This window comes from Prosthecobacter sp., assembly GCF_044222565.1.
In the GTDB taxonomy this organism is placed as follows: Bacteria; Verrucomicrobiota; Verrucomicrobiia; order Verrucomicrobiales; family Verrucomicrobiaceae; genus Prosthecobacter.
On record NZ_JBGANA010000025.1, the window covers coordinates 1 to 115,343 of the forward strand.

Annotated in this window: 71 protein-coding genes and 1 pseudogene (1 of these 72 running past the window's edge); 19 read left to right on the forward strand and 53 right to left on the reverse strand. The window is 60.5% G+C overall.

Annotation, left to right across the window (positions count from 1 at the left end):
• The 19 genes from ACILSR_RS26845 to ACILSR_RS26935 all read right to left on the reverse strand — a co-directional run.
• A partial coding sequence (locus tag ACILSR_RS26845) for a serine/threonine-protein kinase (RefSeq protein ID WP_395752899.1) occupies positions 1 to 1,027 on the reverse strand: 1,027 nt, incomplete at its 3' end.
• Between the two features lie 177 nt (positions 1,028 to 1,204).
• The gene (locus tag ACILSR_RS26850; RefSeq protein ID WP_395752900.1) at positions 1,205 to 2,191 is read right to left on the reverse strand and encodes a serine/threonine protein kinase; all 987 of its coding nucleotides are present in this window, start codon (positions 2,189 to 2,191) and stop codon (positions 1,205 to 1,207) included.
• Between the two features lie 51 nt (positions 2,192 to 2,242).
• Positions 2,243 to 4,396: a protein phosphatase 2C domain-containing protein gene (locus ACILSR_RS26855; protein ID WP_395752901.1), complete on the reverse strand. Its 2,154-nt coding sequence runs from the start codon at positions 4,394 to 4,396 to the stop codon at positions 2,243 to 2,245.
• 10 nt (positions 4,397 to 4,406) lie between these two features.
• Positions 4,407 to 6,494 carry a serine/threonine-protein kinase gene (locus ACILSR_RS26860; RefSeq protein WP_395752902.1) on the reverse strand — a complete coding sequence of 696 codons (2,088 nt, stop codon included), beginning with the start codon at positions 6,492 to 6,494 and terminating at the stop codon, positions 4,407 to 4,409.
• Between the two features lie 15 nt (positions 6,495 to 6,509).
• Positions 6,510 to 7,727 (reverse strand): serine/threonine protein kinase, encoded by a 1,218-nt coding sequence (locus ACILSR_RS26865; RefSeq protein WP_395752903.1) that lies wholly within the window; start codon positions 7,725 to 7,727, stop codon positions 6,510 to 6,512.
• Between the two features lie 30 nt (positions 7,728 to 7,757).
• Positions 7,758 to 9,179, reverse strand: a complete 1,422-nt coding sequence (locus ACILSR_RS26870) for a trypsin-like peptidase domain-containing protein (protein WP_395752904.1) — start codon at positions 9,177 to 9,179, stop codon at positions 7,758 to 7,760.
• A 12-nt stretch (positions 9,180 to 9,191) separates the two neighbouring features.
• Positions 9,192 to 10,106 carry a hypothetical protein gene (locus ACILSR_RS26875; RefSeq protein WP_395752905.1) on the reverse strand — a complete coding sequence of 305 codons (915 nt, stop codon included), beginning with the start codon at positions 10,104 to 10,106 and terminating at the stop codon, positions 9,192 to 9,194.
• A gap of 32 nt (positions 10,107 to 10,138) precedes the next feature.
• On the reverse strand, positions 10,139 to 10,876 hold the full coding sequence (locus ACILSR_RS26880) for a PP2C family protein-serine/threonine phosphatase (protein ID WP_395752906.1): 738 nt from the start codon (positions 10,874 to 10,876) through the stop codon (positions 10,139 to 10,141).
• Entirely contained in the window at positions 10,873 to 11,496 is a 624-nt protein-coding gene (locus tag ACILSR_RS26885; protein ID WP_395752907.1) for an FHA domain-containing protein, read from the reverse strand. The genes ACILSR_RS26880 and ACILSR_RS26885 overlap by 4 nt, the downstream gene beginning before the upstream one ends.
• A gap of 55 nt (positions 11,497 to 11,551) precedes the next feature.
• Complete coding sequence (locus tag ACILSR_RS26890; protein ID WP_395752908.1) at positions 11,552 to 12,100, reverse strand: hypothetical protein; 549 nt, start codon at positions 12,098 to 12,100, stop codon at positions 11,552 to 11,554.
• Between the two features lie 23 nt (positions 12,101 to 12,123).
• A complete protein-coding gene (locus ACILSR_RS26895) occupies positions 12,124 to 12,900 on the reverse strand; it encodes a MotA/TolQ/ExbB proton channel family protein (protein WP_395752909.1) in 777 nt (258 codons plus the stop codon).
• A 45-nt stretch (positions 12,901 to 12,945) separates the two neighbouring features.
• Positions 12,946 to 13,317, reverse strand: a complete 372-nt coding sequence (locus ACILSR_RS26900) for an FHA domain-containing protein (protein ID WP_395752910.1) — start codon at positions 13,315 to 13,317, stop codon at positions 12,946 to 12,948.
• A 2-nt stretch (positions 13,318 to 13,319) separates the two neighbouring features.
• Complete coding sequence (locus tag ACILSR_RS26905) at positions 13,320 to 15,125, reverse strand: FHA domain-containing protein (RefSeq protein WP_395752911.1); 1,806 nt, start codon at positions 15,123 to 15,125, stop codon at positions 13,320 to 13,322.
• A gap of 166 nt (positions 15,126 to 15,291) precedes the next feature.
• On the reverse strand, positions 15,292 to 15,798 hold the full coding sequence (locus ACILSR_RS26910) for a hypothetical protein (protein ID WP_395752912.1): 507 nt from the start codon (positions 15,796 to 15,798) through the stop codon (positions 15,292 to 15,294).
• A 257-nt stretch (positions 15,799 to 16,055) separates the two neighbouring features.
• Complete coding sequence (locus ACILSR_RS26915; protein WP_395752913.1) at positions 16,056 to 16,493, reverse strand: hypothetical protein; 438 nt, start codon at positions 16,491 to 16,493, stop codon at positions 16,056 to 16,058.
• A 170-nt stretch (positions 16,494 to 16,663) separates the two neighbouring features.
• Positions 16,664 to 17,080, reverse strand: coding sequence for a hypothetical protein (locus tag ACILSR_RS26920; protein ID WP_395752914.1), 417 nt, complete (start codon positions 17,078 to 17,080; stop codon positions 16,664 to 16,666).
• A gap of 62 nt (positions 17,081 to 17,142) precedes the next feature.
• Entirely contained in the window at positions 17,143 to 17,565 is a 423-nt protein-coding gene (locus ACILSR_RS26925; RefSeq protein ID WP_395752915.1) for a hypothetical protein, read from the reverse strand.
• A gap of 43 nt (positions 17,566 to 17,608) precedes the next feature.
• The gene (locus tag ACILSR_RS26930) at positions 17,609 to 18,232 is read right to left on the reverse strand and encodes a hypothetical protein (RefSeq protein WP_395752916.1); all 624 of its coding nucleotides are present in this window, start codon (positions 18,230 to 18,232) and stop codon (positions 17,609 to 17,611) included.
• A gap of 22 nt (positions 18,233 to 18,254) precedes the next feature.
• The gene (locus ACILSR_RS26935) at positions 18,255 to 18,596 is read right to left on the reverse strand and encodes a hypothetical protein (RefSeq protein ID WP_395752917.1); all 342 of its coding nucleotides are present in this window, start codon (positions 18,594 to 18,596) and stop codon (positions 18,255 to 18,257) included.
• 267 nt (positions 18,597 to 18,863) lie between these two features.
• Here ACILSR_RS26935 and ACILSR_RS26940 point away from each other — a divergent pair, with 267 nt between their 5' ends.
• Positions 18,864 to 19,373, forward strand: a complete 510-nt coding sequence (locus ACILSR_RS26940; RefSeq protein WP_395752918.1) for a hypothetical protein — start codon at positions 18,864 to 18,866, stop codon at positions 19,371 to 19,373.
• Between the two features lie 6 nt (positions 19,374 to 19,379).
• On the opposite strand, the gene ACILSR_RS26945 is transcribed toward ACILSR_RS26940, so the two are convergent.
• From ACILSR_RS26945 to ACILSR_RS26970, 6 genes are read right to left on the reverse strand one after another with little or no spacing between them, the layout of a single operon-like run.
• Entirely contained in the window at positions 19,380 to 21,473 is a 2,094-nt protein-coding gene (locus ACILSR_RS26945; protein WP_395752919.1) for a UvrD-helicase domain-containing protein, read from the reverse strand.
• Between the two features lie 20 nt (positions 21,474 to 21,493).
• A complete protein-coding gene (locus ACILSR_RS26950) occupies positions 21,494 to 27,937 on the reverse strand; it encodes a DEAD/DEAH box helicase (RefSeq protein WP_395752920.1) in 6,444 nt (2,147 codons plus the stop codon).
• Between the two features lie 7 nt (positions 27,938 to 27,944).
• On the reverse strand, positions 27,945 to 28,595 hold the full coding sequence (locus ACILSR_RS26955) for a hypothetical protein (RefSeq protein WP_395752921.1): 651 nt from the start codon (positions 28,593 to 28,595) through the stop codon (positions 27,945 to 27,947).
• Between the two features lie 8 nt (positions 28,596 to 28,603).
• Positions 28,604 to 30,304: a DUF262 domain-containing protein gene (locus ACILSR_RS26960; protein WP_395752922.1), complete on the reverse strand. Its 1,701-nt coding sequence runs from the start codon at positions 30,302 to 30,304 to the stop codon at positions 28,604 to 28,606.
• A complete protein-coding gene (locus ACILSR_RS26965) occupies positions 30,301 to 35,571 on the reverse strand; it encodes a hypothetical protein (RefSeq protein ID WP_395752923.1) in 5,271 nt (1,756 codons plus the stop codon). Before ACILSR_RS26965 ends, ACILSR_RS26960 begins: the two co-directional genes overlap by 4 nt.
• Before the next feature lie 8 nt (positions 35,572 to 35,579).
• Positions 35,580 to 38,549: a DEAD/DEAH box helicase gene (locus ACILSR_RS26970; RefSeq protein ID WP_395752924.1), complete on the reverse strand. Its 2,970-nt coding sequence runs from the start codon at positions 38,547 to 38,549 to the stop codon at positions 35,580 to 35,582.
• Positions 38,550 to 39,490: 941 nt separating this feature from the next.
• Between ACILSR_RS26970 and ACILSR_RS26975 the strand changes: the two genes are divergently transcribed.
• The 5 genes from ACILSR_RS26975 (at position 39,491) to ACILSR_RS26995 (ending at position 49,121) form a co-directional block, all read left to right on the forward strand.
• Positions 39,491 to 42,811: a hypothetical protein gene (locus tag ACILSR_RS26975; protein WP_395752925.1), complete on the forward strand. Its 3,321-nt coding sequence runs from the start codon at positions 39,491 to 39,493 to the stop codon at positions 42,809 to 42,811.
• Positions 42,812 to 42,882: 71 nt separating this feature from the next.
• Positions 42,883 to 46,335 carry a hypothetical protein gene (locus ACILSR_RS26980; protein ID WP_395752926.1) on the forward strand — a complete coding sequence of 1,151 codons (3,453 nt, stop codon included), beginning with the start codon at positions 42,883 to 42,885 and terminating at the stop codon, positions 46,333 to 46,335.
• 93 nt (positions 46,336 to 46,428) lie between these two features.
• Positions 46,429 to 47,955, forward strand: coding sequence for a hypothetical protein (locus tag ACILSR_RS26985; protein ID WP_395752927.1), 1,527 nt, complete (start codon positions 46,429 to 46,431; stop codon positions 47,953 to 47,955).
• Positions 47,956 to 48,030: 75 nt separating this feature from the next.
• Entirely contained in the window at positions 48,031 to 48,204 is a 174-nt protein-coding gene (locus tag ACILSR_RS26990; protein WP_395752928.1) for a hypothetical protein, read from the forward strand.
• Positions 48,205 to 48,491: 287 nt separating this feature from the next.
• On the forward strand, positions 48,492 to 49,121 hold the full coding sequence (locus ACILSR_RS26995) for a hypothetical protein (protein ID WP_395752929.1): 630 nt from the start codon (positions 48,492 to 48,494) through the stop codon (positions 49,119 to 49,121).
• Positions 49,122 to 49,192: 71 nt separating this feature from the next.
• On the opposite strand, the gene ACILSR_RS27000 is transcribed toward ACILSR_RS26995, so the two are convergent.
• The gene (locus ACILSR_RS27000) at positions 49,193 to 49,435 is read right to left on the reverse strand and encodes a hypothetical protein (RefSeq protein WP_395752930.1); all 243 of its coding nucleotides are present in this window, start codon (positions 49,433 to 49,435) and stop codon (positions 49,193 to 49,195) included.
• Between the two features lie 220 nt (positions 49,436 to 49,655).
• Here ACILSR_RS27000 and ACILSR_RS27005 point away from each other — a divergent pair, with 220 nt between their 5' ends.
• The 4 genes from ACILSR_RS27005 (at position 49,656) to ACILSR_RS27020 (ending at position 54,415) form a co-directional block, all read left to right on the forward strand.
• Positions 49,656 to 52,481: a PSD1 and planctomycete cytochrome C domain-containing protein gene (locus ACILSR_RS27005; protein ID WP_395752931.1), complete on the forward strand. Its 2,826-nt coding sequence runs from the start codon at positions 49,656 to 49,658 to the stop codon at positions 52,479 to 52,481.
• Between the two features lie 4 nt (positions 52,482 to 52,485).
• Positions 52,486 to 53,889, forward strand: coding sequence for a DUF1501 domain-containing protein (locus ACILSR_RS27010; protein ID WP_395752932.1), 1,404 nt, complete (start codon positions 52,486 to 52,488; stop codon positions 53,887 to 53,889).
• Between the two features lie 157 nt (positions 53,890 to 54,046).
• On the forward strand, positions 54,047 to 54,220 hold the full coding sequence (locus ACILSR_RS27015; protein WP_395752933.1) for a hypothetical protein: 174 nt from the start codon (positions 54,047 to 54,049) through the stop codon (positions 54,218 to 54,220).
• Positions 54,221 to 54,277: 57 nt separating this feature from the next.
• Complete coding sequence (locus ACILSR_RS27020) at positions 54,278 to 54,415, forward strand: hypothetical protein (protein WP_395752934.1); 138 nt, start codon at positions 54,278 to 54,280, stop codon at positions 54,413 to 54,415.
• A 279-nt stretch (positions 54,416 to 54,694) separates the two neighbouring features.
• On the opposite strand, the gene ACILSR_RS27025 is transcribed toward ACILSR_RS27020, so the two are convergent.
• From ACILSR_RS27025 to ACILSR_RS27155, 27 genes and pseudogenes are all read right to left on the reverse strand, one after another.
• Positions 54,695 to 56,899, reverse strand: a complete 2,205-nt coding sequence (locus tag ACILSR_RS27025; RefSeq protein ID WP_395752935.1) for a CHAT domain-containing protein — start codon at positions 56,897 to 56,899, stop codon at positions 54,695 to 54,697.
• Between the two features lie 20 nt (positions 56,900 to 56,919).
• Positions 56,920 to 60,498 carry a CHAT domain-containing protein gene (locus tag ACILSR_RS27030; protein ID WP_395752970.1) on the reverse strand — a complete coding sequence of 1,193 codons (3,579 nt, stop codon included), beginning with the start codon at positions 60,496 to 60,498 and terminating at the stop codon, positions 56,920 to 56,922.
• A 150-nt stretch (positions 60,499 to 60,648) separates the two neighbouring features.
• A pseudogene (locus ACILSR_RS27035) lies at positions 60,649 to 60,828 on the reverse strand (CpXC domain-containing protein); the annotation flags it as partial.
• Positions 60,829 to 60,904: 76 nt separating this feature from the next.
• A complete protein-coding gene (locus tag ACILSR_RS27040; protein ID WP_395752936.1) occupies positions 60,905 to 63,787 on the reverse strand; it encodes a hypothetical protein in 2,883 nt (960 codons plus the stop codon).
• Positions 63,788 to 63,808: 21 nt separating this feature from the next.
• Positions 63,809 to 65,368 (reverse strand): CHAT domain-containing protein, encoded by a 1,560-nt coding sequence (locus ACILSR_RS27045; RefSeq protein ID WP_395752937.1) that lies wholly within the window; start codon positions 65,366 to 65,368, stop codon positions 63,809 to 63,811.
• 156 nt (positions 65,369 to 65,524) lie between these two features.
• On the reverse strand, positions 65,525 to 67,621 hold the full coding sequence (locus tag ACILSR_RS27050; RefSeq protein ID WP_395752938.1) for a CHAT domain-containing protein: 2,097 nt from the start codon (positions 67,619 to 67,621) through the stop codon (positions 65,525 to 65,527).
• A 36-nt stretch (positions 67,622 to 67,657) separates the two neighbouring features.
• Positions 67,658 to 72,355, reverse strand: a complete 4,698-nt coding sequence (locus tag ACILSR_RS27055) for a CHAT domain-containing protein (RefSeq protein ID WP_395752939.1) — start codon at positions 72,353 to 72,355, stop codon at positions 67,658 to 67,660.
• Positions 72,356 to 72,411: 56 nt separating this feature from the next.
• Entirely contained in the window at positions 72,412 to 74,577 is a 2,166-nt protein-coding gene (locus ACILSR_RS27060) for a S8 family peptidase (RefSeq protein WP_395752940.1), read from the reverse strand.
• A 60-nt stretch (positions 74,578 to 74,637) separates the two neighbouring features.
• Positions 74,638 to 75,531 (reverse strand): hypothetical protein, encoded by an 894-nt coding sequence (locus tag ACILSR_RS27065; RefSeq protein WP_395752941.1) that lies wholly within the window; start codon positions 75,529 to 75,531, stop codon positions 74,638 to 74,640.
• 383 nt (positions 75,532 to 75,914) lie between these two features.
• Positions 75,915 to 76,823: an HpcH/HpaI aldolase/citrate lyase family protein gene (locus ACILSR_RS27070; protein ID WP_395752942.1), complete on the reverse strand. Its 909-nt coding sequence runs from the start codon at positions 76,821 to 76,823 to the stop codon at positions 75,915 to 75,917.
• The gene (locus ACILSR_RS27075) at positions 76,820 to 78,037 is read right to left on the reverse strand and encodes a cysteine protease StiP domain-containing protein (protein WP_395752943.1); all 1,218 of its coding nucleotides are present in this window, start codon (positions 78,035 to 78,037) and stop codon (positions 76,820 to 76,822) included. The genes ACILSR_RS27070 and ACILSR_RS27075 overlap by 4 nt, the downstream gene beginning before the upstream one ends.
• The gene (locus tag ACILSR_RS27080; protein ID WP_395752944.1) at positions 77,938 to 78,711 is read right to left on the reverse strand and encodes a hypothetical protein; all 774 of its coding nucleotides are present in this window, start codon (positions 78,709 to 78,711) and stop codon (positions 77,938 to 77,940) included. The genes ACILSR_RS27075 and ACILSR_RS27080 overlap by 100 nt, the downstream gene beginning before the upstream one ends.
• Positions 78,708 to 80,945, reverse strand: a complete 2,238-nt coding sequence (locus ACILSR_RS27085) for a phosphoribosyltransferase domain-containing protein (RefSeq protein ID WP_395752945.1) — start codon at positions 80,943 to 80,945, stop codon at positions 78,708 to 78,710. The genes ACILSR_RS27080 and ACILSR_RS27085 overlap by 4 nt, the downstream gene beginning before the upstream one ends.
• Before the next feature lie 135 nt (positions 80,946 to 81,080).
• Positions 81,081 to 82,091 (reverse strand): TerY-C metal binding domain-containing protein, encoded by a 1,011-nt coding sequence (locus ACILSR_RS27090; RefSeq protein ID WP_395752946.1) that lies wholly within the window; start codon positions 82,089 to 82,091, stop codon positions 81,081 to 81,083.
• Positions 82,092 to 82,149: 58 nt separating this feature from the next.
• Positions 82,150 to 82,806 carry a TIGR00266 family protein gene (locus tag ACILSR_RS27095; protein WP_395752947.1) on the reverse strand — a complete coding sequence of 219 codons (657 nt, stop codon included), beginning with the start codon at positions 82,804 to 82,806 and terminating at the stop codon, positions 82,150 to 82,152.
• 13 nt (positions 82,807 to 82,819) lie between these two features.
• The gene (locus ACILSR_RS27100; protein ID WP_395752948.1) at positions 82,820 to 83,857 is read right to left on the reverse strand and encodes a VWA domain-containing protein; all 1,038 of its coding nucleotides are present in this window, start codon (positions 83,855 to 83,857) and stop codon (positions 82,820 to 82,822) included.
• Between the two features lie 7 nt (positions 83,858 to 83,864).
• The gene (locus ACILSR_RS27105; RefSeq protein ID WP_395752949.1) at positions 83,865 to 84,110 is read right to left on the reverse strand and encodes a hypothetical protein; all 246 of its coding nucleotides are present in this window, start codon (positions 84,108 to 84,110) and stop codon (positions 83,865 to 83,867) included.
• Positions 84,111 to 84,122: 12 nt separating this feature from the next.
• Positions 84,123 to 85,634 carry a helix-hairpin-helix domain-containing protein gene (locus tag ACILSR_RS27110; protein WP_395752950.1) on the reverse strand — a complete coding sequence of 504 codons (1,512 nt, stop codon included), beginning with the start codon at positions 85,632 to 85,634 and terminating at the stop codon, positions 84,123 to 84,125.
• 20 nt (positions 85,635 to 85,654) lie between these two features.
• Positions 85,655 to 87,232 carry a PP2C family serine/threonine-protein phosphatase gene (locus tag ACILSR_RS27115; protein WP_395752951.1) on the reverse strand — a complete coding sequence of 526 codons (1,578 nt, stop codon included), beginning with the start codon at positions 87,230 to 87,232 and terminating at the stop codon, positions 85,655 to 85,657.
• 167 nt (positions 87,233 to 87,399) lie between these two features.
• Entirely contained in the window at positions 87,400 to 88,041 is a 642-nt protein-coding gene (locus ACILSR_RS27120; protein WP_395752952.1) for a VWA domain-containing protein, read from the reverse strand.
• Positions 88,042 to 88,044: 3 nt separating this feature from the next.
• A complete protein-coding gene (locus ACILSR_RS27125) occupies positions 88,045 to 88,347 on the reverse strand; it encodes a hypothetical protein (RefSeq protein WP_395752953.1) in 303 nt (100 codons plus the stop codon).
• 24 nt (positions 88,348 to 88,371) lie between these two features.
• Complete coding sequence (locus ACILSR_RS27130; protein WP_395752954.1) at positions 88,372 to 89,010, reverse strand: VWA domain-containing protein; 639 nt, start codon at positions 89,008 to 89,010, stop codon at positions 88,372 to 88,374.
• A gap of 15 nt (positions 89,011 to 89,025) precedes the next feature.
• On the reverse strand, positions 89,026 to 89,664 hold the full coding sequence (locus ACILSR_RS27135; protein ID WP_395752955.1) for a TerD family protein: 639 nt from the start codon (positions 89,662 to 89,664) through the stop codon (positions 89,026 to 89,028).
• A gap of 201 nt (positions 89,665 to 89,865) precedes the next feature.
• Positions 89,866 to 90,435: a TerD family protein gene (locus tag ACILSR_RS27140; RefSeq protein ID WP_395752956.1), complete on the reverse strand. Its 570-nt coding sequence runs from the start codon at positions 90,433 to 90,435 to the stop codon at positions 89,866 to 89,868.
• A gap of 26 nt (positions 90,436 to 90,461) precedes the next feature.
• Positions 90,462 to 91,016 (reverse strand): TerD family protein, encoded by a 555-nt coding sequence (locus ACILSR_RS27145; RefSeq protein ID WP_395752957.1) that lies wholly within the window; start codon positions 91,014 to 91,016, stop codon positions 90,462 to 90,464.
• Between the two features lie 10 nt (positions 91,017 to 91,026).
• The gene (locus tag ACILSR_RS27150) at positions 91,027 to 91,692 is read right to left on the reverse strand and encodes a TerD family protein (protein WP_395752958.1); all 666 of its coding nucleotides are present in this window, start codon (positions 91,690 to 91,692) and stop codon (positions 91,027 to 91,029) included.
• A gap of 41 nt (positions 91,693 to 91,733) precedes the next feature.
• Positions 91,734 to 92,567 (reverse strand): TerC family protein, encoded by an 834-nt coding sequence (locus ACILSR_RS27155; RefSeq protein ID WP_395752959.1) that lies wholly within the window; start codon positions 92,565 to 92,567, stop codon positions 91,734 to 91,736.
• Positions 92,568 to 92,891: 324 nt separating this feature from the next.
• Here ACILSR_RS27155 and ACILSR_RS27160 point away from each other — a divergent pair, with 324 nt between their 5' ends.
• From ACILSR_RS27160 to ACILSR_RS27200, 9 genes are all read left to right on the forward strand, one after another.
• On the forward strand, positions 92,892 to 93,941 hold the full coding sequence (locus ACILSR_RS27160) for a PrsW family glutamic-type intramembrane protease (RefSeq protein WP_395752960.1): 1,050 nt from the start codon (positions 92,892 to 92,894) through the stop codon (positions 93,939 to 93,941).
• A 1,062-nt stretch (positions 93,942 to 95,003) separates the two neighbouring features.
• Positions 95,004 to 96,689 (forward strand): hypothetical protein, encoded by a 1,686-nt coding sequence (locus ACILSR_RS27165; RefSeq protein ID WP_395752961.1) that lies wholly within the window; start codon positions 95,004 to 95,006, stop codon positions 96,687 to 96,689.
• Positions 96,686 to 98,776, forward strand: coding sequence for a hypothetical protein (locus ACILSR_RS27170; RefSeq protein WP_395752962.1), 2,091 nt, complete (start codon positions 96,686 to 96,688; stop codon positions 98,774 to 98,776). Before ACILSR_RS27165 ends, ACILSR_RS27170 begins: the two co-directional genes overlap by 4 nt.
• A gap of 70 nt (positions 98,777 to 98,846) precedes the next feature.
• Positions 98,847 to 102,920 carry a hypothetical protein gene (locus ACILSR_RS27175; RefSeq protein ID WP_395752963.1) on the forward strand — a complete coding sequence of 1,358 codons (4,074 nt, stop codon included), beginning with the start codon at positions 98,847 to 98,849 and terminating at the stop codon, positions 102,918 to 102,920.
• Between the two features lie 21 nt (positions 102,921 to 102,941).
• Positions 102,942 to 107,399, forward strand: a complete 4,458-nt coding sequence (locus ACILSR_RS27180) for a hypothetical protein (protein ID WP_395752964.1) — start codon at positions 102,942 to 102,944, stop codon at positions 107,397 to 107,399.
• 35 nt (positions 107,400 to 107,434) lie between these two features.
• Positions 107,435 to 110,473 carry a hypothetical protein gene (locus tag ACILSR_RS27185; RefSeq protein WP_395752965.1) on the forward strand — a complete coding sequence of 1,013 codons (3,039 nt, stop codon included), beginning with the start codon at positions 107,435 to 107,437 and terminating at the stop codon, positions 110,471 to 110,473.
• A 53-nt stretch (positions 110,474 to 110,526) separates the two neighbouring features.
• Entirely contained in the window at positions 110,527 to 111,888 is a 1,362-nt protein-coding gene (locus ACILSR_RS27190; protein WP_395752966.1) for an AAA family ATPase, read from the forward strand.
• 6 nt (positions 111,889 to 111,894) lie between these two features.
• Entirely contained in the window at positions 111,895 to 112,992 is a 1,098-nt protein-coding gene (locus ACILSR_RS27195) for a hypothetical protein (RefSeq protein WP_395752967.1), read from the forward strand.
• Between the two features lie 24 nt (positions 112,993 to 113,016).
• A protein-coding gene (locus ACILSR_RS27200) for a hypothetical protein (protein WP_395752968.1) crosses the window boundary here: on the forward strand, positions 113,017 to 115,343 show its 5' portion. Its footprint extends 1,279 nt past the window's final position; 2,327 of the gene's 3,606 nt are visible here — the first part of the coding sequence; it begins with the start codon at positions 113,017 to 113,019; its stop codon lies beyond the right edge, outside the window.

Sequence of the window (115,343 nt, forward strand, 5' to 3'; positions counted from 1 at the left end):
GAATGATGCCGCCACCACCGCCGCTGCTTTTGCCATTGTCGCCATTCAAGTACACCGCTCCTCCGCCCGCAAGAGCAAGCAGAGCAACGAGGGTGGTGACGATGAGAAGAAGACGACGGCGGGGCGGCTCCGGTGGAACGGTGGTGGGATCGAGCTCGCGCAGCCATTCGGTGCAGGTCTGCCATCTTTCCTTGGCGCTCAGGCGGAGCGCCTTGTCGATCATGGCACGAAAGGCGGTGCTGTAGTGATTGAGTCCCTGCTCGCGGGCAAGCACCAGGATAGAGTCTTCGCCGTGGCGTTCGATGGCGTCTGGCGGGACTTTTCCTGTGGTGCCCTGGTAAAGCACCGCGCCCAGCGCATACAGGTCTGTCCACGCGCCCTGCCTGCCTGTCTTCTGATATTGTTCAAACGGCGCGAAGCCGTACGTCACAATCTGGCTGAGGTTTTCCGTCTTGAGCCCGGTGGACATGCGGGCATTGCCAAAGTCGATCAGAATCGGCACGGGTCCGCTGGCGTGCATCTGCATGCGGATGTTGCCGGGCTTGATGTCGCGGTGCAGGTAGCCCTGCTCATGAACAATGGAGAGCGCCTGCAGGATCTGGATCGTTAGCGCGCGCAGCGTTTTCTCGGAAGGGCGGGGAGTCTTGCGAAACCAGTCCTCAAGATCGTCGCCCTCGATAAACTCCATGACGAGGTAGGCGGTGGAGTTCGCTTCAAACTGCTCGATGACTTTGACGATGGAGGGATGGACGAGCTTGGCCAGGGTGCGCGCTTCCTTTAGGAAGCGGTCTTTGGCCCAGAGAAAAGCGCCCTCGTGGGAGGCGCTCTTGGCCACCACGGAAATCCTGTCGGGTCCACGTGCTGCAAAATCTTGGGGCAGCATTTCTTTGATCGCGACTTTGCGCTCCAGGCTGCGGTCCCAGGCCAGATAGGTGATGCCGAAGTTGCCGTACCCAATCTGGCGCTGGATCACATACTTATGGAGGCAGAAGCCTGCTGGCAAGGCATGGATGAGTTCGGAGGACATGTGTTTGTGGGCTTCCCGGAATCAGGCTGAAAACTAAACTGACGAGTGTGATCTCAGAGACTCACTGCGCGGCGGCGGCGCGTGCTGACAGTTGGATCAGAAAAAAAGTGAGGCGGCGAGTTTTCATGGCAGTGAAGCGGCGGAGATGAGGAGTGAATGGAATGGCGTGCGGAGTGGTCAGCGGCTGGAGGTGGCGGTGGCGTTGTTGGGTGAGCGTCCAAGGCCGAGCATGGCTGAGACTGCGCGCCGCAGACGCGAGGGCGTGGCTGCCAGGGTAGATGTGTGCCTATCGAGCGCACGCAGCCACTCGGCGGCGCTCTGCCAGCGGTCCTCGGCACGCGATTGCATCGCCTTTTCGATCATGGCGATGAAGGCCGGGCTGTAGCCTTTGTGGCTGGAGAGGACGGGCAGGGAAAGCGGGATATCTTCACAGGCTCTTTCGATGGCCGTGGTCGGATTCCTGCCGGTTACAGCTCGATAAAGCACACCTCCGAGGGCGTAGAGGTCCGACCACGGCCCTGGCATTTCAGAGTTCGAGCTTTGCTCGGAGGGATCATACGGCGTTGGATACCACTCGCTGTTAGGTGTGAGGAGAGTGATCTTATGTGGTCTGAAAATTGTCTTGTTGGCAAAGCCCGTCAAGACAGGCATCCCGGTGGGGTGCTCCATCAGAATGTTTTGAGGCGTGATGGCGTTGTGAAGGCTGCCTGATTGATGCCCATAGTGCAGTGCCGTGAGTAAGTTGTGCAGTATGATGCAAAGTTTCCCTTCTCCGGGGGCGCCATTTTTGCAGAGCCATTCTTCCAAGGTCGTCCCCTCGACAAACCGGCTGACCAAACAGGCCGTGCCGTTCTCTTCAACTACATCCCTGTATGACAGAATGGAGGAATGATGGAACCTGCAAAGCACACGCCCTGTTTCCAGAAATCGCTCCTTCATTCCGTCAAACCACTGTGCGTAGGCCGCTTCTTTGAGGACAATCGTTCTGCCATCTGCGGTCCGAGTGGTACACTCTAGCGGCGCCAGTTCCTTGATCGCTACCTCAAGCTTCAGCCGCGGATCGTAGGCGCGATAAGTCGTGAAAAAGTTCTGATGAGAGAGGACTCCCGTCAGCTCATACTTGCCGACGTGCCAGCCGATGGGGAGTGAGTAATTGGATTCCATGAAGTGAAGCAGGCTTCTCGGGAGTGAGCCATGCAGAGCCGAGGGAGCGGCTCAGTCAGTTATGTAGGGTTCGTCGGAGGCGCTGTTGGGGGTAGAGGGAGAGGGAGTTGGCTTGGGTGTGATTGTGTTGTCTTTAGACTCTGCCTTGGCCGCAGGCGCAGGGTTGGTTTTCGGCGCGGAAACATCTTTGGTTTCTGCACCTTTGGCATCTGCACCACCTTTGGCTTCTGCACCGCCTTTGGCTTCTGCGCCGCCTTTGGCTTCTGCGCCGCCTTTGGCTTCTGCGCCGCCTTTGGTTTCTGCACCGCCTTTGGTTTCTGCACCGCCTTTGGTTTCTGCACCGCCTTTGGTTTCTGCACCGCCTTTGGTTTCTGCACCGCCTTTGGTTTCTGCACCGCCTTTGGTTTCCTTAGGCGCACCAGGTTTGTCTGCCTCAACTGTTTTGGGCGGGCTGGCGGGAGCGTCAACGACCGCTTTATCGGGAACCGCTTCGTCCCGGGCGAGGACCAAGCGGAAGCCGATGTTGTCCATCTTCTCGGTGGCTCCCATCCTCCAAGAAATCCAGTTCTCGGAGGCTCCCTTTGCCATGATGCGGAGGTTGTGTCTTTGTTCGATGCGGTCTATCGACGACTTGTAGGAGGACCCAAAGAAAGCGAACTGATTGTCCTTGGAGGCTACCACGATCTCGGCGGCGTTTCCGACGATGTCTCTGAACGGCCAGTCTGCCACTTTGTCATTGTTGCCCGCAACAGGCTTGATCATGCCTTTGCCGTCCTCGTTCCAGTTGCCAAAACCTTCCGGCCTTTTGGGGTCTTTGCCCCAAGGGAAGTCGAAATCCTTGTTGGGACCGGAGGCGGTGGCGATCCATTCCTGGGCGGTCGGCAGTCGGAAGATCCAGGCTCCGTCACGGATTTTTTCCCGGGCGTTGAGCTTCTCGATCCATTGTGATGCATCATTGGGAGAGATGTTGCACTTGGGCAGACTGCCTGACTTGTCTCCCAAGGGAGGAGAGGCTTGCGGGTTTTCGACGGCATTCCACTGGGCTTGGGTGAGCTCAGTCTCGGCCATGTAAAAGACGCGGTCATCGAGGGAGACCGGAGAAAAGTGGATGCCTAGCCGTTTGAAAATGCCCTCGATTTCCTGTGTTTGCAACTGCGCGGGGGGGGGCTTGGCCGGAGGGTTCACTGAGAAGCTCTTGGCGAATTCTCCCACGCCAGGAGATGTCGCATTGCCGTTGGAGGCAACGCCTTCGACGCGCGAATCCTTAGTGGACTGAGGGTCCGGCGAAACTTTAGCGGGGCCGCGGGTGGTCATGTACATGACGCTGGCTGCGATGACAAGGCCAGTGGCGATGAGCGTCAGCGGCATCCAGCGCTGCATGGCCGGGGATGCGGCGGCGATGCCGGTGAGCGGGACTACGGCGGCGGCGGTCACGTTGTCTCCTTCGTGCCCATTGGCTGCGACGGCGTTTTTGATGGCTTTTGAAAGACGTGCCTCCAGGCCGCCGCTCTCGCCGCTGAGCAGGGCGGTCATGTCGCGCAGCGGAGTTCTTTCCCAGAAGCCGTCAGTGCAGAGGAGGAAGGCATCGGTGGGGCCGGTCTGTGCGGTGCCATAGGTGGGCTCGCGATAGTCTTTGGTGCCCAGGGACTGCAGCAGCCTGCCCTGGTCGGGGTGGTCTCCCATCTGAGATTCGCTGATCTCTCCCTGCTCCAGAAGAATCTGAACCACGGAGTGGTCACGCGTTCGGGAAACCAGCTCGCCATCGCGGAAGCGGTACAGGCGGGAGTCTCCTGAGTGCACCCAGTGGGCGGAGTCCGGGGTGAGATAGAGCACCACCAGGGTGGAGGCTGGGGCGCGTTTTTCGCCGGCGGAGGCGAGCTCGCAGATGCGCTCGTGGGCGGTGCGGCTCATGGCCAGGAGGTCGCGCTGCGGGTTTTGCAAAACGCCGCCGCGCTCTTTCCAGAGCTGATCCGCGGTCTTGATGACGAGGGAGGAGGCCTCCCCGCCGCTGCGGCTGCCGCCGACGCCATCGCAGACCACAAGGAGGAGGGTGCCTTTGGCGGCGTTGTGAAAGATGTGGCGGGCGTCCTGCTGCTCGCTCCGGCCGCCGATGTGGGAGGGGGGCGCGACGGCGCGCCAAGGAGGGGCGGCGGCTACCTGGGCGTCCTGGACGCGGCGAGGTCTGAAAGTTTCGGTCTTGGGCATAGAAGGTTGGCTAAGATTTGACGACGATGACGATGGCGGGTGCCGGCTCCGAGAGGTCTGGGAACACATCCACCACGGGGTTTGCTGAAATGATCTGCTGGGCGGCTTCTTCGCCGCCTGGAATGACGATGACCTGTGCGTCCGGCACGGTGGAAATTTTGGCGCGGCCGGCCGCGGTTTGGAAGAATGGGAAGCGCATGTCTTCGCCAGCATCCACATGGGCGCCGGTTTCCACATTTTCGCGGTCCTTCAGAAGGATGGCACGGATGAGGGCCGCGTTGCCGGCGGTTTTGGGTGTGCCTAGGGCCGGCCCGGGATGGTCGGCGGCGGAGAGGCGGCAGCGGTATCCTGAGGCTCTGGCAGTGACAATCCGCTGGGTAACACAGCGCTCGCGGGTGCTGGCTTTGGCGAGGACCATCTGGCGTACGACGAGCCCAAAAAACCGGCGCTGGGCATTGCCGCGGTCCGTGCGGTCGTAGCTGAAAATCTGACGCAGCACGGCAGTGTCCGTGTCCTTGTCGTAGCTGAGGCGCTTGGAACCCAGGTGGGTGAACTGACCGGGGCCGGGGGTGTACCTTGCTTCGTCTGCCTGATCTTCTTTGATGAAGTCATCGCGGGACATTTCCTTGCGGTCCCTTTCCAAGCCGCTGTCGTTGACCACGATGCTGCTGGCGTAATTCTCCGGCCGCATGGGCTGCTCGAGCTCGGCTTTGAGGAAGGCGTTCATTTCCTGGTCCAGATCCGGCGCTTCAGCGCTGGTGACGGCGGCGACGGCAGCGCGCGGCGGGGGGGCCGTGGAGGCGACGGCAGGCGGCTTGCCAGTGGACGGCTTTCCAGCGGCGGGCACGTTGTCCACGGAAGGCATCTTTCCAGGAGAAGACGCGTTTTCAACGGGAGGCGGCTGGGAGGAGGGGGGGGAGGAGTTCTTGGCGACGAGCGGTGGTGAGTGGGCAGGCACGGACTGCGACGACTGCGGCGGCGTGGCAGGGGCTGCGACCGGCGGGGACGCGGCGGGGGTATCCGGTGCGGAGGCGAAAAGGGGCCCGGCGTCCGGCGTGGTGGTGGCAGTCTTGCCACTACCGACCTCAACGGTCTGCGTGTTCTGGCTGCCCATGCGCACGGCGATCCAGGCGGCGGTGCTGGCGATGACGAGGCAGACGAAGAGCGCGAAGACGAGGGTGGCACGGGTAAGACTGCGCCGCGGCGGAGAAGGAGGGGGCTTTCCAAACAGAATGCTACGCCAATGCGCGATGCTCTGCGGGCGATGGGCGGCCTTGAGGGCCATGCCCATGTCGATGCCGCGCAGCAGCGAGCTGGAGTATTTGCGACGGTAGCGCAGGGACAAGGGGACGTAGGTTTCCTTGGAAATCCGGTCGGTGGCCTTGGGCGGATCCTGCCGGGTGATGGCCTGCACCAGAGTGGCGGCCACGGCGTAGATGTCCGAGGCTGGGGTGATGGGCTCGGTGGACGAGTACTGCTCCAGGGGGGAGTAGCCGTCGGTCCTGAAGTTGAAGGTGGACTTGCCCCGGGTTTTTCCCTCGGGACGGGCTGCGCCGAAGTCCAGCAGCACAATGGTGTTTTGACGGGTGAGATAGATATTCTGGGGCTTGATGTCCCGGTGCTGCATGCCGCGGGCGTGCACTTCTTCCAGGCCGTGGAGAATCTGGCCTAGCAGGGGCAGGAGCTCGGCCTGGGTGGGCCGGTGGCCCAGATCCCGAAAGTACTGACCGAGGGTGCGCCCTTCCACATACTGCATGACGATGTAGGCGGTGTTGTTGGTCTCAATGGTGGTGACCACGGAAACAATGTTGGGATGGCGGAAACGGGCCAGGTGGCGGGCTTCGCGGGTGAAGCTCTGCCGTAGGCATTTCCACTCCACGAGCAGGGACGCCTCGCTGGAAATGGGGTGGACCGCCACGCCCTGGCGAATGACATGCTCGTGGGGGAAGAGCTCTTTGACAGCGACGTTTCTTCCCAGCTCCGTGTCCCATGCCAGATAGGTGAAGGCGAATCCCCCTTTCCCTAGCAGCCTCTCAATACGGAAGTGCTGGATCATTGATCCAGGAGGCAAAGCGTAGTGATGGGTGGGCGGCGGCATGATCGCGGACGGAGGCTAGTGAGCCATAAAGCTCAGGATCAGGTAGAGGACGCCCCAGATGGCCAGGAGGCTGGAAACAGCGATGAAGACCAGCTTGGCGGTGGAGGCACGCGGGGTGCCGTCCCAGTTGGTGTTCAACGTGTGCTCGGGTGCTTCGATGGGGGACAGGGGTACGTGCTGAGTATTCTGCGGGTCTCCAAATGGAGAGGAGGGCATCATGCTCTGAGGCGGGGACGGCGGGGGCGGAGGCAATGGCGGCGGCACAGGCGGCGGCAGCGGCGGTGGCACGGAGGGACAACGCTTTTCGGTGCGCGGCCGGGAGCTGGGGGGCGCGGCGGGCAGGTGGGGACGCCAGGACTCGATGTTCTGGGGCCGCCGCCTAGCCATGGGTATGAGGGCAGTATCAATGGCCCGGCGCAGTTTTGCGGAGTAGGCGCCCAGCTCCTTTTTCCCTGCCAGCGGCTCGTACTTGTCCCCCCCATCTCCCAGGCGGTCGATGGCCTCCGGGGGCGGCGCGCCGACGATGGCGCGATGCAGCACGGCGCCGAGCGCATAGATGTCGGTGTAGGGGCCCTGGTTGTGGGTGTTGCTGTACTGCTCAAAAGGGGCGTAGCAGCGGGTGAGAATGGCGCTCATTGGGCGGCTGCGGCTGGCGATGAGCTGGCGCGCGGCGCCGAAGTCGATGAGCATGGGCTGCCCGGTCTCGGCCAGCATGATGATATTCTCCGGCTTGATGTCACGGTGCAGGTAGCCATGTTTGTGAACGGTGTCGAGGCCGTCGAGCAGAGGATAGAGCAGCTCCAGCAGCTGGCTTTCAGGCAGCAGCGAGCCGCCGCGCTGCACCAGAAAGTTTTCGAGAGTCATGCCACTGGCGTAGGGCATGACGTAGTAGCTGGTGTTGTTGGCATTGAAGAGGTCCAGGATCTCGACCACGTTGGGGTGTTTGACCTTGTGCAGGATGGTTGCCTCACGCAGGAAGTCCTTCTGGCAGTGCCTGAAACCCTCACGCAGACTGCTGGAGAGCGGCACGATCTCCTGAGTGGGGCTGGAGCGGGTGGCGAAATCTCCTGGCAGGAGCTCCTTGATGACGCATGGGAGGTTGTAGCGATGCGAGTGGGCCAGGTAGGTGACGCCAAAGTTCCCCACTCCCAGGGTACGTTTGATCTCATAATGCTCCAGCCTGGCACCGCAGGGCAGGGCCATCGGGAACTGGGAGTCATTTTCCAGGCTCATAACAGGTGGGTCAGGGGTGAAGATTGAGAGCTAGAAGCGCCGGCGGAGTGTGGCGGAGAGCTCGCCGAACTCGAGGCGGTCCCCTTCCCTGAGGACCTGATCTTTGAAGGGTGTGGCCAGGCGCACGCCGCCCACCTTGGTGCCGTTGGAGGAGTTGCGGTCCGCCACGGTGAGGGATCCGTTGCTGTGAGAGAAGTGCATCTGCTGCCGGGACACACTGTCATGCCGGAGAGGAAGGCCGCAGAAGTCGGCGTTGCGGCCCACGATGATGCGCCCGCGGCCTTTGATGAAGTCCGCTTCAGTGAGCGTGAGCTGCTGGCTGAACCCATTGGGCCCGGAGATGTCCAGCTCCCAAGACAGGCCGCTTGGGGGTTCCGGAGCAGGAGGGGCCATCTGCTGCTCTCTTTTTCCCATCCAGATGCCGATACGTTCTTCGAAAACCTTTGTGGGCATGCTCGTCACCGGGCGATTGCGTGAGCGGAGTGCAAAAAATATCAGCATACCGATGCCTACCAGCAGGGCTGCCGCCGCCAGTGCGACCATCGCCTTTTGGGGAGGCGTGAAAAAGGGCAGTTTGGAAACATCAAGCTCCACCTTTGCAAAAGGCACGCTGTGATCGGCGAGGAAAGCCGAAAGCTCCTTGGAGGAAATGGCGAACTGGATCTGATGAACATCATCGTGCCTTCCCTGGCCGACGACACCGACGACATAACCGGCCTTGTCGAGCAGCGGACCTCCGCTGTTGCCAGGAGCGATGTCCACATTGAACTCGACAGTTTCGACATTACGCCCCTGGAGTTGTGACTCCTGCCCGTTGTCATCCACCTGGAGGAGGGGCCTGCGCGCGATCCGGCGCACTCCGCCGGGGGGGGCGACTGAAGGAGCCGCGAACAGAGCCAAAGACGTATGGTCCTGCATGTCCTGGGTGATGTCCACCCCCTGGGACTTCAGCTCTGGCCGGCTGGCCTTGTTGAGCAGGATGTTGCCGAGCCCCTCGGAGCTGGTGTCTGCAATGGCGGGAAATCCCACAGAGGAGACGATTACATTGCCGCTGATGTCAGGATTTGGAAGCGCAAGATTCAGAGTGAGAGGCGTGCCTTTGATGCCTGAACTCAGCACGGCAAGGTCCGCCTCCGGCATCACTTTCAGAGGCGTGGCCACGTGCAGACGAGTGCGTTCTTTGATGCGATGAAAAACAAAAATGATTTCGGCGCCTGCAACCACGTGATTGTTGGTCACGAGGTCGCCGCGGTCATTCACGATGAAGCCAGAACCGACACGCACGAACTTGGGCTCGGCCTTGCGGATGCAGAGAAATCTCACGCAGGAGTCTTTGATCTGCGCTGTCTGGTCCACGCGATCCTCAAAGTTGCAGCTGCTGACCGGCAGCAGCAAGGCCAGAAGGCACCACTTGAAGGCGGAGATTCGGGATGGGATGTAGTTCTTGCTCATAGAAGAAGAGGTTTAGAGGTTGGGCATTCCGAGGAACTGGCCTTTGTTTTCGCGGGCGAGCTGCATGAGAAAGTTCACGCAGAACGGGGAGGCGTTGTAGTCGCCTACAGCAATGCAGTGGATCTCCTTGCCGCCACTGTTGCGGCGCTGGATGTCTGCGGCGATCTCGAGGCACACGGCCTCTCCCTGGCGAGTGCCGTCGCTGGGTGCTCCGTCCGTGACGAGGAAGACGGCTTCGGTGTCATAGGAGAGCGCCTTGCGCAGGGCGGGACCGGTGGGGGTGCCGCCTTCGACGGACTGCAGCATGGTCTGCACGTAGCGCTTGGCGGTGAGCTTGGAGGCATCGTTTAGGATGATGGGGCCGCCGGGCAGATCTGGCAGATCGATCCGGGTGCCATCGGGCGAGTGGAAGCCGATGATCTGCAGTCGCTGGCCGGGCTTCATGCCGTCAATGATCGTGTCGCAGACGTGCTGGACCACCGGGCGGTGGTCCTTGGCGTTGGTCACGTTCTTGTAGTTGTAGATGCTGCCTGAGAGATCGACGAGGAGGGTGAGGGACTTGGCGCGTGTGACGATGCCAAACAGGGCGAGCATGGAGTTTTTCTCCGCCTGATCCTGCACCTGGCCAATCTCTGTCTTGAGTTTCTCCGCCTGCTTGCGGGCTGCATCCGCCTGCTTGCGGGCTGCATCCGCCTGCTTGCGGGCTTCTTCAGCCTGCTTGCGGGCCTCCTCGGCCTTCTGGGTGGCCTCGGCGAGTTTTCGCTCCAGCGCACTTGTGTCCGGCGGCGGGGGGACGGGCTGAGCCTCCTTGCGCCCGAAGTAGGGTATGAGGATTATGGAGATGACCATGAAGGCGCCCATGGCCGAGCAGAAGAGGTCAATGGCGGCCAGGCTGAAGATGGTAAACTCGCGTTTGGGACGGCGCATGGGCGGTGGGACGGTGGTGTGTGTGAAGAGGTTCAGGACTCCACTGCTGGCGCGGGATGCTTGATGACAGTTATCGTCAAATTATCCTGGCTGGATTTTCGTTCGGCCTCGACGGCCTGGATCAACTTCTCCGCCAGCTCCCCTGCGGAGAGGTCCGCGTGGATCATGATTTTGTTCACAATCGAAGAGAGTGGGATGCTGTTGATGCCGTCGCTGGCGCAGACGACCACATCTCCCGGCACAAGCCGGAGCGTTTTTTCCGGGGCGTCTATCAAGGGGACCCTGCCACCGACGAGGGCGGAGGTCAGCGCGGCAGAGTCATCGGACCCGGTGCTCACAGGCTGGACGACGTGCTCTTCATTGAGCCGCTGGAGGACACCGCCGCGGCAGAGGAAGAGGGGCGAGTCTCCGACGCTGATCCAGTGCAGTTCCTCCCGGTGGAGGAGGACGCCAACGAAAGTGGTGCCCATCTCGGCGAAGGCGCCGCCACGGCGGGCGGTCTCCTGGCCGATCTCGGCATTGGCCTGCTGAAGCGCGTCCAGCATGCCGGAGCGGATGCCCGCGGGGCGCGGATCAAAACGGCGCAGGAAGATGTCCACGGCGAGGGCGCTGGCGACTTCACCGCGTTCGTGGCCGCCCATGCCGTCCGCGAGGGCTAGGAGGAGGGCGGCATTATTGCCGGAGCCGAGGAGGCAGAAACCGTAGCAGTCCTCCTGCTTTTCCCGCACCCCCTGGCTCTGCCGTCCGGCAAATGTGATTTCGGGGCTCATGCCTTCTTTTTCTCGCCGATAAGGGTGAGGGATTCCGCGGTCTCCCAGTCGAAGTCCTCTTCGCAGAAGGGGACGAAGCGCAGCAGGGTGGAGCCGATCTGGATGAGGTCACCCTTCTTCAGAACGACGGCACCGGCGTCGATCTCCTCGCCATTGACGGCGGTGGGATTGATGCCGTCCACGTGGGCGATGCGGAAGCTGCGCTTGGCCGCGCTGTAAGTGATCTGAGCGTGCTTGAGGCGGCTGACGCCTGGGTCATTGAAGTCGAGGATGATGCGGTTTTCAGTGCCGCTGCCGATCTGATTGACCCCATAGCCAATCTTGAGTGACATGCCTTTGCCGGGGCCGCGGACAACGACCAGCCAGCCGGCGACGGGGCTGTTCAGGGCATCGGTGGCCTCCTGGCTCATGGGGGTGGGGGCGGCGGAGATGCCGGTGTCAAGGCCGGGGATGCCGATGATGACGGTGCGCTTGGGTTTGTCCGGCGCGGGCACGGGAGGAGGGGCGGCGGCGGGTTCCGGGTTCACCATGCGGGTTTGGTCGTCGGGAGGAGGAGGGGTTCCCCAGGCGAATTCGCTGCGGTCAAGGACGACGGTTTTTTTGTAGTCTGTGTTGCTCATGTCTTTGTTGTGTTTTTGGTTTTGCTAAAAAAGTGGAGGAAAAAAGGGCGGCGCCTCAGCCCTGGCTGGCGCCGCATGCCGCAAGGTGCGACTGCAAGCCGCCGATGAGCTCGTGCTCAGCGCCTTTGCCACGGAGCCAGTTGAGGGCGATGGCGCGGTCCTTGATGCGTGTATGCAGGATCAGAGTGCGCTGGCGGTTGTAAGTCCGCAGGCTCAGGCCGGTGATCTGCGAATAAGGAAGCAGGAAAGGACGCTTCACGGGGAAGCCGGCGGGAAAGGTGATGGCGTCCTTCTGGAGGATGACATCCGGAATCCCATAGGCCAAGGCAGAGACCATGGTGAGCACCGCGATCACGACAAAGGCGCCCGAAGCCAGTGCAATCAGCCAGTAGAAATTCGTCGCGCCGGCGGGGCCGAGGTGAATGATGCCGTTGATGATCAGCCCGCGGGTGTTGTACATGGCCTCATGGCCCATGAAGGCCGCCCCGACGCCGAAGAGCAGCAGGGCAAGAATGAGGGCGATGTAAGGCGGGCGGCAGGGGAAGGCTTGCTGAGGCAGATCCCCCCATCGTATTTCATCTGATTTGGTGTAATTTTCTGGCATGACCGTTCAGGGTGTGGGGTGAATCAGGACTGGGACTGCTGGCCGGCGTGCAGGCGGTTGATGAGGTTGTCCACGCAGTACTGGCCGGACTTGTTGAGCGTCTCCTCCTCGCGTCCCTGAATGATGTGCATGGCAAGGAGAAGGACCGCAGCCATGATGAGGCCGAGAAGGGTGGTGTCGAATGCGACGGCTAGGGACTTCGTCACGGTGCTGAGCAGCTTCGGGTCCGTGGGCGCTGTGAGGCCGACCACATCAAGCGCGTCGCCGATGCCCTTGACGGTGCCGATGAAGCCGAGGCTGGGAATGAGCCACATGAGGTAACGGATCATGTTGTAGCCGATGTCCACCTCATGCATGAAGAGGTCGAGGCTTGTGTTGAGCAGGCTGTGCGCCTGATCAGTGGCCCTGGAGGACTGAAACATCAGCGTGATGCGCTGGATCAGGCGTGGCAGGAAGAAGCCCTGGCTGGCCGCGTGCGCGGTCTTTTGGTAAACCGTGCCGATGTTCCGGGGCGTGAGCATGGGGGCGTTCACATCTTCGGAGAGGTAACCCAGCCTGAGCTGCCGACCTTCGCGCACAGACACGAACAGGCGCAGGAGGATCTCCCCGAAGCCGAGGAAGAAGACAACCCACATGATGTTTTGCACCGTGAGAGGATAGGTGGTGGCGTTCCGATCCATCAGCATCCGGGCGTAGTAGCCCTGGGAATCAAGGCCGTAGTGCAGGAGGACCAGCAGGAGCATGGAGCAGATCACCATGCTGATGGCAATGACCAGGCGAAGGGTGGTGGCGGATTTCATTTGGGGAGTGTGCTGGAGTATTTTTGGGCGGGTAAGCGGCCGGTTTCAGCGGTATTCCACCTGGCCGTTCTCCGGATTGCGGTAGGGCTGCAGGCTGGTTTTGGCGGGCTGCGAGGGGGGCGGGCCTTTGATGACGGGCGGCTGGCGCCGGGGGAGCTTTCTGAGGAGGTCCTTCATCTGCACGGTGGTGGAGCCAAAGCGGACGGCGTCGTCGGAATTCACCACTTCCTGCTTGATGCGCTCCCAGCGGCCCTGGCGCTGGACGAAGGTGCCATTGGAGCTGCCGCAGTCCACGAGGTAGAAATTCCGGCCGTCCGCGCTGACGGTGAGTTCCGCGTGCAGCTTGCTGACACTCTGCTCCGCGTCATTGAAGATGAGGTCGGCGTTCGCCCGCCCGATTGTGAAGATTTCGATCATGTTCAGTCCTCCGTGGTTTTGCTGACGAGTTTCAGGCGCACTTTGCCCAGTTCGATTTTGTCTCCGTCTTTGAGCACGCTGTGCTCGACGGGCTTGCCATTGACGCGAGTCTGATTGGCGGAGCGCAGATCGGTGATCTCCAGGCTGCGGTCGCTGCGGCGGTGAATGTTGGCGTGGTTGACGGAGACACTGTCATCAAGAAAGCGCAGGCTGCTGTCTGAGCTGCGGCCGATGGTGAAGTTCCCGTGGGTGATTTCATGACGGGCCACCATCTGGTTGGACTGGTCGTACTCCTCCAGCCAGCCGATCACGAGGCGGGTCTCCGCGGGGAAGTCTGGGACGGTCGGAGGGATGGGGCCGCCAAAGTCATCGACGTTAACGCCGAGGGTGGGGCCGCCGTTGACACCCAGAGTGTCGAAGCCGCTGTTTATATCGATCTGTTTAGGACCTGCCGTGACGGCCTTGTAGCCCACGAAGATGAGCAGGCCGAGGAGGAGCACGCCGCCACCAATGATTACCGGGAGCTTCCAGGCCGGTTCTTCGGGCTTCTTTTCTTCTCCCTTGGGTCGGATCGAGTCCGAGGACGAGGCCCAGGCGCTGCCGGATTTGTCCTGCGCAAAGGTGCGGAAGAAATAGTCTTTGCCGGGCTGCAAGTTTGAAACAGTGGCGGTGTAGCTGCCGCCCTGTGCCACGAGTTCGACGTGGGATTCCCAGGCGGTGCTGCTGGTGCCGCCATCAACGGTGCCGTAGTAAGCGGTGACGGTCACGGGATTCGCGGAGGAGGAGACGTTCGCGCCCAGGGTGGCGCCGGTCGGGGTGACGTTGGCCGGGGGCTGGTTGGTGACTGAGAGAGAAGCGGGTGCGGGCGGTGGCGGTTCCTTGCCGAGCACGTCAATGTTCTGTTCGATCTTGAGCTTTTTGCCGTTATTCAGGTCCAGGTTGACCACGAGCGGCTGCTTGCCACGGGGGGCGTCTTTCAAGTCCAGCGTGACGTTGACCCACCCTTTCAAGCGGCCATAGAGATCCAGGTTGGCGCTATCCGCCTGCGCATTGACGGGGCCGATCACCGGGGTGAATCCACCGGCAGTATCCTTGGCGACGTTCCGCAGTTCCTGCCAGGCGGCGATGCCTTTGTCGTCTTTGCTGAAGCTGATCACATGAATGGAGATGGCCTCCTTGTTCGCGGCGGCGATGAGGGCGTTGGCGGTGTTGCGGGTTTTGTCCGTGTCTGTCGATATGCCGGAGGAGAGGATGTAGAGCACTTTTTTACCGGTGCCGGGCTGGGCCTTGAACTGCTCCAGAGCCTCGAGCGCGCAGCGGTAGATCTCGGAGGTTGCTTCGTTCTGTTTGCCGGCACTGTCCAGGATGAGGTCCCGGGCGCTCTGAGTGGGTAGGTCGAAGTCGAGGTTCTTGTAATTGCTGCCGATGGTGCCAACGCCGACCTGGAAGAGCGTCTGGGATTTGCCGTCTGCAAGGAGGCTGTTGGTGAGGCGTTTCACAGTAGTGCATGCCTCCGTGGCGAAGCCTCCGTTCTTCGGCCCGCTGACATCGATGAGGTAGTAGATGGAGGTTTTCCCTTCGGTAGCGGGTTTGATGGTGACGGGAGCCTCCTTGCCGCCGACAGTCGCCTGCGATTTGGTGATTTCGGCGATGTCGGTGAGGCGCAGGCCGAAGCGGGCTTCGGCGGGCGAGGCCGAGACTTCGATTTTGTCCCTGTCGATAATGTAGTCCGCGCCGGCGGAGTGGCTGGCCAGGAGCGCCGTGGCGAGGAGCGCCGTCAGTGATTGACTCAGGAATGAGTTTTTCATGGGAGGGGTGCGATGTTCGGTGTTGAGATGATGATTGAGTGAGTGATTCTTCTCTTTTCCTGCGCTGCGGGCTGGGCCGCTGACAGATGAGGCGCAATTTTTTTATTTTTCTGCGGGCGCGGGGTTCTGCCCTGCGGGCCGGTCATGAAATCCATAGGTGATCCTTCTATTTGAAGACCCATCGGCCCTTCTCTTTCCGCCCCTCGTAGATGTCGCCTCTGCCAAATGTGGGGCCGTAATGCTCGCCTACTTCCACGCTCACCTGGTTTCGGCCCTGCTTCCGGACCTTGTCGAAGCTGGCGCAGAAGTAGTAGCTGCCGCAGAGGGTCCGGAACTCATTATACCAGTCCTTGAACCGTTCACCTCCCAGCATGGAGCGGGGTCTCACAGCCAGAGCGGCGCGGGTGGGGCGGTGCAGGAAAGCGGCGGCCGGGTCCTGGCCTTCGCAGCTCAGAAAGCAGAAATGCTGCAGCCTGGAACCCCTGTGAGGATCGAGGGCATTCTGCCAGAAGAGCTGCGCAAACGGGGCTTCGGCAATTTCCTGATATGCCCGGGAACCGGGAGCGAGGCTGCGGCCCTTTGCATTGGGCAGGGGGAAGAAATGGCATAGAAGTGCATAGAACAGAAAAGAAGATCCACCTACGATGAGGCAGTTTTGCAGCCATGTGGGCATTAATGTGTACATTTCTTGACGTTTTGCAGGGAAAATCGCCGCGATCTTAGTGAGTCGTCAAGATTCGGCAATAGTGTTTTATTTATTGTGCAGGCGTAGTGCCAAGTTTAAAACATGCCCCCATGTACACAGTGAAGTACGCATTATTTCTTGGAGCTCTGTGGGGCTGCTGACAGCAAACTCCTAAGATATTGTCATTCGTGCCCCCCTTTGCGCTGAGAATGAAGCGCGGGTGTTTTTTGCGGCCCTTTCTCCCTTCAATCCCAGTCGATGTCCAGCGGCTCCGAGGTGTCCGGGCCGGACCAGTTTTTTGAATCTCCCATGCGTTCCATCAGGGCGATCATCCGGGGGCGTCCACCGCAGATGACGAAAAAGAGGCTCATGGCTGCGACGATGAAAACGGGGATGGTGGAAATGTGCATTCTGCCAGCGTTCCAGTCGTCCACCAAAAGACTGACCAACGGCCAAAGAAAAGCCAGTGCGCCGAGGCGTGCGATGAGTGAGAGCTTTGACGGCCGCAGGAGGGCGATGCCCATGCCGAGAAACGCCGCTCCCAGGCTAAGAGCCCCAAAATTCCAGTCGGCACCCTTCCAAAAGGTGTTCCGCTCGTGCCAAAAAATGACGAGTCCCAGCGCCATCAACATGATCTGGAATGGCGACCAGCGGAGTTTTTGAGTGTCGTTTTTCTTGTCCATGATGAGCCGTGGCAGTGGTTGAGAGGTTGGTTGAGTGAGAGGTGACGAAGTTGTTTTCATCAGGCATGGCATGGCATGGACTTCTTTGTGGCCGAGCCAGCCGCTGGGGCGGGCCCAGGCTTTTCTCTGCTGGCAGATGCCCTGTGTTTTTTGCGGCTTTTTTTCCTGCTTCAGTCCCAATCGTCGAAGTCACAGCTTTCTGAGTCCCCCATACTTTCCAGCAAGGCGATCATCTTTGGATGGCTGCCCCAGATGATGAAGATGAGGCTCACCCCTGTGAAGATGACAAACGGCACGCAGAAGAGGCGCTCCGTCCTGCCGAGCTGCCATTCCTCGTAGTTGAACCATAGCAGCGATGCGAGAAACCCCAGGGCTCCTAGGCGCGCAAAGAACGAGAGTTTTGCAGGCCGGAGCAGGGCGAGACCCACTCCGAGGGACCCAGAGCACATGCCGAGAATCATGAGATCGCAGCTTTCGTGGTTCCAGGCGGCGACGCCTTCCCACGCTAGACCCACGATCCCGAATAGGATCAATGCCATCTCTGAGATCGGCCAGCGGAGTTTTTGGGTGTCATTGTGCTTGTCCATGATGAGCTGTGGGTAAGAAGTTGGTTGAGTGGGAGGTGGCGGGGGTGGTGCCGAGGCGGCCTTCAGTCCCAGTCGTCGAAGTCCCAGGAGTCCCAGCTTTCTGCCCCACCCATGCCTTCCAGAAGGGCGATTATCTTGGGGTGTCCGCCCCAAATGATGAAGATGAGGCTCACCCCTCCGACGATGGAAAAGGGGATGTAGGGAATGTCTGTACTGCCGGTCTTCCAGCCCTCAATGCAGGACCAGACCAGGGTGGAAAAAAAGGCCAGCACGCCAAGGCGCCCGAGGAACAAGAGCTTGGATGGCCGGAGCAGGGTGAGACCCATGCTGAGAAACGCCGCGCCCGTGCCGAGAGCCAGAAGATTGCAGTGATCCTGCTTCCAAACGGCGCCTCCCTCCTTCCAAAGCATGATGCACCCGCTCACCGTGAAAAAGATCTGCATCGTTGACCAATGGAGTTTCTTGGAGTCATTCTGCTTTTTCATGAAGAGGCTGCGGGTGAGGGTGGAAGGAGGCAGGGCGGGAGGCTCAAGGAATCATGGAGCCAAGGCGGCCGAGGATGCGGCGCAGGTGGTTGGTGGGCGCCACGCCGAGCATGCGGTCGATCTCAAACTCCGCCGCGCTGAGACGGCGTGCTTCCTGGATGAGAGGGCGCATGATCTCGGCTGCGGCGGCCTCGCCGCTGCCACGTGAGTACATCTCGTTGCCGAGGCGGCCGATCAGCTCGCCGAGGGCGCCGCCGAAGGCCTGGGACAGACCGTCGTCTTGGGACATGCCCCGGCCTATCGTTTTGCCAGCCCAGCCGCTGGGACGGGCCCAAGCTTTACCCTGCTGGTAGGCTTCATCGTAGGCTGCACCGGCACGGATGCGGTAGGATGGATAGGAAGCCGTCCATTGCCTCACGGCGTTGATATGAGCCGCGATGCGGGCGTCCGCTCCGTAGGCCGGCAGGGCAGTGAGCTCTGCATTCAGATTTCTGACAACGGCGATGGAGTCACTGGTGCTGTAGGAGAAGGGGCTGGCATGGAGGTAGCGCCGCCAGGTTTGCTGATTGCCATCAGCAAAGGACGGGCCGACTCCCGTGCACTGGGTGAGCGAAAAGGCCAGAAGAACGGCGCAAAACATTTGATTGAATGTGTGAGTGAGATTCATGGCGCAAGGAATGAAAGTGCGGTTATCGACCTGAGCTGACCTGCCTCAGGCGATCATTTGCCACCTGACGCTCGTTCTGATCCGCCGAGCGTATCGTGCGTTCCTGAATCATCTGCCCCCCGATGGCCCCAACCCCTGCACCGATGATGGCGCCCTGAAGGCCATGCCCCCCCTTTTGATGGCCAAGAATTCCACCGCTGATTCCGCCCAGGACTGTGAGGCCAGTTTTCATCGTCCCATTGTGGGCGGCCTTGTTTCTGTCAAACTCGGTGCAGGAGGTGAGAATCAGAGCCGGCAGCAGAGCTGCCGAGAGCAGGACCGTGCCGATGTGTTTTTTTGGATGTTCGTGTGTGATGATTTTCATGAGTCTGTGTTGAGTGGCAACACAGACCCACTGCTTGCAATTCTGCGCTGCTGACAGCTGGCCCGCTTTTTTGTGAAAATTTTTAGCCTATTCGACCAGAGCTGCCGCGAACGATTTTGCCTGACATGTGCTGCCAATCTCAAACGAAGCTTGTTGCCGCAGGTCGAAGCCAACAGGCCAAGGTGGCCTTAAGTGCTAAGGCGCAAATCTGACCGGGGCTAGGAGGGGCTGGAACGTTGTGGACGTTGTGGGCCCATCTCGTTTGAAGTGCCCGAGCGCTTCTGGCATTGCCTGCACAGCACGCACGACCGCAGCGCCGGCGAGAGCGGGCTTTTCAGGCAGGGAAATGAGCACAAGTTCCGCGCCGAGTCCGGTCTGCAACAGCGCCTCGAAGACGAGGCGGAGCTGCTGGGCTTCACCGTCTCCGGCCATCCTCTGGACAGCTTTCCACAGATGGACTGGCGCACCTACCGCCCGATCTCGGAACTTCACCACTACCACAACCAGCGAGTGACCATCTGCGGCCTGATCATCATGAGCCGCTCCCACATTCAGCAGAACGGCCAGCCAATGAAGATCATTTTCATCTGCAACCGCACGGGCATCGTGGAATGTGAAATCTTCGCCGCAGCATACCGCGCCTATGGCCTCAACACCGTGCGGCATCCTGTGGTGCAGGTGACAGGCGATGTGAAGCCCTGCGACAACGGCCAAGGATTCACGCTGGGCGTGCGGCGGGTGGTGGAGCCGAGGATTTTTCCCGTAGGTAGAAAATGATATGGATCACGTTTGTGATAAAAGTGTCCCAGAACATATCAGCAGTCGCTCTCGTGCTCTCGTGGCAGCCACATATCGGAGACACTGATGGCGTTTTGCTTTGAGCTCATTTTCATCGCCCATGTAAACCTGGTCACCGGTCAGTCCGAGAGCAACAGCCTTGAACTCGAGGCCTTTGATCCGGTAGAGGCTTCCCATGCGCACCCCTGTTTCCGAACTCTCTGGATCGCCCGCATTAGGCTGAAGCTCAAAAGTTGCAATGCCGGCAGTGGCCAGGGCGGATCGCAAATGCGCCTTTACAGGAGCCAAGCAGATCTCGTGACTGGAATACCCTTCCTTCATGAGGCTCTGCACCCATTCAGTTACGAATTTTGCCTCTTCATCCGGCCCGCTGCAGCGCTGGATGATCGGCTTGGGTCCGCTGACCACGGATTGATCTCCCACGGTTGTCACCTGCTCTCCATCCAGATCGTCCACTTCCACGCCTTCGAGCATTCGTTGAGCACAGGTCCGAATCTGTTCAGTGGTCCGGTAGTTGATCTTCAATCGCCGGGATCTCCCGCGAACCTCAATGCCGGCCCTGCTGAGAGGAATCGTGCTCTTGTAGATTCGCTGGTGTCCGTCTCCAACAACCGTCAGTGGATTTCTTGTCCCTTCGTTGATCGGACTGAGCATGCGAATGAGCCGCAGGGCCTCCACTCCAAAATCCTGCACTTCATCCACAAGAACATGCGAATAAGCTGGAATCTGCCGTTTTTCCGCCGGCTTCTCCAAAGCGAGGCGTGCCTGGTGGATCAAGCCATCAAAAGTCAGCATGTTTCGCTTCTTCAGTTCCCGCTGAATGGATGAAAACTGGGGCCACAACTGCTTGCGCTGAGCACGAGACAGCCGTGGACGCCCCGTGCGCACGGCCGTGAGGTAGTCGTCTTCAGATGTGATCCCCATGGGATCGATAATCTCCTCGTACTCTTCGCGCACAAAGCCGGCGGTGAATTCAGTTTTCACAGCCAAGGCAGGCGTTTGCACCTCCTGCCAGATCTCATCCATCATGGCTCCGCTGGCCATCTTTCCACGCCACCCACCACGGGTGCAAATCGTTCTGGCCAGCGCGTGGAGATTGGTCACTTCGATTTTGCTGGCGGCCTGCGGACACTTTTGCTCTGCAAGACGATGAATCAGGCCCTTGATCGTCACGGAGAGGTTGGTGGTGAATGTGGTCACCAGTACACGTGCGTTGGGGTCTGTCAGCTGGCTCGCCAGATAAACGGCACGATGCATCAAGACGACCGTCTTGCCCGTTCCCGCGGCGCCGTTGATCTTCATCGGACCATCGACATCCCATTGCACGATTTTCCGCTGGTAGGGATGCAGGAAGATCCGCCACTCATCAAACGACGAGGCCATGATCTGCTTCAGCTCTTCCTGGCCATCCACGAAGACAAGATCGAGGTTGCAGGACTCCTCGATGTTGCGGAAGTCTCCCGGCCCGGCAGCCTTTTCTTTGCTGTCCGTCAAACCGAGCACCTCGCTGAGAGCCTGGTCAACCGACTGACCGCAACTGACAAAGAAAAGCACCTGGTAGGCGTCTTTGGGCAGGTAGTCTCTCAGCGCGGTCAAGGCATCGTCTGACTGGATCGCCTTTACCGCAGGGATCAGGGGCGTGGGCACACCTGCGTGGAAAAGCTCCTCCTCGGTGAGATTACGAAGAGGATAGCCCGTTTCGGATTCAAACTTTGGAGCGACCTCGTTGGCTGCGGCCGTGATCTCCTCGACATCGAAGACCTGGAGTGCGCCTGTGGCCTGATGCACCTCAAAGCGCTTGTTCTTGCACCAGCGGTAGGCGCTGTCGTGGTGGCCCACATGCATGAGCAGGTAGGTGTCCCCTTGTTTAGGGGCGATCACAATCGCACGATACGCCTGATCCACGCGCACGCTCCGCACCTTTTTGTCCACGGCTTCGTTGTAGGGCTCCAGATGGAGCGAAGGCGCTTTGCTGTCGCGATGGAATTTGTCCACCATTTCAGACACCTTTTTACGTGTCTGGGCAGGCAGGGAGCCAAGCTCTTGGAGGAGGTTTCGGTGAATCATCAGTCTGGCCATAATTGAATCTTGTTAAGGGGTTAGCTTCCGAGGAGCATTGCGAACCATTCAGTGCCTTTGGCCGCCAGATCATCGGACGTGACGACTTTCCATCCAAGGCCCTGCCACTGGCTGGCAAAAGAGGCCTGATCTCCCACCAGCACAGCGATCTTCTGCTCACTCCACGCCACTTCGGCGCAGGCATCATCGGCGAGTTCTTCGTGATAAAATTCCACCTCGGGCACGGGGCAGTCTCTCTCCGCCATCTTTCGGAGCTGGGCGATCAATGATCCCACCACAAGCTGCAGGATCTGCTCCCATTCCGCCGAGATCCCGGCAGTCCTCCCGGGCATGGACCAGGAGTCCTCTTCGGGGTGTTCCGTCGCGGCAAAAAAGTCAAACTGCCGCACAAACTGAAACAGGTTCATGGAGGCCAGGAAACGCCGCCACCGTTCCCGGTAATCCGTTCCAGATCTCTCCGCGGCACTGTCCCCCAGCCTGCCAAGCACGAGTACGGCCCCTGCCCTTTGCTCCATCAAGTCCGCCTGATGAAGAGCCAGGATGAAATCTGAGTTCTGTGAGAACTGATTGTTCACAGCCCAGCAGCCGTTGGCAGAAGCCTGAGGTGCAGCCCATCCGCCCGTTACCCCCCAGATGCGGACTGCGGCATCTTTGTCCTGGTCGGCCACAAAGCTGAGGCCATTGCCAAGGGCCACCATGAACAAAGCCCGCTCGACGAGGCTTTGCCAGCCATCCGCCAGAGGATGGCGGATGAATGCCTGCAACTGCACAAAGCCATTTCCGGTTGCGAGCCTAGCGTCTGGCAACAATCTAGCCTGGGCGCGTGATCTTGCCACATGGTCGGCCATCAGTTTCCTCACGGGCTCTTTGACGGTAAAGCTCGCGTCCTGATTCTCCATGAGGTCCTCCCAGGTGATGCTCCACACATGGAAATTACCACTCTTCAAAATGGCGCGGCGTTTTTGCAGGTCATCGGGCAGCCGGCTTTCTGGCTTGGTTGGGTGCACATGCGGATCAAAACCATCGGTAAACACAGCCAGGGGTTTGACTCCGTCGTCGTCGCAGGAGATCAGGAAATCGGGCTGGCACTGGATGGACACGCCCTCTCTCGGGCCCAGGTCTGGCTGCAGCTGCACGTCCCAGTAGCGCTCGTCATTTTTTCCCAGTCGGAAGCGGAAACCGCGGCTGCCGCGAATGATGGTTTCATCCCATTTGCCCCCATCCTCGGCCACCCACTGCCGCAGGCATTCCACGAATTTTTTCTCCAGCATGCTGCCAAACAAGGACTGCACGTTGATCTGATCCAAGGTCGTTTTGCTTTTGCGATGTTCTCCGGCTGCGATGAGCCGTTTCAGCAGATTGATGCCCTTGTCCCGGCTGATGTCCGCCGCCCGGCTCTGCTGCTGGTAGTTGCGGATGCAGCGGTAGCAGCCGTCTGTGTCGTTGCTGTCTCCCAGTCTGCGGCAGCGGCAGGTCTCCAGCGAGTTCAGTGCCAGACGGAGAATCTGGATCAAGCCCTCGCCAGGCAGGCCCTCGGCGTTGCGCTTTTGAAACAATGTTTTTAGAAAGCCCGTCCCGCCGGGAACGGCATCCATCAGCAGCAGGTAATCCTTGTTCACGCCGCGGGCCTGGTCTGGCATCGTCTCCGGCAGGACGAGAAGGTGAGCGGGATTTCCCTGAAACATGAGGCGCATGCCGAGATGAATGCAGGCTGAAAGGGTCGTGAGGTCGGCGGGTTCACAGGGTGGGAGCAGCAGTCTTACGGCCTCGGATTTCAGCTCCCGGTAGAGAAACACATGCTCCCAGCGATAGGCGGCGCCCTGGGTGCCCTGCTGCTGGCGCTTCTCGGTCTCGCGTCTGCCACGGCAACTGCGGCGGTGGCTCACATCGTCGGGATTTTCAAAAGGAGCTGAGACCACTCCGCAGTCCGCGCAGATCTTGAAGCCACCATTTGGCAGCTTTTTCTCAAAGCCAAAGGGCATGTCCGGGGCCTCCTCCCAAAAACCGCCGTTCACCTGGCGCATGACCAGGCTGGAGCGGTACTCCATGCCAAAGGGCTCTGTTTCATCGGCCACGGCCACCACATCGCTCGGAGTGGTGAGGTCAAAGCTGTTCACCAGCCGATAGATGCGGTTTTCCCTCTCCTCCGCCTTGTCTCCGGAGAGAGACTCATAGGCCTCCACATAGGACAGGGCCTGGCTGCGGGCAAAGTTCACAAATTTTTTCTGCTGGCCGATGTCCGTCTGTGCGCCCTCGCCTTCAGCGTGGGCGCACTGCGGGCAGGCGGAGTCGGCATCCGGTGTCAGCGTTTCCGTCCGGCGCATGTGCCCGCAGCTGCCGCAGACGGCCCATGGCTCGGTCAGGGGTTCAGAGGACGTACCCAGCTCGATCTGCTGAATTTCAAAGACACGGGAGTGGGTGTAGAAGTGGTTTTTCGGGGCCAGCTCCCGGATCGCCGTTCCGGCTCCGCGCACGATGTCATACTCGATGAGATGATCTTCCCCGTGGGCGGCCTGATGCTTGTTGTAAACGGCGCCGTAGAAGCTCACCCCGCGCTCAGGGAAAGCGTAGTTGGGAAGCAGGCCGTAGTCGGTAAGCAGCTCCAGGGAGGTCGTTCGATTGAGGCCATCCAGACGCCCCTTGAGGATCTTGATCTCACGGTCGATTTCACGAATGGCAGGGCGGTCGTCTTCGTTGTGCAGCAGATTGCGCTGTTCCTTGAGGCGGCGGCCGGCGTTGATCAGGTCCTTGCGCTTGGTTTCAAACTGACGCAGCGCGATCTCCGTCTGCTCGCGCAGTACTTCCACCTTGGAGTCTTCTAGAAAACGCTCGCGGGTGTCACTCTGCACATTGGTGTGAAAGCGCTGCATGAAGGCCGCCCGCAGGGAGGCCTCGTTGAGAGACATCCAGTCGAAAAACTTGGGAATCTGCCCTGTGGTGCTGAAGAGGTCATCGCCAAACTGGCGTGCGGTGCCAGGCAGATGCGCGAGCACGTGGGTTTTTACGGCGCAGTCAAAGCAGTAGGCAAAGTACTGCCGCGCCAGTACCGCCGCCGCGTCCAGCCAGCAGCCCGGGGGCTCGACTTCCCCCTTGAGCATCTGATCCGGCCTCGCAAAGAAGTACAGATCGTGAGGCCGCTGGTTGATGATTGAAACAATCAAGGCTGTGCCCGTGGACCGTCCGGCACGGCCGATGCGCTGCAGGTAGTTCGCGGTATTGGGCGGGATGGAACACAGCATCGTCGTGGAGAGATCGCCGATGTCGATGCCCATCTCCAGGGTGCTGGTGCAGGTGAGCACATTGGGATCGTCCGAGCTTTCCTTGCGGCCAAAGCGGCGCTCGATGTCCTGCCGTTCTGAGTTGGTCAGCAGGCCGGTGTGCTCGGTGGCATAGACGCGGCGGATGGCGCCTTTGCGGTAGCGCTGCTGGTAGTAGCGCTCGCGGTCATCAAACTCCGCGCGGGCATAGGTGCCGCCGTCGGCCTGGTAGGAAATGGTAGGCGCTCCGTGCCAGCAAGCGGCCTCTTCGGCGGGCCGTGTGAGGGTGTGGCCGGTTTCCGAGCAGACGAATTTCTCACCGCCGGCCACGATGGCGGCGCACTGGCTGTTGATGGCCACGAGGCGCTTGGTGCCATCGCGTTCCAGTTCCACCAGCAAACCGGCCTGGATGCCCGCCTCGATGAATGCGCGGGTGAGATCGAGCAGCGCCACATCGGAAGTGGCAGGCAGGTCAAAGACACGGCGGGACCAGCGGAGCTGCCAGGTCGCGCCGGGGGCGAGCACGTGGTCATGATTGCGGTCACTGTCTGTGACGAACAATCTCGGTCTGCGGCGGCCGGCATGCGGGTGCGTTTCGCGGGCGGGAGGGGCTTCACCTTTCCAGCCATATTTCCCCCAGAGCTTGGTTTTGGCGTAGAGGGCCACATACTCGTGGGAGAGGGCGCCGCGCTCGCGGTGGCGCTGGAGCATGCCGTAGATCCACAGGCGCAGTAAATCGCCGGTGAGTTTCATCAATGTCGGATCGACCTGCGGCAGGCGCGACTGCAGGAGGCGTACGGTTTCAGCGATTGCTTTGGGGTCCCACCTCAGGCAGCAGCTGCCGCTGCGCTCCAGGGTACGGCCGACCTGCACCTGCATCCCCAGTTCACGGGCAGCCTCCCATGACATGCGCTGGTGCACGGCCTCCAGAAAGGGGGTGGCGGGCCGGTCGATTTTCCGGCTGCGGACGAAGGCCTCGTATTCACGGTGCTCGCGGATGTCTGGCGGCACCAGGGTGGCCATGGCCTCCCGCAGAGAGCCGGGGCGGCCGGGTTGTGCCTCGGAGGCATATGCCATCAGCAGGCGGCCCACGTCCGGCAGGGGCAGGCCCTCAGGCCCTGCGCTGTCCACCAGGTGCTGGAGAGCCGTGCGGAAGGTGAAATGATAGGTGCGCGCGGTGAAGAAGCCCGCACGGTGGCTGGCGTCCTGCACACTGTCGGTGAAGGCCAGCATTTTGGGGTCGCTGTTAAGCAGGGAGCCAAAGATCTCGTCGATGGCCACGCTGGCGATGGTGGCGCCCTGGCTGCCGATGAAAAAGATTTGGTCTGCCGTCTGGCAGCAGGGGCACTTCTGATCGCCGATCACGGCATTGTCGCGTTCTCGGCGGAGGACGTGATCGCTGATCTGCACGGGGAAGGTTTCCGCGCCGGTGATGGGGCATGGGCCCTGGCCGCGGCGGACGGTCAGCACGCCGGGGCCGGTGCTGAGGTATTGCTGCTCGGTATCCAGAAGCTGCTGGCCGTCCGGGGAGGAAGCACTTCGTGAAGTCTGCGGTATGATGATGCGGATGCGCGCGTCCCGATTCCTGCCGGAGCCGCCAAACCACCCGGCGTAGATCGCCTTTGGCTCGGTGGCCAGGGCGTAGCCCGTGACGCCTTGTGCGCCGATCTGACTGTCCTTGTCACGATCATGCATGGCCACCCAGCCGGAGGCGCCACAGGCGGCACAGTGAAAGGCGGGGAGAACCACTTTGTCTGCCACGGCCTCGTCCAGCCAGGCAAAGGCAGGACTGGGGGAGACCACGCGGCCGAGGCGCCGCAGCTCGCGCACCCAGAGCTGCACCTGGGTGGGCAGCAGGGGGAAGTCCTTGCCGCTGCGCAGCTCCCGCGCATGGGCGATCATGCCGCAGAAGGAGGCCACGGCATGGTGCCTCTCCGCCAGGGTGAGATCGCCCAGCCGGAAGTCTTCCTTGCCGATCTTTTCCAGAAGCTCGCTCCACGTCACCAGCTGCGTGCTGGCCGTGTCCAACAGCCTGCGGAAAAGCGACTGCCGCTTGAGCCATTGGCCGAGATCCAGAGTCCATTGCAGGGCCGTGGTGGTGTCCGCATTCGCAGGCAGCACCGGGGCACGCCAGGCCGCAGCCTGGCGGATGGCGTAATCATCCGCCGTCTCACCGTCCAGTGGCACACACTCCGCCACAGGGGGCAGCGGGGTGTCTTCCGCAGTCTCGTAGGAGACGATCTCTTCCACGTTCAGTCGGTCCTCCCCGATCACGCATTCGGGTGGAAAATCCTCCTCAAACAAATCACCCGCAAAGATGCGCAGCCGGTCCAGGCCGTCTTCGCCGGCGATGGTGGCCGAGGTGCCCACGACGCAGAAGCCACCGCGGGGAATGTCCAGCCGTTCCTTCAGGCGGCGGATCAGGCAGGCCACGTCGGAGCCTTGCGCGCCGTCGTAGGTATGCAACTCGTCCAGCACCAGGTAGCGCAGTGCTCCGGGGCCGTTGTGCTGCCAGAGGTCCTGGTCGCTGGGACGCAGCAGCAGGTAGTCCAGCATCTTGTAGTTCGTCAGCAGGATGTCCGGCGGGTTCGCTTTTAGAGCTTCGTGATCGTCGATGGCATAGGCCTGCTTCTCACTGGCATCCACATAGCCCATGGTGGAGCGCTTGTTTTTGTCGGCACCGTTGTCGTCGTAGCCGGTGTACAATCCGACGCGGATGCCCGCCTCGCGGTAGGCCGGGGTTTGCAGCACCTGCCTGGCAAAGCGTCCCGCCTGGTCGTTGGCCAGTGCGTTCATCGGGTAGAGCACGATGGCCTTGATGCCTTTTTTCCCGGCCTTGCGGTCGCGCAGGCAGGCGTCGAGGATGGGGAAGAGGAAGCACTCGGTTTTGCCGGAGCCGGTGCCGGTGGTCACCAGGGTGGACTCCGGCGGGCGCTCACCGCCGGCAAACAACCGCCGCCAGGAGCGGGACTGGTGCTTGAAGGGGTGGAAGGGCGGCTGCACCACAAAGGGCACCTGCTCCCCTTCCCCGGCTGGGCGAAAGGGGCGGCGCAGTTGAAGCCACGGTCCTTTGAAAATGCCCTCCTCCGGGTCCTCGAGAAAGCGCAGCAGCGCCTGCTCCACCGCTTTCTCGCGGAAGTTAAACGTGGCCCCCAGGTAGTGGAGCACCTGGCGGCGGACATCGGGAGCGAGGGTGATGGGGAGCATGAGTCGTTCAGGCTTGGGCAGATTTGCGGGAGGCCTTGGGCGGAGAGGTTTCCGGGGTCAGCTTCAGGTGAATGTTCGCGGCATTGAAGAGCTGCAGAGTGCGGCTGAACTGGCTGGACTCCACTGTCGTGCCCAGCTTCTCGATGACTTCCTCAAGCATATCCCGCAAGGTCAGAAACTTGACCGGGTTGCCCTTCAAAGCCTGCTTGAACTGAGGGCTCTCCGTCCATTCCCTCTTGTTCTGCGGATCACGGGCGAAGGTGACGGCGGTCACATAGGTAAACTCGTCCCCGCAATGACTCACCACCTGGAGAGCCTGCCAAAAGGCCCTGGTCCAGCGTGGGTTCGCCAATTCACGGAAATGCTTCCAGTGCGCTTTTCCATTCAGCAGGGAGTCCGGCTTGTCTCTCAAAGCGCGCACTATCCTGGAGATGGGAAATCCGTCCTGCCAGCTCTTGCAGTTGACCACATACACCCGCTCCGGACCCGTTTTGCCCGGATGGATTCCGATGACGTCGATGTCGCTCGCCACGCTGTCGAGTTTGGAGTCATAGCCCTCGCTGCCATCGACGGGGCGAAACTTCAAATTTGCGCGCGTGAAGTAGCCTCGGGCCTGAAGCCAGTCTTCCACGAGTTGTTCCAGAATGTCTTCTTTCATGCTGGTTGTCAGTTGGCCTCCCATCGGTTCAGGGCGAACTCGATGATTTCCTTTTTACGCGCCGCGATCTTGTGGCCGCACCATGCTTGCTGGCAGCCTTCCTCCGTGCAAGCTGTGCGAATTCGTTCCGCCACGTCCCGATGGGACTTGTAGCTGACTTCGGCCAGGGCAGCCGCCTTTTCCTCCGGAGGCTTGTTGCCTTGAGAGGAGTTCAGTCCTCTTGGCATGAAGAGGAAGTTTCCAAGGTTGTTGAGATGCTTGATGGCAAACTCCTCCGTGTGGGGATCTCCCTGGGGATTCTGGGGCGCAATGTGCTCGATGGTGGACTCCATGTGTTTCCCTGCGATCTCACTCAGGTAGTCCTCGGGACTTATGCGGTCATCCTTGGGGTGACGGATGTCATTTTCATACTTCCACAGGATGTAGCGCATCACCTGATGGTAGTGGTAGTCGCTGTTGAGGTAGCCGACGAAAGGCTGGCTGAAGCCAGGCCCAGTTCGGAAGCCATTGCGGACCGTGCGCTTGAGCTCTCCAGAGAGCCACTCCACCGTGTGTCCTCCCTTCCCCAGCTTCTTCGCAATGCCGATCAGATCGTTGGCTGAACGGCCGTGCAAAAACTCAAACTTCAGCAGGGTGATCTCCGCGTTTTTCAGCACCTCTTTCAGGACGGGGTCGTGCAGCATCTGCGCGCCATGGGCTGCGTAGAGCTTGATCAGCAGAGGCCACGAGTCCGGGCCGCTCAGGATGACAAGGTCCGCCACGGTTTCATGATGGCTCAGCAGCTTTTCCAGTTCCTCCACGTGGGCAAAGGTGGCCGCCAGATCCTTGCAGTAGCTGGTGATATGGCTGACGATCTTTTCGGACTCATTCAGCGCACCCACCTCTTCTTTGAGATTCTCCATGGGACTTCCCCACTGCGGTGAATACGCGCGGTCGTGGTGGCGGAGCACCTGGTTTTCGTCGGAGTGGCGCAGGCGCTCCGTCGTGGTGTAGATTTTTTCAAACTGGCGCTCCACTGTGGCGATCGCGGCGTTCTCCGTTTGTTCGGGACTGTGCAGATAGACCTGGTACATCAGCCAGGCCTTCAGCTTCTCGAGTTCGGTCAGGTCCTTTCCACGGCTGTTTTGCAGGGTGAAAATTTGCGTGGCCTGCACTTTGCTCGCCACCACCATTCGCGTGATGTGGGCTCCGCCGAGCACGGCTACAAAGCCCAGAAGAACGGCGGTTTCGGTTTTCTGCAGGCGCTGATGCAGCATCTGGCAGGCTTCATGGATGCGCTTTTGAGAGCGGGATGCGGCCGGCACGCTGGAGTGTCCCCTCAGCATCAGATCCACAAAGATGTCGGTGTCATCACGCACGGTGACAAAGCGCACAGCGCCGCCGCGCTCCAGAAAGCGCTGATGGATCTCGCCGGCCTCGGCCACGGCACCACGTTCTTTGAGAATGCGGCAGATCACGCCCATCATCAGCACCACGGTGCTGAGCCGCTGCTGTCCGTCGATGACGAAGAGCTCGTGTTCGGATTTCCTCTCGAAAAGGAAATGTCCCAGGTAGTAGGGCTTGCCTGGAGGGTGCTCCTGCAGGTCAGCCAAAAACTGCTCCCGATGCTTTTCCTCCCACGAGTAGGCTCGCTGGTAGGGAGGGACGGAATAGGTTGTTTCAGCATCAAACAGCGTGCTGAGATGTTCTGTGGCTTGGGGGGTACTCATGATGAAGTGGGAATGGTTTTGGCAAACACCTCCCAGGCCTGGCGGTAGTCGCTTTCGCGGTCCACGCGGGTGAAGGGAGGATGGAAGGTTTTGGTGACTTGGGAGAGGCCGTTGTCGATCTCCCAGGTGGCGGAGAGGGGGGCGGTGGGCTGGCCGGTGTCGGAGTTGGTGGTTTCGCGGCGGCGGGTGCGCAGCTCGGTGGCGCCGGGGTCTTTGCGGGCGGTGTTGGGCAGGCGGCGGCCCTGGGCGTCGTATTCGTCCACCAGCTCGTAACCACGCATGACGGGGAACTGCACGCGGTAAATGGTGAGCAGCTCGTCCAGCGTCAGCCCCAGGGCCATGGCGACGAGGACATCGATCTCGAGGAGCGCCTGCCGCCGGGCGAAGTCGGTGCGCAGGGGGCAGTGCCAGAGCCAGCCGGTGGGAAGCCCGGGCCAGGGAAGCTCGGTGTCGTTGGTGAGGCGCGCGTCGTTGGTGGTCCAGCGCTGGACGTGGAGCAGGTCGCGATGCGCGGTGGCGTACTCGGACCAGAGATCGGCATAAGCGCGGGTGAGGCAGGAGAGGCGCAGCATGCGCGCGGCAGCGGCGTCCATGAAGGGGCCGGTGAGGAGAGGGAGCTGGCCGATGACATCGTGACGTGCGTCGCCTTTTCCTGTTGTTCGTATCAAAAAGTCGAAGGGAACAGAACTCGAACTGGCTGCAAAAGCCAGCACACGGTCGGAGGTGAGAAATGTCACACTGAACGTTGCGTCAATATGAGCCGGACCTGGCGGGATGATTGTAGCAACGAGAGTTCGTTCGTTAACTGGCTGACCTCGCCTTCTATTCGCGTAACGAGGTCGTGCGGTGATGGGCACGGGCAGATGTCCTGCTTGAACCCGAGCCTTCACCTCGCCCTCAGGTGTTTGGCCGAGCTTTACATCACGGAATTTTTCATGCAATGCTTCACCGGGATGCCGCTTGAGCCAAGCAATGGCTTCAGGAATATTACCTTTCGCTTTGTTAAAATGAGCGAAGCGGCGAGCACGGGAAGCCCCAGCTTTAGTTGTATCTGCTTGATAAAAGCGAAGGTTCTCACCATTCAGCAAGCTTTTCCACGCAGCCTCCTCGTCTTTGGATATGTTCCAGAAACCCGGGAGAGAGGGAGCGGGCCATTCGATGATGGAGTCATGATAAGCCGTCAACTTCCCATGAATGTCTCCGGCTCGGAAAACGGCGCGCGGCAAATAATCTTCAGTGATAGCTGTAAGATCGATTGAATCGTAGTGCCCATTCGCAGTGCAAATAGAACGTGCCGTTTTGTTTAGTGGAGTGCCATTGAAATAGTGGGGTCCGCTGAAAATCCACTCTTCCGCAGACGTTGGCTGAAAAGCAGGAGATTCTTGCCTGGTAATAACACCTGCACGCTGTGCATTCCCTTCGTCATACATCACAGTCGGGAAATATTCCTGTCTGATGCTAGCAAGGCGTTGTGGAGCATGTGTGAATCTCCGAAGCACTTCAAGAATCTGGCGGCTATGCACTTGTGGCAAACGCGACTCTAAAGGGTCCGCACCCAATTCTTCAAATAATGCCGAAAACACTGCAAGTTCGTCAATTGTGATTTGAATTAGCCGATGGCAATGGCCACGCAAATCCCATGAACTCTCTTCAGTCTTTATGCCCGGGATTGGATCGCTCTCGCGAGTATGCTGATTGCAGGCTTCAACAGTCTTTGGAGTATAAAGATTTGCTGCGGTGATGAAATTGGGAGCTCCAGTCTTCCCAGTGAATACATTGATTCCGAATCGTAGTTTTCCGTGGTCGTTTGTTCCCACAAAGAGCACTAGTTGATTCTCGAACTGATAATGCCCCCGCATCCGCTGGTAATATTCTTTCCGGAACGCACCTCCCTTCGGATCATCAAAGACGCCTTCGGGATGCAGCAGGCCACACATGCCTTCCTTCCCTAGCACCTGCCAGATGCGGGCGATGAAGTTTTTGTACAGGTTGGTTTGAATGCCGGCCAGCTCAGGGTACTGGCTGGGTGCACAGAGGAAGGTGGAGGCACCAACGCTGGTCTCGAGTTCCTGGCAGTAGCGCTGCTTTTCGGCGTCGCCGCGTTCAAGGATGCGGGGGCGTTCGCGGGTGAACTCGGCGCTCTTGGCTTCCTTGACGCCGAGTTTGGGTTCGAGTTCTTCCAGCACGAGGGCGTCGTTCCAGCCGACTTTGATCCACGGAGGATTTCCGGCGATGAAGTCGAAGCCGCGGGCGGTATTGGCGGAGCCGAGGATTTCGGGAAAGGTGAGCTCCCAGTGCATGAAGTTCTGCTTCTCCGCGACCTGGCGGGCGGTGCGCACCCAGGGGAGGACGGCGCTGACGTTTTCAATGTCCAGCTCGCGGCTGACGGAGGCGGCGAGGAGTTCGCTGACGTTCAGGCCGGAGCGCAGCTCCATGAAGGCGGCTTCTTCTTTGCCGAGGTTTTCGGCGTCGATCAAAATGCGCAGGGCGGCCAGCCAGGCATCGCGGTCTGGGAGGGCGGCGGCGTGCTCGAGGGGCCAGAACCAGAGGGCGCACCAGGCGTCCATGACGAGCCGGAGCCGCTGGAAGGCGCCGGAGGTGGACTCCAGCTCTGCCTTCACACGCTCGCGGTCGGTGAGCCGGGGCGCGCTGGAGGCGCCCATGCCGCGCAGCAGCGGGGCGTCATCGAGATCGAGCTGGCCGGTGGCAACGGCGAGGGGATTTCTGATTTCTGATTTCTGATTTTCGATTTGAGAGGGATCATTGGGCCAGACGGAGGCGGGGACGGCGGTGGCGGCCAGGGCGGCGGAGCGGCGGCGGGCGTAGGCCTCCCAGTGGTGGTCCATGCGCTCGCAGAGACGCACGGAGAGATCGAGCTGCTCCGGAGTCCAGCGGGCGGCGACGTGCTTCCGGTGCCACTCTTTGGCGAGATCGCACTCGGCGGGCCAGAAGCTCTTCATGAGCCGGTCTCCGGCGACGGGGACCATCTCGGCATCAAATACCAGGAAGTGGTAGATTTCCGAGGGCTTGCGCGGCTCCCCGGGCTTGAGCACACGGGGCGGCACGGCGTCTTTGCCGCGGTGCCTGCCATCCTCCAACTGGCGGCGGGTGTACACGGCGCGGCGCGCGCCGATGAGGGAGTTCCCTGCCCTGAGGCGCAGCCCAAACCACGGCACGGCGCTCTGCGTGCTGGTGGTGGGATCTCCATCGTGGTCCTGCCCCACGTCCGGCAGGCGGTGGATGGTGCCGAGCCAGAGGGAGAGGCTGCCCAGCTCCACGGCAGTGGCATTGAGGTCCACGCCGTAGATATTGCGCGTGGCGATGTAGTGCATGACGCGCCGCAGCTCCTCCTGATAGCGGATGGGATCGATGCTGAGGCCGGTCTGTTGCTTTTTCAGCTCCAGGTAGCGCTCCGCCATCTGCCGCGCGGTTTCCACCAGATAAGCGCCGGAACCCATGGCCATCTCGCAGATGCTGAGGGTGAGGATGCGGTCTGCGTCTGCCGGGGTGTAGTCCTTCAGCAGCTCGCGCAGGGCCTCGCGCACGAGGCACTGGGCCAACGGCTCGGGCGTGTAATGGGAGGCGGAGTTTTCACGGTCGATGCCATTGAGGTGCAGGATGAAGCTGCCCTGCGGCCAGATGCGCGGCTGGCTGGTGCCGGGCAGCGTGACGACCTCGCTGCGCTGAAACTCCTCCAGCCGTGAGCGCGGCACAAACCAGCTCGGGGTGGAGGGATCGGCGATGTCCTTGCCCGCAGGCTTGACCTGGATGACGCCTTCGCGGTCGGTCACGTACAGACCGGAGTAGGCCAGCAGGCCCTCATACACGGCCCCGAGCTGGTTGATGCCCAGCTCGGCGTAATTGACCCGGCCGACGGAGCGGCCATCGGGATTCTGCCCCAGCGAAAGACGGCGGATGACCTCCTGCAGGCATTTGTTGCGGAAGCTGACGCGGCGGAACAAGGGCGTGGTGTCCGGCGCAAAGAGCGTGGCCGTGAGCGGGCGGATGGTGAAGGCCCTGCTGATGGCGCTGGCGGCGCTGAAGTCCAGCGACACCTGCTCGTGCCCGGACGCGGTGGCGGCGGCAGATTCATCCACATTGAACCCCTCATGCACGAGGCGGAAGAGGCGGTGCAGATGCTGGTGGAAGTAGGTGCCGGTCTCGGTTGTGGGAGTGAGCTCGACCAGCTCCAGATCGCGCAGAGCCTCCAAGGAATAGCCGAGGCGGTAGTAGTCGTCCGTGACGGGGAGGATGCCCAGCTCCGAGCCGCGGGCCTCGGCGTAAAAGAGGAAGAGCAGGCGATAGACATACGTGAGCGCCTCGCGCCGCAGAGCATCGGCGGTAACCTCCATCGTCTGCCCGGTGGGAGACTCCTGCGGGCGCATAGCGGTGTAGGAGAGATTTCCCTCGCGACGCAGATGAATCCACTCATTGGCCAGCAGCTCGATGGCCTCGCGCACGGCGCCCTGGAGCTTTTCAGAAACGCCATGGGCGAGCTTGTGGCTCTTTTCTTCGAGGCGGTCATGCAGCACGGAGTCGCTCTCGCCATCCGGGCAGAGGGTGGCGGCGGAGAGAAACAGCGCGAGCGCCTCGAAGCTGGCGTTTTCCCGCCGGCCAAAGGCGTCGTCGAGATCAAAGCGCAGGTAGCGGCCCTGGGCAAAGGTCTGGCGGTCGATCAGGAGGATCTGGCTGCCGCCGAGCAGCATGACCCAGCGCGGGGCCTCCTCCTCCTGAAAGATGCGGGAGACGGCCTTTTCCCAGTTTCCAGCGCAGAGGCGCAGCGTGCCCGTGGTGTCGGGCTCGGGGAGGAGCTGCTTTTCCAAAGGAGAGAACTCCAGCGGCTCGTCTCCCGGTGTGCCGTCTGGCAGGGCGCTCTCTGGCAGGGCGAAGCAGGTCTCGCACACGACGAGCCAGGGCTTCTCATAGCGGTTCAGTTTGAGCAGGGCCGGGACACGGCTGTGCCCGCCCTCCACGGAAAAATTGAGCGGATCAACGCTGTAACCCAGGGCCTCCAAAATGCGGGCATGCAACGCGGCGAGATCTGGCGTGGCATGAAAGCGCTGCTGCGGCTGTTGCGTGTAGTCCAGTGCCTGGGCCTTGGCTTTGAAGTAAAGCTCCCCCACGGCCTGGAGGCGGCGTGAGGGGGCGCTGGAGCCGAGCTCCCGCCAGCCGGAGCGGATCTCGCGCACATCGGCGTCCATGCCGGTGTCCAGGTAATGGCTGGAGTAATATTCGCCGATGTTTTGAATGCAGGAGTCGAGAGGCATGCGGGAGTCTATTTCGTGCTTTCAATGACGAGGACGAGGCGAGTGACCGGATCTGAGGAGGGGATGTAGTGGGCGTCCCGCCAGTTGTGGTTGCGGTCGCGGATGTAGCGGTCCATTTCCTCAATCTCCCGCCGTGCCTTCTGCTCCTGAACAGAGCCGCCCGCCAGGCCGTGGAACAGCTCCAACTGCAGGGCTTTGCGTTTTTCATACCAGGAGCGCAGGCGCTGCTCCTCAGCCTCGAGCTGCGGGAGGATGTCCCGCTGCCGCTGGTCCCGCAGCATCTTCATGTGGGCGAGGCTGGACTCCACGGCAGCGGTGACGAAGCCGCGCATGGCATTGGCATTGAAGGTGGAGGCGCGGCCGGTGTTGGTGAGATTTAAAAAGCGCGCCTCCTCCAGCGCCTCCCGCAGGGGACGATGGCGATACTTGCCGCCGGGCAGGAAGGAGATGGCATGAGCATCCGCGATGAGCGGAATGCCCGCTCGTGAACTGACCTGGCCGATGAAGCAGAAGCATTTCTCCCCGGCGGCCAGATGCGGGGAGGAAATGATGGGCGCGCTGCCGCGCGGGATCTGCATGACCATGCGCTCCACCAGCCAGCGCATGACGGGATGATTCTCGCTGTGGAGCAGCTCGGCCGACCAAAAACCGGAGGTCTGAAAAGCCGCCTGAATGGCCTGCTGGACACGACCGGGCTTGTGCGTGAGGCGGAACTGCCCGTGCTCGGGCCAGGCCTCTTCGGGAATGGCATTGGCCCCGAGGATGACATCGCCCCGCGCATCCCGCGCGCCGAGGCGGCGGGCGAGATCCTGCGGGGCGGTGAGCACCACCTGCTCCGGCGTGACCTCCAGCGGCTGATAGCGAAGCTGCTGCCCCTGCGGCGTGGTGCGGAGGTAGTCGTAGCCTTTGGCGAGGAAATCACGGTCCGCATACAGGCGCAGACGGCTGGAGGAGGCGGCCGCCGGGGTGGCCGGAGGGGGAGCCGCGGCCAGCTCCGCCTGAAGTGCGTGCGCCATTTTTTGCGCCTCCAGCAGCAGCGCCTCCAGGCCTTGCGCTTCTTCATTCCACCGCGCAGCCTCCGTGCGCTGGAGCACCTCGGCATCGCCGGCGATCAGGCCCTTCCGTGCCAGGTATTCCTCCTCAGCCTCGGCGTCGTAGAGCCGCAGGATGCTCTCTCCGGTGCGGGTGGAGCGATTGATCTCCTCCACCTTTTTGATGAGGCGGTCAAAGAGCTCGGTGTCTCCCTGCAGCAGTCCGGCCTGCGTTTTTACCAGCAGGTAGCGGAGTTGAGGCTCGCGCCGCTGGCCGAAGCGGTCGATGCGCCCATTGCGCTGGATGAGCGTGATAATAGACCATGGCAGATCATAGTGAATGATGTGATGGCACTCGTGGTGAAGATTGACCCCTTCAGAGGCGACGTCCGTGGCCAGCAGCATGCGCATGCGGCTGGTGCCCGTGCCGAAGGACTCGATGGTGGCGGAGAGGGACACATCTGGGAAACCGCCGTGAATGGTGGCCAGCACCTGCTCCGCCTGCTCTTCAAACTTGCCGGAGTACTTCAGCTTAAAATCCCTGGCCAGCGCCTCGGCGAGGGCCTTCTGCGTGACGGTGCTCTCGGTGAAAAGCAGCAGCCGGGGACTCTGCGCGGAGCCGTCCCAGCCCAGCTCCTGAAGGTGGCGCTTCAACAGCTGGTAGCGGGAGGATTCTGCAATGCCGAGCTTTGCCGAGGAGGCGGCCAGATGGCCCAGCAGCGGCAGGAGGGGTGATGCGGCATCTTCTTCCGCCACGCGGTCACGCACCTTGGTAATCGTGGAGGTGAAGGCCTCCGGGCTGGAGAGGAAGCGTTTGTAGAGACCGTACTCGATGAGCCTGTCCTTGGTGCCGTGCTCCTGCACCAGGGCGCGAAGCTTTGCCAGATCCGCATACACGGACTCCTCCGCGGCGGTGGCGTCCGTGGTGGTGCTGGCCAGCGGGATGACCACACGCTCCGAGAAATTGTCTCCGGCCTCCTGCCGGACGTCCTCCTTGAACCGCATCATGAAAAACGGCGCGATGTCCCGCGCATCGTACTCGCGCAGCTTCGGATCGGGGATGGCCGAGGGATCGAGCAGGGAGATCAGGCGCGCGAAGGTCTCGCGATTGCCATTGTGCGGAGTGGCCGTGGCGAGCAGCATGCTGTCTGTGGAGCGGGACATGAGCTTGGCCAAGCGGTAGCTGAGGACACGCTCCGCAGAGGAAGCGCCGGCGACGTTGTGCGCTTCATCGATGATGACCATGTCCCAGCGCGTCTTTTCCAGAAAGGGCCGGTAGCGGCCGACATCCTTCAGGGTGTCGATGCTCATGATGACGCGCTGGAAAACTTCAAACGGGTTCTTCGAAGCCGGGATCTTCAGACGGAGTTTGGCAATGCCCGCGGAATCAAGACGAACCAGCGGAATGGCAAAGCGGTTCCACAACTCCGACTGGAACTGGCTGAGCATGGACTTCTTGGTCAGCACCAGGATGCGATTGCCGCGCCCACGCGCGATCAGCTCGGTGAGGATCATGCCGATCTCGATGGTCTTTCCCAGACCCACCGCATCGGCCAGGAGCAGGCGCGGGCGCATCTGGCGGAGTGCTTTTTCCACGGCCTCCACCTGGTAGCCCATGGGCTTGAAAGCCCCCATGCCCTCCAGGCTCGGAGTCATGTCTGTAAAGGGCATCTGGCGGAGCTGGGCCTCCAGGAAGAGCTTGGCCTTCTCAAATCCGGGGGACTGATCCGGCTCCAGCGCTGTTTCGCGGGGGTCCACAGGTACGATTTCGTCCAATTGCGTAAGAAATACCGCCTCATGACCTCGCACGAGGTCATCGGCCCCTGTGCAAGAGACCGCAAATTCAGCATTGTTCCCGTCCGCCGCCTTCACCTGTGTCACCATCCACTCGGCATCCCGGCACAGTACACGCATTCCAGGGGCGAAGGTTTTTTGAGGGGATGGCATGAAGGGAGATAGAGATTTGGCTGATGCGGACCATTCATTTCACGCGGCGGAGCCCCCCAAGTCAAGCTGACATGCCACCGGCAGGATCAATAATCCTGAGCCATGTGAAGCTGGAAGAATGGAGGCGGGCCTCATGAAGATAAAAACAAGTCCCGAATGCTCCGAGGATTTTGAATGGCAGGGTCGTCGCAAGGCTCCTCGAGCCTACCGGGCACCCCAAAAGATGGTTCGAGTGTGATTGGACCATGGACGGAACGTTCCGATGAAAAGTCGAAGCATCTGCCGGCGGCTCAAGGCCAGCATGATGCCCAACAACTTCGAAAGATAGCTGGGCGAGAAATGTTGCCTCAGCAAATTGAGGAGGCACAGAGGCTTTCCAGGGAGTTCAAACCCATCTCGGTAGATGCCTCGAATCTCCTGAAGATGAGCGAGCGGGCATCGAAATGATAGGGGGCACTGTCTGCTGCGCCTATCACTGTCTTTGCAGCGGCTGCAGCACGGACGGCTCTTCTCGGGCAGCCACATTTCCGCTCTCTTGCCTTTTCGTCCAGCCAGCTGACACGGGTCCGCTTCAGCTAAGCTGCAAGGGAGCCCGGTTTCACTGCCACGCCTCCCCTGCTGCCAGAAACTCTTACCATTCGCCAAGTGAATCGTGCAACCGCGTGTGGACCTCCTCCAATCCGATCCCGTCCGCTTCAGCCGCGACGAGATTCGGCTGTCGATTTGGGCTCCGATCTCCCGGCGGTCTCAGTTTTGCATCGATTATCTCACGCCTTTTTTGGGCACCCTGCTGCGCGGCATTTGGAACTTAAGCGACGCTTTTATTTTTGATAATCTTTAGTTTTGTAGATTAAGTGGTTATTTCGAATTTCTTAACCCCGAGGTTATGATTGTCTTCGTTTCAACAAAGTGCTTAAAGTAAAAGATATCCATTCGCGAGCATGAAAAGCAGAACTCTTTATCCCGTGGGCAGGTGGTGGTGGTTGATGATGTTGTTGATGGCCGGTCAGGCTCCGGGGGGGGAGCCGTTGTGGCGGGTGCCGCAGGCGAAGCCTTTCAACGAACGGACGACCAAGGTTGCGGTGGAGCAAGAGTTTGTTCCCACTCCCAAGCAGCAGAGCGACCGGCTCCTGTACTTCTCACGGCAGATCGACATCGTGAAGAAAGAGCTGGATGAATGGGGAACCATGGCCCTGGCCCCGTACCTGTTTGCGCCGGCAGAGGATGAAGCGTACACTCCGTTCAAGCTGGTGGGGGACGAAAAGATCAACTTCGGCACTCTCTACGGGGACTATGGCGAGGCCAACGGCAGCAGTCTCTTCATGCAGCAGACGGTTACGCGGGTGCAGGCCCAGGCCGCAGTGAATGCGGATGCCGTGGCTCAGGTGGTGGAGCAGGCCAAGACGGACATTTTCCGCGCCAACGCAGGACGGGCGGTCACGCAGAGCCAGGTGCTGCTGCAGCAGGCGCAAACCGCGGACACCCAGGCACGCGCGGACTATGACGCGGCCCGTGCGGCAGATGCGCTGGCGGCGCAGGCGGCCAGTGATGCGGTGGCGGAGCAGACGAAAGCGAAGGCGCAGGTGAAGGCGGCGTCAGACAAGGTGACCCTGCTGAGTCAAAACGGGGCGTCCTCACAGGCGGTGATGGATGCACAGCTGGAAAAACTCGACGCGGCGAAGGCGGCCGAGATCGCCACAGGGAATTTGGACAAGGCCAACACCAAAAAACAGGCGACTGCCCAGGCCGTGAGCGATGCGAAAAAGGTGGCGGACAGCGCAGCTGGAGAGCTGAACAAACAGGCCACGGCTCCGATTGACGTGCCGGGCAATGTGCCAGGCCCCGCAACGGCGGTCTCAGCGCCCGCCCTCAAGTCACCTACGGAGATGAGCGCGCAGGCCACGACGGGCCTCGGTACAATAGGTGCCAGCAGCGGGAGCATGCCGTCCACTCTGGCACCAACTGACAATGACAAGAAATCCGGCAGTTTTTCCCCCATGGCGCGGATCAATGCGGCGGCCTCGGCCTCGGCGGTGAAAAACATTCTCAGCTTTCTGGGCCACCCGGAGGCAGCGGCCGTTTTTGACGACCGCCGCATCCTGTTTGCGGTGAGCTCCATCAGCGTGGCACCGGGCTGGCGCACGAAGCAGGATTTCAAGGGGGTGATCAATGCGCAGGTCACGGCGAGCTACAAGCCGGCGGCAGCGGAGGCGGTGAGGGAGCTGCTGCGCAGCCCGGACCTGCCGATCGAACTGCGGGCGCGGCTGGCCAAGGACCACCGTGAGGTAATGACTGAGGCGCAGCGCCAGTTTTTCGACCAGTGGGAGGAGGACGGCGGCGAGCCCTATGAAGACGCGCAATGCAGTTCCTACCTCTCCAAGCCCGGTGCGAAAGCGGGGACGGTCTTTGTGCATGCGGTGTCCCCCATGGTGGACGCGCAGAACCTGGACCTGGCCTCCAGCATCGCCCGGCAGGATGAGGTGGCCTTGTTCCTGGCGGCCTCCCTGGCTCAGGCGGGCGTGGCTGGCGCGGGGAATTTCTTTTCCTCCTGGTCGCAGCAGAGGCGGAAGGATGTGGCCACACGCTCGACGCTGGCCACGGCCAACAGCTTCTCCACGGGCGACCACTTTGGCTTTGAGATCGGCACGCGGCTGCGCGGGCTGGATGATGACGATGCCAAGGGCAACAAGGCGGCGCAAACCCTGGACCGGCAAACCTTCCCGGTGCTGCTGATCCTGGGCATGAGCAAGGCGGATGCGAAACCCCACCTAGTGATGAAGCCGGACGATGACGGAAATCTCCGGCTGGATGTGGAGGAGCCGCAGGTGACCACCGCCTACTCCACCCACTGGTCCCGCACCCACCACGGCTGGTTTACCTTTATGCGCGCCCAGCGCCTGCCCACGGAGGCGTATGATGAGCAGCTGAAAAACGGGCGTGTGCGCGATGTGCTGATGCAGGAACTCGCGTGGATCCACGACCTGCGGCGGCGGGGGAAGCTGCCCTCGAAGAATGATTCTTTCCAGCAGTCGTACGATGAGACGCTGGAAGTCATGAAGCGGGAGGCCGACGGGCTGGTGAAGAGCCTGTATGGTTCGAATTTCGTGCTGCCCCTGCCTGCGCGGTGGCTTATGGGGTCTGGCGCTGGTCTGGACTCCGAGCTGTTTGACCCGAAAGCGCGCGTGGCCGGAGGTGAGGTGACCTTTGAGCCTGCCCTGCTGCGCTTTCCCGAGCTGGTGCCGGCCGCCAGCACCGTGACGCGCGTGCTGCTGCGCGGGCCCAACCTGCACCTGATCGATCCTGACAAGATCGAGGTCACCGGGAACTCCCACGTGAGCGTGAACACCAGCACCACGGACAAACTGTACCACGCCGCGCGTCTGCTGGGACGGGACGCCATCGCGGTGGACGTGCGGCTGGACAACACCACCGTGCATGGCGGGAAGATGCAGTTCCGGCTGCCTTACCGCGGGAAGGCGGCGACGGCGGCGAATGCGAGCACGGACCCGCTGGTGACGCCCGTGGTGGCGCAGACCAATTCGCTGGAGTTTGTGGTGGGTGCGGAGAAGCCTGCCGGAATTACGGCCTGGGCCACGCCAGAGGTGGTGCTCGGCGCCCCGGGCGCTGATGGCCAGGTGGAGCTGCGCGCGCTGATGACGGGAGACCACCTGGACAGGCTGGTGCCTGCCGGGAAGATCTACGGTCCCGGGCTGCAGGGGGAAATGGCGGACGTGGTGGTGCACCCGATCAACGAGACTTCCGCGTACATCTCCACGCGGCTGGCGCTGCAGCGGGGTGTCAGCGAGGGGAACCTGATCGTGCAGGGCACCTTCGGCGCCACTGGCCCCGCACTGCAGAAGGCGGTCTTCAGCCCGGCGCTGCATTTCAGCCTGCAGCGGCCGGCATTCCCCTCGGTGAAGGCGTGGCCAGAAGGACAGGAGACAGTGGTGGCTCTCGACAAGACCACGGGAGATGGCGTAAGCGGGAGCTTCCGCCTGGTGCTGCAGGGAGAGCGGCTGACTGGACTGGTCGCCACCGGAGTGGTGCATGGCGATGGCGAGCTGAAGGGGACGGCCAAACTGGAGCCGCGAGGTGATGATGCCGCCACGGTGATCGTGACCATCGAGAGCGGCAAGGCCGTCACGGGCTCAGCCTACCTGGAGTTATCCATCGCCGGCAATGGCTCTGATGCGGCAGCCTCCGCAGCCAAGCTGTACACGCCGCCCTTTGCCTTCCGCTTTGTGCAGCCGCCGCCGCAGTGAAGCCGCTCTCTTTTCCTTCGCCTCAGCTCGATCCTTCCGCGTCCGCCCACCTTTATCTCCGCCTCTTTTTTATGAATTACCGCTCTGCCATTGAAGGCCGCTGGTGCCAGAAGGCCTGCGTCATCCTGCTGCTGCCGGCGCTCACTCTCCACGCCGGCCCACCAGGGGCTGATGAGGCCTCCCAGCCCCCGCCGAAGCGGGGATTTCTAGAGAGGGTGCAGGCATGGTGGAGGGGCGGGAAGCCCGAGCCCCGCTCGGCAGGAGACGTCGTCCTGGACCAGGGGCGTGCGGCGGACGGCCTGAAGAAGGAGATGGACGAGTGGGGGACGATGGCCATAGCCCCCCTTCTCTATGCCCCCGGAGATCCCAGCTACTACAAGAAGGAAGGAGACGCGAATGACACGCGCCCGGCGCATCCCTTCCGGATGGAGGAGGGCACCGCACCGCAGGACGCGGCGGAGCAACTGACGCTCAACGGCCTGTACGGCGCGTACAATGTGGCCAACGGCCAGAGCCTCTTCGGACAGCGTACGCAGACGCGGGTGCTGGCGGAGGCGGGCGTGAAGGTGGACGCCGTGGCCCAGGCGGTGGAGACGGCGAAGATGGCCCTGTTTCAGGAAAACCTGTCCAAGGCCCGCCAGACCACCGTGAACAACCGTGCCGCCGCCGTGCAGAACACCCAGGAGCAGCAGGCGCGGATGGCCAAGGCGCAGGCCGCCGCAGACAAGGCGGACGCGGACCTGGAGGAGGCGCGCCGCGTGAAGACAGATGCCACCGTGGCGCGCATCCAGGCAGAAGGAGATGTGACGGTGGCCGGCCTCAAAAAGGACAATGCCGCCGCCGCCCTGAAGACCGCCACCGATGATCAGCAGGCCGCGGTGAAGAGGGAGGACGATGCCAAGGATGACCCTGCCAAACTGGCGCTCGCCACGGCAGACCGCATGAAGGCGGATGAAAACCTGGCCGCTGCCAAGGCGAACTATGATGCGGCCGTCGCGGATCAGCAGGCCAAGACCCTGCTGGTGCCTGGTGCGACGGCGCGGGAGACGAAGGCATCCGCTGATTTCACTGCCGTAGAAGAACGCCAGAAAGCGGCCAGCGCGGAGGCGGGCAGCGCACGCAGCGACCTGACCGCCGCCCGAAAGGCGGAACTGACCGCCGAGAATGCGCAAACGGATTTTCCCGACGCCAACCATGTGCCCAAGACCTCGGACATCAGCGATCCGCTGAATGCCGCCAAGCTTTCCGACATCAAAACCCTGATGGACAAGGTCAGTGACGTGGGGACGGTGGGGGGCAAGGACAAGCTCCTGCCGGCTGTGCCCACCGGCGCGGGCAGCTTCCCGCCCCTGGCCCGGATTAATGCGGCGGCGTCCGCGCTGACGGTGAAAAATATTCTGTCTTTCCTAGGCAATCCGGAGGCTGCCGCCGCCTTCGCGGACAAGCGCATCCTCTTTGGCGTGACGACGCTGAGCGTCAACCCTGGGTGGCGCACCAAGCAGGACTTCAAGGGCGTTATTGATGCGAAGCTGGTGGCGAAGCCGATCCGTGCGCGGGATGAGACGATCCGGGAAATGGTGAACTGCGCCGACTATCCCATCGGCTTGCGCGCCGCCATTGCTCACAGCTACCCGCGCGCGCTCACGGAGGAGCAGCGCCAGTTTTTCAAGCACAAAAAGGATTTCACCTTTAAGGAGTGCCAGGCTTATTCCCAGCCGCCGCGGCAGAACATGACGCTCATGGTGCATGCGGTGTCCCCCATGGTGGACGCGCAGAACCTGGACTTGGCCTCCAGCATCGCCCGGCAGGACGAAGTGGCGCTGTACCTCTCCGCCACCTTGGCCCAGGCGGGCGCGGCAGGTGCTGGGAATCTCTTCACCTCCTGGGCAAAGGAACGGCGGAAGGATGTGGCCACACGCTCGACGATGGCCACGGCCAACAGCTTCTCCATGGGCGACCACTTTGGCTTTGAGATCGGCACGCGGCTGCGCGGGCTGGATGATGACGATGCCAAGGGCAACAAGGCGGCGCAAACCCTGGACCGGCAGACCTTCCCGGTGCTGCTGATCCTGGGCATGAGCAAGGCGGACGCCATGCCGACGCTGGAGGTCGAACAGGTGAAGGGCGGCTTCAGGTTTAACATCTATGAACCCCACATCGTCCTCGACTACTCCGCACGCTGGTCGCGCACCCACCACTCCATGTGGACGGCCTGGTACAAGCCCAACCGCTCCCCTAGCGACGGCTATGCAGAGGTGCTGAAAAACGGACGAGTGTTTGAACGAGCGGAGACGGATTTCAAAACGGCTGTGTGGCCCGAAAAGGGCAGCCCGTACAGACGCGCCATCCATGACACGAAAGACAATGTCTCGCGCGAGCTCGATTCGCTGGAAAAGGGCCTGTACGGCGCAGGCTATGACCAGGGTCTGCCCGCCAAATGGATGCTGAACACCCCGTCCACGGTCACGCTTTTCGACCCCGACGCCAAGGTGAACCCGCACCGGCTGAGCATCACCCCGCCGAGACTGGAGTTTACCGGCATCGACGAGGCCGGGGAGCTGACGGTGATCCTGCGGGGCGAAAATCTCAATGCCGTGAATCCCGAAGGCATCGAGGTGGTGGGAGCCGGAGTCAGGGTGAAACCTGCCAGCCGGAAGGTGCGTTCCCAAGACTCGCTGAGCCTGACCCTGCAGGCCACAGGTACCGCAGCCACTGGCAAGGTGGCCTTCGTGCTGCCCTATGCTTCCAGCAAGGACTCGATGAAGCCCGACGAGATCGACTTTATCCGGGGCTCGGAGACGACCGACGAGATCGGCTTTGAACTGAAGGACCATGAGCTGCCGGTGATCGCGGAAGGGGCGGAGGCAGACCTGATCTTCACCGGGGGCTATAACGCGACCACGAAACACTGGAGCAAACAGGTCTCCCTGCTGCTGAAGGGCACCCGGCTGGACCGGCTGCCAAACAGTGGCACTCTGCGGGGCTCCGGACTGTTTGCTGGCACCCAGCCGGTGGAGGTGCAGGTGACCAAAAAGGGGCCGTATGCGGCGGAGATCAGTTTTCTGCTGGAGACAGACAAGGGGGTGGGGCAGATCTTCTTTGAGTTTCCCGCCGTTGCCGGCAGCCAGATCCACCGCGTGTACAGTTCGCCGGTGAACTTTTCCTTTGCGGATGCCAACCCGGACATCACGCCCTGGACGCCGGAGGAACTCGAGACGCGCCTGGTGCATGCCACGGGCAATGATAATGACGGCTACACCGCAAGCCTGGCCGTCATGGTCAAAGGCAGCGGCCTGAAGCAGGTGACCACCGCGACGCTGGGGGGGGACTTCACCGGCACAGCCGAGGTGGTTGCCAACCCGGAAGCGCTGGTGGTCACCATCAAGATCCGCGATGCCTTCCGCAAGCCCACGCCGGCAGGCAAGCCCGCGCCCAAAGAGGATGGCAAGCTCTACCTTGCCTTTCCCAAGCCGGGCGGTGGCACCCTGGCCACCGGGCCTCTGTCTCTCAAACTCGTGCCGTAAACCTCCTGTAAATCCGCAGCCCGTTTCACTGCCTGTGGCTCCGCCATCCACTCCACCCGCCCCGGCAGCCTCCACCCTCAGCCCTGACAGATTATGAGCAAAGACAAGAAGCGCCCCGCCCGCAAGAAGACTCCGAAAACCTCGGCCCCTCGCCCGGTGTCCCAGCGCGTGTGGACTCGTGGAATGGACGCCATTCTTGAAGAGGCGAATGCTGGCACTGAGGACGAGGGCGGCGGTGTCGTCGTGGATGAAAGGCCATCGGGAAATCCTGACGCTGTCCGCCCTCACACTGGGCGGAGCAGGCGCTCCTCCGCCCGCCGCCTGCTGGGAGCTGAAGAACCTGAAGATGATGAGGGAGATGACGGAGATGAAGGCGGGGTTGTCGTGGATGACCGGCCACCGGGGAATCCAGATGCCGTCCGCGGCCACACGGGGCGCGGGGCCAGGCACGCTGTCAGACCGCTTGTGCTTCATATCGGCGGAGTCGTGGCGGATAACAGGCCGGCGGGGAATCCCGACGCCGTCCGTAACCACACCGACACCTCGTCCTCAAAACACTTGGCTGCCGTGCCAGACGATCTTCTTGGCCTGGGATGCATGCGAGACCACGCGGACCACCGGGACTTTGCCATCGCCCACATGGTCACGCATTCCAAGCAAGGCTGCCAGCGACTGCGCGATTATCATGAGGCAGAAAGCCGGCGCGGACAGAAGGCTGTGCGGGGCGGAAGCAGCCGTGACTCGAATGCGCGAGAGACGACCCGGCAGCGACTGGGAGACCTGCTCACGTCGGAGGGGGGGCGGCAGGACCTGCGCTCCAAGCTGCCACCGGTAAGCCATCAAGGCGCGGTGCAGAACTGCACGGCGCACAGCGTGCTCGCCATGGCGGAATATCATCTTCTGTTCAACCAGGGAAAGAAAAATGAGCACCGCGGCGGAAGCCCTGCCCGCAAGCCAGACATGCCCTCAACCGATCCCTTCGCCCGTCTCTTTCTGTACAAGGTGGCGCGGGAAATCCTCGGCGTGAGCCAGGACGTCGGCTGCACACTGCGGGCATCCGTCAAAGCCATGCGCACCTTCGGCTGTCTGAGGGAGAGAAACTGGCCCACCTCTCTGAAAAATCTCAACCGTAACCCCACCATCGCCGAACTCGAAGTGGCGCGTCGTATCGAACCGCTCAGTTACTGCCGGCTCGACCACCCCGGCCATGATGGCCAGGCCACCTTGGAAAAGCTGCTCTTCTGCCTGGCAGACGGCTACCCGGTCGCCTTTGGCCTCTCCATCTATGACTCGATTGATGAGATGACCTCGAACCACATCATTCCTTTTCCAGGGAACGACTCCCGCGTCATCGGCGGCCATACCGTCCTCGCGGTGGGTTACCGCTTCAAGCCGGCGAAAAAGAAAAAAGGCGCCCGGAAGCGGGACGCGGAGCCGTCGCGGGACGCTGATGAAAACGATCCCCTCGATGGCGAAATCCTCATCCGCAATTCCTGGGGAGCCGACTGGGGAGACGGCGGCCATGCCTGGCTGCCCTTCCGCTACATCACCGACCACCTGTCCTTCGATTTTTGGGTCCAGTACACCGCCTCCTCATTGGCCCACAACGCTTCTGCCTAGTCCTCCCCGGACCACCGCCAGCCCGCCGCTGTGTAGGCGATCAGGCAGCATAGTCACCCATCTCATTTTCACCTTATGAAAGCCCTCATCTCGCTTGGTGTTTTGTTTTGCCTGCTGGGTTTCACACTCGCGCAAGCGCCAGCTCCAGCGCCAGCCGGCACTCCTCCCAAAAAGCCTGAGACGGAAGAAAAAAAGGTTCAGGAGTCATCCCCTCCCATTGAACTCTACGTTCCTGACGGCCAGCTGTGAAACCACCTCATCCGGGTTTACATCACAACCGTTATTCCATCAGCTGATGCAGTCTCCCTGACCTTGAAGCCTGTTGGCAGCAATTTTGTTAAATCTGAAAAGGACTGGCCCATCGGCCCCCCGGTGGCCATTGCTCAACATGTATGCTGGACCAGGCCGGCCACGGTTGAAGAAAAAAATCACAGCACCTGGAGTCGATTCAGCTGAGAGGCACGCTCCTTCTCTTTGACGTCAACGAGTCTATACCCGTTTTCTTATCACCGTGGAGGATTCGCACGAACGCCATCTTGCATTGGGTTCCCAAAGAATCAGAGACCCGCTGGCCTCAGGACGGATCCACCGCCGCGATAAGCACCCAGGAAATCGGGATAGCCAGCGGGCCGGTGTGCGCCTCCTGGGCATTGGCGCTGGTGATCATATGTATATGCAGCATTGCCGGCCTCACCCGAAAAACCACCGGATCTTTTTTGGGATTTTTAAAAGAACCGGATGATTACCCAAACGCCACCCCGGGAGGCACCCACTTTTCCTTGTGGAGTGTCCAGCTCATGCTCTGGACCATCGCCATCAGCGCGATGGTCCTCGCAGTTACCAACATGAAATCTGGAAATGTCGTCATCCCGGAGCAGCTGCTGGTTTTAATGGGCTTGTCCCTCACCACCAGCGGAATTGTTGTGGCGAGAAAAGATAAAGGCCCGACGTCTGCCGGATTTCTGGAAGTGTATGACGATGAAATCGGTCGCAAAACATTTTCGATCGCAAAAGCCCAGATGTTAGTCTGGACCCTGCTGACAATTTCGTTGTTTGTGATCAAAAGTTGGATGGATGGAGAGCTTTGGGAAATGCCATGGGTATTAGTTGGATTGATGGGTTTTAGCCAGGCTGGCTATGTAGCTCCTAAGGTTGCAGACAAATAAGGTCATCAAGGGCAAGGGATGTTGTCCGCACTGATTTGGGTACCGGTAATTGTCATTGGCGAGGGTAATACTCATCTCGATTGGCGACTATCACCCGTGCTGACACGCAGCCAGTCAGCAGAAATGGCAGCACAAGCCGCCGCCGCACGCCTTCCACACTCCATTTCGACCACCCGGCAGGCCTTTTTTAGGCTGGCAACTGCCCTTTCACGGCCCTTGGCGCTCAAGTCGTGGAAGCAGCGCTGCAAATCCCGCGTTCCCATGGGGTCATTGTCTTTCAATTTGGCCAGGATCACCTCTTCTAGTTCCGCCATGGGAGTTCGCCGACCCGCGGAAAGGCGAGGTGAGGCAAAGACGCCAAGCTGCTGATGGCATGTGTTTCGCCCACTCTTTGGTGTCAATAATTGGCTGTGGGTGACCGTAGTTCTTTGGCTGCTCTGACGCCATGATCCCCGCCCTTCCCCACACCCACCGCAGTTTCATTCAAACGGCCACCGCAGCCTCGACGGCAGCGGTGTCGGGTCTGACGAACATTTGCCATCCATCTGCTGCCGCCCGATCCTTAGCGACAACTGCTTTTACTGCCACGGACCGGATAAAAACCACCGCAAGGGCGATCTGCGGCTCGATGCACGTGAGGAGCTGATCAAGCTGGGTCCGCAGACGCTGATCGAACGCATCACCACCACCGATGCCGACGACCTCATGCCGCCGGCGGATTCGCACAAGAAGCTCTCGAGCAAGCAAAAGGACACTCTGAAGCAGTGGATCGCCGAAGGAGCAAAGTATGAACTGCATTGGGCTTTTGTGCCGCCGGTGAAGCCGAAGTCCGGCAACTCCATCGACGATTTCATCCGTGCGGAGTTGCGGAGGAAAGGACTGCAGCCTGCGCCGAGGGCACCCCTGGAGACGCTGATACGGAGGCTGTCATTGGACCTCACTGGACTGCCGCCCATGCAGGACAATCAGACAAGGAGAGAGGCAGACAAAGGGCAGGGCTCGTTGTCTTCCTACGAACAGCAGGTGGACGCTCTCCTCGCCTCCCAGCACTACGGCGAGCACATGGCGGTTGACTGGCTGGACGCGGCACGTTTTGCGGACACCAACGGCTATCAGGTGGATCGTGACCGCGAGTTGTGGCCATGGCGGGACTGGGTGATCAAGGCCTTCAATGCGAACATGCCGTTCGACCAGTTCACCATCGAGCAGATCGCGGGTGATTTGCTGCCAGATGCGACGCTGGACCAAAAGATCGCCACCGGCTTTCATCGCAATCACATGCTGAACGAGGAGGGAGGCATCATCGCGGAGGAGTTCCTCGCCGAATACACCGCCGACCGCGTGGAGACGACCGCTGCCGTCTGGCTGGGCCAGACCTTCAACTGCGCCCGCTGCCACGATCACAAGTTCGATCCCTTCACGCAGCGTGACTTCTACGCGATGAAGGCCTTCTTCCACAATGTGCCCGAGAAAGGCGTGGGCCTTTACAGCAATCCCATCCGCACGAACGCGCCGCCCTTCGTCAAACTGCCCGCACCGGAGTCGGAGGCTCAAATCACTGCGCTGAATGCGAAGCTCAAACCCGTCGAGGACAAGCTCAAAGGCCTCGCGGCGAGTGATCTCGAACCATGGGCAAAGAGACTCGCTGCCACGAAGATCGACTGGCAGCCACTTGATCCGCTGAAAGCCACCGGTGGGGACAATCCGCCACAAATCGCTGACAAGGCCGTGTTGGTCGGCCCGCAGGAAACCCGGGCCAACAACATCGTGATTAAAACGAAGCTGCCGGCGGGGAAAGTGACCGCCATGCGGCTGGAATGCTCCACCACAGCTCCCTCTGCCAGCTTTCAATGGAGCGGACTCAATATCGGCAAGAGCAAGCTCCACGCCATCGACGCCGCACACGCGAGCGTGCTCGACAACGACCGCAAAACCCGCTCCGTGCTCTCCGTGGCACCGAACAAGCCTGTGCAGGCGCTTTTCGAGCTGGCATCGCCTCTCGAAGGTTCCGAGGTGGTAATCACCATCGGTGTCGAGAATGCCGGCGGGCCTTCGCAGTGGCGGCTCTATGCCACCACGAGCGCTGCTGACCTCATCGCGCCTGCCAGCGTCGTCACCATCGCAGAAAAAGAGCCGGCCAGGCGAACAACAGCCGAGCGCAAGCAGCTCATGGATTTCCGGCTTGCGCAGATGCCTGAGCACCGTCGCCTGAGTGAAGAAGCGGCCGCTTTGAAGAAGCAGATCGCCGCCGCGGAAGCGGAGATTCCCACCACGCTGGTCATGGAGGAGCAGAAGGAGATGCGTCCCACGTTCATCTTGACGCGTGGTGCCTATGACAAGCCGGGTGAAAAGGTCACCGCCGCCACGCCAGCAGTTTTGCCCGCTCTCGCCGCCGATCTTCCGCGCAACCGCCTCGGCCTCGCCAGATGGCTCGTGAGCCGCGAGAACCCGCTCACGGCCCGCGTGATCGTGAACCGATTCTGGCAGCATTTTTTCGGCACCGGCCTCGTGCGCACCAGCGAGGATTTTGGCTCCCAGGGCGAACCGCCGAGCCATCCGGAGCTGCTCGACTGGCTCGCGGTGACGTTTCAAGAAAGCGGCTGGGATGTGAAGAAGCTGGTGAAGCTGATCGTGACGAGCGAGACCTACCAGCAGAGTTCTCAGTTTTCGGTTTCAAGTGCGGAGCTGGACCCGATGAACAGGCTGCTTTCCCGCGGCCCGCGTCATCGCCTGAGCGCGGAAGTGATTCGCGATCAAGCTTTGGCCGCCAGCGGGCTGCTCGTGGAGAAGATCGGCGGCCCGAGCGTGAAGCCGTACCACCCGCCTGGTCTTTACGAGCAGGTCGTCGCCCAGCGTGACAATCCCAAGGCAACCTACCAGCAAGGCAGCGGCGACGATCTGCACCGGCGCAGCCTGTACACCTACTGGAAGCGCAGCGTGCCGCACCCCGGCATGCTGCTCTTTGACGCGCCTTTCCGCGAGACCTGCGCCCTCCGCCGCTCGCGCTCGAACACGCCGCTGCAGGCGCTCAATTTGATGAACGACCCGACCTATGTCGAAGCCGCCCGCTTCCTTGCGCAGCGCATGATCAAGAACGGTGGGACCAGCATCGAGTCCCGGCTCACGCATGGCTTCGGGGTTCTCCTCGCCCGGAAGCCGCGCCCGCAGGAACTCCAGGTACTCACCGCCGCCGTTGAGCGATCCCTGAAAGACTTTGCGCAAGACCCGGAAGCCGCCAAACAGCTCCTGACCGTGGGTGAAGCCAAAACCGACGACAAACTGAACCCCGTGGAACTCGCCGCCTACACCACAGCCGCCAGCACGCTGATCAATCTCGACGAAACCATCACCAAGGAGTGACCTCATGAGCACCGAATCCTCCCTCGCCCCCTTTTCGCGTCGCAACTGGCTGAAGAGCCTCGCCATGGCGTCACTTGCGAATCCGAAACTCTTTGCCACGCCAGCGGCTCACTTTGCGCCGAAGGCGAAACGCATCATCTGGCTCACGCAGGCGGGTGCGCCTTCTCAGCTCGACCTGTTTGATTACAAACCGGGGCTCGCCTCGCAGTTCGACAAGGATATGCCCAACTCCGTGCGTGGCGAGCAGCGGCTCACGGGCATGACAGCGGGGCAGAAGCGCTTCCCCATCGCACCTTCGGTGTTCAAGTTTGCGCAGCACGGCCAGAGCGGCATGTGGCTGAGCGAGCTGCTGCCGCACACGTCTAAGTTTGCCGATGAGATCTGCCTCATCCGCTCGCTGCATACGGAGGCCATCAACCACGATCCAGCGATGACGCTGCTGCAAACGGGGCACCAAATCGGCGGGCGGCCGGCCTTCGGCGCCTGGGTGTCGTACGGCCTCGGCTCTGACAACGCGGATCTGCCCGCGTTTGTGGCGCTCATCTCGCGACCCAGCGGCCCCACGAACGCGCAACCCCTGCACGAACGCATGTGGGGCAGCGGTTTTCTGCCCTCGAAGTATCAGGGTGTGCGCATGAGCTCCGGCAAAGACCCCGTGCTTTTCCTTTCCAATCCGCCCGGCATCACCACGGAGCGCCGCCGTGCCATGCTCGACGATGTCTCCGCGCTGAACCGCCTCAAGTTTGCCGACTACCACGATCCCGAAACGCAGGCGCGCATTGACCAATACGAGATGGCCTTCCGCATGCAGTCTGCCGTGCCCGACCTCGCCGATCTCTCCAAAGAACGCGGCGACATCTACGAGCGCTATGGCCCTGAATCGAAGAAACCCGGCACCTACGCTGCGAACTGCATCCTCGCCCGCCGACTCGCCGAGCGCGGGGTGCGCTTCATCCAGCTCTACCATCGTGGCTGGGACCAGCACAACAACCTCCCCAGCGGCATCAAGAGCCAGTGCCACGACACCGACCAGCCCACCGCAGCGCTGCTGGCCGAGCTTAAGGAGCGTGGGATGCTGGACGACACGCTCGTCATCTGGGGCGGCGAGTTTGGACGCACGGTCTATTCGCAGGGCGTGCTCACCCAGGACAATCACGGCCGCGATCACCACCCGCGCTGCTACAGCGTCTGGATGGCCGGTGCCGGTGTGAAAGGCGGCCACGTCCACGGCGAGACGGACGACTTCAGCTACAACATCGTCAAGGATCCGGTGCACATCCACGACCTCAACGCCACCGCCCTGCACCTCCTCGGCCTTGACCACACCCGCCTTACCTACCGCTTCCAGGGCCGCGACTACCGCCTCACGGACATCCATGGCGAGGTCGTCAAAGATGTGCTGGCCTAGATTCACCCCCATGAAATGCACTTCTCCAGAGAGGGATGGAAGAACCTTGCCGGTCGGCCTGGCTCTGCGCCGCACCGCAAACCATGACCAGAATCGTATCCGTCCCTGGTTAAGCAAAGGAAACCCAAACATTCGCCAATCTGCGAACTAATGGAATGTGCCCGACGAATCACGAGTGAAGTTTGTGGAAGAACTTTGGCAGCACCTCATCAAAGATACCCGCGTGCTGGTCGAAACCCGGTTGCTCAGCCCCAAGAATGAAGTGCTGTCAGGCTGCCAAGATGCTCACCAGATTGATGGCGACATTCTCCTCATCTCAGCCGCGGAATAGCGCGGAATCCACCGTTGCAAGACCTGCCGCCAAACCATCAACAGGCAGCCACCTCTGATGAAGTGTCAGGCTCACAACTGCAAAGGTGAGGTGGAATGGGAGGACGAGCGCGAGGACATCTACGACCTTCAGGTCCTCGATGGAGACTTCCCCATGATGCGCCCGCGTGAGCGCTCTGCGCAGGCTGGCCCTTAGATGATGCCCTAGTCGTCTCCGAGGAGATGCTCGCTGACACTATCAATACCGCTGCCGCTGAACTCCAGGACATCATCAACCGAATCTGGACACGTCTAAAGTTAAAACCGTGAAATGGTGGTCGATCTTCCCCCCGCCGCTTCAGCCTCATCCACCAGAGGTGGGCATTTTTGGGTGGATAAATTCAACGCGAGTTGGTTGGTCTCATCGGTCAATGTCTGGAGGGTGACCATGCGCAGTGACAACACCAAAGCGTTGCCTCAGCATTGCAACAAGTCTTCACGACTCGGAATGAACAAAGTCCAGCAGTGTTTTGATGGCCTTGTACCGTGCTTTCCCCAGTTTTTGGGATTGCGATTTCGTCAGCTTGCCGGCCTGTTCCAGCGCTAATTTTCCGGCTCTGATCTGGGCCTGAATTACTCGATCGACAGCTGCAGTGATCCTGAGATGTCCGGTGATGTGAGCCAGACTGCGCTGATCATTGTAAAAGCCGGCGGTGTGGATGGGATGTGCGGGATCGTCGTCGTCCTCTCCTGCGGGGATGTCCGTGAGGACGTCCAGCAGCCCGAGCGCCAGATGGTTGGTCAGGGCGGCTTTGAACCGGTCCGCCTCCAGCGGAGGGGCGAACCCCCAGGTGGAAAAGAGCACCACCCGTTTATGGTTAAAGTAGTAGAGGGCGGTTTCCTTCCCATCCATCAGGGGGAGATCGGTAATGCAGAAAAGTACATCCGCATTAAAGGCTTCCCCCCTCATTTTCTCGAGCGGTTTCACAATGCCTTCGGCGCTCATGAAACCGCTTTTCCTGCTCACTTTCCACACGCTGGCGGGGATGCGGCGGCGCTTGAGGGTGAAGCCAAATTCTGGCTGGACATCATTGAGCATGACGAGTGTCTCCCCGAGCTTTTCGGCATGGGAGATGGCGGGGGAGGTGCACCATACGACCACTTTCATTTGCGCGGGATTGCGGGACATGCGGCGGATCAGCGTCTCGGGAGCCACGGGACTCACGGGCTTGAGCGGGCTGATCTTGTACGGGCGTCTGGCGCAGAGCGTGGCGTTCGGGTTGCGTGCAAACAGAACGGGCACCGCCCAGTCCATGGGTTCGGCCTCGTCCGAAATACTGACGGCGATGCGCGCCTCCCGCATTGCGTCCGCGATGTTCAGACCGTGGGCGAGGCATTCGTAAAAGCACAGGGAGAAAAGGGAGGCCAGCTTGTCCACAACGGAATACTGATTGGCCACCACAGCGGGGACGCCCTCCCTGGCAAGCTCGATGGCCACGCCGCGGTTGTAGTTGGCCCCGCGGCTCATGTTCTCCCCGTCGTTGCCGAAGCCGGTGCCGGTTTCACAGGCATTGAGGAACACGATGCGGATGCCGCGGAGGCGCAAAATGCTGACCAGCTCCCTGGCAGTGAGATGGCGGGCCGCTCCGTTCTCGTCTTCAAACTCCACGAGGCCTCCCTGTTTTTTATCGTAATAGCCGTGGCCGATGAAATGGAAGACGTCGTATTCGGCCAGGCCTTCGGTGGTGCGAAGGCAGGAGTGCAGCTCTTCGGGGGTGCAGCGTACGATGACATCGACCTTGACCAGTCCTTTATCAATCAGGTCCCGGAAGGAGTCTTTGATGCGCTGGATCTCCTGCTCGTCTGAAATGGCGGAGGCTCCCAACGCCTGGGCGGATGCCACGAGGATGCGCAGCACGGGGGGCTTTCGCAGAATGCGGTCTGCCGGCGTGGGCGTGAGCACATTGCGCAAAAAGCGAACGTTGGTCAGGGAGAGGAAGTTCTCAATGCCGGGATCATAGACCATCTCCCATGGCAGGTCGGAGAGCCAGGGCAGCATGGAGGTGAAGATGATGCTCACCCGTTTGCGCTCGTCGCGGTTTTGCACCGCATCGTAGAGCCGCCGCACTTCTCCGGTGAACAGCACCTCGAACAGCCACGTGCCGAGGACCTTCAGGAACTCCGAGTCAGGCGTGGCAAACTCACGAGTCTCATTGCCAACCTGCACAGACAATGGCGTCGGGTCGGCGCCATTGGTGTAGGCGACCATGAACTGCTGCATCCTGATGATCTCGAAGAAGCGTCTGCCGGCGTTTGTCTTGTCATTGTTACTCCAGATATCGGGGTGTGTCGCGGCGGTGGCCGCGGGCGCGGTGTTACGTGTGTAGAGAGGCTGTGCCACGCGTGCGCTGCCGCACTGGGCCAGCAGGAGCGTCGAGGGCATCTCAGCATCGAACTTATCAGGGCGCTCGGATGAGATCGCCGTCAGGTACAGTGTGTCCTGATCGTCCCATCCCGCCAGAGACAGCGCCAGCCCGGCGTCGTCGCCACTTCCCTCCAGAGTTGCAACGGCTTCAGTGATGGACGAGGTTTTTTTTGCCTCCGGTTTTTTCCTGCCCGAAGTCTTCCCGCCAGCGGCAGAATTCGCCCAAGCATCCTCACGGCGGGCTACCTTCTTATGTGGTCTTTTTTGTGCGGCCATAAGATGATGGGGATATTGGTTCAGCTGCCAGAATGGACAAAGCCAGCCCAGTAAAAAGGAGCGGCGAAAGGACACTGGTCCGGCGCCATGGATTCAAACTCATCGAGAAAAAAAGTGGGCTCCAGATCGATGTCATCGCCCACACCTGCAGCGGTTGCTGCCGATTCAAAAGCCCTGCTCAGGCTCTCCCAGCGTGGCATCTCGTTTGTAATCAATTCATGCACAGTCAGCTCGCGCAGCCAGCGGGCCGCGCCGTTGAGCGCTCTGGCAGATGCGGATGCCACCACGGGTGCCGGTTCGGAAAGAACTGCCGGGACCGAGTCCGATGCGGCGAACAGGATCTCATAGAACTTGTCCATGAACAGCGCCGTGGCCAGGTCCTCCACAGGCCAGAGTGTGCTAACGACGGCTGCGGCGCCTGCTTCAATGAAGGCGGCCGGGAAGCCCACGAGTTCATCGGGGAGCTTGCCGATGTCGATCATCCCAGTCTCGCAGGCTGAGAGAACCACCAGCTGCATCCTTTGAAAGTCGCACCGGGTGAAATCCTTCAGAAGCAGATCATGGCCGTCGGAGAGCTTGATGGTCGAATCCATGGGGCTTTCCAGCACAAACTCCCCGTGAGAAGCCACGTGCAGATGGGTGGCCTCACCCGTGCTCTGGCGGATTTCATCGAGTGTGTTCTTTATCAGGTAACGGCCGCCCCTGCCGGTACACCGTGCCGCAGCCATAAACAGTTCCGCAGCGGCAAAAGGAATGTCAGGTGAACCTTCCGCCCCCACCCCCAGAAGCACAGGGGCAGCCGTGGCATGCAATGGCCGTGAGCGCTGGCAGCAGGCCAGCAGCAGCCGGCAGGAGAGTCCGTATGAGACCGTCAGTTCAGCACACAGTGGCGTTACGCGCATGTCCTGGTCCGTTTTTTCTATTGTTTCATTCACCTCATCTTCTGCGTGCCCTCGATCCACAGCGGTATTCGCAGATGAATCCGCAGGCACCACATACGCGGCATGCAGCGGCAGAAGAGACAGACTTCCCATGGGAATGAGGTGCAGCGCCTTGGTGCCGAGCTGACGGAGCAGTGGCATGGCAGGATGCAAAAACGCCTGTCCGAGCTGTCTCTGAATGTCCTCCAGCAAATCATTCATCTCTTCCTGATTTTCGCTGCCGTACCGGGTGCCTTCGAGATACGACAGGCAGTTATCACCGCCATGGATCATCTGCTTCAGAGACGCTGAGGTGAAGCCGTCGTCGAAAAACGGAACCGCATGCACCCTGCCCCGGGCATCTGCGTGCAGGATGATGGTGGCGCTGCCCATGGAGGTGCTGAAGCAGTAGACGACAGGAGCACCGGCTGAAACAGCCGCTGTCTCGAGATCGATCCAGGACACTGCTTTGAAAAGCCTCGCGACTTCGGGAATTTGGCAGAGCTGCTGCATGGCCTGGTCCAAATTCTGCCTTACGTGGGCCAAATCCTGCTGCCGTATGGGCGGGGCCGCCAGAGAGGGATTCCAGGCACGGCCAAACTGATCCAGACACTGCAGGCTGGCGTGCGCCCTCTGAAACTCCTGCACTACAGCTGCGTGACGTGGATCTGCCGCCAGCCGCGCTATTTCATCTGCGCCGAGTTCAAAAGACAGCGCCCGTGCACGCCCTTGCTCCAGGCTCACCAGTGCATCCGCCGCGCGTCCCAGCCGGGCCTGCGCATAGGCTGCGTGGTAATAAAGTTCGCCGACAGAGAGCAGCGTGGCATCCCGCCCTTCCCCGAGAAGCTGCCGTTCGTAGAGACAGCCAGCTCTGCGTATTCCTTCCTCCAGTATCGCGGCAGCAGCAGGCCAGTCTTTCTCGGCGAGATAGAGACTCCCCAGATGAAGGCAGGCAATGACCGCAGGTAGGAAGCCACTGTCAACCGCCCGCGCGGCGAGCACCTCAAGCCCATGAGTGATGGCACTGGAACGATCCAGCGGATCTTTTGCATGGATGTACCGCTCATGGAAGGTGCCTGCCAGATTGGACTTGGTAGTGGCCCAAAGGTCGGAACCTGGTTCAGCGGCCTCCAGACCGTGAACCGCCAGACGGATGGCCACGTCCAAATCTTCGACATTGTGCCCACGGTGGTAGCGAGAGCTCAAAGGGCCTAAAAATCCTGCAAGGATGGTCGCCCATATTTCTGAATCTGGCGTGGCTGCATCCAGCGCATGCGTCAGATTCAAAATGGCCTGGTCAAGATCCCCCGGCGGACCATGATGCTGAAAGCGGGAAAAATAGCCGTTTCCCAGATTGTACAGCAGATTGCACCAAAGAAATTCATCGGGAACACCGGAGCTTTTGACCTGTTCGAGCGCTGCGATCCCCTCGTCTGCATCCCGCGGGTTTTGCAGAGCATTGAACCGCGACATCAAGACCAGGCCACGAATGCCGAGCACACCTGTATCCTCGGGAGAGGCCTCCAGGGCGACATCACACGCGTCCAGCGCCAGTTCAAGATCTGTGATGTCGCCCAGCGCTGCGTACCGGCGCTGCAGCAGCATCGCATGAGTGCCATTCATCGTGTGCCAGTCTCCAGTTCCAGGCGTGGTGATAGCCAGAGCCTTCTCAATCCAGACCATCGCCTCGGTGAGATCAACGAGGTCACCGGTCCTCCCGTGACGATCTCGCAGGGCCAGCGCCAAATTGGCAAAGTGGGATCCCGCACCTTCGAACACCTCTGGCAGAACTTCGAGAACACGCTTTAAGTCGGCGATGATTTCATCCAGCATGGGCTCATTACCCGGCTCGCCATAAAGTCCCATTCCCGCCAGAAACTTGATGTTGAGCAACCCCATTTCGAGCATGGGCGACTCCTTCAACTCAGGCATCTGGCCCACCTTCCGCGCGATCTCCCACTGGGCACGCGCTAGAACGCCGCTGGGATCATATGCGGTCAGGTTCATCAGCATCGTGATCTCGATCATCGGCTGCATCAATGCGGCCGGGATGGGATCTCCTGGGGAGGCTTCGGCGGACGTTAGGGCGCCTGCCGCCAGCGGATCGGTGTTACCTGTCTGCTCCGCCACACGGGTCGTGTTCTTCTCAGTATCCAACGAAGCCTCTCCCAGCGTGCCCAGCTTGACCCGCCCCTGCCGCAGCAGCCGGGAAATGAGCAGCCTGGCATCCTCAGGCACCCACTGAAAACGTTCGATGGATTCATGCACTCCCTCCTCCTGGGGCAGGCCCAGTTCCTTCTGGTTTTCTTTTTTGCTGCACTCGCGAATGATCTCTAGTTTGAAGCGGATCTGCGCGGCACGTTCATCGTCTCCCAGCATCTCGGCATGGGACAACCACTTCTCAGCCAGCTGCACACATTCGTCGGTGAGATAGTATGGAGAGGTGGCAAGCATCACAAAGGTTTCCCGATGCGACGGCGCACGGTCGATAAAATCCCTCAGCCATGACCGCAGGCTTGGCCAGCTGGGCAGTTCAACCTCATCTTCATCCGCGTCATCCGCGTCATCCTCATCGTCTTCTTCGGTCTCATCGGCATTGAAGTCATTGCTCGGATCTGAAGCTGCAGGATCGTTCAGCCTGCGTGCAAATTCCTGTCTGGAGGCCAGATCACACGGCATGCTTCCCCATGACAGAGGGAGGTGGCGCTGAAGGACAAAACTCAACTCCGCCAGCTGCCGGTTGATGGCCTCTGAACCTTGCAGGTGAAGATTCAAAGTGGGCAGAAAGGTCGGCGGTTTTTCAATGTCCTCTGGGAAAACAAGGACCGGATGATCAAGATAGATGCTCTTGCCGCATCCTGGGCAACTGGGCTGGCTGAATGTTCCGTTTGCCAGCGTGAGCCTGAGCTCGGGCTCCGTGCCGAGATTGACCAGCAGCCATTGGAAGGTTTTAAACTCCCTCCCGCATAAAGGACAGGTGACGTTTACTTGATGTCCGATTGATCTCATAAAAAGCAGCCGTTTGAGCCATTGGTATTGCAGTCTTCAACCTCCTTGTTGACACATCGGGAGGTGTCTTATTTGCTCAGAGCTTCTTGAACTTGATCCACACCGCATGGGGTTCCGTTATCATGTCATTGTCCCCCAGGACTTCGAGGATCTTGACGCGGTCGCCTTTGCGCAGAAGGTCGATGACCTTGCCCTGGGACCAGTGGTTGTTCTCGCCTTTTTTGACTTCATCACGCACGTTCATGATCGCTTCAGCCTCGGCCTCAAGACCCACCGTGGGAATGGCGCCGCGCACCCCGGGTTTGGGCGCGAAGGACTGCGCGCGCAGTTGGGGTTTCTCTCCCTTGGAGTTGAGATCCAGCCAGCCGTACAGACACCATCCGGTGGCCCCGGCTGTCTCTGGTGGCGGACCGTCATTGTCTTTCTGGAAGTCATAGAGAATGACGGTGCCGTCCTGGCTGCCGGTGGCGATCTGCGTGCCAGCGTCATTGAAGGTGACTGCGGTGAGGGGGGCGGTGTGGCCTGTCAGAGTGTGGCGCGCTTCCGTTTCGCCCTCAAACCAGACCTTCGCGGTTGAGTCGGCACTGCCGGTCAGCATGATTCTGCCACTCGGATGATAGGCGACCAGATAGACCGCATCCTGATGCCCCTTCAACTCGCGGAGCAGCTTGCCCGTGCGTGCGTCCCAGATTTTCGTGGTCTGACCGCCCGTGGCGCAAGCGACACGGCTGCCATCTGGGGAGAAGACGGCCTGAAACAAGGGGCCGGAAAGGCCGCCCGCCCAGATCAGCGGGGGATTGCCGCTGCTGCCGGGAGTTGGAGACCAGACAGCCACCGTTTTATCCAAGGAGCTGGTCAGAATCTGGTCTCCCCGTGGATTGAACCAGGCGCTTCTCACCGGCCCCTCGCGCGGCAGGCGCAGCGGATCAGCGTCGCTGCCGACCGTCCAGACCATCGCGGCATTGCCCTCCAGCGCGCCGACCACACGTGTGGCATCGCTGTTGAAGGCGGCACCGTTGATCAATGAACCCGCAGGTCTGAACTTCTGAATGGCCTCGCGGGTCAGCGGATTCCAAATTTGCACGGTCTTGTCGGCGCTGGAAGACAGCACCTTGGACCCATCGGCACTGAATGATATGCTGGTGACGGAGTCTCGGTGACCTTCATAGATCTCGGTTCTGCCTTGGCTGAGGTCTCGCAGTCGCACGGTCGATCCCCGGCTGCCAATCGCCAGCCAGCGCCCTTCCTTGTCAGGGCTGAAGGCCAGGCAATTGACCCCATCCTTGCTGCTGCCCGTGATGGGCTGGGTGAAGGGTTCCCCCTTCGGAGTCCAGACACGCACTTCCGTGTCTTCTCCCGCGGTGGCCAGCTTGCTGCCATCCCTGGCAAAGGTGAGTGCGGTGATGGGCAGGCGATGGCCTTCCAGCACCTTGACCAGACTGGGCTGCGGGTCCTTCGCCTCCTTCTGAGCTTCCTGTGTGGCACTGCCGGTGGCTTCATCCAGCTTGGCTGTGGTGGCCGCGCTGTTTTTTGCCAGGTCCAGGCTCTCCTTCAAGTTCTTCTTCAATTTGCTGGCCGTCTTGTCGAATAGCTTCAGGCCCTCATCGTTCAGGCTGCTGGCCAGCGCTGCCCTCAGAGCCACGAATTCTTCAGCGGCCTTGCTGAAATTTTCAACGATGGCCCGCATTTCTGCCGCAGCCTGATTGGTGGCATCCAGTTGCGCACGCAGGAGCAGCTCCCGCTCCCGGGCTTCCTTTGCAGCGTCCGCCCTAGCCTTCTCTGCATCCGTCCTCGCCGCTACCGCTAGTTTCTGAGCCTGGATTGCGAGCTCCTTTTGTTGCTTCTCCGCATCCAACGCTTTCGTGGCCAAATCCGTTTGTCGCTTCGCCTCCGTCTCCGCTGCTGACGCCGCCTGAGCCTTCTCTGTCGCAACATCGGCCGATTTAATGGCTCGATCCTCAGCCTCCCTGGCATCTCTCTCGGCCACCCTAGCGTACTCCATTTGCACTATGAGGGCTGCCACCAGTCCTATCAAAATCACCACCAGCACCGTCAGCACGGTGATGGCCTGCCACATGCGCTTGGATTTTTGCTGGATTTTGAGCAGCGAGGCGTCCTGGCTCTGGCGGAGGAAGTCCTTCTCTGCGTCGGTGAGGTCGGCGTAGTCCGCCGCCAGGTCCAGCATGGCCCCTTTGTCCAGCAAAGCCTCCGCCGGTCTGCCGGACCGATCCCATCCGGCGACCATCTCTCGCAGAGACCGGCGTTCAGTCACCACCTGGGCCAGCGTTTTCCAATGCTGCAGCAGGTTCTCATCGGCCAGGATGTACGCAGTATCCGGCCCGGCGGTGGACGCCTCGGTCTTCAGCAGGCCGCGCTCCCTCAGTTTGTCCACCAGCCCGGTCAGGGCCGGTTCACCGAGCATTTTGTCTGACTTTTGCAACTGGGCCCGCCGGGGTTCATGCCTGACCTCTCCCAAAGTGAAAAGCCGCAGCAGGAGAAGGCGCAGCCATGGCTGGTCCGCACTGGACAGCGCCTTTTCAAACGCGAACACCTCGGCCTTGAGGCGAGTCTGCGCGCGCGCGCGGTTTTCTACCTCGCTATCTGTCGGAGGACTCGACTTCGATGTTTGAAACCCCTCCAGACTGAGGCCGTCGTCCAGATTGTCGTCCAGATTCAGACTTCCAAGGTCGTTCGCGGCCGCGCGGTCGGCCATCACCAAGATGCCATACCAATAGTCAATCATGCCCTGGAGGGCGTCGCGTGCGTCAGCCGCAGCCACGTGTCTGCCGGTCGCCCGTGCCAGGAAAATGAACTGCCTGATCTCGGCGCTTTGCGGACGTCCGTTGGCAGTGTCCGAGCGCTGGCGGCGAAGCAGATCCGTATGGGCACGACGCGCCGCCGAAAGCGAGGCGAAGCCCTCGATGGAGCCTGTGACAGGTGCAGAAGAGTCAGCTGGCATGATGAATGGTGGGGCTGGAGATTAGGCTGGAGACGATGGCAAAAAGGGATCGAGGGGCCGGCCCAGTTCGGAAATCTGGTCAGCGCGGGTCAGGAGATCGTTGTCCACTTCAAAAAACTGCTTGCGGATGTCGCGGCAAAGGCGCTCGTATTTGGAGGAGACCTTGGACCATAGACCGCCGTCAACAGCGTCCGCAGTCTCCTTCAACTGGGCGGACAACCGGGTGGCCCAGTCAATGCCTCCGGCGAGGTTGGCCAGTCTCTGCACCTCCTGTTTGATCTGCAGCCATTGTTCCAGGAAAAGTTCCCTCCCCCCCTCATCCGCTGCCACAAGAAGGGCGCTCTCCGCATCCCAAAGACTCCTGTCAATGGCCTGCCATTCACCATGCAGCTGGGTATGCTCATTGAGCGCCCTGCCGACAGACTCACAGGCCGCCTGCCCGGCCAGCAGGCCTTTCTGGGTGGCCTGGGGCAGTTCTGGAATGGTGCTGATGGCCTGAAACAACGTTCCCAACCGGCTCAGGTCCATGGCCTCTGCATTTTGCGTGAGCAGCGAGTTGATGCGTGGCAGATGCCGGCGCAACTGCGCGCCGATTTCTCCGCAGGCATCCCTGGCCCGTTTGGAGTCCTGTTCCGCCGCTTTTGCCGCCGCCACATGACCGCCAAGCCCCTTCAGCATTTTTAATTCACGCAGGCGCAGCGTCGAGGCTGCCGGCAGAGCTTCGATGGCGGCCTGAGCCTCCAGTAAAATATCTTCCATGAGGCGAACCGCCGGATCATAGAGGTTGAAGACGTCGTCATCAGACAAGTCGGCGCGCGCCGCTTTGGCAGCCGTGGGGTACTGGAGCTGGACCTTGTGAAGGTGATCGTGCAGCTGCTTGCAAATCTTGAACTCATCCAGTAGCGCATGCAGCATCTGCAGTTCCTGCCGGCTGTCCTCGATCTGTTTTTTTACCGCTTTGTTTTGCCCCATCAACTTTTCCAAATTGCCCAGCCAGTCCTTGATCTTGGAGATCTCACTTGGAAAAAAAGCCGGAGTGTCCGGCTCTGGAACCCCCGCCGCCGTCATGATCGCGATCGAGGCCTGCAGGGCGCCACGCGGCGAGTTGCCAAGAAACAGTCCGCGGTAGAAGGCCTTGGCAAACTTCCCCGCCACCTCATCCAGCACATCCCACTGCATGGCGATGGTGTCCGGACCTTTTTTAGCGATCACCTCGGCCTGTGCCACGGTCGAGCATGCGTTCAACACCATGAGCCGCACGGGCGCCATCAGTTCTTCGGCGGCCAGCAGCGCATCCAGGGCCTGGCGGGTGAACAACGCCGTCGCGCCGTTTTCGGTCTCAAACACCAGGCCGGATTTGCCGGTGCCATGGCCGCTGAAATGAACGATGGTGGGCCGCTCGGCCTGGATGGCGCGCACCAGTTCCTCCGGCTGGGCCGCCAGCCGGGCCACCACGGTGGCCTTGTCCAGGACAGCCTCGACGATGGCGCCATGCTCCACTAAAGATCCGATCGCGTCCTGGTCGGTCGGCGCGGCTGTGATGAACAAAATTTTGGATCCGGGAGCAAGCCATTCACTCATAAAACAAGCGGGATGATATAGGAATGCATGAGCGAGTGAAGAATAAAATGCCTAAAGATGGACTTTATGGAAGCAGTCGGCTCCGAAGAGACGCGCAAAGATTTGCCCGTTCCTGACGGATCATCGATTGCGCGGACGATTTGTTCAAATCTTCCCTCAGCGGCGGCCACTGGCAGGCTTGGACTCGGCGACAGCGACTGGCGGCAGTTTTAGCACAAAGGAGGGATCGCCGTAGAAGCAGTAAGCGGCATAGCTGTCTTTGCCCTCGCTTGCACCTTTGTCATAGGTGCGGGCGCGCAGATTCTGTAAGATCTCAGCCACGGGACGTGGCCTGCCGCCGCTTTTGGCATCGTCCTTCACGGCCTGGTAAATGACGGTCGCCACATCGTGCGCGCATTCGTCTTCCACGCTCCACAGCGGTGCGATCACAGCGCTGGCTCCGATTGCGACAAAGGTGCGCGGAAACCCGCCGGAGCCGACAAGGGCGGGTAGAGAGCGCCCCACTTCGCAGGCATTGAAGAACACCAGAGGCCGCGTCTTGCGGAAGCCCTCTCGAAAGCCGTCGAGACCTACAACTTCGGTGGTGCTGAGCGTCTCGTCGCCCTCCAGATAGATCGTTTCGTCATCCGCTTCTGCGGTGACAGCGCCGTGGCCGACGAAATGGAAAAGGGATGTTAATTCCGCACCAATGCGGCTGCTCAGCGCGTCGAAAGTCGCGGGCTTAAATGCCGTGCCGCCAAACTGCCTGCGCACAAAAGCCGCTTCGGTTTTGGCACTGGCCAGAACCGCCTGGCTGGTACCCGCATAATCCGGCGCCAGGACAAAGGCACCGCTTAATGTCACCGATCCTGGCGGTGAGGCATGTCCTTCATGCACCCAACGGCCCATGGCATACTCGACGCCCAGCGGCCTCCATTTGCGACCATCATCATCAGCGCCGCGCGGATTCGGCACCATCAATTCCCATGGGATGTGCGGCTCTTCGGACATGATGTAGATGCTGCGGAGCGGCGCTTTCTTGCGCAGCAGCTCCCAAAATGCTTCGCGAAAATGCTCAGGGGCTGCATCGAAAAGATTTCTGCCCGCACCCACCAGATTGGCGAGCCGCTTTTGACTGCTCTGGCCATCTTTGACAAAGTTTGCCAGCATGCTGCGCACCAGGGCACCGGCCGCCTCACGCAGCTTCCATGGTTTGGCGACTCCGCCCTTGAACGCATCCAGCAGCGGCGAGGCAACCTTCACCACATAACGATCCGCCTCGCCATCCGGACAGGTGACGACAATCGTCAGGTCTGGGGGCGGTGGTGGTTCGCTCTCGATGCTCACGCGCCCATTGAAATCACGCTTTCGGCTGTTCTCCGCATCGGTCAACTTGGTACCAGCCGCGCCGACCAGAATAGTGCGTGTCACCCTACCGCACGGCCTGCCTTGGTAGGAAAAGGACGCTGTCAGTGCGGCCAGTCTGCCAGCCTGGGCATCGTCCGCTACTCGGACGCGAAACCTCGCACTGGAAGATCTGGGCTCAGCGCGCTTGATCACCATGAGCCGCAGGCATTCTCCGACCAAGGTGAACTCCGCAGAAGGTGCCAGCCAGACCGTGAGCGTGTATTCTTTTTCGGTGCCCGGCAAAGTGATGCCTTCTGTCTCCTCGCCCTCGGCAGGTGCTTGGTCATCAGCAAAGACCTCCACGTCAAACTCTGTCATGGGCGCAAACGGAGGTTTGGCAGAGAGTTCCATGTGCGGCGTCCGATGCAGTGGGCCAGGCGTGGCGTCCTGAGCGCTGGCGGTTGCCGCTTCCGCCTTGGGACGGCCACGTCGGACGGAATCGAAAGATGTGCGGGTCCCCCGGACTGATCCTCCAAGCACCGGCGGTTTGGCAGACCTGCGCGCAGATGCAGCTACCATCCACACACCATCGAAATGGCTGTCAGCAGTCAGCACCACCGAAGGCTGGGCCGGTTGCGTGTCGCGGTCCGCTTTCGGCAGAGCCCGGTATTCATGGATGTCAAAGATGTCCTGGAAGGCTGCCTGCGTTTGCTGCGCGGCTGCAAGCTCATGGAATTCACGCGCCCGCTCCCTAAGAGTACGCGGCTCGAAAACATACCAGCCGCCGGTGAACAGCGCATGCAAGGCGATCACATCCAAGTCCCCGCGATCCCACTCTTCTGACTGGATGAAGGCGAGGAGCTGCGGGAAATCGCCGGATAAGGACAGGGAGCGCTCAGGTGGGATGAAGGTGAGTTCATTGCTCATGGGAATGGTGGGTTGCTAGAAGAGTGAGATAGGAGATCAGTTGCCTGCTTTGGTTTCTGCGGCTGTCTTTCGGGCATTACGAACGCGTGTGACCTTAGCCTCGTCTTCGAAGGTCAGCAGGGAGGCTTCATCGAACTGGCCAGCGGATAGGAAGGCCTCAAAAAGGTCCGACACCGTCTGCGTGGCGCCAGGAAAGACCGGACGTGTGGCGCGGTCTTCGAGGAACCAGCGGCAGAAGGCCAGTTCATCCGCATCGCCGGTGGCCGCGGCATAGGATTCGCGAAGCTTTTTCAGCAAGTAACCCCGCGGCTCCTCCGGCTCTGGAAGGGAGATGAGATTGCCATTGGCATCCGCATCCATGCCCGTGATCAAAGTCACCAGCTCCGTCAATCTCGTGAGATCCTTCGGCACGCCACGAGGAAAACCAACACAATACGTGACACGTTTTTGCTTCTGGTGGTGATCCATGACAAAGGTGACTTTGCCGTCCTGCCATTGGAGATCGGAAATGGTTAGTCCATCCGAAAATGAGGTGGCAAATCCGACGCACCCAAGCACGTCGGACATGGGCAGGCGGCGGCGCCAGTCCCAGAGAAGGAGGTGTCCCTTGCGGTCAACCAGACACACGATCGACTCGTCCGCCCCAAAGCAAATGGCCGCCGCCTCCTCGAACCCGCCCAGCCTGCCGTACATCGAGTCCGCGCCCAGGGCATCGCCCTTCACCAGGAGTTTGTAATCGCTGAGGTCCATCACATAGAGAGCCGCATCATTGGAGACGGCTCTGACCACCATCGCGAGAAACTTGCCATTGGGGGAGATTTTGGCAGATACGCAGTTTTCATCGAAAGCGAATCCAAAGTCAGCCACCATGGGGACTGGATTTTCTCCATCCTTCTGCAATTGCACACCGACGCGAAAAAAACCGTCCTTGGTTGCGTTGAAATGCGCCATGACATCCAGCCTGGGGGAGTCACGCCGGGCAACAAGTTTCGAGGTGACGTTTGGCTGCTCGGGTCGGTCTGGGCCTCTTGTGCCTAGCGTTTTAATCTCCGGCATGGCGGTGCCTTGGCGGGCATCGAAAATGGAGTAGTCGTCGAAAACGGCTTCGCTTAATTGATCCAGCGGCATCGGGTGCCGTTTGCGCCCGAGAAGCAACTGGTTCAGGCCAATGCCAAAGCCTTCCATGCGGGGCGTGATGGCGGCAGGGATCAAGGCATTCGGTGTCGAGACCAGAGTATCCATGCGAGCTAGAGCGATCCGGTCCGGTCCAAAAAGCACATGCAGATTCGTACCCGGCCAGCAGTAGGCCCGCCCGTCACTCACCCATTCAGATCCGGCTGGCTGTGCCCACATCTGCGACAGTTCCCAGTCACCTGTCTGGCTTATCTCGAGGGGGCGCAGATAACTGCCCCCTACTTCATCCCCCTTCGGGAAGACCATGACGGAGGTATCGTGGGTAAAAGCTGGTATAGCCAGAGCGTCCACTGTGACTGGCCGAAGCCCGCTGATGGCACGGAGGCTTAACGTTTGGAGATTCAGATCAAAGACCCGCAATTGAGTCTGCCGATCATACGGTCCCTTTCCAGTGACGACGTTGGTCGTCACCGCCACGCGTTTCCCATCCGGGTACGGATAGATGGCGAGCAGAGATTCCGGCAACGCGGCGCCCCCAAGGTTCGGAGTGCTTTCGACAAATTCCGTGCCGGCAAACCGCCAAACCAGAAGGTTGGTCATGTCCGGCGGCGGGTCAGGCCTGTCATCGTCCTCATCCCCTTTTTCCTCAGCCTTTTTTTCCTTTTCCTTTTCATCTGGAGGAGGAGTGGCCGGGATGATCACTGGAGGGACAGGGGCATTGAGCGCCATCAGCAGACCTTCAGAGGGGATGAACGCCAGTTCGCCGACAGTTCCCGGCACTTCCCTCTGAAACATCTTGCCCGTGTCCAGGTCCACCACCTGCAGCGTACTCTTCTGATAGTCGTTTTTACAGTCGGCGAGCCATCTGCCGTCCGCCGTCAGTTTCGCCCTGCTACTGGGACGAAAATCCGCAAGGCCTTTCGCCGCGAGAAAGGCATTCAGTTCATGGGTCATCTTGCCGTCTTCACGCAGTTCGCGAAACTCCGCCAAATTCCCATCCGCCAGCAAGCGGGCCGTACCCGTCTTCGAGACTCCGAGTTGAAATCCAGTCCCGGAGGAAATCGTATCAAGACCCTTCACCGGTCCAAAGAGTGGCAGGGCAAAGTTGCGCTGCGTCATCAGCCCATAGAGACGATCGGCAGCCAGCCGGTTTTGCGGCCATATCCGCAAGGAGTGCAGCAGATACGCTGACGCTTCCCGTTCCTTGTTGTTCACCATCGAGCGCAGCGCTGTCCCATAACTCTCCAGCGAGCGCTGCTGTAAATTTTCCAAAGCTCTCGCCTTTTCCCGGCTCAAGGCGAGCAGGGTCAGACTAACAATAAGGATGAGCGCGGCTATCCCGCCGATTATCGCCATTTTGACAACCCGCTGCTGACGCCTCTCAGCCTCGTTACGGGCACTATCCGCCTCTTTACGAGCCCGATCAGCGGCCTCGCTCACCTCCAAGACCGCCGCCTCCGCTGCACCGCCCTGGCGCATGCCCTGCCGGCCGCCGCGCACCGTCGCGTAGTCCAGCTTCTCCAGAGCGGCCGCATCGCGGTTCTTGGTGATCCATGCCGCAAGTTGTTCATCCGCGACCTTGGCATCCGCGTTGTCTGGCAGATCCGCCTGCGCGGCGGCGTCCCGCACCCGCGTTTCCAGAATGCGCCGTGCTCTCTGGCCCGGCAGTTCCGACTTGTCAAAAGCCTCCCTGACCAAGGGCGCAAGGGAATCATGCGAGAGCCTGGTTACCCGTTGGACCGTATCGGTCGCACCCGCCGGCTGCACGAGAAGGCTCAAGGCGTCGAGGCCATTGAGCAGTGCTTCGAGAACAGCGCCCTCCACATGCTGATATGCCGCAGCCAGTTCTTTCCGGTTACGGCGTTCAGCCGTTCCCAAGGGCGTCGTGTGAAAGGCCAGAACATCAAGCGCCAGTCCGGTGCCGCACGCGCTTTTACCCATGTCCGCGCTCATGCCTGCACCCAGCTGCTCAAGCTGGCGGTACAAGAAGCTGCGCAGGCTCGTGCCACGCCGCTGCAGCGGCTCGTACAGGGCGAGGGTAAATCGTCGTTCGACATTCCCGGTCTGGGCTGCCTCCGCACCTGCCGCCTTCCAGAGGTCAAACAACAGCACCTCCAGCATGGGCGCGATGGCCGAGTCACGGTCCTTGAGCAAGTCATCCGCGATCCGTGCGGCCAGGCCAGCCTCAATGCGGTGCTGGTAATGGGCCTGCAGGCTTGCGTCATTCGCCGCACCTTCCACCGCCTCCACGATCCCGTCACGGTCCAGCGGAGCAAGAAACTGCGCACCGAAAGAGTTTGTCAGACTGCGCAGCCGTTTTTCGATCTCCGGATACCATTCCTTGCGGAAGCTCAGGATCAGTTTGCCGAGCGGCAATTGCACCGACTCGCCGAACAGAGGCACCAGGGCATTCAGAAAGTCCCGCCACTCCTGTTCAGGATCTTCGCGCGGCCGGGTAAAGGTTTCTTCTGCCTGATCGAGAATGACCAGCAGTGGCGCGCCACCTTCTTCGCAGGCACGCCAAAGCGTGGAGACATCCCCCTCACGCCCGGCTAGTTTTTGCAGCGCAGCCTGCAGGTCACCCGCCAGCCCCGCCCCCTTGCTGCGCCGAAGACAGATCACCTGATGACTGCCGCCTTTCGTTCGCTGTCGCACTCGAGGCAGCAGACCTGCTTCCAATAGCGAAGACTTGCCGGAGCCGCTGGGGCCGTGCAGCAGGACGATGCCGCGATGCGGATCTTCGATGGCCTGCCATAGCTCGCGAATGGCGCGCCCGCGGCCAAAGAAAATTTTCGCATCCGCCGCCTGAAACCAGGCAAGCACCCGAAACGGTGAGAGATCACGCGGCGGTGGTGCAAGGCCGGGTGGCAGAGGCGGCACGCCTAGCAGCGGATCATGAAGAGCCAGGCTCCACTGCCCTGCGCGTTCACCTTCAGGCCCTTCGGCTTTCAGCAGGCGCCAGGGCCACTCATGATTCTCCTCCAGGATCCGAATCTCTGTTTCACAGCCACGGAAGCGGTGGCCCTGGTCGTCCTTTTTACGGTAGGCTTCCTCCTTGGTGGCACTGTAGCGGGTGCGCATCTCACTGGCTGCGGCGTTGAATGATTCTGTGACAGTGCAGCCTGCAGCGAGACCGTTGTAAAACCTCGCTGCAAACAGGCTGGCCACCTCATCATTGATCGCGCGGGATGTGGCGATCACCGCCGGCACGCCCTTTTTTATGAGGGCGTCAGCGATCGGGCGCGTCGCACAGGCATTCAGAAACACCACTTGAAGCCCCTGCTGTGCGCCGAGGAACTCTGCAAGACCTTCACTGTCCGCCGGTGCAATCTGGCGTCCTGCTTGTTCAAGAATCAAGTCCTGCCCATCAGCATGGCCGGCAAAGTGCAACAGTGCGATTCTGCCTCTAACTTCTATCTTTTGAAATGCATCAAAGACTTCAGCCACTGTCGCACCGGGACAGTACCGCACGCTGCACGCCGGAAATTCCGGCGGCAGCACAGCTTCTATCGCTTTCTGTTCTTCCGTTAAATTGCGTAGAAATGAATCCTCGTCGGTGCGGTCGTTGGCAAAGGCGAAAAATAAGAAAGGCCTGCTCATAAAAAGACGCAATTACCCCACAATACCGCCGCGGCGGCCAACGAGATTCACTTTGATCAGGCGCGGTCCAGCAGATCTGCGAGCTGGGAGGAGACGGCGGAACGCAGCATGGCCGTGGCATCTTCCAGCTCCTGCGAAACTGCGGCTTTGGGTGCAGGCGCTGCCATGGCAGCGGCGCGGGCACTACGACGGCGGCTAGGGCGCGGTGCGTCAGCCAGGGGCGCAACTGCGGTGGATGGGGGCGGCTCCGCAGTTACCTGGCCCAGCATTTCGATCAGCGCCGGACGGTCAAAAAGATGGTAGGCCAGCTCACCGTCAAAGCGCTGCGCCTCGGCGGCTGGTGCAGATGCAGCAGCAGGGGCCGCCGCGCGTGCTCCGCGCCGGGCACCCGCACGTGCCACCGCAGCACGCCGCGGAGCAGGCGCGCGGGAGCCAAAGATCTTTAAAATGCCGCCGACGATGTTGCCAAACACCGCGTGATCTTTGCGTGGCCAGCCGGTGAGTGCGGCCTTTGACGGCAGAGGCGCAGCCAGCAGGGCCTCCGCATCCAGAATCCCCGGTCCCATCAGCGTGGTGTCCCAATTGGCCGGGCGGCGAAACGCCGTGGTGCGCAGGAGCTGCGCAAAGGCCATCGGGACATAGCGAGGGTGGCCATAATGCTCCGCCATGGCTTTGCGTCCGCCATGATGTGCCAGCCAGCAGGCGGCCGTACCTGCCACCGTCGGCGTGGCAAAGGAGGTGCCATTGCCGCGCCCCACCGTCGTGCCTTCGACGCCACCGGCAGACAGTGCGCCCTTGGTCGCCTCCGCCCGCCACACGTCCTGCGCCGCCGCAGCAATGTTGACCTCCGGCCCGCGGGAGGAACCTGTCCAGGTGACTTCTCTGCAGTTGCACCCCGCGACAGCGGTCACACGGTCAAGCGCTGCCGGCCAGACAACCAAATACGCCCAGTCATTGGAGCCGATGTAATTGCCGGCCGCAGTGCAGATGATGACGCCATCTTCCGATGCGCGCTCAACGATCTGATCTAAAAAATGGGTCCGCGATGGCGGCCCTCCCATGCTCATGGTGATCACATCACAACCGTCCGCATGCGCCTGCCTGATCCCCTCCGCGATGCGAACCGCATCAAAATGAACGACGGTTGGAGAGATACGATATGGGATGACCTTCGCCTTCGTGGCGCTGCCTGTCAGGCTTTTGCGGCCCACCAGGATGCTCATCGTACCCGTGCCATGGCCCGGATTGTTGCCAAAGCCGTCAATCATGGGATCCAGAGGCTTGGCACCCACCTGCGGATGATCGGGGTCATAAAGATTGCGACCTTTGCTGACTAGAATGCGCGGCTCATCAAGCGGCACTTCCACATGATGGGTGATGCCCGTGTCCAAGTGGCCGATCAAGACCCCTTCCCCCTTCTCCGCACGCTTATTTTTTTTGCTCAAATCCCAGGCTGCAGGCGCATTAATTAGGTCTAAATGCCAGGTCTCTCCTTTGGAGCAATCCAGGTGCGTCTCGCCGCCGGCGGAACGCCGAGCGATGCTGACCACGTCCGGCGGCGTGCCTCCGATCGTGGCAGGGGGGGGAGCCCACTCGATCTCCGGCTCCGCCCGCGCGATCGCCTTGTGCTCTTCCAATTGATGACTCCGTGTCCACGCCTCCGGCACGGAGAAGATCGCATCGGCATGGGTGGCACGGTAAGTATTCAGGTCAGGATCCAGTCGTGCCACCTTCCAGTCAGCTCCCAGGATCGCTTTGACCGCCTTGCGCAATTCCGCGTCACTGGCGGTCTCCGCATCCATGAGAAAACCGCGAACGCTGTTGCCGGGAGCACTGGCCTCCAGCATGGCCACCTCACGCTCACTGAGCTTCAGGTCCTTCATGCTCACGGTTGACGTTGCAGCGGCCGCGGCAACCAGACCATGCTGGGCGGCACGCGAGGCTGCTGCTGCACCTCGACCGCGTCTTTTATTGGTTGCGGCCGCACCCGCCTTCCCCAAGATCGCGTTCAGCACCGCCTCGATCAAACGCTGGCGCAGCGAGGAAGGCAGAACGCGTGCGGCGGGGTACTCGGTCAGCAGCGTCGTGTTAATGACTTCGACCAAATCCGTCCGCGCTTCAGAATCATTTGCCAGACGTTCGGCAAAGTCGGGCAGCAGCCGTTTGATGATGGATTGCAGTGGAGAGACAATGCGAGAAATGAGTTTGGGTTGTGTGCGCATCGGAGCTGGGAACTGATATTATTTTTTTTGGGTAAACCTATGGTTTGAAACGGACGACTTTTAGACCGCGCTCCTCCGGCGCGACGAAGCTGGCGCAGGCGGAGCCGACGGCACCTTTTTTGCAGGCACCGCAGTTCTTCTGACGCCGGCCTTCTTCACCGTCTTTTTGGCAGCAGTTTTCTTCGCTGGCACAGGAGGATACATTTCACCGATCATCTGCTTGTCCAACTTCGAAAGCACGATGTTTTCGTTGGTGCCTGACCCGCTGTTGAACAGAGCCTCGTCAAACTGATACAGCATGATGGACTTGGGATCGAAGATGGTGTTTGACATGCCCTTGGCCGTGTATTTTTGGAGAATATTACTGTCAATTTCTGCTTTGCTCCAATTATTGGGTGGACCGGAAAAAGCCTCATAAACAGCATCCACATTCCAGTCCAACTTCATGCTCGGGCTCTGGTGTTCATGCACGCATCCAATCGCGTGGCCGAATTCATGTAAGACGACGCTCTGGTAGGTCTCATCGTCCGAGTCATCCTCTAACCAGCCGTAGTTCATGGTCGGACTCTTCGCGGGAAAGTATGTTGCGTCCAGCGCATCCCTGCCCACCGCCGACCATGACCCCTCGCCCCACTTAAAGGCGATACGTACCTGCGCCTCGCCCGCATCCACAAACTTGAGTTTGATGTTCGCGTACTGCATCCACTTCTCCGCATGCTTGATCACTCCCGCTTTCTGCTTTTTTGATCCATCTAAAAAACGACAGCGAAGCTCAAACCCCGGCTCCCACCTACGGCTGTTGATTAACGCCATTCGGCGTGGGCTGATTACTACATCGCTGGCATCCGGATCAATTTCCGGCAAAGCCGATCGCCGGACCTTGGGCACCGACATGTCGCGTGGAAGAATGCGGTCAAAACAGATCCGCAAAGGCTTGAGAGATTTAGTTTTCATGAGTTTCGCTGGATGAGCTGGATAACAGACGCCGCATGGAATGAACAGGCCAAAGCTCCCGGCGTCTGCGCCTGTCGGGAGATTGCCTCGGAAGTTAAAATGAGTCACATCCAAGAAATCAGCGCAGCTCATTTAGTAAACTGAAATTAATCCTAAAATATTTTCAGAAACAATAACCCCCAAAAACAATCCTCTCCTCAGGCCTTCACCTTAAGTCTGACCATTCTCAGGGAATGACATTTTGAGTCGGCGATCGCAGCAAACCAGAGGCAAGGCGGGAGCCCTCACTGTCGTGTTTTGATGAAGCATAAGAGAAGAAAAAGCAGATCAATCCTCTTCTCATAAGCATCCAAGATTTGCATCCTCTTGCACTGCCAAGGCGATCAACGGGACACCCCTTGATGCATAACACTGGCTGCACGATAAAGAGATTCACGGATGACCAGCCGAGAGGCCCATGCACGATGGCAGGCTCGCTCCAACATGCCTCCATTCAATCCGAGAACCGCAGGGGCTTCCGGGTCGAGGATGCGGCGAGCTTCCTCCAATTCTCGCGTATCAGGGCGATAACCATCCCAAATCACCTGGGCCTGCCGAGGTGTAACAGCAGTTTTGGCTTGAAGTCCTCGTTCCATGTCTTCGCGAACCTCACGTGTGAGTGTATCAAGATCGTGAATTCGATCAAACACTGGGCCGCATAGACGAATTGGATGTGCACTGAACGCCTCCAGCAATTCGTCAATGACGCGACCGACGGGTGTTTCGTAAATGGTGCGTCCAGGAGGCCGGCGCAAGCCACCTAACAAGGAGAACAAGTCATTCGCCCCGATCCTTGCCCCACGAATTAGCGACGGATGCGCTGCGCAGGCCTGGGCAAGTTCACGCCTGCCTATAGGATCCAGTGCTTCCCGGCTTTCCAAAATGGGCAGAAGAGGGTGAAGACCGGCGGAGCGCTCCACCCAGAGGTGTATCTTTGCCACCGTGGCTTTTGGTAAGATGAAGCCACTAATGTGTTCAGGAGGAAGATGCTCGATCAGCCACTCCAGGGTGTCTATATCGGCGGGCCTGATGAAAATGGAGCGTGGCACGAATTTAAGAGCCTCTAAAATGCGACAAAGCTCGATAGCGGCGGCTTTTCGATTTTCTGGCAGCAAGGCGTCCTCAAGACAGACGGCCAGACTGCACACGCCCAAATCGCGCTGCCCTCCAAGCAGAACTGCGAGGTCCGGGCGGTCGGCTGGCACATAGAGCATGGGGGCCAGCATGGGGAGATCAGATAAATCGCGATTCATTCGAGTAAGAGAGGTTTTTTTCCAGCCGAGGCGATTACCGCCAGAGCGTCAAAAGCGAGTCCGTGCACGAACTCCACAGGCACATCACGCAGCGAGGCCAGCCGACGGATCATCTGTGAGTCTGCCGCAGGACTATCCTCCCTCAGGCAGACAACCTGAGGCAGACGGCGCAGCAGTACGCGTACGGTTTCACCGATTCCGAGCTTCACTCGGTTCGCGTCTGCAATGCCATATCTGGTCATGGTCTCGGCAAGGCAATGCATGGCTTGGGCATGCCGATCAGGGCCTCCACTGACATTGGGCGGCGGCGAGATTCCCAACGGCAGGCAATCCATCTCAAAGACCAGTTTTTGGATGAACCAGCGGCTCAGGTCATGCCGCCGCAGATGATGCAGCAACACGCAACCGTGCAGCCTGTCCTCTTCTCCACGCGGCAGCACGCTGCGTGAAATGAGGCCTGAGATCGTGCCACCCAGCAGCGTCGATGGAATCAAATAATCCTGGCTGCTGGCTGCAAAGGATGCGACTCCGCATACATCCAGAGGCACCCACAGTCCTGGATCTAAACCCTCTGGAACGTCCTTCCACGCGGAGAGAGAGCGTCTGAGTTCACCCGCGATGGTGCCCTTTCCGGTCCAGCCATCGATAAAACGCAGACTGGCAGGCGAATGTCGTTCCATGATCCAGCGCAGGGCCGTCAAGTCAGCTCCGCGATCCCGAATCACGGAGATCGAGTAATGCGACACGGAGAGATGAGGTGCCTTCCGCCTTAAACGATGCAGCAGCAAAACTCCCACCGGAGTCCCCGCCCGGGCGATGGAGACCAGAGTGAGTTCCCCTCCTGTGGCAGATGCGATCATTGCATCTGCCAGTGTGGCAATGTCAGTGGCCATGCGCCTGCCATTGATTCCAAGGCACTCGCGAAACAATCGCAGCCGCTCACGTGAGGGGGCATCCTCAGGGCCGATCATCTCGCTGTAATGCTGGCGACCGCATTGGATCCTTTGTTCCCGTTGTTCCAATGAAGTTGTTTCCAACTGCAGGCAGCGCAGCAGAAAAGTTACCTCGGCCGGCGCATAGCTTCCGGAGAATGAAGTTATGTCAGCAGTGCCGCTCATGATTCCCAAAAAGTTGCCAAAACCGAACCCGAGGGCGTGGCGATCAGCCGTCCCAGATTCATGAATTCCAGATCCAGCTTTTGATCGCCCAGACATATCAGCGGGGCTTGACCGTCAAAATAGTACTGCTGGACAAACTGCGCCGCCGCCGCCTTGCCCAATCCAGGAGGCAGGATTTGGAGCTCATTTCCCAGCACGGCCACCCGGCATTCCGCTGTCACTTCTTCTGCTAGTTCTCTCAGTAAAGCCGCTCCTTCAGCGCCAGCCCACCATCCTTCCGGGGCCTTGGCCACGAGATAGGCGGACAAGCCGGACAACCCTGCCACCAGACGGGGGCGCGCCATGTGGCCGCTCCGCTGAATAAACATCTGGCAGAGTTGATCCAGATGCTTTTGCCACGGTCCCAATATTTGCGCCACGTGAGTCAACCAGTGCTCATCAGGCGCTCCATCCGGGTCCAGTATGATGGCACCGTTCGCCAGGATGGCGGGGCCTGAGAGGCGTAGTCCCGGCACATCTACTCGCGAAAATGATTCCCGATCCCGCGCAGTCACCGGCACGAGGGTGGCGGCATTTGTCAAAGCCAACAGAAGGCGATGCGTTTCCGGCCGCACCCAGCTTGAAGGCTCACGGTCACCATCGGTTCCGACAGCTGATTCCCGCCAGGTGCCTGGGACAGCTCCTTCCCCAGCCCAATGACGCGAGAAAAGCGTGCCATCCAAATCCGTGGCCACCCAGTCCTGAGTTTTTGAGGAGCGCTCAGTCTTCATGCCAGCACCTCCAATTTAGGCACGCGCCGGATAGGATGATCCAATGCTGGCGGCATGTCTTCCATGCACAGCAGCACGCGATCATAGCCATGATCATCCGGGACATTGTAAAGATATTCATCGTGTCCTTCTCCTGACAATGCCGGGAAGCAGCGGCTGTGCTGGATGGCTCCGCCAAGCATGATCGGAGAGCGAGTGCTTGCCTGCACATAGGCGGATGCGCCTTGCTCCTCCAGCTTTTCCGCCAGCCTCAACGGCTGAAAACCAAACTCTCCCTGGCCCAGGACCAGCACACGCTCTCCTTTTCGAGCGGATGCTTTCCAATGTGAAGGCAGTTTTGCAGGGGAGGTGGTGCCATGCCTCACTTCTCGCCGGGCGCTTACCTGCGTGTCCAGCGTGGTTTGAGCCGCAGGGGCTGGAGCAAAATCGGCGATGGCTTGAAACTCAAAAGATCCCTCCGCCAAGCTTTCCAATCCTTCAAGTTCATGAGGAAATGGGATTCCTTCGTGCTGCCAGGAAAGCAGTGCGGCCAATGTTACAGACAGAGGAGCTGCAGGACCACGCCACCCGCGGAACTGCTCTGCCAGTGCCGCCGCCGTGCGTCCAGTCGTGACTTCATCATCAACGATCACTGCCTGCGTAGCAGTGTGAAACCAACCGTGCGGATCTTCCTGTGGACCCGGAAGATGCACCGCATGAGCAGTCGCGTGCGAATGTGTCTCAGCAAATTCAAAAGCGAGCGGCCCACCTGTGCGCCTGCGCGTGCTCTCGATGTAGAGTCCTTCGCGGCCCAGGGCCAGCCACTCCCGAAACACAGCCTGTCCCAAAGTCGTGGCCGTTTCTGCCATGCCGATGAAAACCACCGGCCCCGCAGCAAGCCTGCGGGCAAGCTTTTCCGCCAGCAACCGGGCAACATCACGAAGCGCAGCCGGACGCACCGGCCAGTGACGGCCCAGCACCTTGCTCACAAAAAGAAAACGTCTCCGCTCATTGTGCCGCAGTGCCACCTCACACAGCTCCCGCAATGGCACATCCTGTCGTTTCATCGAAAAACGAAAAATCCCACCAGGGAGGTGCGCTTCAATAGGCCCGCCTGAGAACGTTCGCCAGTCGGTGGTCGGGGGAGTGTCAAACGCAGGCATGACAAACACCTCCGGGCGCTCCTGCACCCTCAGAGGTAGCCTGGGAGCTGGTATCTCCGGCCAGGGGGCGTCTTTTCCGCGTAAAGCTGCTTTCACCGCCATCAGGGGTAAATTTAGGCCTGACAGCGCCACATAAGGCAATCCGCCTGACATACGCCCGTTGATTTCCAGCAAACAAGGTATTTCAGGCCGCTCAGCACGGGAGCGGAACTGCACGTTCAAGAGCCCGCCAAGTTGAAAGCGGGCGACCAGCACCCGGACCATCTCCTCCACCTCCGGCTGCTGCAGCATGACTTGTGACCGTCCTTCGGAAACGATCTCCGTGTGTGAAGTACCGCTTATGCGGATTCTGCCATTCAGCGGCTTGCGGCGACAGACCATCGCTTTGACGTCTCCAGCTTCGGCCAGCACATCCACGCTGAATTCTGCACCATCCAGATACTCCATGACCAACAACTCTGGAAAAGTCTCCGTTGCTTGTAGTACGCCACGTAATTCAGCTTTGGAGATGCGATGCCCCTCGCTGCGGAGCAGCCGTCTCAACGGAGACATGCGTTCATCCAAAACATAAAATCCAAGGCCGAAGATTCCGGAGGCGGGCTTGAAACATACAGGCAGACCGTCCTGTTCCAAAGCGGTACAGGCGGCTTCAAAATCTCCCCAGCTGCGCACACGGTAAAACCGATGCGTCCGCACTGAGGATGGGACCAACTCCAAAAACCGCCCCTTGTCCTCCAGTAGACGCATGGTAGCCCCGCTGCCTGCAACGATCAATCGCGTGCCCTGGGCTTCAAAAGCAGCGCGAGCGTCGGCGATCTCCTCTTTCATTCGTCCGGGAATCAGCACCTGCACCTGCCGGCGGCGGCAAAAATCCAAGCACCAATTCACATAAGCTTCTGATGAAAGTCCTTCCGGTTCCTGCTCCACGATGCTGCATTCCGACAATGAACCAATGTCCATTCGTGTGTGGCTGCCGATGAGCACTAATCCTTCCCCCCAGTCTCTACGCAGCTGCCTTAGCACGCCATGAATGCTGGACGAGCTTTTGTTAAACCAAAGCCGGGCGGCAGATTTTTTGTCAAACACTGTCATCACAGATCAAAGTATGCTGCCGGGCACATGCCGGCTGAGATTCATAAGAAATGGCGGAAGGATTACTGGGAAATAAAAAGGTCACTGGAAAGGCAGCCTGCCAACAAACGCAAGGGCGCCCCAGGCAGAGCGGGTCTATCCCAAGCCTCGTCCAACACTAAAATCGGCAACTCCATACTGGTCCGTGGTTTTGCACCACGGGCAGGTGAGAGTGGCGCCTTTGGAGCAATCAGGGGCGCAGTGGATGCGACCACAGCCGCACATGGCCCAGCGATCATTTGTGCAATAGGCGCATGGAGGCGGGCTGAAAAGTCGCTCGCTGGGAACCTTGAGCCCTTCAGGCAGGCCTGTTCCAAAATCAAAATCTGCCACTGCGTGAGAAGAAAGGCCAACGTACGGGGCCTTTTTCCCTTCACCATCCCGCCGGTACTTCATGATGTAGAAGAGACCTTTTTTGATGCACTTGGAGTGCAGGAATATGGACTTGTCGGGTTCGGCGGAACGGGAAAAGTCTTCTTCACCCGCCTCCGTCAGCTTTTCATTTTTTTCTAAATGGATGCGATCAGGAGATTCAATGCTCTGGCTAGCCGAAGCTATGGAGGCGCTCACCCAATTAAAAACGCTCTTTAAAGTGCCTTCGTCGAGGTTTCTGGCGAGAACCACCTGGTTGGTAATTTGCCGCATTTTTCCAGGGCTGGCGTCCTCGCCGCAGATGACCGCTACCACGGTGGCTCGCTTGGCATCAAACTCGCGTTTGAAGCGGGATGCAGCAGCCTCCCATTTGTCGGTGGGATCACCGTCCGTTAAGAAAAAGATAATGGGTTTGTAATCACCTCGGCGGGCATGGGTTGTTAGAACGACTTCACTGGAGACGCGCTGCTCGAGCAGGACAAGAGCGGCGCTCAGCGCAGTGCCGGAGCCCAGTGTGAGCACGGGCATTTGGAAGTTGTACAACTCCGTCAATGGCAGAAGCACTTTGGCCCCATCACTGAAGGTGATGACACTGATCCATGCGGTCTCCAGAGCCTGGGGGTCAGTGCGAAGCTGTCTGATCATGGCCTGCATTCCCGCCTCAACGGCCTGAAGGGGTTCGCCGACCATGGATTCAGAGCAGTCGAGAACTAGATAAACAGGCAGCCTTCGCATTTAATGAATGAGTAAAGTTTCAGTCCAGCGGCACCAGGAACAGTTGATGTGTGCTCAATTATATTATTTTTGCACCCAAAGATGACAAAACCAGCCGCCCCCGGCCGCTAAAGTGACTAAGCACACCTTCGCCAGAAAATTGGCTGCCGATCAATCTGCCAGGCAGAGAGCTTTGATGGCGAGACCCGAGCCTAAATTGCTGCTTCAATCCGAGTTCCCAGGCAACAAGATGCTTTTCATCCACCAACATGTCACTTCCAGGCTTGACCTCGACCTCGAATATTCCACCACGTGCGTTCACGGCCAGCTCTCCTGAGCCACTCGTTTCCAAGACAAAAAAACCACCGCCGCCAAAAATGCCCTTCGCCAAGTTCCGGCGGCGGGCTGTCAGTGAAAGCGTGCTCTCGGCCGCGAGGAACACGCCATCATTCAGGCCATACTGCCGTGCGCCGACATCGAGAACTTTGATGTCTCCGGCACACGAAGGTGCTAGCAACAGATCACCCCGGCCTCTCACAGCAACGAACTGCTGGCGGAAAAAAGTGTCGCCAGTGGACCACATGCGAAGGAAGCTCTGAAACAGGCCGCCATTGACAGCGGCAGTCATGTCCACGGAATCATTCATGGCGATCAAGGCTCCACGCCGCGCCTGAACAGACTGCCCCTGAGCAAGGGCCACCTGGAGAAAGTTCCTTTGTACGGTGAAGGATGCCATGGAAGAATTCTGTTCAGCCGCCGCTCTGCCTGACGTTGAAGCCCTCACCTGAATCCGCACGATGGTTACGTTTGAGCATGTTGCCGCAGCCGGGGCATTTCGTTTCGGCAGTCATAGCATAGGGGCTGGAGCAAAAGATCGTGCCACAATTGCCGCAAGATCCAGCACCAGGATTCTCACACCATGGACAGGCAGGAGCACCATTGAGAAGCTGGCTGGGTATGTCCGGCAGATGCCCCTTGCTGGCTGCCTGGGCGTCTTCTTCGCTGAGACGATGGGCCTTTACTGGCTGATAGCAGCCGACCATTGTATCAAAACGATAGCGCATCAGATAGGGGAAACGTTTGGTGGCACATCTGGCACGTAAGAAGGCCTGGCGGGGTGGGCCGTCCTCGAGGGGTGCCGCCTTGCCAGTGACGGCTTCAACATTGTCAGGCAGCTTTTCGAGTTTGATCTTCCCATCGTTAGTTTCACCTACACCCTGGCTGGCGCTGGACACGGATGCAGTGAGCCATATGAACAGTTTGCCAAAAGACTCCGGGCCCATATCCTCCATGCGCAGCACGACATCGGTGATGCTCTGGAGCACAGAGTAATCCACATCCGTCCCACAACCGATGGAATAGATATTGGCAGGTCGTGGGCGCACCTGTGCCCCAATGCGGGACAAAGGGGCGCGCCAGTCGTCACCGGGCTGACCATCGGTAAGCAGCAGTACGAGCGGGCGGTAATCTCCCTTGGTGTCCTGAGAGGTCTTGCGCACTTCGGTTTGGATGCGGTTCGCGAGCAGAGTCAAAGCAGCGCCAAGTGCTGTGCCAGGCCTGATGGACAGATGAGGTTCCTGAAAATCAAGCAGCGGCGTCATGGGCACGGCGACACGCGCTTCAGCATCAAAGGTGATGACACTAAGGTGGACAGTATCGAGCGCATGAGGATCCACTCGCAGCTTGGAAAGCATGGCGGAGATCCCCGCGCGCACGGCCTCAATGCCCCCCCCAATCATGGATTCTGAGCAGTCGATGAGAAGATAAACGGGCAGTCGTCGGTTCATGGTGGTGTCAGGTCATGGAGGTTGAGCACAAGAAAAGAATGCAGAGCGAGCTCCCGCAGATTCCCAGCAGGAGGACGAGGCAGCCGCGTGCGGTACGGTTGTAAACTCGATTGTAGAGAGCCCGCTTGGGATTGGTAAGCCACCCCCTTCCACGCGGCGCTTTCAGGCCCAGGGAATGACGAACCAAACGCCTTACCGAAGTGCGGGCAGCTATGCGTTTCTTGAGCGAGGGGATGCGCAGGCCGAATTTCATGCGGGGAAAGCGTTATGCTCCTTTGACCATCTGCACCTGCACCAGGCGGCAGTTGTCCTCGGGGCTAAGAAGGAGTTGGAGACCATCCGTAAGCTCGACTTTGGAGCCGGGTGGAACATCACGCTTGTTGGTAATGTCCTTCATGGCGGTGAGCGTCTGATTGATGAACCACCAGGTGCCTTGGTGCTGGACGAAATAGCCGACGGCTTTCTTTTGTTCTGGCGTGAGCCTTTCATTGGGCGTGATAAGACGGTTCACGTGCCAAGGATAAAGATACTGGTCGGTGTAAACCATGAGGCGATGGTTGTCCGGCTTGAAAGGATCAGCCACACGTCGCCTGGAGTAGAGATTCAGCACTGGCAAAAGGCCGGTATAAACGGTGCCGCAAAAGGGGCAGGCTGGTTTGGTGCTGTTGTCGAAGACATACCACTTTTGCGCACACTTGGGATTCGCGCAGGGCTGGATGAGGTCCACGGTTTTAACTAAAGCCGTTTCCCAATCGTTGGCACTGGGACGCAGATGGGGCTGATGCAGGCCGTCAATGAAGGCTTTTTGGAAAAGGTCATGCAAATACGGTCCGGTGATATTCGCAGGAATCTTGGTCACATCACCAAACGGCAGGTCGGTGGTGCGCAGGCCGTTAAGATTTGGTCGGTTTGATTTGTCGGCAGGATGCTCGATGAACAGCGCTCTTTCACCCATGTGAAGCTCTTCGTCACGGCTTGGATCGGGATCATGAATCTTTCCCCCAATAAGCGGATGGCGGTAAAGGAGATACATGTAGATTAGCACTGCGAGCGCGTGACGGTCGGTTTCGATGCAAGGGAGAGATCTGGCCTTATCCGTAATCGGCAGGTTGAGTGTTCGGAGCACCTCAGGTGCAATAAAGCCGGGCGTGCCGATGACATCGGGTGGGTACTTTTGAGGTACGACGAGGCCATCAATATCTATGACAGACGCGCCGCCTGAGAGCGGGTCAATTAAAACATTGCGATAGGACAAGTCTGAATGAGCCAACCCCGCGGCATGCATCCGTTTGACTGCGCGTGCAATTTTGATGCAAAGGCCCAGATAGTTACGCCAATCGCCACGTTCACGCGCGTCTAAAAAACGTTGTTGATGGTGAGCGCTTGCAAACCATTTGCCTTCTTTATCTCGGCCCTTGATGCCGAGCATGTCGTTGTTTGCGGAACCGAACTGAAAGAAGAATTCCTTCCGATACACGGGTGCAATCAAGGCGACTTGACCAGTGCTAGGCACGGTCACGATGTCAGTTGGCCAGCAATAAACCGTCTCCCAATACTCGCCACCAGGTTGATTGAAAATATTGTCACGAAACTTGCCGACGATGTTTTTCAGGCGCTCCATCGAGTTGGCGTCCTGCTTCTCTTTGAAAATCTGCACCACATAGCTGCGATCGGGTGCGAAATAGACCTCTTTCATCGCGCCGCTGCCAGCGTGCTTGTCCCGGTCATATTGATACTCTTTGCCAGTGGTGAGCGATTTGACTTTGATAATGCTCATGTCGTTGCGGAGGCGGCGGTTTAAGCAGGCATGACAGCAACGAGTGTGCGGTCGTCATGGTTGCCGGGGGAGAAGAAGTTCATCCATTCGAGCAATGCCGGTGAACTTGTCAGCGCAGGCTGCAATTCGCTCCAAAAAGCCGCCCACTGGGCGGGATCTGCAAATGCACTGTCGCTGGGAAACTTCGGATCAGTTATGCCATCTGTCATGACGAGCGCGGCACAGAACTCGGAAGTGATGGTGAGTTGAAAGCGATGATCCAGGCTGGCCTCGTCATTCCTGAGTGTCTCAGGCATGGTCAGGAAATAAGTCTGACCCGCATAGTCGCCGCCTTCCGGCTTGGTGATGGGGAAGCCTTCACCTGCATAGGGCAGCAGTCCTGCGCCACCATCGCCAATGGCAAAAGTTGCAGCGACGCAGCCCTCTCCGGTCTTTTTGAGAACCAACATGATAAGCGTGGTGTCGTAGTTCCGCAGAACGGGCAGTGCAGGTAATCCCAGCTCTTCAGATGGTCTGGCGACTTCAGCTCGCAGTTTATGGTGCGCATCCAAGGCGGCTTCATAAAGTGTCTGGCGCAGAGCCTTGCTGACCTCCGGGTGCTGCCAGTCACGATGTAAAGAGTACAATGCTTCCGCCTGATTATGCCTGGCGCTGTTGAGCGTGCCCGTAAGCCGGTCTTTCGCGACTGCACAGGCGATTTCCGAGCCGCGGCGGGAGTAGAGTGCCGAGCCTGCCCCATCAGCTACTACAATGACGAGCCATCCCGTATCGGCAGCGTAGCCGATGGCAAAATCATCGTCTCGAAACTCGCCCTTGTTGGCATGGGAACGTCCGCGTCTGCTTGCGGCAACAACCCGAAAGGGGCCGTGCCGTTCTTCGCGGTCATCAACCAGCTTTTTTTGATACGGGGCATCTGCAGGAGGTTGCAGATCTTTCCAGAGTGAGGCGGGGTCTGGATTGATGAGGAAGGAGACTTTGAAAGGAATGCTGCACCCGCTGCGCGATGGCACATAATCGAGGCTTAGCGCACCCTCAGAGGCGCGTGTTGGTGTCCCGGTGACAGCCCCAGTCGCTTCGTCAAAAACCAGTCCGCAATCATCTGGCAGTTGAAGGTGGGAGATACGCGCCAGTTCAGGATTGTCTCCGCGCTGTCTCGCGATGGCAGCTGCAATGGCACCCGGCTCCACCTGATATGGCTTGCCAACAGTCGCGTTGCGCAGGGCGACGTTGATGACCGGCACAGAAGGCTGCACTGCGGGCCTCGTCGGTGGCGGATTTCCAACCGATGGACTGGCGTGTTTGGGTTCGTCCGCAGGCTGGACCGTATCGGCATTCGAACGGAGTGCCTGGCTCAACTGACTGATGGAAACAGGCGTTCCTGCAGGCTGGCTTCTCACGGCTTCAAGGAGCTTTAAAAAAACAAGCGGCCACTCGCGCCCCTTGTACAATTCCACATTGAACGGTGCATCGGGCGCTGCCGCAACACCAGCTATGATGTGAATGCAATAAGCTACAAAGGCATGAACGTCTGCGTGCAGTGCATCAGGGGAGGAAGTCTCCACAGCCCTGGCTTGCTTTTTGAAACGCTCTGCATGCAAGGCGGTGCCAGAGTCATCGAGCCAGGCACTGAGGGCTCCGGGGACGATGGCTCCATGCGCCTGCTGCTCGGCATGCATCTGCTCCAATGCGACCACCATGGCACGGAGAAAGGCGGGAACATCCTGAATGTTTGGTCGTTGATGCGTGATTTCCATGAAGCAAAGTGTTAGACGACGATTTGAATTTCCGCCGGAGGAGGTGGCAGCGTAATGCTGCTGGTGGCGCCCATGCTGCGATTGCCAGATGATACCGTGGAGGACACCCATTGAAACAGCCCGGCAAAGGAATGCCCATCCATTGTCTCCAGATTGAAAACATGAGGTGTGAGCCTCTGCAGCGGCTCAAGTTTGGCACTAGCCCCGGCAGCGCAGGCGATGACAGAAGCGAACGGGCGCTTTTTCACCTCGGCAATCATCTGCCCATACAAAGCTGTGTCGCTAGGACCACCATCGGTCATCAGAAAGGCAATCGGCCGCCAGTCGCCCTTCTGATCTTCAGTCGTGCGCTGGATCTCCTTATCCACACATTGGCAAAGCAGTTCAAGGGCTGCGCCAGTCATTGTGGGGCTGGATTGTGGGCAGTCGATAAGCGGCATCTGGAAATCTTCGAGGCTTTGAAGCGGGCTGATCACTTGTGCTTTGGCGTCGTAGGTTATGATGCATACATGAACTGACTCCAGCGCATGCGGATCCTGACGCAGCGTCGAGATCAAAGACTGCACTCCTACTTTGAGCGCCTGGATCGGCTCTCCGCGCATGGAGCCAGAAGTATCGAGCAGCAGATAGACGGGAAGACGGCGAGTGGACATGATTTAGGTGAAAGCGTGCTCCATGGCGGAGCCAATATTGAATATCAGAGCAGCCTCACCCATGCAGGTGAACGCAAGCACGAAGATGCCGAGGTGGACAAACGCAATCTCGGTGCGCCCGCGCATGGCCTGCCCAAGTCCCGGCACCGCCAGGCTGCTGAGAACATGAAGAAGCATGCGCAGGCTGCGCACAATGTGAAATTGCCGGCCGCGTGCGTTGGTGCGAAATCCCATCACTTTAACGCGCAGCAGCACCAGTGCAGAAAAGGCCAGGGCGGCAGGTAGAATCGATGGGATGTCCTCCATGAAACGGATGGGTAAGAATCCAGTTTATACAACCACCTGGATCTCCGGCGGTGGTGGAGGAAGCTGGTTCAATCCTTCGACCTCCTTGCCGGTCGTCTGGACGCTTTTGCTGGAGGTGCTGATAGAAGCGGTGACCCACTTGAAGAATGCGGAGAGTGCAGCGCTGTCTGAGGTGTCGAGCTTTACGACGGCTTCACCAGCGAACTGCTGAAGAAGATTCACATCGGCATTGTTTACCGCGCATGCGATTACCGCGCCCCATTTTTCCTGTTTGAATCGAGTCAGTCCTTTTTGAAAATCATCAGTGGGCGTGCCATCTGTCATGAGAAACACCATCGGCCGCCAATCCGCTTTCTGAGTTGCCGTGGCCTTTTTGACATCCCGTCTGGCACAATCAGCCACGAGAGAGAGCGCCTCTCCCATTGCCGTAACACCAGTCGCGTCGATGTTGGGAGCTTGGAAGGATGGAAGATCCGTCAGAGGCACGGCTTCCTTGGCGGAGGAGTCGAAAGTGATGACACTCAAAAACGCCGTCTCCAATGCCTGCGGATCCTGCCGAAGGGCGGAAACAAGCATCTGGACCCCATTTTTGACCTGCTGGATGGGTTCACCGGACATGGAGCCGGAGGTGTCGAGGACGAGATAAACAGGGAGGCGGCGCATGATGTTGTAGTGGGGTTAGTTGGGTAGATGCTCTTTGAGCAGATGAACAAAGCTGTCGTAAGGATGGGCATCGCCAATGGCGCGGAACTTCCAGCCGTCGTTCCGCCGATAGACTTCACCGAAGACCATGGTGCATTTGCCATCGTAAGCCGCTTCAGAGCTGAGAGAGAACCGGGCCATTTCCTTGCCCTTGCCATCTACAGCACGAATGTAAGCAGACTCCACCTGGCCAAAATGCTGCCCCAGCTTGATACCCTGGTAAATGCACACAAGAAACAGGATGCGTTTATATTGCGCGGGTATTGAATTGAGCCGAACCACGATTTGCTCGTCGTCATTCGCACCCGTTCCACCTATGCGGTTGTCACCACTATGGATGACAGTTCCTGTGGGGTGTCGGCGACTGTTGAAAAATACCACATCCCCTCCCACCAGCTTGCTGTCTCCACGATTTATCACCTGGTTATTGTCATTCATCAGGAACGCAATGGCGTCGAGATCAAACTCGACCTCGTCCTTCTTTCCAAAAAGGCCCGCGAAAAGTCCCTGCTTCTTCTCCCGCACCTTCCAGCCGAGCCCTATGGTGATCTGTTCGAGATCGTTTGCGTCTTTGCGCAGGTCAATCGTCTGTCCTTTGGTGAGATTGATGGCCATGAGAGCGACGCTTATGCACTGGTCATTTATTTGCCTCGAATGCGCTCCCAGCGTGCCTGAACGGCTGATGCGTTTTCACGATTGATGTTCCAAATAATCGTTTCACGTCCGCACTGTGTGCATTTCGATCCTTTACGCGGCTCCTGCTGCCGCTTGCAATGGCCGCAGAAGAAAACTTCGTCTTTTGAGTAGCTGCTCATTTTATGAGAAGGCAGTCGCAAACTTTTTGACCATACTTTCCAGCCCCCCGGTGGTGGCGGTTCCCAACGCCTCAAACTTCCAGGCATCACCGCGCTTGTATAGGCGGCCAAACTCGATGGCCGTTTCGATCGAGAAGTCTTCCGCGAGCTCGTATTTGCAAAGCTCCTCGTTTGTAAGCGCGTTATAGATGCGGATAAACGAGTTGCGCACTTGACCGAAGTTCTGCTTCCGTTGCGCAGCTTCATAGATGGTGACAGTGAAAATGATTTGATCTATTCGTGGATCAAGCCTTCCAAGATCCACTTCAAGTGTTTCGTCGTCACCATCGGAATTGCCTCCCGTGCGATCATCCCCCGAAGATTTCACTCCACCGTCTGGCGATTCCTGATTGCCGTAAAAAACGAAAAATCCCTCATTAGGAACCTGACCGTTCGCCCCCAGCATAAAAGCCGAGGCATCGAGATCGTAGTCATGACTCGAGGCGTTGGGATTAGGATCCCAACCGAGACCAACTCCCAGTTTTTGAAGTCCGATGTCAACACGTTGTCCTTTGACGAGATTGATGGCCATGGTTTGTATTCAGCAAGTTTAATGAGTTAAGAATATTGGTTGAGCAGACCTTCCAATCCGCCGTTGTGGCCGCGTCCGATGGCCTCAAATTTCCAAGCACCGCCTCTGCGATAGAGCCGTCCAAATTCGACCGCAGACTCAGTCGAGAAGTCTTCATCCAGCTCGTATTTGCAAATTTCCTGTCCAGTCACCTGATCGTAGATGCGGATGAATGCATTACGCACCTGACCAAAGTTTTGCCGCCTCGTCTCGGCGTCATGAATCGTCACCACAACAATGATCTCCGACACACGCGAGTCAACGAGGCTCAGATTGGCTGTTAGCGTCTCGTCATCCCCCTCCCCTTCGCCATCCGTGTTGTCCCCGCTGCTGCGCACTGCTCCATCAGGGGATGCAGGCTGATTGTAGAATACAAAGAAGTCACTGGATACGAGCTTGCCGTTTTCACCCAGCAAAAAGGCGCTGGCGTCAAGATCGTATGGTTGTGAAGAGGACTGAGTGTTGGGATTCCAGCCCAGACCGATTCCCGCCTGCTGAAGTCCGACATCGATCCGTTGTCCTTTGGTAAGATTGATGGCCATGTTTTTGATGTTACATATTGCTGTATTCTTGAGCGATGCGGGCAACAGTCTGGCCAACGAAAACGTCTTCAGTAGCGTCGCCGATGGCTGCAAACTTCCATTCTGTTCCCTTGCGATAAAGCCTGCCCATAATGAGCGCTCTGCGGTTCTTGTACTGTGCTTCCGCCGCAACATTGTAGGAGGCGAAAACATCCTTCACCCTGGTCGGCGTGCCCTCAAACATGCGGATCTTCGCATAGGGGATCTGGGAGAAGTCCTCCTGGCCGCAATTGTTCAAGAAAAAGAAAATCTGCCCTACATTTTGCGGAACACCTGCCAAGTTTACGGTGATAATTTCATTGTCCAAACCGTCATCTCCACCCGAGTCTCCTGCACGGTCATCCCCCGTATGTTTCAGTGCGCCGCCGGCGGCCATCAGTTTGCCGGCGGGCAGGCCAAATTTGGCCAGCAGTTCAGGCTTATAGAGTGGCGAATAAATGTGATCGCAGAGCTTTCCTTGGGAATCGAGCAGAACTGCACTGAGATCGAGATCAACTTCAGCGACTTTCTTTGTCAGTCCGAGAAAACCTCGCGATTCGATTCCACCCCAGTTCACACCGACGCAAAAATCAGTGAGTGTAGCACCGGTCGATTTCTTCAGATCAATACGTTGTCCTTTGGTGAGGTTGATGGCCATGACATTAAAAGGTGAGTTGTTGCTGTCGGGTAAGAAGTCATTCAGTTGTTTTCCGTGCTTGCTGAGGGAACGGGCTTGTTTGTGAAGAGCCCGATGATACCGCGAACAGGAAGGAAGATCAGACCGAGAAGAAATCCTGTGATCGCCGAATAGATCTTCATCGGCCAGCGGACGAGCCAGAACAGGGGGGCGCACAGCTTTTGGACGATCGCAGCTTCCCCATAGATAATGGAGAGGGCAAGGATGATACAAATGCCAATGAATTTGCCCATGGCACCGATTTCGACGTGCCATTTTAGCTCGGCAATCAGGATAAAACCAACGTAACCAATCAGGAGGAAAGCGGTGTTTTCCAGTATGGGAAACTTCTCAATCAACTTGATGCAAATTCCAGCCAAGAAACGCAGGGCAAGAATGCCGATAAAAACACCGGTGCAGACGACCCAGAGCTTTGGACTGATAGCGACGGCGGCGACCACATTGTCGACGCTCAAGCTCAGATCCATGAACTCAATGGCTAAAACGGTCATCCAGAACCCACGTTGTTTGCCTCCACCATCGGCGTCGTCATCGCCGTCTTCGTTTTCCTGGCCGCTGAAATGAGCGGCCATCAGATGGATCAGATACGCGGCCCCAATGATTTTGAGCCAGGGATTTGCGATGATCCAAGCAGCTCCCCACATGCACAAGCCGCGAAAGAGGTAGGCACCGATAATGCCATATTTGAGAGCGAGATACTTTTGTTTGCCCGGCAAATGCTTTGCCATCGCTGCAATGGCGAGAGCATTGTCCACACTGAGCAAGCCCTCGATAATGATCAGTGAGATAATAACAGGAACAGCTTCAATTAACTCAGGAGTGGTCGGGAAAGTCATAATTAAGAAAAGAGCTTAAGTAACCAGTGCTTTTGAACAGCTCAGCTTTTACATACTGAACCCGCTAACGAGCAACAATTTTTTTTCGTACTATAAAAAATAATTACTTCAGTTCTGCAATCGCATCTCCATCGAACTTTTTTATACACGTAGTTCATTAACCGGAAACCATTATAAACACTTGGATGTCAGATGATTGGGCATAGGAGCCATTCGTTTTCAGTAAATTACTTTTGAAGGATCTGGACCTATTCCTTGGAACAGCTAATAAAAATTGCTCGTTTGGGTTTGCCATCGCGTGCAGTCGAAAGCAGATCAGCTTGAATGAACATCATCGTCCAGCGCGCGAATCAGGACTTTGGTCCGTACCCCATTTCATTGATCGAGCAGTACATTGCGCAGGGGAGCCTGCTGCCCCACGATCTCGCCCGCAAAGAGGGCGAGCCTGTATCCAGCAGTTTGCCGCTTGGGAAGCTCCTGGCGCAGTGTGGTGGAATGAATCCACTCGCTGGAAATCCCTTTCAGGCGGCAATTCAGAATATGAAATCGTTTGATATCCGCCTGCTTTTCCCGTGGGGAACGATTCGCTCGTTGTCGTGGTTTAACGATCGCCGCCTCATTTATCTCGCCACCGTGGGGCTCGCACCTGCATTTGCACTGATGCTCGCACCAGGGATATGGGCGGGGTATTGGGCAATTGCGCTGTACTTTTCTGCACTTTGGGCTCTGTTTTTTTTCTACCTCTTTCGCACCCCGCAGGTGCAACTGCGGATTTGTTTTCTGTGCTTTGGCTTCACTGCGATCATTTCGATCTCACTGCTTCTGATGTTGCATCACATCTGGCCTTGGAATGCCTTGATAGCGATGGCCGCTTCTGAGAGCTTTCTGCCGCGTTTGTTCGGCATGTTTTTCGGGGTGGGTGTGAATGAGGAGCTGTGCAAGGCGGCTATTTTATTTTGGCTGGTGAAACGTCCGGGAGTACAATTTGTCCCCCAAACAGCTGTCTTTTACGGAATGATTTCGGGCCTGGGCTTCGGCATCTACGAGGGCGTTCACTATCAGATGAACATCAACCGCGAGGCTGGCGTAGACGGTGCGTATTTGCTGAACATCGCACGACTGACATCTCTTCCATTTTTGCATGCGGTTTGGACCGGAATTGCCGCTTATTTTATTGGGTTTGCAGCATTGCATCCGCGAAAGCGGTACGGGCTCTGGGTGATTTCCATCGCGGTGCCAGCTTTGTTTCACGCGGTTTACAATACTTTTGGGTGGGGTTTCATCGGTCTTGGAAGCGCGCTGCTGAGCGTGGTTTTGCTCAACACCTATCTTGCAAACGTGCAACAGATGCAGCGCCAGCTTGCCGCACCGTGAAACACCAAAGTTTTCTCTGGGAGTCAAAGGGAGGGTTCTCTGGAAGCGACCGGATGCTGCCTCGTAAAGTGACGCCGACCAAAGGCGTCGGGAAACAACTCCGAGAGTGTGTGCCGCTTTGCTGATCTTCCTCCTGCATCTCATCTTATAGATGTGCCGGCCAAGGATATCGGCGGCCGATACGGTTTCGTTTTCAATGGCTCACCGCTATTTGCCGGAGGCGGGGAAGAGGTAAAAGTAAAATCCGCCGCTATGTGCTGGAAAGCGACCTCGTCTAGGCCATCATCGGCCGGGCAACCGACTTGTTTTAAAACACCGGCTTCAGCACCTACGTTTGGTTCGTCAGCAACCAAAAGCAAAAGGTGCCCAAGGTCAGGATGCAGCTTATTGCAGCCTCCTGCTTCTGGCAGAAATGCGCAAGAGACTCGGCAGCAGCACAAGGAACTCGGCCCCGCGCACGATCAGACTGCCTGTCTCTTGCTGCTTGAGGCGCACCACATTGATCAATTAATCGACCGGATTGAACTCCGGGACAGGGTCTGGCAGCATCTTCACAGCAATACCTCCGTCTGTTGAGGCAATGAACTCACGGGTGTCTGGCCGTGTGGAGCCCGGGTGCGCACCTGACGCACGGGCGTGCTCAGGCCCAGGGGGCACTGGCAGCCAAACCGCTGCGCACGCAGCGGCTGGCTGACATGGGCCGGGGCTCAAACGGCGCCGCTGATCACAAGCGTGTTCGCTTCGTTCCCAAGATTCGGTGAAACAATCATGCGGAAAACAGGTAACCGGAAATCCAGCCCGCAATCATCAGCCAACCCCTCACCGTCACTCCTTTCTCATGGGTTTCCAACATCGACCAACTGCACGCTTGCAGCACCGCCTTGGTCCGGTGCCGGCCCACTCCATGGATGAACGAAAAAAACTCTCCCATGACTGAAAGCGGTGCGTCTGCGGCGGCCCAATAGAGAGCGGCTACCAGGGGCTTTACTTTCGCGCCTCGGGTCATGCACGCAGTTTTCCTTGTGATCCCTACGCTATCTAATCATAATCAAAGTTTTATTGATGTCGTTACTCCCGCCTCCATCCTCCGACATTGAACTGCGGCAGCAGGCCCTGGTTTTTTTGCACGCGGCCTGGTGTTCTCGGGAGCTGGGCTGGAAATCGCCCCCGGACGAGGCTGCGCTGAGCGGCTGGGTCAGCGAGCTGGTGCAGGCGGCGCTGGCGGCGCAGGCCACGACGGCGCGGGAGCTGAGCAAGGTTTTTTACCATCAGCTTCAGCTCATGGAGCTGATCCGCTGCGGCCGGTCGGCGGGGCTGGCTTTGACGCAGGAGCAGGCTGTCCAGTTTACGCAGGATCTCCTGGCAGACAGGCTGCTGCGCGTGACGGGAAACAACCTGGGGCTCAGTCCGGAGGAGTTCGCGCCGTGGTCGCGGGATCGCCGTCACTACGTGGTGAAGTGCGCGCTGGACAGCGCAGACCTGCCGGAGCGCCTGCGGCGGTGGCTCACGCCTGGGAATGTTTTTCCTGAGCCGCTGCCGGGCTACCTGGACCAGGCCTACCTGCGCACGTGCACAGCCGAGATGCTGGCGGAGGCTGCGCGCCTGGTGCAGGAGGAGGGAGACTTGTGCGATGCCTTGCGCGGTGACGGAGATTCAGAACTGGCGGCCGGCTTTCAGCAGCAGGTGCTGAAGGATGTGCGCCTGCACCGCTATGCAGCGCAGCGCGCGTCCCACTGCGAGGACGTGGCGGCCACGGCTTTGCTGCGCCTGAGGCAAAGGCTGCCCATGCATCGTTTTGACCGCTCCCTGCGCAAGTTTGCCTCGGCGGAAATCAATGAGCAGTGGAAGCTCGTGGTGGAGGAGGAGGCACGCCATGCCGTGCCGAGAAGCGATGAAGACGATCCGGTGCAGAGACTGGAGGAAACCCTGGTGGATCCCGCGCTGCCGCTGCCAGAGCTGGCCGTGCGCGCGGAACTCTTCCAGACTCTGCGCGAGGCGGCGGAGGCTGCCACCCTGCTCTGCCGGGACGAGGCCGGGGCCGTGCGCATGCGGCTGGTGTTTCAGCATCTGCAAAACGAACTGCCCAAAAACGATCTGCTCGTAGCCGCGGAGGCAGATGCGGAGCTGGCGCGCTGCGGCATTTCCGCCGCGCCCACCACTGCCAATCAGATCGCCATGCAGCGGCGCTCCTTGAATCAGCGCCTGCGCAGCGCCGCACTCATCCTGGCCGGCGGCGCGGGCCAGGGGGAGTGGACGGATCAGCGCATCCTCAATCATCTGGTGTCCACCAAGTGCATGAGCGACACCGAGCTGGAGGATAAAGGCGGCACCGTGCGCAAGCTCACCGCACTGGCACGCAGCGCACGCGTGCTGGAGGAGGGCTGCATGCTCGTGCCCGTGGCCCTGCTGGCGGAGGGGCGGCAGTCGCATGCGCTGGAGCCGCTGATGGAGCAGCGGCGCACGCTGCTCGCGGGCCTGAGCGACCTCACGCGGCAGCGGGTGCAAACCGTACGCACGGGAGGCGTGCAGCTCCCCAAGGTGGCCAAAAGCGCGGCGACGCATGAGCTCACCGTCGCCGGCCGGCCGGTGCAGTTCACCCTCAGCTGCGCCACCCATGCGCTCTGGTACCTGCGTCGTCTGGGACGCAAGCACGAAGCCGACGCCGCTCAGGTTTTGCAGCCCGGTTCCCTTGCAGAGCGCCAGCAGCTCACCACCCTGGCCGCACAGGTCACACCGCTCCCGCTATGAGTGCCCCGCCTGATCCCAACGATGAGCAAAGCAGGCAGGATGCCCGGCTCTGGCGCGTGCTCACTGGCCAGACGGCGGGTGCTGACCTCTGCGCTGAGTTCGCCGAGCTGCTGCCCCTCTACGCAGCCAAAGGAACCCGCGCCATGGAGATGCTGCCACGCGTACATGCGCATGTGAGTGAATGCGATGCCTGCCTGGCCGAGGTGACCAGCCTGCGTGCCACCGCACACACTCCGGCCAGCCCCCTCGTGCTGCCAAACGCGCCGCCACAGTCACGGCAGCAGCCATCATCCTCATTCTCGCAGCAGACAAATGCTGGCTCCCTGGCCGCTGCAAGCGCCGCACCCGTGTCTGCATCCCTGGCGCCCGCCAACGGCACTCCACCACGGCGGCCGGCACCGTCGCGTTCGCTCTCCCTGCTGCATTATGTCGCGGCCGGTTCCATGCTGCTGCTGGCCGTGTCCGTCTCCGTGCATCTCTTGCGGGACCAGCACCCGCAGCAGTACGTTTACCGGGTTGCACAGCTGCCGGATGCCGACGCACGTGCGCGCCTGCCACAGGTGGGTCAGGCGGGCTGGCGGCGTGCGGGACTGTTCGCCGGAGTGGACTCTTATGCCGCCTTCAACCGTGCTGACATCGAGAATCTGCATCAGGCCGAGCGTGACGTGGATGAGGCGCAGCGTGTATTCATCGCCCAGGGCGGCGCGGCGCGCGCCAGCACTCTCCATCTCACCGGTGCGCTGGCCACCGAGTCCGGCCTGCGCTCCTCGGTGAACTGGCTGGCCGCCACGATGAACCAGCCTGGCGATCTGGTCCTGCTGCACCTCGCCTGCCATGCCTGGCGTGGTGGCCAGGGCGAGCCCAGGGTGCTGTGTGCGGACTCACGCGACAGCTCAGGCACACCGACGGGTCTGCCTGTGAGCGAAGTGCTGCGACCGCTGCGCGATTCACGCGCCACCACCGTGCTGGTGCTGGACACCTGCTTCTCCGGTTCGGTGACCCCGGCCATGCTCGGCCCCCGGCAATGGGTGGTGGCCTCGTCCAGTGCCGCGCAGCTCGCGCGAGACGGTGCTTTTGCCAAACATTGGCTGCAGGCGTTTTCCTTTCAATCCGCAGCCGCTGGCAAAGACGGCGTGCTTACCCTGCGCGAGGCCTTTGACGCCGTGGCGCACGCGCTCAAGGAAGAGCGCAGTTCGCAGGAGCCGCTGTTGATCGGCCCGCCCGGAGCAGATGCAGCGCAGGTCGTCCTCGCCCTTGCCGAAGAGGTGCGCCATCAGCTGCCCCCGCCCGGCATCGCCCCCCCTGCCCCGGCCCAGGTAAGGCTGGAGCTGCCCGCGGGCCAGTGGATCTCCCTGAGCACACGTCCCTTCGCCGGAGGCGAAACACAGCCGCTGGGTGTTCTGGCAGGAGATACCACCCTGTTTCTGCCAGGACAAAAACAGCGCTTCACCTTCAAGCGCATGACCCTCGGCGGTGCAGGAGAAAGCTGGACGCAGGACACCGGCGCTCTCAACGCGGACACCTTGAGCAGCCTGATCGTCAGCCTGCCCGCCGCCGCGCTTCATCAGCGGCCACAGTCCCTGCCGCTGATCGGCCCGCCCGGTTCGGTGGCCTTGTTCCCGCTGCTGCAAAGTTCCAATGCCGTCGCGGAATTGTCCTGGCAGTGGCATGGCGGCGTGCTGCGCATCCATGCCAAGCCGGGCACTCCGGCGGGCACGCGTTTCATGGCGCTGGCCGCCAGTGCGACCAATGGCGTGGACATCGCCCAGGAGCTCGGCCTGGCCTCGGGGGCGATGGTGAGCTTCAGCGTGGACATCTGTCTGGCCAATGATCCCGGAGAAGAAACGCTGCCCGTCGTGGTCTCCGTGGGCGGTCGTCCCGGCGAGTCATTGGAGCCGCGAGTGGAACAGGCGCTCACGCTGCGTGCCGGCTGGCAGGTCGCCATCATCGAAGTCCCCGCCAACAAGCTCACCCGCCTGCTCAGCGGCCTGACCCTGGAGCTGAGACCCGCCTCGACACGCCTGCCCAACGCCGTGTTCATCGAGCTGCGCAGCCCGACCGTGAGGGCGGCCCCAATGAAGCCCTGAAAAAAATACACCACGACTGAAAGCCCGCCCCAATCAGCGCCCCAGAGACCGTGACAGCATTCATTAACTTATGAACACACGCATCCCCACTCCACCCGCCGATAACCTCCGGCACAGCCCGCAGCCGTCTCTTGGTGAGAAGCTCTTCTCACTGCCCCACCTGCTCCTGACGCTGCTGCTGGCACTCCTCGCGCTGCCATCTCTGGCACAAGAACCAGCCGCCGCACCCGCCGCCGCACCTGCAGCAGCACCCGCCGCAACAGATGCCCCACCGGGTGCCGGTGCCCGGGCTGCCATGATGAACTCCATCAAGGAAATACATCCGACCTTTCCTGACTCGGAGGCACGCGGCTTTCTCGGCCTTGCGGGCGAAGACCTCACCGCCTGCTTTGGGGATGAAATGCCATCTGCTGCCTTGCACGATGAATGGACCAACGACACTCCGGCCGGCGACCTGCCGATCATCTGGAACTTCAAGTCCGGGGACAACAACAGAGGCTACAATGCCAGCGAGCTCGCATGGGCAAAGTCCTCCCCTGCGGTGAAGCGCTGGACATGGACCTACCTCCGCGTGCTCAGCACCCTGAAGCCGGACTTGCGCAACAGCTACTCCACCATTGCCGTAGGCACTGCAGCGCTGATCGCAGCCGAGCAGGCAGCCGCGGAGAACCTGGCGTGGACGCCCACCGATGTGCTCGAACCCATGCTGATTGTCGCCGCTTTGGAAACGCAGAGCAAGGGCATTACCCAGCGTCTGCGCACGGCCAGTTCCGCCGAGGCCATCACCCTCGTGCGCAATGCCTTTGACAGCTGGGGAGCGCTGAAGACTGGCGTCGCCAAGACCACGGACGACAGTCTCGAATCCCTCGTTACGAAGCCTTGGGATGCGGCCTGGGAAAATCAAGCTTTCACCCTGCGCCAGCTCGTTCCCACCCACCCGGCTGCCATTGACCGCCTGGAACGTGCCGTGGATGCCACCCCCAAGGGGGCGGTTCATTGGATGGTCCAAGTCGTCGCCCTCTCTGCCAAGCTCGAAACCCTGACTTCGGAAGATTCCGCGAAGGCCTGGACCGAGGTGCAGGCAAAGCAGACCAGCGAGATCAAAGACTGGCTGAAGCGCCGCTCCATGAACACCCTGCTGCCCGAGTTCAAGCTCGGCGCCACGCTGGATGAAACTGAGCCCACGCTGCTGCGCGCCGATCCCGTAGTCATTCGCGCAGTGGCCGTGGCCGCCACCAGCTCCTCCTTTCAACCCCTGATGACGGCGTGGCGTGAGAAGGGCAAGGGCGAAGCCGAGAAGGTGCTGCGCGACAGCCAAGGCTACAAAGACCTCATCGCACTTGCAGGCCGGGAGCCCAAGCTCACCCTACCCGAACGCCCCACCTATTCCAAAGGCCAGCAGGCCATCGTCATGGCCAGCGTCCGCTGGGAAAACATGGGCCGCGTGCATCCAGCCGAGGGCGCGACTCCTTTGTACGAGAGCGTCGAGATCCCCTTGTATTCCATCAACCCTGTGGGTGATGGCAAACCGATCACCGGCTTCCAGGCCAATGCGCTGGTGATCGTGGAACAGAATGGCAAACGCGTGCAGGTGCCTGCATCCGAGGTCATCCCCGGCAGCCGCGTGCTTGGTCATCTGCGTCTTGGTCATCCGCATGAAGGCACTTCTGTGAAACTGGACGGCTCACAAACCGAGGAGTTTTTCACCGTCACCGAGGTCGAAATGCACCGGCAGGTGAAACGCAGCGCCAGGCTCGCCTTCGAAGGGCAGCGTGGTGCGGATGCCAAGGAAAACGTGCTGCCGCCCACCGCCGGGGGCACGCTTTTGCTCGCACTGCCGATGGAGATTTTCATCGACACGTCCACCACCGGCATCTGGACCGCCACCGAGTCTCTGGCCAATGGCTGCGGTGCCTGGGCCCTGGGGCAGCGTCAGGGTAATCTGACCAGCATCGACAACCACGAGCAGCCAGTGGACCTCATCGAGTTCTCGCTCACACATGAAGACGATGCCAAGGCCATGCACGCGAACAACGTCGTCGTCTTCCTCGGCCCGCAGGCCAATGCCACCGCCGTCATCGTCGAATGCCGCAATGCGGACGTGGCCATGCTTGCTGAAACCGAATCTGTGATGCAGGCAAACGGCAAGCCCATCCAGGTGGGAATGCTGGTGCCGAATCTGCAATGCGATCCAAGCACCGCCAATGCCACCGTGCTGAAGGCCTACCATGAACGCCCTGAAGGGAATGGCTGGCAGTATCCCACCTGGCGGCCGTTCCCCACCTGGATTCTGAAGACTCAGATGTGCACCCTGCGCGAGGCCGTGCGCCTGACCATCACTGCTCCATCCGGCGGCGTGGTCCCGCTGTTCTGTTCCGGGGGAACCCCCTTGCTGGCCTGGGATGAAGCCACCCACAAAACGCGCCCACGCCGGGCTGCCACCGTGAAAAAGGGCGAGAAAGTCGTCGCTGAATGGCAGCCCGACGGCGAGACCCCCATCCTTGCCACCATTGACGGCGTTGAAATCGTGTCCGCCCCGGCCGAACGATTTGTGAGCATCGAAAACGTCAACCTCCCGGTGGTTCAGAGCACGGTGCTCGTGCGCTGCGACGCCCGTGCACGCCACCAGTACAATGTTGGCATCGGCTCGCTCGCAGCCGCCTCCATGCTCAGCAAGGCGAAGCTGCCTTCCCCCCCCAAGAAGCCTGAGCCGGAACAGCCTTCAGCCATCGCCGCAGTGGCGAAAAGTGGTGATGAATTCGCGGTCGGTTCCGGCCTGCCCGTCGTCAAGGCCGTGGGCAGCGTCGTCGCCTCCTACGATGTGTTTCAAAAAATGATCACCCCGACGGAGCTGCGCGGAGTGGGCGAAGGCGTGATCACGCAGATGCTGCACATCCATTCAAACAAGGCCTCCATCGTCGTCGCTCCCAGCCAGGCCCTTCCCGTGCAGGGGGATGATGGCCGCCTGCACACCAGCTACGCCTACCAGCTCGTGCCAGGAGACGAACTCTTCGTCGGCAAGGCGGGTGCGAAATCAGCCGAGACGGTGAAGATCGAAGGCATCGAGCCGCTGTTCTTTGCCGGTGCGGGCGTGCTGGAGCTTGTCGGCGGCCCAGGCACCGGCTTTCACCAAAACCTCAAGGCGCGTTCCGATCTGGCGCTGATCAATGATGTGGTCATTTTCATGAAATCCGGCGGCGTGGCGACGACGAAGAAGCCAAAGAATCTGACGCCTTACGAAGATGCTCCCGGTATTGGCGGCGGTCCCTACCGTGGTGACAACAATGGCGACTCGCCACGCACCTCCGCCGTCATCGGCGGCATGATCGCGCGGCCCACAGCACCACCGAATGATGCCATGAACATGCCCGCCGGGATGGATGCCGCCCTGCGCGATCGCGCACGCCGCATTCGCAATCATTTTGAAAATGAGTCTGACAAGCTCACCCGCGTCTCCGCGGACGACGCGCTGCTCAACCGCCTCAAGCAAGAGCTGGGTGCGGACAACTGGCCGCTGGGCAAGGACGATGACGCCGCGACCGTGGCACGCACGCTGCGCTCCTGGGTGCAGCGCTGCCTGGAGAACCGCGAGCTCTTTCTGCAAAAGCCACGGCGCAGCCAGCTCCCCGAGCTTGCCGTGGAGGAGCTGGCCATTGCCGCGCTGGCCTTGCGTGCCGGCGCCACAAACACCGCCAAGGAATTCACCGACGATCTCGTGGACCTGGGCGTCTGCGGTGCCATCGACTCCACCTCCGGTTCTGGAGACAAATCACCGTCCGCCACCCGCGCACGCGGCAGCTTCCTCTACGGTTCCGCAGCGCGCATGCTGGACCCGAAACGTGACATCACCCAGTGGTCCGTGCCGCTGCCCCTCACCAACGGTGTCATTTCCTGGAGCAAAGGGCTGGAGGCCGTCATTGGTGCCACCACGATCAAGCTGGCCCCGCCGGTGCCGAAGAATGGCGTCCTGAATCTCGATGAGCTGCAGCTTGCCCTCGCCGTCGTCACCAATGACCCGCAGCCCACGGTGCCGACACTGGACAAGGCAGATCCGCTGAATGAGGAGTTCAGCCAGTGGCTCAAGAGCGCAGTGCCGCCACCGGCCCAGTCTGAACCCAAGGTCAAGGCAGCGAACAAAAAGTAATTCGTTTTCCTCCCTCTGGTCATGCACTCCCGGCTTCACCAACTCCTGTTCATCCTGCTGACGGGACAGGCTCTCGCACAAGCGCCCGCCCCGCCTCCACCGGCGGCGGGCGCCGCGGGGACGAACCCCAACGGCTACCTGCTCCTGCGCCTTAAGTTCGCCCTGCAGCTCAACCGTGAAAACATGCTGCAGGCCGCGGAACCGCTGACCCGCAGCTCCGACGCGCCGCTTGCCGCCACTATGGTGCGTGAGGCTTTCGTACAGCGCTTCATCACCGGCACCGGCGGCGTGCTGCCGTTCTTCAGGACCGCCGAATCCATGTTTCATCCCTTTGGCAGTGATCGTGCGCAGCTGTCGGCGCTCATCGTCAACGGCGGCACCCTCCCGGCCTCGCATGAAGACGCCGCCTTCCGAACGCAAGTGAAGCAGTGGCTGCCCGCGCAGGCCGTGCAGGCCACGCTGCTTCCGGGCCTGGAGCCGAAATCCACCGGCACAGGCGTGGCGGCGCGCTATGAGTTCCTCCGCGCCCTCAGCTCGGGCGCCGATGCGCAGCTGGTCGAGACAAACTATACCACAAGATACTGGAACACCGCATCCGCAGGAGATGCCAGAACCTACCACAAGGAACTGGGCGCGTCGCTGGCAGCGGCGCGCAGGCTCATCAGCACGCGCCTCTTCAGCCTCGGCGTGTCCGAATGGCAGGATGCCGGCGATGCGCTGGTGCCCCTCGCCGAGATCGGCGCCGGCAATGCGGCCTTCTTTACCAAGGCTGCCAGGGAGACCCGTGAGCATGCGGACCAGCGCAACAGCCGAAGCGCCTGGGCCTTGGAGACGCTCGGCGAGCATCTCTCCATCTCCGCCGTGAAGGACGGACTGCAGCCCGCGCAGGAGGTGCCATGGTTCGTCTGGCTGCACGGCAACGTGCCCGCGCTGCGCCAGCGCTGGCTCAAGGAATCAGGGATCGCACGGGACATGTTTGACACGCTGGAGCGCTTCTCCGCCGACCACTTCGGGCAGATGTACACCCTCGCGAAAACGCACTACTACCCCTTGAAGCCATTGGAGGAGACTGTCTTTACCCGACTGCTCCAGCCCGCAGCCGCCCTGCGTGACTCCCTCAAGGCCCGCGCGGTGCTGGACGACACCACGAGCGGCACCTGGATTCCCGCCCACCGTGAAACCATCGCGCTGAACAACCTCGCGGCAGGCACGGGCCATCAGCCAGCCTATGAGTCAGCCTCCTTGCAACGCCTCGACTTTGCCGACGCCGTTTACCGCAATCTCATCTCACCGCGCAGCGCCAAGATCAGCGAGATCAACACGCACATCGGCTCTTCTCTGCTGGATCGTCTGCTGCGCGAGCATCTGCGGCTCTACCGTGAAGTCGAGGCCAATGAAGACGCCGTGGAGAAATCCCTGCAACGCATGGATCCCCTCATCCAGCACCTGCGCGCCTGTGCGCGGCCCAATGTGGACATGCGCAACTGCGCGCCTCTGCGGTCCCTGCTAGAGGATCTGCAGCAGGGCGTGAATGAGGTGATGGACCAGCTCACGCCGGGTGCGACGCCAGGCACGGAGCGCAAGGCCTTGGTGAACAAGTTCACCCTGCGCTTCAAACGCGCCATCCGCCTGCAGGGGGCGCTGTCCTCTCTGGTGCCCGAGCCCAAGGCATGGGTGCTGGGAGTCTGCCGCCAGATGCGCATCCGCCTCTTTGAACTCGCGGAAGAACACGATGCCGCCTGGGCCACCACACCAGGCGGAGGAATTCTGCGCTGGCCCGCCGAGCAGGTGCAGAGCAAGGCCGGACTCGCCAAAGAACTGCTCACCGACCGCGATTTCCTCGACCTCGCGGAGCACACTCAGGAGATCGGCAGCATGATCTTCAATGAGCTGCTTCTGCCGTTTGTCCGCGTACATGGCTTGTTTGCCACACTCTATGCCCAGGATGCCGACAGCGAAGTTTATCCGAAGTGGCTCGGTAAAAACCGCGAACGCTACACCCAGGTGTTTAAAGCGCTGAACACGCAGGAGTCGCTGGATGCAAAGCAGGCCGTGTTTCATCTCTCAAGTCGTCATCTGCGCATGGTCGGAATTGACAATCCCTGGCTGGGCCGTGCCGAGCATTTTTTTGCCGGTCAGTGGTCGGTGAATGCGGATCTTGCTCTGTTCAAACGCCTGCTGCATGAGAGCGCCGCGCCAGAGCCCGGCACCTTGGAAGAGGGCCTGGCACCCGCCGGGCATGTGCCGGATTTGCAGGCGCTCGCCATGCTGGCTCTGGAGCATGTGCCCGACACCGACCTGTGGCCGGAGCTGCCCTGGATCGATCACCTCGTCAACGCAGCAGACAGGCAGCGCGGTCCGTTCCGCACCAGCACGGCAGCGAAAGGCAACGCGCTGCCATGGAAGGCTCTCATCGGTTCCAAGCCGCAGGCGCTGCCGTTCAAGTTTGAAACTCCCGAACCCTCCACCGCGCCGGTGCGCCGCTCGGTGGCCCTGCCCCGTCTCACGCTGCTGGAAAAGCTGGTCAAAGCCTCGCCCAATCTGGAGCAGTGGCTCTTCATCTCGCGCTCCGCTTTGTTCCTGCCCAACGACGCCAAGCTCAACAACGCCAGCACGAATCCCGGCGATACGATCACGCGCGCGGATCGGTTGAAATGCAGCCTCGGTCCGCAGTTGATCGCCGCGCTGGATTCATCGGGTCTCAGCGATGACCTCCATGTGCGGATCCTGCGTGCGCTGGCTCGGCTGGATGTGTCCTTCGGCACCCTGCCGCCACCGCCGGCGCTCAAGGATGCCACGACGGGAGACGACACCCACTGGCTGCCCGCGATGGCACGCATCGATGACAGCCGCGCACGCAAACCCGATCTGCTGCCAGCGCTCAATGAGATCGTCGAAGAACGCCGCCGCATGGAGGCCGAGCGCCTCCGCACGGAGCCCCTGAGCGAAATGGAGCAGGCGCGTGAGGACATCGACTCCATGCTCGGCCGCCCGGCTTCCGCCGAGGACCCCGGCGCGCGCGGCACGCTGCTGCCCGTGGTCAATTTTTCCAGCATCGACCGCCCCACCATCGCGCGGCAGTTTGGCCGCCGGCTCGAAAGCTTGAATGACCAGACCATCCGCCCGTACCTGCGCCTGCGGCGTGCGTTTGAAAAGCTGCTCTCCAAAACAGAGCCCTCCAAGCCCGGAGACGAAGAGCGGCTTCATCGATTCTTTGCACTGCTGGACTACCAGCTTTTCTTCAGCCGTTACGATTTCACCAAGGGCAACGGCTGGCTGCCTCTGGAGCGCGAGGGCGACGATGTGAAGACGGGCAAAAAGGTCAAATGGTGGCCCGCGCTGACCCTCATGTCGATCATCACCCCCGGCTTCCTCGAACGCTGCGACCACTTCACCGAGTCCGTCGCCAAAGCCGGCGGCAAAGTGCACGACATGAGGCTGGAGCTCATGCGCCTCGGCGAGGCGGAGTGCGGTCTGCTCAAGGCGATCTGTGCCGAGCCGGTGGAGCGCGCGGACCAGATGCTCGATTTCCATGTGAGAATTGAAGACGAGGTCATTGATCTGCGCCGCCTCTGCGAGTCGAAGCACGAGGATCAGGCGAATGCGGAAGGACTCGCCAGCGCGGCCTTTGCCGGCGCGGTGCAGGCGATGAAGCAGGCGCCGTTGTTGCAGTCCGGCCCCAACGACATCGCGGTGCGTGATCGGTGGTTCACGCGCTTTGACGCCGGTTTGTCAGCGCAGGACAATCGCGACCGCCCCGTGGCCTGCCTCGCCGATGCGCTCTCCCTCGCGGCGCGTTGTGCGGATGGTGATAAAACACTGCCTGCAAAGCTGCGGGATGCGAGCGCCCTGCCTCATGCGCAATTGCTCGCGGCCGCACCAGCGCTTGGCTGCCGCGGGCTGCTCGGTGGCGGCGCCACGCCCAAGGTCATCGCGGCGCTGCTGTTTGAACTCGTGGAGCACGGCGCCAAGGAGCGCCCGGAGTGGCGTCACTTTGTGGATGCCGCCCTCACCTCGGAGGACTCCCACTTTGCCGGCGACATGCTGCCTGTGCTTTCGGACCTGTTCTTCCGGCCAGAGGACGATCCGCCGCGCGTCGTCGGCGAACCACCGGTCACCAACATCAAGCGCCAGCGCGAAGGTGTGCAGCAGATCATTGGCGGCTGGCGTTCGCTGCTGCTTCAGCCGGTGGCCAAAGAGTCGGACAGCCGTCTGGCGCGCGCCTGCCGCAGCCAGACGGCAGACCTGCTGCGCCCGCTGATGGAAGGCAAGGTTCCCGAGCGCAAGGAGTGCGCCTACCTGCTGGCTCCGCTGGATGAATTTGAAAAGCGCGGCAAACAGGAGCTCGCCGAGCCACCCATGCCGTTTTTGCAGCTCGTCTCCTGGATCGAGTCACTCGGCCAGCCGAATGATCCGCAGCCCATCAGACGCTTCCTCGGCACCGATGAACCCGAAGCCAAAGGAGGAGCCAAGCCATGAAAACTTGCTTGTGGCTCTCTTTTCTCCTGATCTCAATGCCTCTGCTCCAGGGCGCTGAGTCCGCACCTCCCGGCCTGCTGCATCGTGCACGCGCGGCATGGGACAAGGCGGGCAGCACCGAGGTGGAGCGACTGATCGCCGAACTCAAGCAGATCAATGCCACCCTGCTCAAGCAACTGGACAAGGGCGATGCCGCGCCCGCTGTCCGTCAGGCGTGGTCCCAACGCGAGCATCTGCGCGAAGTCTGGACCAAGGCCGAGCATGTGCCCCAGCGCTTCAATCAAATGGCGGCGCAGGCGGACGAAAGCGGTCATGCTCTGGACGCCCTCTTCATGCCGGACATCCCCTCCGTTCTCGATGACAAGCTGGAGGCGTTGCGGCCGCTGCTCGCCCCTCTGATCGGAGATCTCGCCCTCATGCCCGAGGACAAGGCCATGCAGCAGAAGATGCAGAGCCCGCGCATTGTGCAGCGCCTGCAGCGCGCCCGTGATGGCGGGCTGGCACAAAACCGCTTCGGCTGGGACAGCAGCACGGAGTGGCTGGGAAATCCCCTGCATGCCACCTACGACTTCGTTCTGCTGCAGCGCTGGCTGGCCGAGCCCGCCGCGCTCGGCAGTCTCACGGCCGGGCAGCAAAGCTGGCTTCGCCTCGAAGCCGGCAAAGACGAGATCGCCGCCTGGGAAAAGGAGGCGGATCTGCCCGAGCCCCTCAGCGCCGCACATGGCGACTACCGCTTTGCTTTGCGTCCGGCATTCCGCGCGGAGAAACCTTCGCGCGTGCATGCAGCGCTGGCCCTGCTCTGTCCGCCCGAGGCAGCACCTAAAAAGCTGGAGACCGTGAAGCAGAAGGATGCCTTGCTGGCCCTGCTCATCAGCGAAGTGCTGGCTCCTTCCCAAGGCAAGGCCACGGAGACTTTGCGCTGGTTGAAACAAGCCGGACGCGTCATGCCCGTGTGGTGCCGCTTTGCCCCGGAGGAGCGCGATGGCACGCTGCGCGCCTGGGCGGAACGTGCGGATCTGGAAACTGCCCTGGCCGCACTGCCGGCCGGGGTGGCCGCACAGCTGCACGAATGCATGTTCCAGCATCCGGTCGAAAACTTCATGGATGCCCGTGGCAAGCTGCTGCCCCAGGCGCAGGGCTGGACTGGATGGACTCCCCTGCCCCAGGCTCAGGTCACCGCGCCGTCTGCCGCCAAACCTGCAGCCAAGAAGGATGAGCATCCTCCCACGCAATGGACGCTATTGGGGAACTGGCTGCGGCAGCAGACCAAGGGCCGCCGCGTCACCTGGCTGCCCACGCAGCTGCCTGCGGAGGCATGGGTCGCGTTTCCAGACTCCATCGTGCTGCCCAAAACCGAAGGCAGCGGACCGGAGAGCCAGGGGCAACTGCGCGTCCAGCGTTCAGCCACCGAACCGCAGCATCTGCGGGTGGAGCTCTGGCTGGATGGCCGTGCCATTGAAGCCGGCCCCTATGATTTGAACATGAAAGCCCAGTGGGGGCCGTGGTTCTGGATGCCCAAGCCCGGCCTCATCTTTTTCGTCTGCCTTGGCACCGTGCTGCTGCTGCTGCTTTTCCTTCTGCTGCGCGCACTTAAAGGAGCCAGGCTGCAAGGCATCAAGGCTCTGCACCATCGCGGAGTCACCGCACTCCTGGCCAGTCTCGCGGGAGTGCTGCTGGTGCTCGGCATGGCGACCGCCGGCCCGAGCCTGACCTACAGCAGTCTGGCCACCGACCGGATCATTGTGGGACCTGACCACCGTGCCACGCCGCCCGGTCTGCGTCTCCTGTTTGAAGAGGTCGTCGTGCACTGCCTGCCTCATGCCAATGGCGCGGTCCTCGCGGAGGCTGCGGACAGCGGCTGGTTTGGCCGCCTGTGGCGTGCGCTGCGGGCCACGTGGTCCGGCAGCGGCATGTCCACCGGGCCGCAGGCGGGCGGGCAGGCCATGCTGCGCGTTTACCCCGCCGGCGAAGGCGGAGGCACCGATCCGCTGGTTTCCTGTGCTCTCACGGCGGACAACGCGGCGGATGTCCGCCAGCAGCTCCGCCGGCATTGGAAATGGGATTTGCCCGGTCCTGGCCTGCCCCCCATCACACGCGAACCCGCGCAGGCGGAGGTCAAACGTCTGCTCTTCTCCGATGGCGACGCGGGCGGGCTGCTCGCTGGCAGCAGCGCCGACCAGATCAGCTCCGGCTGGCTGGTGCTCTTCACTCCCACTCCCAGCCGCGATGCGCGTGCCGCCGTGGCAGATCTGCCGGAGCAGCGTCTCGCACGCCTTTCCGTTGATGGCCGCAATGGCGTCTTCAGCACTGCGCGCGGCTTCCCCGGCACCACCGCATTGGACGATGCGGCAGGCAGCTTCACCCTGGCCGATGCCGCCCCCGGTGACCGGCCACGCGACCTCGCCGAGCTGCGCAAGAGCTGGTATCAATCCCTCGAACAGGATGCTGAAAAGCGTGCGCGTCTGGCGGAAAGCATCGCCGAAAAACTTTCCGCTGAAGGCGAGTCGCAGGAGATGACCGCGCTGCTCAGCATGCCACTGCCCGTGGCGGCGCGCTGGAGTGTTCTGGCACTGCTGGCGCTGCCTGCCTGGCTCATCGCCCGCATCGCCTCCCTGCGTGTGCGCAACTGGCTCTGCTCCTACATCTCCGCTCCGCAATGGTGGCATGTGCTGCTTCTGGTGCTGGCCGGCCTGCTGGTGGCCATGTTCCTCGCCGCATGCCTTTCAGTGCTGCTGGCGCAGACCTGGGCCTTCGGCGGAGATGTCCGGCTGCTCGGGCGCTTCACGGTCATCCTGTTTGCCCTCGTCGCCATTCTCTGCCTGTTCACGCTGCGCAGCCTTTCACGCCAGCCGCGTCAGGTTCGCGGTTTGATCGAGCGTCCACGTCTGGAAACGGCCATGGCTTTGCTGGGCACTGTGCTCGCGGGCATTGCCGCTGGCTGGCTGCTGCTGCTGCCGGTGCGCCGCTACGCCGAAGCATGGCTGCCCTCTGACTGGGCGGGTTCACTGAGCATCGGGCTGGTCCTCTGGCTGCTTGCCGCAGGCCTGTGGCACCGCTCCACCACCGTCCGCTAAACATTTTTTCACAGCACTGAAATCCCGCTCTCAACTCCTCCCCATCATTATCCATGAACCTACCCGCAGCCTACGCCTCATATAAGGAATTGTACAACAAAGCCACCGCACCCGGAGGCATCGTCGGCATGGAGGAAGTCGTGGACTTCCTCTTCCTCTCGCTCATCGCCGGCGGCCACTGTCTGCTCACCGGCAATCCCGGCCTGGGAAAAACCTTTGCCTGCAACCTCGTCGCGCGCCTGTGGAATCTGGATTTCAAACGCGTGCAGTTTGTGCCGGACATCATGCCCTCGGACATTTTGATCTCGCAGATCTTCGATGAAAATCCCGCCACGCATGAGCCGATGATCAAGCAGATCCCCGGTCCGATTTTCACCAACCTGCTCCTCGCGGATGAAATCAACCGCGCTCCCGCCAAGGTGCAAAGCGCGCTGCTGGAAGCGATGCAGGAAGGCCAGGTCAGCACGCCCTCCCGCGCCACCCGCATCATCCGCACCGAAGCCGAGGCGGAGGCTTTGGAGACCTATGCCAAAGCGGTGGAGGCAGGTGCCATCGCCCCGTTCTTCGAACACGCAAAGGAATGGCTGGTGCAGGACGACGAAGGCGTGCGCCGCTGGCCGCAGAGCCTTTCCGTGCTGGCCACGCGCAACCCGTGGGAAATGGAGGGCACCTATCAGCTGGGTGAGGCCAGCCTGGACCGTTTCCTCGCGGAGCTCTTCGTTTCCTACCCCACCGAAAAGCAGATGAAGGAGATCCAGACCGAGCAGGCAGGTGTGCGTGCACCACGACCGCCAACGAGACTGCAGCTCGGTGCGGAAGACATGCTCAACGCCACCGTCCTCGGCCTTCAAGACGAAAAGAAACGCAAGGTGTACCTCCAGCTCAAAGCGGTGGTCTTCATGGCGACCCTCAGGATGGAACTGCTCGGCCCAAAAGCGATGAACCAGTTTTCCGGCACAGCGCTGGCCACCACCATTCGCGACATCGTGGCCTTCACCCATCTGCGCTCCGCCAGTGCGGACGATGGCGGAGCGGACTGGTCCGCCGAAGCGGGAGACAGCAAGGCCGCCGATGAATCCCGCGCCGCACAGACGAAGCTGCGCGCATGGGCCTGGTCCCAGGACGCGGAGAAAAAACGCATCGCTGAAACATTGCTGCGCGTCACCTCCAGCGAGCGCTACCCCTCGGTGCTCAGCGGCGCGGGGCCGCGCGCGGTGATCATGCTCACGCGTGCCGTGCTGGTGCGCGCGTTCATGGAGGGTCGCGCGGGCTATCCTGACGTGGCGGATTTGATTTATGTGCTCAAGCCGGTGCTGCGCCACCGCATCCGCCTCACGCCCTCGGCGCAGGCCGCCAATCGCACGACCGACCAGGTCGTCGAAGAGCTCATCTCCGCCTTCTTCCCCACCCGGTAATCCGTCATGGCCCAGGCCCCGATCATCCATCTTTCCGACGCACAGTGGCGCGAAAGACTCATCAACTGGAAAGCCAGCGTGCGCGGGCTCTGCCGCCGCGTGCGCGCCTCGCTGGGCCTGACGCTGGACTCGCTGAGTCCGGGAGACCTCAACAGCAAGCGCATCGAACCCATCGGCCCCAATCCGCTCACGCCGGTGGTGTTCACGCTCAATGACAGTCCCTCCCACCTTGACCGCCGCTCCGCGCTTTCGCTCTCCTGCAAGCCGATCATGCAGGCCTTGATGGATCAGGATCTGCGCCGCGTGCCGTCGGAACTGGAAATCGAAAGCGAATGCGTGACCATCGTGGACCTCAGCCGCAGCCTGCTCACCGGCAGCCTCGGCCACATGCTCGAAGACTCGCCGCGGAGCTGGACTTTGGAGTCTCCGGCTGACACGAAGGTGGCTGCGCTGGTGGCTCTCACCGGTGGCATCCAGGCGCTGGCGGAAGGGCTCGGCCTCGGCCTGCGCGTGATCTTTATACGCGCCGGCGGCAGGCATGTGGAGGTGCTGAAGGAGCGCCGCCCGCGTGCCTTTGCCAACCGCGTTTTGGACCGGCTGGAAGCCCACCTGGTGGAGATGATGGCGGAGCTGCCGCAGGCCTGGCAGATCCATGAACCCCAGCAAACGCTCGCCACCGGCCTGCAGAGCGTGCTGCGCGACGTACGTGGTCGCGGCGCCGTGGCGATGATCAGCGATTTTCTCGAACCCGCGGGCTCCTTTGCGCCTTCATTGCTCGATGTGATGAACCGCCATCGTGTCACCCTCTGCGACATCGCGGCGCGCGACAGCGATGTCGCGGTCAACAAACGCGAGCACGGCCTGCAGGATGCCAACAACCCGGTCTTCGAAGCCGTCCGCCACCTGGAACTGCCGCTGCAGGCTCTGGTCAACACGCCGCTCGTCTGCGCCGAGTGGGACAAGGAAGTCACTGACAACCGCCGCCGCATCCACTCGCTGCTGCGTGGCCGCGCCGCCATGGAAAGTTACATGCTCCAGCCCGCCAGCTTCCGAGTGCTCTGGCGTCGCCTGCAAAAGCAGGTGCGTCTGCTGTGCCGCAAATAATTCTCCCCGCTCCATGCCTCTGCCATGAACTACTCGATCCAAGCTCTCGACCTCGGTGCGCATCTGCCGTCCTCCCAATGGCCCCTGCGGCTGAAGGATCTGCCGGATGACATCATGGCCTTGTTCATCATCGACGCCCTGCGTGCGCAGACGGCGGTGAAGGCTGCCAGAACCTCCGGCGCGAAAGATCCGGATGTCGCGCTGCTGTCCTATCTGCGGCCCGCCGCGCGCCACAGCCTGGCGGAACGAGCGGAGAGCAGCGATGCCTGGCTGCCATGGATCCATGAGGCCGTCGATGCAGACCTGGATCTGCTGGCCAGGGTGCAGCATCTCCGCGGCGAAGCCAAGGCGCAGGCCCTGCTCAGCCACCTGCGTGCGAGAGAAGGCGCGTATGTCTCAACGCTGGAGCTGGACTTCGACGTCTGGCGTCAGCGCCGCAACACCCCCGCACCCGTGGCGCCCAAGAAGAGCAAAGGCTGGTTTGGCGGAACTCCCTCCACACCATCGACAGGGCTGGGTTACGCCGCGTTTCAATACCAGACGGAAGGGAACACGCGCATGCTCTTCGCGCTGCCTGCGCCGAAGGATGGCGCCGCACCTCTCTGGAAGCCTGGGAGTGCAGAACTCAAGACCCTGCATGACGAAATCAAAAGCAGCCGCGCCACACCCGATGCTGAGCAGAAATACCTCTCCGCGCTGTTTGAAGAAATCATGCGCCAGTGCAACGCCGCCGGTGATGGCGATGTGCCCGCGCCGCTGCTTTCCCTGCTTGCAGCCCCCTTCCGCGCCAGGCTCCTCACCCTGGCAGGCGGCTGGCGGCAGACATTGCGCGAGGCGCTGGCATTGGACGAGCAAACCATTCTGAACTGGGTGAGGCTCGAGGATTTTTTCCCACCCAACACAGACAAAGAAAAGCCCGTGTGGCAGGTGCCGCTGGATTCGCTGCGCTTTCCGCCACGCCAGGTCTTGAGCGCTGAGGGCCGCGCACGCGGCGTGCCGGTGGACGAGGAGAATGCTTTCCGTGCCACCGTCCACCTCATGCTGCACGCCCAGTTGCGCCGCTGCATGGACACGCCACTGACCTCCCTCAGCGTCGAAGCGCTGCCGCAGCAATCCTTCAGCAACCCTGCGGGCTTCATGGCCATGGGGATCACCAGCAGCCGGGATGGCAGTGCCTGGCTCTGGCTGCGGCTGGAGCACGACGGGCCCAGCGCTCTGCGCGTGCAGGCCTTTTGGAGAACCACCCAGGCCATCGCCAAGGCACGCATCCAGTCGCTCAAGCCACCGGCAAAGGGTGCTGCGGACGCCCCTGCGGAGCCCTGGCTCCTGCAAGCCGCGGCACTGGTGCGTGCCATCGCCGCGCGGTCCAAACCCGTGACCTGGGAAAGCCTGCAGGCCAGCCTGCGCAGCGCTCCTGCTCAGGTCAAACTGAAAAGCTTCATGCCCTTCTTCCCCGATCTGCGGGAGGCCCTGCTCCATGGCCGGCTGGACCTGGCCAGTCATGTGCTGCCAGCCATGCAGGCCGCACCCACCAGCCTGCGGCTGCCCTTTGCCAGCTCGCTGCTGCCTCCCGTGCTCGGCACGCAGGGACTCACCGCCCCGGTCTATGCCAGAGTGGTGACTCTGTCCAAAGACGATGGCACCATGGACATCTGCCGCAGCCTGCTGGATTTCCGTACCGCCATGGCGCTGGACGGCACCCGAGTGCACCAGCTTGTCAGGACTGTGCATGGCATGGCCGCACGCCACGCTCCAGCCACTCTGCCAAGCCTGCTGGTGGAAATGCTGGCCGGTGAACTGCCCGGACAGCAACTGCCCAACATCGGCCGCTGGCTGGGCCATCTTCATCCACTGCTCGCCGAAATGATTCATGCCGTATGCCAGCAGCGCGGTGTCGCCTTTGCGCTCGCATGGGAAAAGCAGCTGCGTGATTCGATGGCCCCACTGAATGTGCAGCAGGATTCCCTGCTGCACGGCATCACCCGTCACCTGGCCACCACGCTGCCCGACTTCTCTGGCACGCACTGGTGTGAGGTAGACAAAGGCGGCGCACTGGCGCTGTGGTTTGCCGATCTCCATCTCCTGGTGGACGAGCTGCATGAACACCCGGTGCCGGCGCTGGAGGTCAGCAAGCTCGACGCCCTGCTCTACCCGCTGGTCCCGCAACCCGGTCTGGTGCCCGGCACTTTGCACGCGCTGCTGCTGGAGTGGCTGCTGGCCGATCCAGATCATCTTTGCGATCACGTGCCGTTTGTGAAAGACATCGTGTGGGCCGCGCTCAAGCACTGGATTTCTCCCGGCAATGCTGAGCCCGCGCCGCCGCCCTTGAGTGATCTCGTGGACGACTGGCT

What these genes read in the sequence shown, in the direction of transcription:
- ACILSR_RS26850 (WP_395752900.1), bottom strand. Translation starts at nt 2,191, where the DNA reads ATGGAATCCAATTACTCACTCCCCATCGGCTGGCACGTCGGCAAGTAT.
- ACILSR_RS26855 (WP_395752901.1), bottom strand. Translation starts at nt 4,396, where the DNA reads ATGCCCAAGACCGAAACTTTCAGACCTCGCCGCGTCCAGGACGCCCAG.
- ACILSR_RS26860 (WP_395752902.1), bottom strand. Translation starts at nt 6,494, where the DNA reads ATGCCGCCGCCCACCCATCACTACGCTTTGCCTCCTGGATCAATGATC.
- ACILSR_RS26865 (WP_395752903.1), bottom strand. Translation starts at nt 7,727, where the DNA reads ATGAGCCTGGAAAATGACTCCCAGTTCCCGATGGCCCTGCCCTGCGGT.
- ACILSR_RS26870 (WP_395752904.1), bottom strand. Translation starts at nt 9,179, where the DNA reads ATGAGCAAGAACTACATCCCATCCCGAATCTCCGCCTTCAAGTGGTGC.
- ACILSR_RS26875 (WP_395752905.1), bottom strand. Translation starts at nt 10,106, where the DNA reads ATGCGCCGTCCCAAACGCGAGTTTACCATCTTCAGCCTGGCCGCCATT.
- ACILSR_RS26880 (WP_395752906.1), bottom strand. Translation starts at nt 10,876, where the DNA reads ATGAGCCCCGAAATCACATTTGCCGGACGGCAGAGCCAGGGGGTGCGG.
- ACILSR_RS26885 (WP_395752907.1), bottom strand. Translation starts at nt 11,496, where the DNA reads ATGAGCAACACAGACTACAAAAAAACCGTCGTCCTTGACCGCAGCGAA.
- ACILSR_RS26890 (WP_395752908.1), bottom strand. Translation starts at nt 12,100, where the DNA reads ATGCCAGAAAATTACACCAAATCAGATGAAATACGATGGGGGGATCTG.
- ACILSR_RS26895 (WP_395752909.1), bottom strand. Translation starts at nt 12,900, where the DNA reads ATGAAATCCGCCACCACCCTTCGCCTGGTCATTGCCATCAGCATGGTG.
- ACILSR_RS26900 (WP_395752910.1), bottom strand. Translation starts at nt 13,317, where the DNA reads ATGATCGAAATCTTCACAATCGGGCGGGCGAACGCCGACCTCATCTTC.
- ACILSR_RS26905 (WP_395752911.1), bottom strand. Translation starts at nt 15,125, where the DNA reads ATGAAAAACTCATTCCTGAGTCAATCACTGACGGCGCTCCTCGCCACG.
- ACILSR_RS26910 (WP_395752912.1), bottom strand. Translation starts at nt 15,798, where the DNA reads ATGCCCACATGGCTGCAAAACTGCCTCATCGTAGGTGGATCTTCTTTT.
- ACILSR_RS26915 (WP_395752913.1), bottom strand. Translation starts at nt 16,493, where the DNA reads ATGGACAAGAAAAACGACACTCAAAAACTCCGCTGGTCGCCATTCCAG.
- ACILSR_RS26920 (WP_395752914.1), bottom strand. Translation starts at nt 17,080, where the DNA reads ATGGACAAGCACAATGACACCCAAAAACTCCGCTGGCCGATCTCAGAG.
- ACILSR_RS26925 (WP_395752915.1), bottom strand. Translation starts at nt 17,565, where the DNA reads ATGAAAAAGCAGAATGACTCCAAGAAACTCCATTGGTCAACGATGCAG.
- ACILSR_RS26930 (WP_395752916.1), bottom strand. Translation starts at nt 18,232, where the DNA reads ATGAATCTCACTCACACATTCAATCAAATGTTTTGCGCCGTTCTTCTG.
- ACILSR_RS26935 (WP_395752917.1), bottom strand. Translation starts at nt 18,596, where the DNA reads ATGAAAATCATCACACACGAACATCCAAAAAAACACATCGGCACGGTC.
- ACILSR_RS26945 (WP_395752919.1), bottom strand. Translation starts at nt 21,473, where the DNA reads ATGGCCAGACTGATGATTCACCGAAACCTCCTCCAAGAGCTTGGCTCC.
- ACILSR_RS26950 (WP_395752920.1), bottom strand. Translation starts at nt 27,937, where the DNA reads ATGCTCCCCATCACCCTCGCTCCCGATGTCCGCCGCCAGGTGCTCCAC.
- ACILSR_RS26955 (WP_395752921.1), bottom strand. Translation starts at nt 28,595, where the DNA reads ATGAAAGAAGACATTCTGGAACAACTCGTGGAAGACTGGCTTCAGGCC.
- ACILSR_RS26960 (WP_395752922.1), bottom strand. Translation starts at nt 30,304, where the DNA reads ATGAGTACCCCCCAAGCCACAGAACATCTCAGCACGCTGTTTGATGCT.
- ACILSR_RS26965 (WP_395752923.1), bottom strand. Translation starts at nt 35,571, where the DNA reads ATGCCTCTCGACTCCTGCATTCAAAACATCGGCGAATATTACTCCAGC.
- ACILSR_RS26970 (WP_395752924.1), bottom strand. Translation starts at nt 38,549, where the DNA reads ATGCCATCCCCTCAAAAAACCTTCGCCCCTGGAATGCGTGTACTGTGC.
- ACILSR_RS26975 (WP_395752925.1), top strand. Translation starts at nt 39,491, where the DNA reads ATGAAAAGCAGAACTCTTTATCCCGTGGGCAGGTGGTGGTGGTTGATG.
- ACILSR_RS26980 (WP_395752926.1), top strand. Translation starts at nt 42,883, where the DNA reads ATGAATTACCGCTCTGCCATTGAAGGCCGCTGGTGCCAGAAGGCCTGC.
- ACILSR_RS26985 (WP_395752927.1), top strand. Translation starts at nt 46,429, where the DNA reads ATGAGCAAAGACAAGAAGCGCCCCGCCCGCAAGAAGACTCCGAAAACC.
- ACILSR_RS26990 (WP_395752928.1), top strand. Translation starts at nt 48,031, where the DNA reads ATGAAAGCCCTCATCTCGCTTGGTGTTTTGTTTTGCCTGCTGGGTTTC.
- ACILSR_RS27000 (WP_395752930.1), bottom strand. Translation starts at nt 49,435, where the DNA reads ATGGCGGAACTAGAAGAGGTGATCCTGGCCAAATTGAAAGACAATGAC.
- ACILSR_RS27010 (WP_395752932.1), top strand. Translation starts at nt 52,486, where the DNA reads ATGAGCACCGAATCCTCCCTCGCCCCCTTTTCGCGTCGCAACTGGCTG.
- ACILSR_RS27020 (WP_395752934.1), top strand. Translation starts at nt 54,278, where the DNA reads ATGAAGTGTCAGGCTCACAACTGCAAAGGTGAGGTGGAATGGGAGGAC.
- ACILSR_RS27025 (WP_395752935.1), bottom strand. Translation starts at nt 56,899, where the DNA reads ATGGCCGCACAAAAAAGACCACATAAGAAGGTAGCCCGCCGTGAGGAT.
- ACILSR_RS27030 (WP_395752970.1), bottom strand. Translation starts at nt 60,498, where the DNA reads ATGCCGTGTGATCTGGCCTCCAGACAGGAATTTGCACGCAGGCTGAAC.
- ACILSR_RS27040 (WP_395752936.1), bottom strand. Translation starts at nt 63,787, where the DNA reads ATGCCAGCTGACTCTTCTGCACCTGTCACAGGCTCCATCGAGGGCTTC.
- ACILSR_RS27045 (WP_395752937.1), bottom strand. Translation starts at nt 65,368, where the DNA reads ATGAGTGAATGGCTTGCTCCCGGATCCAAAATTTTGTTCATCACAGCC.
- ACILSR_RS27050 (WP_395752938.1), bottom strand. Translation starts at nt 67,621, where the DNA reads ATGAGCAATGAACTCACCTTCATCCCACCTGAGCGCTCCCTGTCCTTA.
- ACILSR_RS27055 (WP_395752939.1), bottom strand. Translation starts at nt 72,355, where the DNA reads ATGAGCAGGCCTTTCTTATTTTTCGCCTTTGCCAACGACCGCACCGAC.
- ACILSR_RS27060 (WP_395752940.1), bottom strand. Translation starts at nt 74,577, where the DNA reads ATGCGCACACAACCCAAACTCATTTCTCGCATTGTCTCTCCACTGCAA.
- ACILSR_RS27065 (WP_395752941.1), bottom strand. Translation starts at nt 75,531, where the DNA reads ATGAAAACTAAATCTCTCAAGCCTTTGCGGATCTGTTTTGACCGCATT.
- ACILSR_RS27070 (WP_395752942.1), bottom strand. Translation starts at nt 76,823, where the DNA reads ATGAATCGCGATTTATCTGATCTCCCCATGCTGGCCCCCATGCTCTAT.
- ACILSR_RS27075 (WP_395752943.1), bottom strand. Translation starts at nt 78,037, where the DNA reads ATGTCTGGGCGATCAAAAGCTGGATCTGGAATTCATGAATCTGGGACG.
- ACILSR_RS27080 (WP_395752944.1), bottom strand. Translation starts at nt 78,711, where the DNA reads ATGAAGACTGAGCGCTCCTCAAAAACTCAGGACTGGGTGGCCACGGAT.
- ACILSR_RS27085 (WP_395752945.1), bottom strand. Translation starts at nt 80,945, where the DNA reads ATGACAGTGTTTGACAAAAAATCTGCCGCCCGGCTTTGGTTTAACAAA.
- ACILSR_RS27090 (WP_395752946.1), bottom strand. Translation starts at nt 82,091, where the DNA reads ATGCGAAGGCTGCCTGTTTATCTAGTTCTCGACTGCTCTGAATCCATG.
- ACILSR_RS27095 (WP_395752947.1), bottom strand. Translation starts at nt 82,806, where the DNA reads ATGGCATCCTTCACCGTACAAAGGAACTTTCTCCAGGTGGCCCTTGCT.
- ACILSR_RS27100 (WP_395752948.1), bottom strand. Translation starts at nt 83,857, where the DNA reads ATGAACCGACGACTGCCCGTTTATCTTCTCATCGACTGCTCAGAATCC.
- ACILSR_RS27105 (WP_395752949.1), bottom strand. Translation starts at nt 84,110, where the DNA reads ATGAAATTCGGCCTGCGCATCCCCTCGCTCAAGAAACGCATAGCTGCC.
- ACILSR_RS27110 (WP_395752950.1), bottom strand. Translation starts at nt 85,634, where the DNA reads ATGAGCATTATCAAAGTCAAATCGCTCACCACTGGCAAAGAGTATCAA.
- ACILSR_RS27120 (WP_395752952.1), bottom strand. Translation starts at nt 88,041, where the DNA reads ATGTCCACTCGCCGTCTTCCCGTCTATCTGCTGCTCGATACTTCTGGC.
- ACILSR_RS27125 (WP_395752953.1), bottom strand. Translation starts at nt 88,347, where the DNA reads ATGGAGGACATCCCATCGATTCTACCTGCCGCCCTGGCCTTTTCTGCA.
- ACILSR_RS27130 (WP_395752954.1), bottom strand. Translation starts at nt 89,010, where the DNA reads ATGCGCCGCCTCCCTGTTTATCTCGTCCTCGACACCTCCGGCTCCATG.
- ACILSR_RS27135 (WP_395752955.1), bottom strand. Translation starts at nt 89,664, where the DNA reads ATGGCCATCAATCTCACCAAAGGACAGACGATTGACCTGCGCAAAGAC.
- ACILSR_RS27140 (WP_395752956.1), bottom strand. Translation starts at nt 90,435, where the DNA reads ATGGCCATCAATCTCGTCAAAGGACAACGTGTTGACATCGGACTTCAA.
- ACILSR_RS27145 (WP_395752957.1), bottom strand. Translation starts at nt 91,016, where the DNA reads ATGGCCATCAATCTTACCAAAGGACAACGGATCGATGTCGGACTTCAG.
- ACILSR_RS27150 (WP_395752958.1), bottom strand. Translation starts at nt 91,692, where the DNA reads ATGGCCATCAACCTCACCAAAGGACAACGTATTGATCTGAAGAAATCG.
- ACILSR_RS27155 (WP_395752959.1), bottom strand. Translation starts at nt 92,567, where the DNA reads ATGACTTTCCCGACCACTCCTGAGTTAATTGAAGCTGTTCCTGTTATT.
- ACILSR_RS27160 (WP_395752960.1), top strand. Translation starts at nt 92,892, where the DNA reads ATGAACATCATCGTCCAGCGCGCGAATCAGGACTTTGGTCCGTACCCC.
- ACILSR_RS27165 (WP_395752961.1), top strand. Translation starts at nt 95,004, where the DNA reads ATGTCGTTACTCCCGCCTCCATCCTCCGACATTGAACTGCGGCAGCAG.
- ACILSR_RS27170 (WP_395752962.1), top strand. Translation starts at nt 96,686, where the DNA reads ATGAGTGCCCCGCCTGATCCCAACGATGAGCAAAGCAGGCAGGATGCC.
- ACILSR_RS27175 (WP_395752963.1), top strand. Translation starts at nt 98,847, where the DNA reads ATGAACACACGCATCCCCACTCCACCCGCCGATAACCTCCGGCACAGC.
- ACILSR_RS27180 (WP_395752964.1), top strand. Translation starts at nt 102,942, where the DNA reads ATGCACTCCCGGCTTCACCAACTCCTGTTCATCCTGCTGACGGGACAG.
- ACILSR_RS27185 (WP_395752965.1), top strand. Translation starts at nt 107,435, where the DNA reads ATGCCTCTGCTCCAGGGCGCTGAGTCCGCACCTCCCGGCCTGCTGCAT.
- ACILSR_RS27190 (WP_395752966.1), top strand. Translation starts at nt 110,527, where the DNA reads ATGAACCTACCCGCAGCCTACGCCTCATATAAGGAATTGTACAACAAA.
- ACILSR_RS27195 (WP_395752967.1), top strand. Translation starts at nt 111,895, where the DNA reads ATGGCCCAGGCCCCGATCATCCATCTTTCCGACGCACAGTGGCGCGAA.